The following is an 84,331-nucleotide window of genomic DNA, read 5'->3' as shown; positions in this document are numbered from 1 at the left end:
TCAGCTTCCTGCCCGGCGTGCGCAATCCGATGATGGTCGGCCTGCGTACCGGCGAGATCCGCGAGCTGATCACCTTTGAAGACGCCACCCAAGCCCCGGAGACCGCCACGCCATGAACACGACCCGTTACCTGATTCCGTTGCTGCTGGCCCTGGCCGGCGGCGCATCCGCCCAGACCAAGCCGGCCACGCCGGCGGTGCCCGCCTCGGCCAAACCGGCGGCCGCCAAGCCCGCGCCGGGCGCCAACCTCGATCAGGGCATCGACAAGATGTTCGCGGCGCTGGACACCGACAACAACAAGCAGCTGAGCTTCGACGAGTTCAAGCGCGGGGTGGTGGCCGAGCGCCGTCAGGCGATGCTGCTGCAGCAGCTGGGCCAGCTGTTCAAGGCCGGCGACAAGAGCGGCAACGGCACGCTGGAGGCGGTGGAGTTCAACGCGCTGCCGGGCGTGAAGGCGGCCAAGGAGCCGAAGCCGAAGTTCGCCGACTTCGACCTGAACAAGGACCAGAAGCTGGACTTCCGCGAGTACGTGCAGTTCGTCGGCCGGATGAGCGCGCCGGCCAAGAAGTAAGCCGGTTCCCGACGGCAGCAAAACAAAACCCCCGCATGAGCGGGGGTTTTGCCGGGTGGATCCGGCCGACGGCGGGTTACTTCTTCTGGCCGTCCTTGAAGCCTTGCTCGTAGCCTTTGGCGAACGCGGTCTCGAAGCGCGAGTCGTAGCTGTCTTCGTGGCGCTCGTAGGCGTTCTTCATGCCGGCCTTGGCGTCGTCTTGGCCGGCGGCGTAGCCTTCCTTGAAGTAGACGCAGGCGGTCTTGTCCAGGTCGGCCGGGCAGGTCGGCGCGGCCTGGGCCGAGACGGCCAGCAGGCTGCCGGCGAAGGCCAGGGCGAGGAGGGTTTTCTTCATGGCGGCACTCCTTGGGGGTGCGGGGAACATGGCATAAGCATAGCAAGTTCCGCCTGAGCCGTGCGCAACGGACTGAATGCGCGCTAAATCCCATCGCCGTCCGCAAATCCCCTAGAATGGCGCCTATGCCTTTGATGAACGAACGTATGAACCAGCTCTCCCATCTCGACCGTCTGGAAGCGGAAAGCCTGCACATCTTCCGCGAAGTGGCGGCCGAGTTCGCCAATCCGGTCATGCTGTATTCGATCGGCAAGGATTCCTCGGTGCTGCTGCACCTGTTGGCCAAGGCCTTTTACCCGGCCAAACCGCCGATTCCGCTGCTGCACGTCGACACCACCTGGAAGTTCCGCGAGATGTACGCTTTCCGCGATACCGTGGCCGAGCGCTACGACGTCGAGCTCAAGGTGCACGTCAACCCCGAGGGCCTGGCCCAGGGCGTCAATCCGTTCACGCACGGCGCCACCGTGCACACCGACGTCATGAAGACCCAAGGCCTTAAGCAGGCGCTGGATGCCGGCAAGTATGACGCCGCCATCGGCGGCGCCCGCCGCGACGAGGAGAAGTCGCGCGCCAAGGAGCGCATCTTCAGCTTCCGCAGCGCCGAGCACCGCTGGGACCCGAAAGCCCAGCGCCCGGAACTGTGGAGCCTGTACAACACCCGCATCCGCGCCGGCGAGAGCGTGCGCGTGTTCCCGCTGTCGAACTGGACCGAGCTCGACATCTGGCTGTACATCTTCCGCGAGAACATCCCGGTGGTGCCGCTGTATTTCGCCAAGCCGCGTCCGGTGGTGGAGCGCGACGGCGGCTTGATCATGGTCGACGACGGGCGCATGCCGCTCCATCCCGGCGAGACGCCGGAAATGCGCACCGTGCGTTTCCGCACCCTGGGCTGCTATCCGCTGACCGGCGCCATCGAGTCCGAGGCCGATTCGCTGGAGGCGATCATCGCCGAGATGCTGACCGCGCGCACCTCCGAGCGCCAGGGCCGGATGATCGACCACGACCAGTCGGCCTCGATGGAAAAGAAGAAGCAGGAGGGCTACTTCTGATGGCCGCCGACATCCGCGACTACCTGCAGCGCCACGAGACCAAATCGCTGCTGCGCTTCATCACCTGCGGCAGCGTCGACGACGGCAAGAGCACCCTGATCGGGCGCCTGCTGCACGACACCAAGGGCCTGTTCGACGACCAGCTGGCCGCGTTGGAGAAGGATTCCGCCAAACACGGCACCCAGGGCGACGCGGTCGATTTCGCGCTCCTGGTGGACGGCCTGGCCGCCGAACGCGAGCAGGGCATCACCATCGACGTGGCCTACCGCTTCTTCGCCACCGACAGGCGCAAGTTCATCGTCGCCGACTGCCCGGGACACGAGCAGTACACCCGCAACATGGCCACCGGCGCCTCCACCGCCGACGTCGCGGTGGTGCTGATCGACGCGCGCAAAGGCGTGTTGACCCAGACCCGCCGGCACAGCTTCATCGTGTCCCTGCTCGGCATCCGGCACGTGCTGCTGGCGGTCAACAAGATGGATCTGGTCGGGTTCGATGAGGGCGTGTTCAACGCCATCGTCGAGGACTATCACGCGCTCGCCGACCAGCTCGGCATCGCCAACGTGCAGGCGGTGCCGCTGTCGGCGCTCGGCGGCGACAACCTGGCGGCGCGCTCGCTGCACACGCCCTGGTACGGCGGCCCGACGGTGCTGGAATACCTCGAAACGGTGGAGACGGCTTCGACAGGCTCAGCCGTCGGAGCGGACACGAAAATGCGTGTTGAGCCTGTCGAAACACGCACCGACATTCCCGGCCGCCTGCCGGTGCAGTGGGTCTGCCGTCCGAACCTGGATTTCCGCGGCTTCGCCGGCACCGTCTGCGCCGGCGCGTTCCGGCCCGGCGACGCCGTGGTCGCGTTGCCGTCCGGCAAGCGTTCGCGCATCGCGCGCATCGTCAGCGCCGACGGCGACCTGCCGCAGGCGGTCAGCGGCCAGGCCATCACCCTCACCCTCGCCGACGAGCTCGACATCAGCCGCGGCGACGTCATCGCCGCCGCCCACAATCCGCCGGAGACCGCCGACCAGTTCGCCGCGCACCTGGTCTGGATGGACGAGGCCGAGCTGATTCCCGGCCGCGGCTATTGGCTGAAGATCGGCACCCGCACGGTCAACGCCACCGTCACCGAGATCAAGCACCGCATCGACATCAACAGCCAGGAGCCGCTGGCGGCCAAGACCCTGCATCTGAACGAGATCGGCGTCTGCAACCTCAAGCTCGACCGGGCCATCGCGTTCGAGCCGTACGCGCTCGACCGCACCCTCGGCGGTTTCATCCTGATCGACCGCCAGAGCAACGCCACGGTCGCCGCCGGCACGCTGGATTTCGCGCTGCGCCGGGCCGGCAACATCCATTGGCAGTCGCTCGACGTCGACCGCGCCGCGCGCGCCGCGCTCAAAGCCCAGACGCCGCGCTGCATCTGGTTCACCGGCCTGTCCGGCTCCGGCAAGTCCACGCTCGCCAACCGCCTGGAGCAGCGCCTGCTGGCCGCGCACCACCACACCTACCTGCTGGACGGCGACAACGTCCGCCACGGCCTGAACAAGGACCTCGGCTTCACCGAGGCCGACCGCGTCGAGAACATCCGGCGCGTGGCGGAAGTGGCGCGGCTGATGGTCGACGCCGGCCTGATCGTGCTGGTCAGCTTCATCTCGCCCTACCGCGCCGAGCGCGCCATGGCGCGTTCGCTGTTCGGCGACGACGGCTTCATCGAAGTGTTCGTCGACACGCCGATCGAACTGTGCGAGCAACGCGATGTGAAAGGGCTGTACGCCAAGGCCCGGCGCGGCGAGTTGCCGAACTTCACCGGCATCTCCTCACCGTACGAGGCGCCGGAAAACCCCGAGTTGCACCTGCGCACCGCCGAGCAGGATATCGACGCCATGGTCGACGCCATCCTGAAGCGGATTGGCTGAGCCATCCCTCCCGGCCTCCCTTCCAACGGAAGGGAGGTGCGGGGCGTTAGGGTGTGTTTCCCCCTTTGGAAAAGGGGGATGCCCGAAGGGCAGGGGGATTCGGCCAGGCCGCCAAAAGCGCTACCCCGGCGCTACGCGCCACCCCTTCGTAAACGAAGGGGATGGGGCACATCAGAGCTTTTGTCCCCTTCGGAACGAAGGGGTGCCCGAAGGGCGGGGTAGTAATCACCGCCCGAAGGGCAGGGGAATCAGCAGCAGCCGTGATCGCCGAACTGCGCGTGGCCTTCATGCGCCGCCACACCTTGGGTCAGGCCCGCTTGGCCGGCGCGGTAATGCGCCGCCACCACATGCGCCACCGCTTCGGTCACGCGCTTGCCGGTGGGGATGTGCAGGAACTCGTTCGGGCCGTGCGCGTTGCTGTGCGGGCCGAGCACGCCGGTGATCATGAACTGCGCGCCGGGGAACTTCTCGCCCAACATGCCCATGAACGGGATGGTGCCGCCTTCGCCCATGTACATGGCCGGCGCGCCGAAGGCCGCCTGCGAGGCGTCCTCGATCGCCGCCTCCAGCCAGGGCGCCAGCGCCGGCGCGTTCCAGCCGGTCGAGGCCTTCTCGATATCGAAGCTGACCTTGGCGTTGTACGGCGGATCGGACTCGAAGGTGTCCTTCAGGAAGCGGGTCGCCGCCTCCGGGTCCAACATCGGCGGGATGCGCAGCGAGACCTTGACCGCGGTGAACGGACGCAGCACGTTGCCGGCGTTGGACAGCGGCGGCATGCCGTCGATGCCGGTGACCGACAGCGCCGGACGCCAGGTGCGGTTCAGGATCAGCTCGCCCAGGTCCTCGGCCATCGGACGCATGCCGGGCAGGAACGGGAACTTGTCGAACACGTCCTCGCCCAGCACCTCGGCGGCGCGGCGGGCCTGATCGACGCGCTGCTCCGGGATGTCCACATGCAGCTCGTCGCGGTGGATGCGGCCGGAATCGACGTCTTCGATGCGGTTCAGCAGCTGGCGCAGCACGCGGAAGCTGGACGGCACGATGCCCGAGGCGTCGCCGGAGTGCACGCCTTCGGTCAGCACGTCGACCCGCAGGTTGCCGCCGGCCAGGCCGCGCAGGGAGGTGGTGCACCACAGCTGGTCGTAGTTGGCGCAGCCCGAATCCAGGCAGACCACCAGGCTCGGCTTGCCGATGCGCGCGGCCAGATGGTCGACGTAATGCGGCAGGTCGTAGCTGCCGGATTCCTCGCAGGCCTCGATCAGTATCACGGTGCGCGCGTGCGGGATGCCCTGCGCCTTCAGCGCGGCGATGGCGGTCAGCGAACCGAACAGGGCGTAGCCGTCGTCGGCGCCGCCGCGGCCGTACAGCTTGTCGCCTTTGATCACCGGCTTCCACGGGCCCAGGTCGGCGTCCCAGCCGGTCATTTCCGGCTGCTTGTCGAGGTGGCCGTACATCAGCACGCAGTCCTCGCCCTGGCCGTCGATCTCGACGAAGATCAGCGGCGTGCGGTTTTCCAGACGCACGATCTCGACCGTCATACCCGGGATGTCCTGGGCCTTGGCCCAATCGGCCAGCAGTCGCGTGGCCTGTTCCATGTAGCCGTTGGCCTGCCACTCCGCGTCGAACATCGGCGACTTGTTCGGAATCTTGATGTACTCCACCAGCTGGCCGACGATGTCGTCGTCCCAGCGTTGCTGGATGAAGGCGGAGAGGGCGGTGCTGTCCATGGGTCGGGCCTTGTGTTGCGAAAAAAACATTCTACCCCATTGCCCGTAACCGACCGTGAACCACATTCGGAATTTTCCGACAGGCCGTTGCGGCATCGTCCGCTGATGTCGGACGGGGCGTACGGGCGACACTGGCCTCACCTGGCGCTGACGCCAGTCCACCCCCAGCCCATTTCGGAGAACGCCATGAAAGCCATCGCCCTGACCCTGAAGACCCTGATCCTCGCCCTGTGTTTGGCCGGCGCCAGCCAGGCCGCGCCGACCGCCGGCACCGTCAACATCAACACCGCCGACGCCGCCACCCTCGACCGTCTGCTCGACGGCGTCGGTCCCAGCAAGGCGCAAGCCATCATCACCTACCGCAAGGCCAACGGCCCGTTCCGCAGCGCCGCCGATCTCGCCAAGGTCAAGGGCATCGGCGAGGCCACGGTCAAGCGCAACGCCGCCCGCATCAGCGTCGGCGCCCGTCCGGCCACGCCGGCCGCCGCCAAGAAAGTCCCGGCGCGCTGATCCTTGGCGGTTCGATGCCGCCTTGACGCCCGGCTCCGGCCGGGCGTCCGTTTTTGCGCCCGAGGCCGAGCTGTGACACACTGCGCGCATGAGCTTCCGCCATTTCCCGCATGCCGCCTACACCGTGATGCCCTGGAAGAACGGCGGCGGCAGCACACAGGAGATCTGCCGCTTCCCCGAGGGCGCGGCGGATTGGTCGTGGCGCGTTTCGGTGGCCGATATCGAACAGGCCGGACCGTTCTCCGAATTTCCCGGCTGCGAGCGCTCGTTGACCTTGCTCAGCGGCGAGGGCCTGCGCCTGACGCCGCCGTTTCCGGAAAAGCCGGTCGAACTGCGGCCACCCTACGGCAGCTTCCGTTTCCCGGGCGAGTGGCCGATGTCGGCCGAGCCGCTCGGCGGCCCCAGCCGGGACTTCAACGTCATCTGGAAACGCGATGCGGTCGCGGTCGCGGTCGAGCGCCGGGCCATGCACGGCAGCCTGTTCTTCCTGGCCGAGCCGGGCGTGAGTTGGTTCGTGTACGTGCTCGGCGGCGAGATCCGCGTCAAGGACGATCCCGGCACGCCGCACGTGGTCGCCGGCGACGGCCTGCTGCTGCAGCCGGTGCCCGGCTTCTGGCGCCTGATCTTGGAAGGTTTCGGCGAGGCGCTGTGGATCAAGATCACCGACCTGCATGCCGCCGCCGCCGAAAGTCCCGAGCTGCTGCCGGATCCGGCCGAAGGCCGCATCGGCGGCTGAGCCGCTCAGCGGTCGTCGCGGGTGTAGATCACGCCGTCTTCGACGCGCACCGGGAATTTCGGCACCGGCGCGTAAGCCGGGGCGCACAGCGCCTGACCGGTACGCACGTCGAAACGGGCGCCGTGCAGCACGCATTCGATCTCGGCGCCCTGCAGCGGCGCGGCGCTGAGCTCGAAATCCTGATGCGTGCATTTGTCTTCCAGCGCGTACAGCTCGCCGTCGACGTTGCAGACCAGGATCGCGGTGTCGCCGTCGAAGCACACCGCATGTTCGCCGGGCAGCAGTTCATCGGTGCGGCAGACCGCCTGCCAGCCGTCCAGGGGCGCGCTCATCGGGCGTCCTCCAGCGGTTTTTCCAACACCTCGAAGCGCAGGTCGTCGCGCAGCGGCTGGCCGAAGCGGGCATCGCCGTACGGGAACGGCTTTTTCACGCCGGTGCGGTGGTAGCCGCGGCGCTCGTAGAAAGCGATCAGTTCGTCGCGGATGTCGATCACGGTCATCTCCATGCGGGTGCAGCCCCAGTCTTCGCGCGCCAGGCGTTCGGCCTCGGCCATCAGCCGTTTGCCGATGCCGCCGCCCTGGCGGGCCGGGTCGACCGAGAACATGCCGAAGTAGCAGGCCGGGCCGGTGCGCTCCAGATGGCAGCAGGCCAGCAGCCGGCCGTCGCCGTCCAGCGCGAGCCGGATCAGGCTCTCGGGCCGGGCGATGTCGGCGCGCACGCCCTCGGCGTCGGTGCGTTGGCCGGTCAGGAAGTCGGCTTCGGTGGTCCAGCCGGCGCGGCTGGATTCGCCGCGGTAGGCCGATTCGACCAGGGCCACGATGGCCTCGGCGTCGCGTTCGACGGCGTTGCGGAACTGCAGCTGCATTGCCGCCCTCAGCCCAGCATGCGCCGGACCTTGGCGATGGCGGCAATCAGCGCATCGACTTCGGCCTCGGTGTTGTAGAACGCGAAGGACGCGCGGCAGGTCGCCGGCACGCCGTAGAACTGCATCAGCGGATGCGCGCAGTGGTGGCCGGAACGCACCGCCACGCCTTCCAGATCGAGCAGGGTGGCCAAATCGTGGCCGTGCGCGCCCTCGATCAGGAACGAGATCACCGCCGCCTTGTGCCGGGCCTGCCCGATGATGCGCAGGCCGTCGACCGCGCGCAGGCGTTCGGTGGCGTAGGCCAGCAACGTCTGTTCGCGCTCGGCGATATGCGCCATGCCGATGGCGGACAGGTACTCGACCGCGGCGCCCAGGCCGACGAAGCCGGCGATGTTGGGCGTGCCGGCCTCGAACTTGTGCGGCGGGTCGTTGAAGGTGGTCTTGTCGAAGCGCACCTCGCGGATCATCTCGCCGCCGCCGAAGAACGGGGGCATCGCCTGCAGGTGTTCGCGCCGCGCCCAGAGCGCGCCGGTGCCGGTCGGGCCGCAGATCTTGTGGCCGGTGAAGGCGTAGAAGTCGCAGCCCAGCGACGGGATGTCGACCGGCATGTGCGGCACCGCCTGCGAGCCGTCGACCACGGTGGCGATGCCGGCCTTGCGCGCCAGCGCGCAAATCTCGGCCACCGGATTGACCGTCCCGAGCACGTTGGAGACGTGGGTCAGCGCCAGGATCTTCACCGGGCCGGCCAGCTGCGCCTTCAGCGCCGGCAGGTCGATTTCGCCGTCCGGCGTGATCTCGACCGGCACCACGGTGGCGCCGCAGCGTTCGGCCACCAGCTGCCAGGGCACCAGGTTGGCGTGGTGCTCCATGCGCGTGGCCAGGATGACGTCGCCCGGCTGCAGCCGCGGCAGCGCGAACGAATAGGCGACCAGGTTGATGGCCTGGGTGGTGCCCGAGGTCAGCACCAGGTCGTTCGGATGCACGTTGACGAAACGCGCGATGGCGCGGCGCGCGCCCTCGTAGGCCTCGGTCGCCTCGCTGCCGAGCTGGTGCACCGCGCGCGAGACGTTGGCGTTGTGGTTGCGGTAGAAGTCATCGACGGCGTCGATCACCGCCTGCGGCTTCTGCGCGGTGTTGGCGCTGTCCAGATACACCAGCGGCTTGTCGTGCACCGTTCGGCCCAGGATCGGGAAATCGGCGCGGATGGCGCTCCAGTCGGCGGCGGACATCAGGCCTCCTCGGCGCGCAGACGCGCCGGCAGATACGGCCGCACGTTCTCGCGCAGGTCCGCGTCGAGCACCGCCAGGGCCTCGGCGTAGAACGCGCGGGTCAGCATCGCCACCGCCTCGCGTTCCGGCACGCCGCGCGAACGCAGATAGAACAGGGCGGCGGCGTCCAACTGGCCGACGGTGGCGCCGTGCGCGGCCTTGACTTCGTCGGCATATATTTCCAGCGCCGGCTGGGTGTTGACCTGCGCCTGCGGTCCGAGCAGTAAATTCTTGTTGGACAGCGCGGCGTCGCTGCCGTCGGCGCCGGCGTCGATGGTGATGCCGCCGTAGAAGCTGACCCGCGCCTTGCCGTCGGCCAGACCGCGCCAGGGCAGTTCGCACGCGGTATCCGGCGCCTGATGGCGGATTTCCAGCCGGGTATCGAGATTGCCGTTGCCTTCGCCCCACAGCACGCCGCCGGCGCGCGCCCGTGCGCCGCGGCCTTGCAGGGCGATGTTCAGTTCATGGCGCAGGTAGTGGCCGCCGGCATCGACATCCAGCCGGATGTATTCGGCGTCGCCGGCGACCACCGCGTCGCAGCGCTGGATGCCGGTGTGCGCCGGACCGAGGTCCTGCAGGCGGACGTGTGCCAAGCGGCTGCCGGGCTTCAGATGCACGTGCCAGAGCTGGTTATCCAACGCCTGGCCGGCGCCGAGATGGTGTTCGATGACCTGCAGCCGGCTGTTGTCGCGGCATTCGATTTTGTGCCGCAGCGTTTGCGCGCCGCGCGCGTCAGGGGTCTGCAGCAGCACCAGATGCAGCGGCGTGTCGAATACCGCGTCGGCCGGCGCTTCGATCAGCAGGCCGTCCTCGGCCAGGGCGGTATTCAGCGCCGCGAACGGCGCGTCGATGTCCGGGAACGTGCGGCCGAGCACGGCCACGGCGCGCTCGTCCTCGCCCTGCAGCGCCTCGGCCAGGCTGCGCACCTGCAGGCCGGGCAGGGCGCTGACGTCGCTGTGCTGCGCGCTGTAGCGGCCGTTGACCAGCACCAGGCGCGGTGCCGGCGGCAAGGCCGCAGCCTCGATGCCGGCCGCGGCGGTTTCGGCGCCGAAGTGTTTCGCCGCCAGCGGCCGCAGCGGCGCATGGCGCCAGCGCTCCAGCCGGTTGTGCGGCAAACCCACGCGCACGGCCTGCGCCAGCGCGGCCTCGCGCCATTCGCGCACGCGCGGCCAGCGGCTGTCGGCCACCTCGGCGGCGAGCGCGGCCAGACTGTCGAGCAGTGCCGCCATCAGCGGGCACCCGCGCGCACGGCGGCGTAGCCTTCGCGCTCCAGCTGCAGCGCCAGCTCCGGGCCGCCGCTGGCCACGATGCGGCCTTCGCTCATCACGTGCACCACGTCCGGCTTGATGTAATCGAGCAGGCGCTGGTAGTGGGTGATCACCAGGAACGAACGCTCCGGGCTGCGCATGTGGTTGACGCCGTCGGCGACCGCTTTCAGCGCGTCGATGTCCAGACCGGAGTCGGTCTCATCGAGGATGGCCAGCTTCGGTTCCAGCAGGGCCAGCTGGAAGATCTCGTTGCGCTTCTTCTCGCCGCCGGAGAATCCGCTGTTGACCGCGCGGTGCAGCAGCTCGTCCTTCAGGTGCAGCACCGACAGCTTCTGGCGCACCAGCTTGAGGAACGCCATCGAGTCCAGCTCCGGCTCGCCGCGCGCCTTGCGCTGGGCGTTCAGCGCCGTGCGCAGGAAGTAGGTGTTGTTCACGCCGGGGATCTCGACCGGGTACTGGAAGGCCAAAAACAGGCCGAGCGCGGCGCGCTCCTCCGGCGCCAGCTCGGCGATGTCGGTGCCCTCGAAGCGGACGCTGCCGCCGGTGATCTCGTAGCCCTCGCGGCCGGACAGCACATAGCCGAGCGTGGACTTGCCGGCGCCGTTCGGGCCCATGATGGCGTGCACCTGGCCGGGCTGCAGGGTCAGGCTGAAGCCTTTCAGGATTTCCTTGCCGCCGACGGTGGCGTGCAGGTCGATGATTTCTAACATGGCGTTCTCTTCGAAAAAATGGGGTTAACCGACCGCGCCTTCCAGGCTCACTTCCAGCAGCTTCTTGGCTTCCACCGCGAACTCCATCGGCAGTTCCTTGAATACCTGCTTGCAGAAGCCGTCGACGATCATCGACACCGCGTCCTCGGCGCCGATGCCGCGCGAGCGGCAGTAGAACAGCTGGTCGTCGGAGATCTTGGAGGTGGTGGCCTCGTGCTCCAGCACCGCGCTCGGGTTGCGCACTTCGATGTACGGAAAGGTGTGCGCGCCGCAGCGCTTGCCGATCAGCAGCGAGTCGCATTGGGTGTAGTTGCGCGCGCCCTCGGCGCCGGCTTCCACCCGCACCAGGCCGCGGTAGGTGTTCTGGCCGCGGCCGGCGCTTATGCCCTTGCTGATGATCTTGGACTTGCTGCCGCGGCCGACGTGGATCATCTTGGTGCCGGTGTCGGCCTGCTGCCGGTGGTGGGTCAGCGCGACCGAGTAGAACTCGCCGACCGAATCCTCGCCCAGCAGCACGCAGCTCGGGTATTTCCAGGTGATCGCCGAGCCGGTCTCGACCTGGGTCCAGCTGATCTTGCTGCCGGCGCCGCGGCACTCGCCGCGCTTGGTGACGAAATTGTAGATGCCGCCGACGCCGTTCTCGTCGCCGGGGTACCAGTTCTGCACCGTGCTGTACTTGATCTCGGCGCGCTCCAGGCAGACCAGCTCGACCACCGCCGCGTGCAGCTGGTTCTCGTCGCGCATCGGCGCGGTGCAGCCTTCCAGGTACGACACGTAGGCGTCGTCCTCGCACACGATCAGGGTGCGCTCGAACTGGCCGGTGTCGCGGGCGTTGATGCGGAAATAGGTGCTCAGCTCCATCGGGCTGCGCACGCCTTTCGGGATGTACACGAAGCTGCCGTCGGAGAACACTGCCGAGTTCAGCGCCGCGAAGTAGTTGTCGCCGGTCGGCACCACGCTGCCCAGGTACTTGCGCACCAGTTCCGGATGCTCCTTCACCGCCTCCGACAGCGAGCAGAAGATGATGCCCTTCTCGGCCAGTTCCTTCTGGTAGGTGGTACCGACCGAGACCGAGTCGAATACCGCATCGACCGCCACGCCGGCCAGGCGCGCGCGTTCGTGCAGCGGCACGCCGAGCTTCTCGTAGGTGTCCAGCAGCTCCTGCGGCACCTCGTCGAGCGAGGCGTATTTGGCCTTGGGCGCGGCGTAGTAGCTGACCGCCTGGAAGTCGATCGGGGCGATGTCCAGCTTGGCCCATTCCGGCGGGGTCATGGTCAGCCAGTGCCGGTAGGCGGCCAAGCGCCATTCGGTCAGCCACTCGGGCTCGCCCTTCTTGGCCGAGATGAAGCGCACCACGTCCTCGTTCAGTCCGGGCGGCAGGGTGTCGGATTCGATGTCGGTGACGAAGCCGGCGTCGTAGCGGCGCTCGAGTTGGCGTTCGATTTCGGTGCGTTCGGTGGCCATGGTCATGCCTTTGCCAGTGACAGCGGGATGGATTTGCGGCCGCTTTGGCCGAGTTCGGCGACAGAGACCGCGCGCAGCGCGTCGGCGATCACGTCGTTGATGCGTTGCCAGTGGCCCTGGATGCCGCAGGTGGCTTCCAGTTCGCACTGGCCGTGGTCGCCCGAGCATTCGGTCATGCCCAGCCGGCCTTCCATGGCTTCCACCACGGCGTACAGCGAGATCTGCCGGGCCGGCTTGGCCAGGCGGTAGCCGCCTTGGCTGCCGCGGAAAGCCTCGACCAGGCCGGCGCGCGCCAGCGGCTTGAGCACCTTGCTGACCGTCGGCGCTTCCAGTCCGGCCAGTTCGGCCAGCTCGCTGGCGCTGTGCACGCGTGCGGGCGCCTTGGCCAGGCAGGCCAGCACGACGGTGGCGTAATCGGTGAGTTTGGTGACGCGCAACATGGCGTTTCGGGCGTCCGAGTCCGGATTCAGGACCAAAATTGTACGGTATCGGCCGCCGCCGCGCAATCCGCGCTTGGCAAGGTGCGCCCCAGCGTTCACAATACCTGCACATCCAAGGACGTTTATGACCCAGAAAATCCAAGTGCGCCGCTCGAAGATCCACGGTAGCGGCGTATTCGCCAAGCGGGCGATCAAGAAAGGCGAGTTCATCATCGAATACAAGGGGCTGCTGCGCACCCATGCCGAAGTCGATGCCGCCTACGACGGCGAGGACGAGACCGGGCATACCTTCCTGTTCACCTTGAACGAGGATTACGTGCTCGACGCCAACATCGGCGGCAACGACGCGCGCTGGATCAACCACAGCTGCGATCCGAACTGCGAATCCTCGCACATCGAGGATCCGGGCGGCGATCCGACCAAGGACCGCATCGTGATCGAAGCGGCGCGCGACATCAAGGCCGGCGAGGAGCTCAGCTACAACTACGGCATCCGCCTGGCCGAACGCCATACGCCGAAACTCAAGAAGCTCTGGGCCTGCCTGTGCGGCAACCGGAACTGCACCGGCACCATGCTGCAGCCCAAGCGCGGCTGAACGGATGCGCGGGCGTTAAGCGTCCGTTGGGGATGGCTATGTAGGATGGAAATTGCGCGATCCCCGCGCGATAGGAGTCCGCCATGAAACGTCTCACCCTCAGTACCTTGGCCATCGCCACCGCGTTGTTCGCCGCGCAGGCGTCGGCCGGTGACCGTTACGACCGCTATGACGACCGTTACGACCGCCAGGCGCGTTACGACGACCGTTACGATTCACGCCACGACGGCCGTTACGACCGCGGCAACGCCTACGGCCGTTGGGATACCGCGCGCGTGGTGCGCGTCGAGCGCATCGGCGGCTACGGCCGCGACTACGGCCCGCAGTGCCGCACCCGCTACGGCGGCCGCGATGACGGCAGCGACGGCGCGGTGCTCGGCGCCATCGTCGGCGGCGCGCTCGGCCACCAGACCGGCAAGGGCGACGGCCGCATCGCCGCGACCGTGGCCGGCGCCACCATCGGCGGCCTGATCGGCCACAGCATCGACAGGAACGACCGCGGCGACCGCGACCGCCAGTATGTCGAGTGCCGCAGCGACCGCGATTACGACCGCCGCCGCGACGCCGACTTCCGCGTGACTTACCGCTACGACGGACGCCTGTACACCACCGTCATGCCGTATCATCCCGGCCGCACCATCCGGGTGCGCGTGGACGCCTATCCGCGCGGCGATTACCGCTACGGTTACCGTTACTGATCTTCGGCCGCGTCACGGATCCCGCCCGCGCGGCGGGATCCGATCGCGAGCATGTCGCCCAGCTGCCGTTCGATCTCCGCCGGGCGCCGGCCCATGGCATTGCTGGGTGAGAACGTCACCTCGCCCAGATAGGCCGTACCATCGGCTCCGATGAAGAAATCCACCCGCGCGAATTCGAAGGGCGCGGCGATGGCCGACGCGGCGGCAAGCAAGCTGTCCGGGTCGGCCGGCATCCGCGGCGCCGCGATCCGGTCGACACCGTCCATCTGCACCGCCATGGGCCGCAGGCGCGCATCCAGCCAGGTCACCTGCAGCGGCTGCGCGTTCTTGTCGAACAGCTCGACCAGTCCGATTCGGCCGTTCAGCACATGGATGTTCCAGCATACCGGCGGCGCGCCGTCGCAGACGTCGCGTTCGAGCAGGATCCGGCGCGGAAACGCCGCATACCACCACTCGCCGTCGGTCAGGCCGTAATCGCGCGCCAGCCAATCCCGGCACAAGGCCTGCAGTTCGGCGCGTTCGGCTTCCGCCAGCGGGTAGCGGATCTTGCGGAACATGCCGCTGCCGTGGTTGCTTTTCAGGTAATACACGCCCGGCGCGATGCGGTCGTTGGCCGGCAACGCCGGCGCGTGCGAGTGCCAGACTACGGTCGGACGACGGATACGGTCGCGCCAGGCCTCCGGGATGAAACGCGCGGTGGCCAGCTTGTCGCCGGCTTCCGGCACTTTCAGTTCGCCGAAGAATTTGAACCACAGGATTTTTTCGTTGTAGTCCCGGGGTTCGGCCAGATCCGGAAACGCGCCGAGTTTGGCGCGATAGGCCTGCAAGGCGTTGGCCAATGCCGCCAACAGCCCCCGGCCGGTGTAGAAGTCGATGCCGCGCCTGAAGCCCGGGCGCGGCAAGCGGCGGAAGGGCGAATCCGGCTGCGCCATGATGCCCGCCAGTTGCGCGGCCGCCTGCGCGAAGGCCTGCTCCTGTGCCGCGGTCAGTGCTGGCGCGGCCATCGCGTCACGTCCGCCAATCGAGTTCGCCGCGGATCACCGTACGGCAGTCGCCGCCGACCCAAACCTCGCCGGCGTCGTCGATTTCCAGGCTGAGCACGGCATCGCGTCCGATTTCCCGGCCTTGGCTGACGGTATAGCGCCGGCCCAGCCCTTGCAGTTGGCCGGTTTCGTGCAGGAACGCGGCGATGGCGGCATTGGCCGCGCCCGAGGCCGGGTCTTCGGCGATGCCGACCCCAAGCGGAAACGCGCGCACCACCAATCCGCTCTGCGGCGGTTCGCGCCGCGCGAAAACGCACAGTCCGAGGCTGCCGGTTTCCCGCGCCAGTGCGGCGATGGCGTAGCTGTCGGGCACGAAGCCGCGCACCGCGGCTTCATCGCGCAATTCGGCCAGCCACCAGCGCCGGCCGCCTTCCACCAAAGCCGGTTTCAGCTCGGTCCACTGCGCCGCCGGCAGCACCGGCTTGAACAGGGCATCGCCGGCTTCGGCGAAGCGCACCAGCTTCGAGCTCGGCACGCGCACGCTGTAGGCGTTGCCGGCACGCTCCGGGCGCAACCGGAGCGGCAGCAGGCCGGCGTGGCATTCCTGCATCAGCACGCCGTCGCGCTTGGGGCGCAGGCCGGCGTCGATCAGCGCGTGCGCGGTACCGAGGCTGGGATGTCCGGCGAAGGCGATTTCCGTCCGGGTGGTGAAGATGCGCACCCGGTAGTCGGCCTCGGCTTGCGTGGCCGGCAGCACGAAAGTGGTTTCGGCCAGGTTGAGCCAGTGCGCGATGGCCTGCATCTGCGTATCGTCCAGTCCGCCGGCATCGAGCACCACCGCCAGCGGATTGCCGGTGCCGGTGCGTGGTGCGAACACGTCGACGTGGATGATGCGGGGCATGCGGCCTCCTGGCTGCGGGGTGGTTCCGTGCCTCGGATTATAGCGCGGCGCTCAGCGTGACCGGAGCGTATCAATGACCTGCGACAGCGGCATGTCCTTGGCGCGCAGCAGCACCAGCAGGTGATACAGCAGATCGGCCGATTCGTTGCGCAGCGCCGTGTCGTCTTCCGCCAGCGCGGCGATCACCGTCTCCACCGCTTCTTCGCCGACCTTCTGCGCCACCTTCGGCAGGCCCTTGTCGAGCAGACGGCGGGTGTAGCTCTCGGCCGAATCGGCGGCCAGCCGCGCCTCAATGCGGCGTTCGAGCACGGCCAGGAAATCCGCCGGCGCGTCGGCAAAGCAGCTGGCGCGCTGCAGATGGCAGGTCGGGCCGTGCGGGCGCGCCTGCACCAGCAGGCTGTCGCGGTCGCAGTCGGTTTCCAGGCGCACCAGCGCCAACACGTGCCCGGATTGCTCGCCTTTCATCCACAGCCGCTGCTTGCTACGGCTGAAGAAGGTGACCTTGCCGTTGTCCAGCGTGGCGCGCAGCGCGGCGCGGTCCATGTAGCCCAGCATCAGCACCTGCCGGCTGTCGGCGTCCTGCACGATGGCCGGCAGCAGGCCGCCCTGTTTGTCCCAATCCAACTGGTCGATCTGTTCGGGTGTCATAGGCGTACCGGGATTCCGTGTCGGGCCAATTCCGCTTTCAGTTCGGCAATGGCGATGAGGTTCTTGTGGAAGACGCTGGCGGCCAAGGCGCCGTCGACGTCGGTGTTCTCGAACACCTCGGTGAAATGCCGCATGCTTCCGGCGCCGCCTGAGGCGATCAGCGGCACCGGGCAGGCCGCGCGCGCCGCCGCCAGCTGTTCCAGGTCGTAGCCGTCGCGGGTGCCGTCGGCGCCCATGCAGTTCAGCACGATTTCGCCGGCGCCGCGGGCCACCGCTTCCTGCAGCCAATCCAGCGTCGCGCGTCCGGCTTGCCGCATCGTATCCGGGTCGCCGGTGTGGCTGCGCACGCGCCAGACGCCGTCGGCGTCGCGGATCGAATCGATGCCGACCACCACGCATTGGCTGCCGAAGCGCGCCGCCAAGGCGTCGATCAGGTCCGGATTCTCCAGCGCCGGGGTGTTCACCGAAATCTTGTCGGCGCCGGCCGCCAGCACCTCGGCGGCCTGCGCCACCGAGCGGATGCCGCCGGCGACGCAGAACGGGATGTCGATGCGCCGCGCCACGCGTGCCACCCAATCCGGCGCCACGCCGCGGCCCTGCGGGCTGGCGGTGATGTCGTAGAACACCAGTTCGTCGATGCCCTGCGCGCCGTAGCGTTGCGCCAGCTCCAGGATGTCGCCGACGTCTTCATGACCCCGGAAGCGCACGCCCTTCACCACGCGGCCATCGGCCACGTCCAGGCAGGCGATCAGCCGTTTCTTCAGCATGCCATCGCCTCCTGCAGGGTGAAGCGGCCTTCCAGCAGGGCGCGGCCGAGGATGGCGCCGGGCACGCCGAGCGCCTTCACCGCGCGGATGTCGTCCAGACCCGCGACGCCGCCCGAGGCCTGCACCTGCAACGTCGGCCAGCGCGCGCGCAGATGCGCGTACAGCTCGAGGTTGTAGCCGCCGAGCAGGCCGTCGCGCGCGATGTCGGTGCACAACACATGGCACAGGCCGGCATCCCGGTATTCGGCCAGGATGTCGTCCAAGCCCTCGGCCGAGAGTTCGGTCCAGCCGTGGCTGGCGCAGCGCCAGCGGCCTTCGGCATCGCGCTTGACATCGAACGCCAGGGTCACGCGCTCGGGACCGAATTCGGCCAGCCAGCCGCGCACCGCGGGTTTGTCGGTCAAGGCCAGAGTGCCGATCACCGCGCGGTCGACGCCGGCCGCGAACATCGCCGTCAGCTGTTCATGCGTGCGCACGCCACCGCCGGCCTGCAGCTTCAGTGCACTGCTGCGTTTGATCCCGGCCACTAACGCGGCCAGGCTGAAACCGCCCAAGCGCGCCGCGTCCAAATCGACCAGATGCAGCCATTCGGCACCGGCCTGCGCGTAGGCCAACGCCTGCGCCACGGGTTCGGCGGCGTAGGTGGTCTGGCGCGCGTAATCGCCTTGCTGCAGGCGCACCACGCGGCCGTCGCGGATGTCGATGGCGGGAATTATGACCGTGCTCATGCGGCCAGTTCCAAGAAGTTAGCGAGCAGCCGCGCGCCCTGCGGGCCGGAGCGCTCGGGGTGGAACTGCACGCCGTGGATGCGGCCGGCGCCGACGGCGGCGCTGAACGGGAGGCCGTGTTCGGTCACCGCCCGCGTGTACTCGCCGCAGGGCGCGGCATAGGAGTGCACGAAGTAGAAATCGCAGCCGTCCAAGCCCTCCAGCAACGGGTTGCTACCGATGCTACGGATGCTGTTCCAGCCCATGTGCGGCACCCGGATGCCGGGCGCTTCCGGCAGACGGGTGACGCGGCCGGGAATCAGGCCGAGGCAGGCCACATCCGATTCCTCGGAATGCTCGAATAACACTTGCATGCCCAGGCAGATGCCGAGCAGGGGCTGCGTGCTGTCGGCGATCAGCTTATCCAGATTCTGCTCGCCGATGGCGCGCATGGCCGCACCGGCCGAACCGACGCCGGGCAGCACCAGGTGCGTGGCGGCGCGGATGCGTTCGGGATCGCGGCTGGGCGTGCAGCGCGCGCCCAGGCGTTCGAAGGCGGCGATCAGCGAGGCATAGTTGCTGCCGCCGGAGTCGAGCAGGACGACGTCTTTCATCACGGCATCTTTGATTACGGCATCCGCCATCACAGCAGGCCCTTGGTGCTGGGCAGGCCGCTGCCGGTGCGCGCGAACGCCTGCCGGAAGGTGCGCGCCACGGCCTTGAAGCAGGCTTCGATCATGTGGTGGGTGTTGTCGCCCTCGACCTTCAGGTGCAGGGTGAAGCCGGCGCTTTCGGCCAGCGACTGGAAGAAATGCGGCACCAGTTCGGTCGGCAGCGTGCCGACCGCCTCGCGCGGGAAGCGGCCGTCGAATTTCAGCAGGCCGCGGTTGCTGATATCGAGCAGCGCCTCGGCGCGGGACTCGTCCATCGGCAGCGCGAAGCCGTAGCGTTCGATGCCGACCTTGTCGCCGAGCGCGCGTTTCAGGGCCTGGCCGAGCGCGATGGCGCAGTCCTCGACGGTGTGGTGCTCGTCGATGTGGATGTCGCCGGCGCAGTCCAGCTGCAGCGAAAAGCCGCCGTGCTTGGCCAGCTGCTCCAGCATGTGGTCGAAGAAGCCGATGCCGGTGGCGATGCGCACCGGCGCCTCGGCGTCGAGATTGAGTGCGACCGCGATGCGGGTTTCCCTGGTGTCGCGGCGCAGCTGGGCGGTGCGCGGCGCGGCCAGCAGCTGCGCCACGATGTCCGGCCAGGACAAGCCGTCGCCGAGCTTGAAGCCGCGGCAGCCCAGGTTGGCGGCCAACTGCAGGTCGGTGTCGCGGTCGCCGATCACCGCCGACTGCTCCCACAGCACGCCCGGATCCTTCAGGTACGGCACCAGCATCCCGATGCCCGGTTTGCGCGTGGGCAGGTGCTCGTGCGGGAAGCTGCGGTCGATCAGGATGTCGTCGAACGCGATGCCCTGCGAAGACAAAATCTGCAGCAGCAGGTCCTGCGGCGGATGGAAATCGGCCTCCGGGAACGAGTCGGTGCCGAGCCCGTCCTGATTGGACACCATCACGAACCGGTAGCCGGCGTCCTTCAGACGCAGCAGGGCCGGGATCACGCCGTCGACCAACGCGAATTTGGCCAGCGAATCGATCTGCTGGTCCGGCGGTTCGATGATCAGGGTGCCGTCGCGGTCGAGGAACAGGATTTTACGCATAGCGGGTGTTTCCGTAGTCGGTCAGGGCCGCGCGCAGGGCGGCGTTGTCGGCCGGGGTGCCGATGCTGATGCGCAGGCAGTCGGCGATGGCCGGATAGTGCGCCATGCCGCGCACCACGATGCCGCGTTCGATCAGGAACGCGTTCACCGCTTCGGCGTCGGTAAAGCGCACCAGCAGGAAGTTGGCGTTCGAATCGAACACCGTGCGCACCATCGGCAGGCCGCGCAGGAAGCCGGTCAGGGCCGCGCGTTCGCCCAGGCATTGCGCCACCTGCGCCTGCGTGCGCGCCAGCGCCTCGGGCTTGAATGCCTGCAGGGCCGTGCGCGCGCTCGGCGCGCTGATCGGGTAGGGCGCCTGGCAGGCCTTCAGCACCGCGATCAGCTCGGGTGCGGCCATTACCGCGCCGATGCGGGCGCCGGCCAGCGCATGCGCCTTCGACAGCGTCTTGAGCACGGCCAGATTGGCGAAGCGCGGCAACAAGGCCGTTGCCGACGGTTGTGTGCTGTATTCGCCGTAGGCCTCGTCGACCACCACCAGACAGCGCTCCTGCAGCGCCGCAAGCAGGCGCTCCAGGTCGGCGCTCGGCAGATCCTGTCCGGTCGGGTTGGCCGGCGAACACAGGAACAGCAGGTGCACGTCCTGCGCCAGCACGGCGTCGATCAGGGCCGGGATGTCGCGCGTGAAGCGCCCGCCGTCCTCGATCAACGGCACATCGACCGTTTCGCAGGCATGCAGACGGGCGCAGACGGCGTACATGCCGAAGGTCGGCGACTGCAGGCCGACCCGGTCGCGGCCGGGCGTGCACACCGCGCGCACCAGCAGGTCGATGGCTTCGTCGCTGCCGCGGCTGACCAGCAGCTGGGTCTGTTCGACGCCGTAGTACCGGCACAGCGCGTCCTTCAGGGCCTGCGGCTGCGGTTCGGGATAGCGGTGCAGATCCTGGTCGTCGAACGGCTGCGGCAGCGCCGCTTCGTTGGCGTTCAGCATCACCGCGGCGGCACCGTTCTGCTTGCGCGCCGACAGATAGCCGGCGAAGGCGCGCAGGTCCGGCCGGATCAGTCCGCGCGCGCTCATGCCGCGTCCAGCCGCAGGCGCACCGCCTGCGCGTGCGCGTCCAGCCGCTCGCAGCGCGCCAGGGTTTCGGCGCACGGGCCGATGGCGCGCAGACCGGCGCGGCTGACCCGCTGCGTGCTGATCTGCAGCTGGAAGCTGGCCACGCTGACGCCGCTGTAGGCGCGCGCGGCGCCGTTGGTCGGCAGCGTGTGGTTGGTGCCGGAGCAGTAATCGCCCAGGCTTTCGCTGGCCCAGGGGCCGAGGAACACCGAGCCGGCCGCCTGCACCTGCGGCAGCAGCGCTTCGGCTTTGCGGACGGCCAGGATCAGGTGTTCCGGCGCGTAGCGGTTCGACAGCGCCAGCGCCTCGGCGATCGAGGCGGTGCGGATGAAGCGCGCGTGGCGCAGGGATTTGCGCAGGATGGCGGCGCGCGGCAGGCGCGCGGTCTGGCGCCGCACGGCGACGATGATGTCGGCCAGCTTGCCGGCGTCGTCGCTCAGGCACAGCACCTGCGAATCCGGACCGTGCTCGGCCTGCGCCAGCAGGTCGGCGGCGGCGAACTCCGCGTCGGTGTCGCGGTCGGCGATTACCAGCACTTCCGAGGGACCGGCCGGCATGTCGATGGCTGGGCCGCCGGGCAGACCCTGCACGTATTGCTTGGCGGTCGCCACATAGCGGTTGCCCGGTCCGAACAGTTTGTCGCAGCGCGGGATGCTGGCGGTGCCGAACGCCATCGCGGTGATGGCCTGTGCGCCGCCGGTCTTGAACACTTGGGTGATGCCGCACAGGCGCGCGGCCACCAGGATCACCGGGTCGATGCCGCCGTCGGCCTGCGCCGGCGAGCACAGCACGATGTCGCCGCAGCCGGCCAGCTTGGCCGGCACGCCCAGCATCAGCACGGTGGACGGCAGCGGCGCGCTGCCGGCCGGCACGTACAGGCCGACGCGTTGGATCGGGCGGATGATGCGGCCGCAGTCGACGCCCGGCGCGGTGGCGACCGAGAAGCCTTTCGCCATGCCGGCCTTGTGCCAGCGCCGGATGCGGCCGATGGCGTCCTTCAGCGCGCGCTTGATGTCCGGCGCTACGGCCTTCTCGGCCGCACGGAATTCGGCTTCACTCACCGCCAGCGCGGCCGGCGTCGCGCCGTCGAAGCGTTTGGCGTAGGCCAGCAAGGCGGCGTCGCCGTCCTTGCGCACGCGCCGGACGATGCGCTCGACCTCGGCCAGCAGCTTGGCGTCGCGCAGCAGTTTCGGGCGTTCGAGCGCGGCGGCCTGCCGCACCGGGTCCAGCGTGTTCCAGTCGAGGATGTTCATGCCAGCAGTTTCTCCACCGGCAGCACCATCAGACCGCGGGCGCCGGCCGATTTCATCGCTTCCAGCCGCTGCCAGGTCACCGCGCTGGTGCACAGCGCCTGCACGTTCAGGGCTTCGTCGTCGCCCCAGACCGGGCTGATCACCGGCGCCACCGCATCCGGCAGCAGTCGCAGCACGGCGTCGAGTTCGCGCTTGCCGGTCTGGCACAGGATCAGCTTGCTGGCCTGTACTTTCATTACGCCGTCGATGCGCGCCAGGAAATCGGCCAACAGCGCGTCGCGGCCGTCGCCGAACGGGGTGTTCTGGCAGGCCAGCACGGCCTCGCTTTGCAGCAGGATTTCGGTTTCCTTCAGGCCGTTGGCCACCAGGGTCGCGCCGGAGGACACCAGATCGCAGATGGCGTCGGCCTTGCCAAGCTTGATCGCGATCTCCACCGAGCCTTTCAGCGCCACGATTTCGGCGCCGATGCCTTGCTGCTGCAGATATTCGCCGAGCAGCTCCGGATAACTGGTGGCGATGCGACGGCCGTCCAAATCGGACGGACCGCGCCAATCCAGGCCATTGGGCACCGCCAGGGACAGCCGGCAGCCCCCGAACGCCAGCGGCATCAGCTCCTGCAGGCCGGCATGCGCGGTGCCGCGCAGCTCCAGCGCTTTCTCCTGCAGCACGTTGCGGCCGACGATGCCGAGGTCGCAGACGTTTTCGGCGATCAATTGCGGGATGTCGTCGTCGCGCACCAGCACCAGATCGACGGCGCAGCCGTCGCCGTAGCAGAACAGCTGGTCCTTGTCGCTGCTGCGGAACTGGAAGCCGGCCTGCTTCAGCAGGTTACGCGCCGGATCGCTCAGGCGTCCGGATTTCTGCATCGCCACGCGCAGGCGGTCAGCCGGGCGGCTCATGCCGCGGCTCCTTTGCGGCCGGGTTTCAGGGCGAACTGGTAGCCGCCGGTGCCGAGCTCCAGACAACGCGCGACGCGGCCGATGGTGGTGACGCTGACGCCGGTGTCGTCGTGGATCTGGCGGTAGGGCACGCCGCGGGTCAGCGGTTCCACCACCTGCCAGCGGTCGGCTAGGGCTTCGAGCTCGGCCGGGGTGCACAAATCGATCAGGAAGGCATACACCTGCTCGGCGTTCTTCAGGCCCGCAAAAGCCTGGGCGAGGGCTTCCACGCCGGCTTTCAGGGGTTTTTTCGGATTGGAGGGCTTTTTCATGGTGATAGTGTAATAGCGCGTTAATACATAATCAACCCCTGGGCATGAGCGCGGCGTGAATGCGTGCTCGGACGCTCGGGTGACTGTCCGGCGCCGGCCGCGATGACTTATCATGGGCAACCGCATTGCTTCCGCCCTGAATTCCTTATCTATGCCGCCCAGCGCCAGTCCCAGCCCCTGGATCGTCCTCAAGTTCGGCGGCACCTCGGTTTCGCAGCGTCACCGCTGGGACACCATCGGCACGTTGATGCGCGCGCGCGCCGCCGACGAGGGCGGCAAGGTGCTGGTGGTGGTCTCGGCGCTGTCGGGGGTCACCAATCTGCTGCAAAGTGGCATTGATCGCGCCGACAGCCCGCCGTATCTGGCCGAATTGCTGGCGCAACTCCGCGCCCGCCATCTGGATTTCGCCGCCGAGCTCGGCCTGGACGGAGAGACGGTGCTGGCCGGCCGCTTGGCCGAACTGCAGCACCTGCTGCACGATCCGCGCCGGGACACGCGCGTCTTCCACTGGCAGGCCGAGCTGCTGGCGCAGGGCGAACTGCTGTCGTCCACCCTCGGCGTGGCCTACCTCGCCAGCCAAGGCCTGCCGGTGGCTTGGCTGGACGCCCGCGACTGGCTGACGGCGGTGCCCTTGCCGAACCAGAGCGCCTGGGCCGCGCGGCTCTCGGTGTCCTGCGATTACGCCGGCGACGCCGCCTGGCGCGCGCGTTTCGAATCCAATCCGCCGCTGCTGATCACCCAGGGCTTCATCGCCCGTGCCGCCGACGGCGGCACCGCCATCCTCGGCCGCGGCGGTTCGGACACCTCGGCCGCGTATTTCGGCGCCTTGCTGCGCGCGCGCCGGGTGGAAATCTGGACCGACGTGCCCGGCATGTTCAGCGCCAATCCGCGCGCGGTGCCGGACGCCCGCCTGCTCAGCCGTCTGGAATACCAGGAGGCGCAGGAAATCGCCACCACCGGCGCCAAGGTGCTGCATCCGCGCTGCATCCATCCCTGCCGCGACATGAACGTGCCGCTGTGGATCCGCGACACCGGCCGCCCGGACATGCCAGGCACCTGCATCAGTCGGAGCGCCGAGCCGCAGACCGGCGTCAAGGCCATCAGCACCCGCAGCGGCATCGTGCTGGTGTCGATGGAGTCGATCGGCATGTGGCAGCAGGTCGGCTTCCTAGCCGACCTGTTCGCCTGCTTCAAGGACCACGGCCTGTCGGTCGACATGATCTCGACCTCGGAGACCAACGTCACCGTCTCGCTCGACCCGTCCGACAACCTGATGAACTCCAACGTGCTCGACGCGCTGTGCGCCGACTTGGCCAAAGTCTGCCGGGTCAAGGTCATCACCCCGTGCTCGGCGGTGACCTTGGTCGGCCGCGGCATGCGTTCGATGCTCGACCGGCTGACCGAGATCTGGGCCGAGTTCGGCCGCGAACGCGTGCATATGGTGTCGCAGAGCTCGAACGACCTGAACCTGACCTTCGTGGTCGACGAAGGCGTGGCGCACGACCTGCTGCCGACCCTGCACGCGCTGCTGATCGAGTGCGGCGCGATGCCGGTCGAACAATCGGCGGTATTCGGCCCGAGCTGGCGCGCCATCGCCGAGCCGGCCGTTGCCGAGCCCGTGTCCTGGTGGCAGGCCGCGCGCGAGGCCCTGTTGCAGGAGGCCGCTGCCGGCACGCCGGCGTATGTCTACCATCTGCCGACCTTGCGTCGGCAGGCCCGCGCCTTCGCCGGCATCGACGCGCTGGAGCGCCGCTTCTATGCGGTCAAGGCCAACGCGCATCCGGCGGTGCTGACGGCGCTGGCCGAGGAAGGCTTCGGCTTCGAGTGCGTGTCCTTGCCCGAACTGCAACACGTGCGCCGGACATTGTCGGATTTGCCGGCCGGGCGCCTGTTGTTCACGCCCAGCTTCGCCAGCCGCGCCGAGTATGCCGGTGCGTGCGATTCGGCCGACTGGTTGACGCTCGACAGCCTGTATCCGCTGCGGCACTGGCCCGAGCTGTTCGCCGGGCGCCGCTTGGTGCTGCGCATCGATCCGGGTTACGGCCTGGGCCATCACGCGCACGTCAAGACCGGTGGTCCGGAAGCCAAGTTCGGCCTGGCGCTGGACGACGTGTCCGCGTTCGTCGAGGCCGCGCGCGTCATCGGCGCCGAGATCGCCGTGCTGCACGCGCATGTCGGCAGCGGCGTGCAGGACGCCGGCCACTGGGCGCAGCTGTTCGCGCAGCTGGCGCACGTCGCCGACGGCATCGGTACCGTGGCGGCAATCAACGTCGGCGGCGGCTTGGCGGTGCCATACCGCGACGGCGAAGCCGAATTCGATATCGCCGCTTTGGCCGCGGCCTTGGCCGAGGCCCGCCGCCAATGGCCGCAGTACGCTCTTTGGATGGAGCCGGGCCGCTACCTGACGGCGCAGGCCGGCGTACTGCTGGCCCGCGTCAGCCAGGTGGTCGACAAGCTCGGCGTGCGTCGCATAGGACTCGACGCCGGCATGAACGCGCTGATGCGGCCGGCGTTGTACCAGGCCAAGCACCGAATCGTGAATCTGAGCCGCATCGGCGATGCCGACGGCCCGCGCGTCGATGTGGTCGGACCGATCTGCGAGTCGACCGATGTGCTGGCCCGGCAGGTCACCTTGCCGGCCGATACCGCCGAAGGCGACGTGCTGCTGATCGACACCGCCGGCGCCTACGGCTTCGTCATGGCCAACCACTACAATCTGCGCGACTTGCCGCGCGAGGTGATCTTCGATGTCTGAGTACCTGTTCGACCGCGCGGCGATCACGCGCTTCCATTTCACCGGCTGCCATTTCGACGCCGCCACCGGCACGGCCCGGCTCGACTACGCCTTCGACACCGGCGGCGTGTTCAGCGAGACTCTGGTGTTTCCCGGCGCGCCGTTCGCGCTCGATGGCGCACGCGAGCGTGCGGTGCAGGCCGCGTTGCGTACTTTGCACCTGATCGCCGGCGTCAGTTACTACAAGGCCGCGGTGCCGGAAACCATCGTGCTCGACAGCTACGCCATCGACGCCGACACCGCCGCGCTGCTGACCGGCATCTACGAAAACGGCTTGGGCGAGTTCGCCTACCGCAACGGCCTGAGTCTGCGCGGCCGCATCCGCTTCCCGGCTTCGGACGCGGTTGAAGAGGCTGCGCCCGCGCTCGGTCTGGCGCGCCATGCGCTGGTGGCCATCGGCGGCGGCAAGGATTCGTTGGTCTCGATCGAGTCGCTGCGCCGTCTGGGCGTGCCGCAGACGGTGACCTGGATCGGTCCGGCGCCGCTGATCCGTTCCTGCGCCGAGCGCACCGGCCTGCCGCTGTACAACATCAGCCGCACGCTGGCGCCGGAGCTGTTCGCGATGAACGCGCAGGGCGCGCTGAACGGCCACATCCCGGTCACCGCGGTCAATTCCGCCATCCTGACGCTGGCCGCGGTGTTGCACGGCTTCGACCAGGTGGTGTTCTCCAACGAGCGCTCCGCCAGCTATGGCAGCCTGATCGAGGGCACCGGCGAGGTCAACCACCAGTGGTCGAAGGGCTGGGATTTCGAGCGCGGTTTCGCCGCGCACGCCAAGCGCCACATCGCCGCCGATTTGAACTACTACTCGCTGCTGCGGCCGTTCTCGGAGCTGGCGGTGGCGCGCCAGTTCGCCAAGACCGATTTCTACGACGCGCACTTCTCCAGCTGCAACCGCAACTTCCACATCCTGGGCGAACGTCCGGCGCAGCGCTGGTGCGGGGTCTGCCCGAAATGCCACTTCGTGTTCCTGGCGCTGGCGCCGTTCATGCCCAAGCCGCGGCTGATGACCATCTTCGGCCGCAACCTGCTGGATGAGCCGGCGCAGATCGCCGGCTTCGACGCCCTGCTCGAATACCGGGAACATAAGCCGTTCGAGTGCGTGGGCGAGGGCCGCGAGTCGCGCGCCGCCATGGCCGCGCTGGCCGCCAGCCCGAGCTGGCGCGAGGACGCCATCGTGCGCCGCTTCGCCGAGGAGATCCTGCCGCAGCTGGACGCCGCCGATTTGGCTGTGGCGCCGCTGCTGCGCGCCGAAGGCGGGCATGCCATTCCCGCCGACCTGTGGGAGCCGCTGCGTGACAGCTTTGGCGCTTGAGGGCAAACGCCTGGCGGTCTGGGGCTACGGCCGCGAAGGCAAGGCGGCCTTGGCCTATCTGCGCCGCCGTTATCCGGAGCAACCGGTGACAGTGTTCTGCAGCGAGGCCGAAGCGGAGGCGATCCGCGCCGACGGCGACCCGCTGGTGGCCTGCCATCCGGCGCCGAAGGCCGAAGACCTGGCCGTATTCGACGTGGTGGTGAAATCGCCCGGCATCTCCAAGTACGCGCCCGAGGCGCTGGCCGCCGAGGCGCAGGGCACCCGTTTCGTCGGCGGCACCGCCGTGTGGTTCGCCGCGCATCCGGACGCGCGCTGCGTATGCGTCACCGCCACCAAGGGCAAGAGCACGGTCAGCTCGCTCATCGCGCATCTGCTGCGCAGCGCCGGCCGGCGCACGGCCTTGGTCGGCAACATCGGCCTGCCGCTTTTGGAGACCATGGACTGGCGCGAGCAGCCCGAATTCTGGGTGATCGAGCTGTCCAGCTACCAGACCTTCGAGGCGGTTTCACCGGAAGTCGCGGTGATGCTGAATTTCTACCCGGAGCACCTGGATTGGCACGGCTCGGAAGCCGCCTATTTCGCCGACAAGTCGGCCCTGATCACCCGCACTCATCCGCGCACGGCGGTGCTGAACCGCGAGTCGGCGCCGGTCGCGGCCTTGGCCGCGGAAACCGATGCCGCCGTGCGTTGGTTCAACGATGCCGACGGCTGGCATGCCGACGGCCACCGCCTGCTGCGCGGCGGCGTCGAGGTGATGGACCTGCGCGAATTGCCGATGCCGGGGCAGCATAACGCCGGCAACGTCTGCGCCGCGCTCACCGCCATCGAGGCGCTGGGCCTGGATGCGGCCGCGCTGGCGCCGCATTGCCGCTCGTTCCGGCCGCTGCCGCACCGTCTGCAGACCTTGGGCGAATCCGGCGGCCTGCGCTACGTCAACGATTCGATCAGCACCACGCCGTTCGCCGGCATCGCGGCGCTCGAATGTTTCCGGCAGGAGCCGGTCGCCATCCTGGTCGGCGGTTACGACCGTGGCTTGGACTGGGACGCGTTCGCCGAGTACGTGGCCGCGCATCCGCCGAAGGCAATCATCGCCATGGGGCAGAACGGCCCGCGCATCGCCGAGCGGTTGCGCGCCGTCGCCGATCCCGGATTCGCGTTGTCGGAGGCCGCCGATTTGCCGGACGCCGTCGTCAAGGCGCGCGCGGCGCTGCCGGACGGCGGCGTGGTGTTGCTGTCGCCGGGTGCGCCGAGTTTCGGCGCCTACGCCGATTACGTGGCGCGCGGCCGGCACTTCGCCGAGCTGGCCGGTTTCGATCCGAATGCCATCAGCAAAATTCCTGGGCTGGGCTTGGACTGAGCCGGATTTGATTTTCGGGCGGTTGATGTTCTCGGATTCCGGAATATCCGTGACGGTGGGACTGGGCGGCACGATCCTAATGATTCCGCGCGACCGAATAGTCGGCCAGTTCGAGCAGGGCGCGTTTCCAGTCGCTGTCCGGCACGCCGGCCAGTGCGGCCTTGGCGGCTCCGGCGTGGTGACGCGCGCGATCGATGCTGTAGCGCAGGCTGCCGGCGGCCTCGATCGCGGCCAACACCTCGGGCATCGCCGAGGCGTCGCCTTGCCGGATGATTTCGCGCAGACGCTGTTTCACCGCGTCATCGGCTTCGGCCATGGCGTGGATGACCGGCAGGGTGGCCTTGCCCTCGGCCAGGTCGTCGCCCAGATTCTTGCCGAGCACGGCGGCGTCGGCGCTGTAATCCAGCACGTCGTCGGCGATTTGGAACGCCAGGCCCAGATGCAGGCCGTAGTCGTACAGGTCCTGCTGCAGGCTTTCGCCGGCGCCGGCCAGATGCGCGGCCAGACGCGTGGCGGCGGCGAACAACACCGCGGTCTTGCGCTCGATCACGCCCATGTAGGCGGCTTCGTCGGTGTCCGGATTATGTACATGCAGCAGCTGCAGCACTTCGCCTTCGGCGATGCGGTTGGTGGTGTCGGCCAACACCCGCATCACGTCCATCGAGTCGAGCTCGACCATCAGCTGGAAGCTGCGCGAGTACAGGAAGTCGCCGACCAGCACGCTCGGGGCGTTGCCCCACAATGCGTTGGCGGTCTTGCGTCCACGGCGCAGGTCGGACTCGTCGACCACGTCGTCGTGCAGCAGGGTGGAGGTGTGGATGAACTCGACGATGGCGGCCAGCGCGGTATGGCGGTCGCCGGCGTAGCCCAAGGCCTTGGCGGCCAGCACGGTCAGCATCGGGCGCAGGCGCTTGCCGCCGGCGGCGATGATGTGCTCGGAAATCTGGTTGATCAACAGCACGTCCGAGCCCAGGCGGGCCCGGATCAGGGCGTCGACGGCGGCCATTTCGCCCTTGGCCAAGGCCTGGATGGATTCGATACTCATGAAATCAAATGCTTATAAGCTGCGACTGGCCTCAATTATATGTCTTCCGATGCCGCGGCGCGCGCTTTTCCGACCTTTGCCGAAAGGATTTGGGGGTAGGGGGGCTACGCCGTTATACTTACGATGTCTCCACACCCACTTCGCAAAGGAAACCGCCATGGCTCGTGGCATCAACAAAGTCATCCTCGTCGGCACCGTCGGCAAAGACCCGGAAGTCCGTTATTCGCAGGCCGGCAGCGCCAACGTCACGCTGTCGCTGGCCACCAACGAGAGCTGGAAGGACAAGAACGGCGAGAAGCAGGAGCGCACCGAGTGGCACCGCCTGAAGTTCTTCGGCAAGCTGGCCGAAATCGCCGGCGAGTACGTCAAGAAAGGCCAGCAGCTGTATGTCGAAGGCTCGCTGCGCACCGACAAGTACACCGACAAGCAGGGCATGGAGCGCTACACCACCGACATCATCGTCAACGAGATGCAGATGCTCGGCGGCCGCCCGTCGGGTGAGCGTTCCGGTCCGCCGGCCGAGCGCGGCGGTTGGTCGGACGACGGCTTCAGCACGCCGAAGCCGGCCGCCCGTCCGGCGGCTCCGAAACCGGCGGAAAGCTTCGCCGACAACGATCCGTTCGGCGACGACGTGCCGTTCTGATCGCGGCCGATGCCCATGAAAAAACCGCCCCGAAGGGCGGTTTTTTCATGCCTGCGGTTCAGTACACGTCCCGCCGGTAGCGCCCTTCCGCGGCCAGCCGCTCCAAGCCGTCGGTGCCCAGTTCGGCGCGCAGCACCGCCTCGACGCCGGGTGCCATGCCGTCCAGGCTGCCGCACACGTAAACGGCCGCGCCCTCGTCGATCCAAGCGCGTAGCCGCTGGGTTTCGGCCGCCAACAGCGATTGCACGTAAAGCCGTTCCGGCTGGTCGCGCGAGAACGCCAGGTCGATCCGTTCCAGGAAGCCGTCGGCCTGCAGGGCGCGCAGTTCGGCGTCGAAGTGGAAGTCGTGCGCGGCGCTGCGTTCGCCGAACAACAGCCAGTTCCGGCGTCGGCCGGCGCGTGCGCGGGCCTTGAGCAGGGCGCGCAGGCCGGCGATGCCGGTGCCGTTGCCGACCAGGATCAGCGGCCGGTCGTCGGCCGGCGCATGGAAGCCCGGATTCGACCGGATGCGCAGGGCGATGGCGGAGCCGATCGGCATCCGCTGGCAGAGCGCCCCGGATCCGGCGCCGAGGGTGCCGTCGTGCTTGCGCACCAGACGCACCAGCAGTTCCAGACGTCCATCCTGCGGCAACGAAGCGATCGAGTATTCACGCACCACCGTTTGGCCGGCGGCGGGCAAGCGGATTTCGGCGATGTCGCCGGCCTGCCAGTCCGCGTGCTCTTCCGTCCGCAGCACGATGCGGTATACCGGCGCGCCCGGGCTGCCCGGATTCAGGCACACGCGTTCGACCAGACGCCAGGACGCGAACGCCGGTCCCGACCAGTCGCCGTGCACGCGGGTGCCGCACAGGACCGACAGCCGCTCCTGCCAGGCCTGCAGGGCGAGCGGATCGCCGTCGTCGACCTCGATGGTGTCGAACAGGGCGTGCGCGCCTTGCCGCCGCAACCGGATTTCGATGGCGCGGGCGAAGCCGCAGAACTCGGCGTAATGCCGGTCGCCCAAGGCCAGGATGCCGAAGCGCAACGCCGCCAGCGATGCCGGACCGCCGGTCAGATTCGGCAAAAACGCGCGTGCGGCATCGGGCGCTTCGCCTTCGCCGAACGTGCTTGCCACCAGCAACAGCCGCCGCGTGTTCGACAGCATCGTCGCGTCCAGCGCCGCCAGCGGCCGCACACGTACGCGTTGGCCCGCGGCCCGCAAGGCCGCGGCCGATTGCCAGGCCAGCCGTTCGGCGGTGCCGGTCTGGCTGGCATAGGCGATCAGCAGGGCGTCGTCGCCCTCGGCCTCGTCGCCGACGGCCGCCGCGGCGGCACGGGCGGCGCGCTTCTTGCGCCGACGGTCCAGATACAGCAGCCAGCCGGTCACGGTGAACAGCGGCATCAGCAGACTGGCCAGCATGAACAGCACCAGTCCCGGCAGTCCGAAGAAGCTGCCGCTGTGCAGCGGCAGGATGCCCGCCATCAGCTTTTGTCCGATCGGTTTGTCGGCATACCGTTCGTGCGTGACCACCGCCAGCGTGCCGGCTGCCAACTCCAACCGGTTGTTGGCCCGTTCGTGCGCCGGTTCCGGATCCTGGTAGCTGAACTCCAGCGTCTGCCCCGGTTTCTCCGGCAGGCGCAAGGTGACGTTGGCGTACGACGGCACCGCGGCGTGGAAGGCGCGGAACGCCTCCGCCACACTGGCGGCGGAAGACGAGCCGGCCGAGACATTGGGCACGCCCGCCGCCTGTCCGCCACGGCGCGGGCCTTCGTCAGGCGCCGGTTTGCCGGTCAGGGTGTACAGGCCGTCGCGGTACCAGTCGTATGACCAGTACAGTCCGGTCAGCGACATCAGCAGATAGGCGGCCAGCAACCAAGTGCCGAGCACCGCGTGCAGATGCCAGAGGAAGCTGCGGCCTTTCTGCGCCCAGTCCAGGCGCAACCATGCGCGCCAGTCCAGCCAGCGTCGTGGCCAGCGCAGGTACAGGCCGGACAGGCAGAAGAAGACCAGCGCGACGGTCGAGGCACCGACGATCTGCTTGCCGACCTCGCCGGCCGCCAGCCAGCGGTGGATCTGCATGCTGGTGCGGAAGAAGCCTTCACCCCGCGGCTTGGCCAGCAGACGGCCGTCGTAGGGATCGACGTAGCGGCTTTCGCCGCGCCGGCGGCCGCCCGGCCCAGGCTTGGCGCCGGGCTCCGGCGCGAAGCCGACCTTGGCCGGTTCGGACGGATCGCCGGACAAGCTCAGCGACACCGGTTTCCGCTTGGGTTGCGCGGCCTGGACGCGCGCCAGCAGCTCTTCCGGCGTCAGCACCGTGCGGCCGTCGGCGCGCACGCTCAGCACGCCCGGGTTGAACGCCTTCAGCAATGGCTGCTGGAACGACAGCAGCGCGCCGGTGACGCCGACCGCCGCCAGCACCAGGCCGGCGGTGATGCCGAAGAACCAGTGCAGTTGGAATATCGCGTTCTTGAACATTCTTGGAATCTCTAAGATTTAAATGATAATCATTATCATTATTGACGCGAGAGGTCTGCATTGCAAGCCGGAATTGACTGGACATTCGGGCTCTGCACAAAAAAACCGCCCCTCGGGGCGGCTTTTTCATGGGCAGGTTACGTGGATTCAGGTCTTGTCACGGGTCAGCCGGTTCAGCAGGGGCGAGGCCAGCAGCAGCGCCACACCGGCAATGACGCCGATCCACATCATGTCGCCGAACACGTCAGCGTACACGCCCAAGGCCTTGACCTTGTCGATGCTGCCGTCCGGATTCGGTTCAATCGAGGCCCAGGTGCCCATGCGGCCGGCGATCATCTCGCCGAACGCCGAGAACAGGAACCAGGCGCCCATCATCAGACCGACCACGCGCGGCACCGACAGGGTGGTGACCGCCGACAGGCCGATCGGCGACAGCATCATTTCGCCCACCACCATCAGTGCGTAGGCCAGGATCATCCACCACAGGCTGACCAGCCCGTCGGCGCCCGGCACGCGGCTGGCGAACATCAGGGTGCCGAACGCCAGGCCGAGGAACACCAAGGCCCAGCCGAACTTGGCCGGCAGGCTGGGGTTCAGGCCGTGCTTGTCGAGCTTCGGCCACAGCCAGGCGAACACCGGGCTGAACGCAATCACGAAGATGGCGCCGAACGAGGTGGTCTGGCCGGCGGTCCATTCGACGCCGAAGGTGCTGCGGTCCATCACGCGTTCGGCGAACGCGACCCAGGTGCCGTAGCTCTGTTCGTACAGGCCCCAGAACAGGGCGCTGATCACGATCAGCGCCATCAGCACCAGCATGCGGCCGCGTTCGGCGTTGCTGATGCCGGAGAACAGGAACTTGAAGAACCAGACGAACAGGCCCAGGCCCATCACCACCGCCACCACTTCGGTCATGGTCACTTCATGGCCGCCGGCGATGGCGCCGAGGAAGCCGAAATCGACTTTCATCTGCAGCACCTGCCAGACCGCCGCCACCGAAGCCAAGCCGGCCAGATAGATCCAGACCTCGCGGCTGATACCGGCGATCCATGGCGCGTTAAGCGCGGCCGGGTCCGGGGCCTCGGCTTGCCCGGCCAAATGCTTCTGGCCGAGTATGAACTGCACCAGACCCAGCGCCATCATCACCCCGGCCAAACCGAAACCGTAGCCCCAGCCGATCTTCTCGCCGATGTAGGCGACGATGATCGAGGACAGCGCGGCGCCGACGTTGATGCCCATGTAGAACAGGGTGAAGCCGGAGTCGCGGCGCGGGTCATCGTCGGCGTACAGGCGGCCGACGATGGTCGAGATGTTGGGTTTGAGGAAGCCGACGCCGACCGCAATCAGTGCCAGCGAGGCGTACATGATTTGGATGGCGAAGCCGTCCTGCACCGCCTGGCCGGGAATGCCCTGCGCCGGTGTGCCGTTGTAGGCCATGCCGAGCTGGCCGAGCACCAGCAGCAGACCGCCGAACACCACCGCCTTGCGCATGCCCAGCCAGCGGTCGGCCAGCGCGCCGCCGAGCAGGGGCAGGGCGTAGGCCAGACCGGCGTAGGTGCCGAGCAACAGGTAGCCGTTGTCGTCGGTGAACAGGTGGTATTTGGTCAGGTACAGGAACAGCAGGGCCTTCATGCCGTAGAAGGAAAAACGTTCCCACATTTCGGTCATGAAGCAGACGAACAGGCCTTTGGGGTGGCCGAACAGCTGGTCCTGGGAAGCAAGCGCGGTGGCGGTCATCGAGTGGTTGCTCTAATTTGGCGTGTCGCCAGTATAGCCGCTGTTGGAGTACCATAAAGGCCTTGGTCATCCGAAGGTTTTGTCCTATGCGCGTGCATCCCGTAGCCGGCCTGCTGGCCCTCCTCATCGCGGGGGCTTCGGCCGCCGCCGACAAGACCCCGTTCGACGTGCGGCGGATGGTCGCCCTCGAACGTCTGTCCTCGCCGACCTTGTCGCCCGACGGCCGCTTCGCGCTGTTCGCCGTGCGCCAGGCCGACGTGCCGGCCAACAAGGCCAAGACCGGGCTGTGGATCGAGAATCTGCTGGCGCGCGACGCCGCACCGCCGGTGCGCTTCACCGACGAGGCGCTGAACGTCAATTCGCCGAGTTTCGCGCCGGACGGCAAGACCGTCTATTTCCTGTCGGCGCAATCGGGCTCGATGCAGCTCTGGGCGCAGCCGGTCGGCGGCACGCAGGCCGTGCAGATTTCCGATTACCCGCTCGATATCGGCTCCTACAAGCTCTCGCCCGACGGCCGCCAGATCGCGCTGAGCTTTGAGGTGTTCCCGGATTGCCGTGATCTGGATTGCACCAAGCAGCGCCTGGACGCCAAGGCCGCCGACAAGTCCAGCGGCATGCTGTTCGACCAGCTGTTCGTGCGCCACTGGGACACCTACGCCGACGGCCGCCGCAACCAGCTGTTCCTGGCGCCGATGCCGGCCGCCGGCGGCAAGCTCACCGTCGCCGCCAAGCTCAGCACCGGCATCGACGGCGACATCCCGTCCAAGCCGTTCGGCGACGCCAGCGAGTACGCTTGGTCGCCGGACAGCCGCAGTCTGGTGTTCTCGGTGCGCATCGCCGGCAAGACCGAGGCCTGGTCGACCAACTTCGACCTGTTCCAGGTCGACACCGGCGTGCATGGCCGGTTCCGCCCGCGCAACCTGACCGAAGCCAATCCGGCTTGGGATACCGCGCCGGTGTTCAGCCCGGACGGCAAGACCCTGTATTACCTGGCGATGAAACGCCCGGGCTTCGAGGCCGACCGTTTCGCCATCATGGCGATGGATCTGGCCACCGGCCGCAGCCGCGAAGTGGCGCCGGGCTGGGACCGCTCGGCCGGTTCGTTGTCGGTCAGCGCCGACGGCAAGACCCTGTACGCCACCGCCGACGACATGGGCCAGCATCCGCTGTTCGCCATCGACGCGCGCAGCGGCGCGGTGACGCGCCTGGCCGCCGACGGTTCTGTCAAGGAATACGACATCGCCGCCGGCCGCATCCTGTTCACCCGCGACACCTTGGCCTCGCCGGCGCAGCTGTACCTGATGCCGGCATCCGGCGGCAGCGCGCGCCTGATCAGCGCCAACAACCGCGAAGCGATTGCGGCCACCGCCTGGGGCGAATTCGAGCAGTTCAAGTTCAGCGGCTGGAACGATGAAACGGTGCACGGCTATGTGGTCAAGCCGGCCAATTACGTCAAAGGCCGCAAATACCCGATCGCGTTCCTGATCCACGGCGGCCCACAGGGCAGCTTCGGCAACGGCTGGAGCTACCGCTGGAACCCGCAGACCTACGCCGGCCAAGGCTATGCCGTGGTGATGATCGACTTCCACGGCTCCACCGGCTACGGCCAAGCCTTCACCGACGCCATTTCCGGCCACTGGGGCGACCGTCCGCTGGAAGACCTGCAAAAGGGCTATGCCGCGGCGCTGGCCAAGTACGATTTCCTTGACGAAAGCCGCGCCTGCGCGTTGGGCGCCAGCTACGGCGGCTATATGGTCAACTGGATCGCCGGCAACTGGCCGGAGCCCTGGAAATGCCTGGTCAACCACGACGGCGTGTTCGACAACCGCATGATGGGCTACGCCACCGAAGAGCTGTGGTTCACCGAATGGGAGAACGGCGGCACGCCGTTCGCGGTGCCCGGCAACTACGAGAAGTTCAATCCGGTCAACCATGTCGCGAAATGGCGGGTGCCGATGCTGGTGGTGCAGGGCGAGCTCGACTACCGCATCCCGACCGAACAGGGCCTGGCCACTTTCACCGCGCTGCAGCGCCAAGGCATCGAAAGCCGGCTGCTGGTGTTCCCGGACGAGAACCACTGGGTGTTGAAGACCCAGAACAGCATCCGCTGGCACGACACCGTCAACGCCTGGCTGCGCCGGCACATCGGCGGCGGTGACGCGCCGTGAGCGACGTCGTCGAGCCGTTCAAAGGCCTGAAAGGCAGCCGCAACGACTGCGCCAAATGCTCGATCCAGGTGCTGTGCTTGCCGGCCACCATCAACCCGGACGATTTCGAGCGGCTGAACACCATCGTGCAGAAGCGCCGCCCGCTCAAGCGCGGCGACGTGCTGTTCGCCAGCGGCCAGAAGCTGGAGCACCTCTACGTCGCCCGCGAAGGCGCGTTCAAGTCGGTGGTGTACAACACCGAAGGCGACAGCCAGGTCACCGGCTTCCACCTGCCGGGGGAGATCCTCGGCCTTGATGCCTTGGGCACCTCGAAACACACCTGCGATTCGGTGGCCCTGACCACGGCCGACGTCTGCGAAATCCCGCTCGGCGACCTGGAAAAAGTGGCGGCGCAGGTGCCGAGCCTGCAGCACCAGCTGCTGAAGATCATCGGCCAGACCATCAACCGCGACCAGAAGCACATCGAGATCCTGTCCAAGAAGAACGCGCACGAGCGCATGTCGATCTTCCTGCACCAGCTGTCGGAGCGTTACCGCCAGCTCGGCCGCTCGGGCGAGCGCTTCATGATCCCGATGTCGCGCGAGGATATCGGCAGCCATCTGGGTCTGGTGATCGAGACCGTCAGCCGTACGCTCAGCAAGATGCAGGAAGACGGCCTGATCGAGGTCAACGGCCGCGAGGTCATCATCCGCGATCTGGGTAGACTGCACGTGTTGGCGCACGAAACGGCGCCGCGCAAGAGCGCTTAAGCCAGACTGCGGCAGCCGAGCGCGGCCAGCGCGCCGTGCATCTCCGGCACCCGCATCAACCACGGCGCGGCGGCCGTCAGCGCACCAGCCAACAGCACCAGCAGGGCCATGCCGGCGCGCAGCCGGCGGTTGTCGAGCAGGCCCTGCAGACGGGCGCCGGAATAGCTCATCGCGGTCATCAACGGCAAGGTGCCCAATCCGAAAGCGGCCATCATCAGGCTGCTATGCAGCGGGCTGGCCTCCATCCAGGCAGCCAACAGCACGCTGGTGCTCAGGCCGCAGGGTAGCCAGCCCCAGATCGCGCCCAAGCCCAGCGAGCGCCACAGGCCTGAGGCCGGCAGCGTCGCCTTGGCCTTCGACACCAGACGCCAGAGCGGCGAAGCCAGCGCGTTGGCGAAGGCGAAGCGGCGCGGGAACAGCATGCGCAAGGCAATCAGCATCAACAGCAGACCCATCACGCTGCGTAGCCAGAGCGCCAGGTCGGGAATCCGCACCAGGCCGACGAAAGCGGCGCCGAGCGTGCCGGCCAATAGTCCGGCCAGGGTGTAGCTGCCGATGCGGCCGAGGTTCAGCGCCAACGCATGCGGCAGCGCCGATTCCTTGCCGTGGCCGTTGAGCGAGGCGGCGATGCCGCCGCACATCAACGCGCAGTGCGCGCCGCCGGTCAGTCCGGCCAGCAACGCGGCCGACAGCACCAGGAAATCAACCGGCATCGCCGGATTCCGTCTTGTCCTGGCGCGGTTTGCTGTCGTCGGTCAGAATATCGAGCGCGGCGGCGTCGAGGTTCTCGAACTGGCCCTTGCGCACCGCCCAGAAGAACGCCGCCACGGCCAACGCCAGCAGCACCAGGGAAATCGGAATCAGCGCCAGCAGGATGTTCATGGTTTCACCGAATGGATGCGCAGGGCGTTGAGCGTGACCAGCAGCGAGGAGCCGGCCATGCCGAGCGAGGCATAACCCGGATGCACCACGCCGGACAGCGCGATGGCGACCGCCACCACATTATAGGCGATGGCCCAGCGCAGGTTCTGGCGCATCAAACGCTGCATGTGCGCGCCCACCGCGAATACCTGCGGAATCTGCCGCAGGCGCGAGTTCATCAGCAGGATGTCGGCGTTGGCCTGCGCCAGCCAGGCGCCCGAGCCCATCGCCATCGAGACGTCGGCCTGCGCCATCACCGGCGCGTCGTTGATGCCGTCGCCGACCATCAGAACCCGTCCGCCGGCGGCCTGTAATCCTTTCAGGTAATCGAGCTTGTCCTGCGGCGTGGCGCGCGCGCGCAGCGCGCCGATGCCGAGCGCGGCGCCGGTCTCGCGCACGCGCTCGTTGCTGTCGCCGCTGAGCAGATGGCTGCGCAGGCCGCGCTTGCCCAGCCAGGCTAGGTCGGCCGCGGCGTCGGGTTTGATCGGGTCGTACAGCTGGAACTGCGCCAGCGGCCGGCCGTCACGGCCGAGCCAGACGCCGTCGTCGGGTTGCCCGGGCGCCGCGAAATCGGCTTTGCCGATGCGGTATTCGACGCCGTCCAAGCGGCCGGATACGCCATGGCCGGGTACCGCGCGCAGATCCTCGAACGCGGCCGGCGGACCCTCGAAGCCGTTGAACGCGGCCGCCAGCGGATGCTTCGAGCCGGCTTCCAGGCTATAGGCCAAGCGCAACGCTTCGCTTTCGGTGCAGGAGCCGAATACGGCCATCGACTGCACGCGGGCTTGGCCGCCGGTCAGCGTGCCGGTTTTGTCGAACACCACGTCGGTGACGTTGGCCAGCTTGGACAGTGCGTCGGGCTTCAGCACCAACACACCCAAGCGCGCCAATGCGTCGAAGGCCGAGGATACCGCCGCCGGCACCGCCAGCGACAGCGCGCACGGGCAGGCCGCGACCAGCACCGCCAAGGCCACCGAGAACGCGCGGTCGGAATCGATCCGCCACCAGACGGCGAAGGCGACGGCGGTGACCAGGAACATCACGGTCACGAAGCGCGAGGCCAGCCGTTCGGCCCAGACGTTCTGCACCGGCCGAGCGTTCTGTGCCTGTTCCACCAAGCGCAGGATGTGCGACAGCTGGGTGGCCTGCCCGGTGTGCACGACGCGGATCTCGCCGGCGACGGCGCCGAGCGTGCTGCCGGCCAACAGGGTGTCGCCGCGCCGGCGGGTCTGCAGCGCCGACTCGCCGGTGAGCAGGGCTTCATCGACCTCGACCGCCTCGCTCACCAGCTCGCCGTCGGCCGGTACCGCTTCGCCCGACGGCAGGAACAGTACGTCGCCTGCGCGCACCTGGCCGATCGGGCATTGCTCGCGCACGCCGCCGTTCAGGCGCCAGGCGAAGGCCGGCTGCGCGCGCGCCAACAGGTCGACCTGCGCCCGCGCACGGTTGCGCGCGAAGCGCTCCAGGATGCGCGCCGACAGCAGGAAGAACACGAACATGGCCGAGGCGTCGAACCAGATGTGGTCGCCGCCGACGAGTGTCTGGTACAGGCTGGCGAAGTAGGCCAGCAGGATGCTGCTGGCGGCCAGGGTGTCCATGCCCGGCTGCCGGTGGCGCAGCTCGCGCCACATGCCGCGGATGAATTCGCTGCCGGAGTAGAACACCACCGGCGAGCACAGCAGGAAGGTCAGCCAGCGGAAGAAGTCGCGGGTGGCGACCGACATTTCGCGCGCGGTATCCAGATACAGCGCCTCGGAGAACATCATGGTCTGGGTGGTGACCAACGCCGCCAGGCCGAGTTTCAGCAACAGGCTGTTGCGCTCGCGGCGCTTGGCGCGTTCGTAGTCCTCATTCACCGACAGGTACGGTTTGTAGCCGAGTCCGGCCAGGCGCGCGCACAGCGCCGACAGCCGGGTCTTGCCCGGGTTCCAGCGGATCTCGACGCGGCCGGTGATGGCGTTGGCGTTCACCGCCGCCACCGCCGGATCCTTGGCCAGCGCGTTCTGGATCAGCCAGGCGCAGGCGGCGCAATGCATGCCGTCGGTCAGCAGCGTCACCTGCCGGCCTTCCGGACAGGGTCGGCAGTGCGCGTCGCGCACTTCATCGCGGTCCCAGGCCGAATAATCGAGCGCGGCTTCGTCGACCTTGCCGCCTTGGTTGCGGCGCAGCCGATAGTAATCATCGAGGCCTTCGGCCACGATCCATTGCGCGGCACCGGCGCAGCCGCGGCAACAAAAACGGCGGTTTTCGCCGTCGATCACGGCCTCGACCGGCGCATGGCCCAAGGCCGCCTGGCAATGGAAGCAGGTCGCCGCGTCCTGCATACGCGAATCAGCGCGCCTGGACGGCGGGCGTCAGGGTCAGGGTGCCGGAATCGCTGTAGTCGCCGACCAAGCGCCAGCTGCCGGCGTCATCGGTGACCACCACCTGCGAGGGCACGAACGCGGGCGCCTGCGCCAATACGGCACGGCCTTCGACCAAGGCCACACGCACGTCCATCCGAGCGCTATTGGGATGCACGAACACCACCTGAACAGGCGCCTGCATCAAGCTTGGTGGCGCGGTTTTCAGCTCCAGACGCCAACCGGATGCGCCACGTTCGACCAGCAGATAGCCGTGGTAATCGAGTCGGGTCGCGGCTAGATCCGCGGCGCTGTCGAGCGTCTGGATCTGCGACACCCGCTGCACCGAGGCCGGTACGCCGTCCAGCGGGCCGGAGCGCAGGGCGATGACCAAGGTGGCGATGCCGGCGACGATGGTGGCCAGCGGGATGCCCGCCATCAGCCAGACCATCGGTTCCTGCCAGGCTTTGCGTTGTTCAGTCATGGCAACCGCCGCCGGTGGCGTCGCTCGGGCCGAAGAAGCGGGATTCTTCCTTGACCTTCAGGTCCGATTTCTTGTCGGTCAGCTTGAATTCGATTTCCTTCATGCCGCGGATGCAGTCGGCCGGCGTACGCACCGTGACCGGCAGGGTCAGCACGCTTTCCGGGGCGAGATGGATCGGCAGTTCGTTGATGACCAGTTCGGCGTCGACGTCGCCGACCTCGACGTGCAGGTCGACGTCGAAGTTCTTGCCGGTCTTGTTGATTAGGCGCAGGGTGTAGGCGTTCTCGATGGCGCCGTCTTCGGCGGTGCGGTACAGCTGTTGGTCGCGGATCACGTCGACCAGCAGCGGCTTGCGCAACGCGATGCCGGCCACCGTGCCGACCAGCAACGCCACCAGCAGCAGACCGTAGATGACCACGCGCGGACGCAACAGGCGCACTTTGTGGCCCATCAGCGCGTTGTGGGTGGTGTAGCGCACCAGGCCCTTCGGGTAGCCGAGCTTGTCCATCACTTCGTCGCAGGCGTCGATGCAGGCGCCGCAGGCGATGCACTCGTACTGCAGGCCGTTGCGGATGTCGATGCCGGTCGGGCAGACCTGCACGCAGATGGTGCAGTCGATGCAGTCGCCGAGCTCGGCGGAATCGGCGACCTTGATGTCGATCAGCTCACCGGCGTGGTCGATGATCAGGCCGGTCGAGATCGCGGCGTCGCCGCTGTGCTTGGTCTTGGCGTTGGCGATGACGTACTGGTTGGCCAGGTCCTCGGAAATCAGGCCGCGCTCGCGTTGCAGCACGCTGGTCAGGCTGCCTTTCTTGCGTGCGCCGCGCGGTTCGCCGCGCTTGGCGTCGTAGCTGATGATCAGGGTGTTGCGGTCGAACATCGCGCTCTGGAAGCGCGCGTACGGGCACATGTACTTGCAGACCTGCTCGCGCAGCACGCCGGCGTTGCCCCAGGTGGCGACCGAATAGAAGATCAGCCAGAACACGGCCCAGCCGGAGGCGGTGCCGGCCAGCAGGTCGGCGCACAATTCGCGGATCGGGGTGAAGAAGCCGACGAAGGTCAGGCCGGTCCACAGCGCGAACAGCACCCAGAGCAGGTATTTCGAGCCTTTGCGGCGCAGCTTGTCGGCGCTCCAGGGTGCGGCGTCCAGCTTCATGCGCTGGGCGCGGTTGCCTTCGGTCCAGCGCTCCATCCACATGAACACTTCGGTCCACACCGTCTGCGGGCAGGCGTAGCCGCACCACAGGCGGCCGGCCACGGCGGTGAAGAAGAACAGCGACAGCGCCGCCATGATCAGCAGCAGCGCCAGGAAGAAGAAATCCTGCGGCCAGAACGTCAGCCACAGGATGTAGAACTTGCGCGCCGGCAGGTCGAACAGCACCGCCTGGCGGCCTTCGACCTGCAGCCAGGGCATCACATAGTAGAGGCCGAGCAGGACGTACACCGCGGCGTGCCGGAGCTTCTGGAACAGACCCTCGATCTCGCGCGGGTAGACCTTGCGCTCGGAAACGTACATCGCACCGTCTTCGACGACCTCGCTCGGAATCTTCTGACCCATGGGATACGGCCTTGCTTAATCGGTGGGCGGTTTGTTGAAGCGGCTGGACGGACGCAGCAGGATCCAGGTGAACAGGCTGCTGCCGGCGGTGGCCAGCCAGAACATGAAGAAGGCGATGCTGTAGCCGGCTTCGCGGCTGATCTCGACGCCGGGGAAGGTGATGTCGCGCAGCTGCAGCGGATCGACGAACGCGAAGAACACCATGGTCGCCACGCAGGCGGCGAAGAACGAGGGCCAAAGGACCGCGCCCACCTTCTGGGCGAGTGGGCGCGGCGGATGGTCGAACGGCGTTTCGGCTCTGACTTTCATCACTTCTTCGGTTGCGACAGCGAGTACACGTAGGCGGCGGCCAGGCGCGCCTGGGTTTCCCCGATCAGCGGCTCCTGGGCCGGCATCTGACCGGCGCGGCCATTGACGATAGTGTACTTGATATCCTCCAGCGTGCTGCCGTACAGCCAGTCGGCGTCAGTCAGGTTGGGCGCGCCCAGGGCGGGGTTGCCCTTGCCGTCGGCACCGTGGCAGGCCGCGCAGACGGTGGCGAAGCTCTTGGCGCCGGCGGCGGCCAGGGCGTCGTCGACCTTCATGCCGGACAGGCTCTGCACGTATACCGCGGATTCGGTCACGGCCTGTTCGCTGCCGAGCACGGCGGCCATGCCGGGCATCGCCGCGACGCGGCCGCCTTCGACGTTGACGCCGCCCTTGACCGTGGCCAGCACGCCGTCCGGCGAGCCGTCGAACTTCCAGACGGCGTCGCTCAGGTTCGGGAAGCCCTTGCCGCCCTTGGCGTCGGAGCCGTGGCAGACCGCGCAGTTGTTGGCGTACACCTGCTTGCCGGTGGTCAGCGCCTCGGCGTCCATGGCCATGGCGTCGATGCCTTTGCCGTCGAAGCGGGCGAACAGGGCCTTCAGCTTGGCGTCGGCCTTGGCCTTCTCGGCGTCATGCTGGCCTTTCGAGCTCCAGCCGCCGATGCCGTCGACCTTGTCGGCGCTCGGATACCAGATCAGGTAACCGATGGCGAACACGATGGTCAGGTAGAACAGGTTGATCCACCAGCGCGGCAACGGCTTGTTGTATTCGCTGAGGTCGCCGTCCCAGACGTGGCCGGTGGTTTCCACGCTGTCCGCGGTGTCGCCGCTGCCGCGTTTGCGGGAGGTGAACCACAGCAGCCAGATCGAGCCGACGATCATCAGCGCGCTCATGAACCAGACGTAATAGGACCAGAAGTTTGTCATTGGGATTTCTCCGGGGTGTCGTCCAGGGCCAGGCGGGCGGCGTCGTCGAAAGCGGCTTTGCGCTTCGGACTGAACACCCAGACGCTACCGGCCACGAACAGGATCAGAAGGATGGTGGTGACGATTCCTGAAATCATGGCTTATCCTTTCGGCCGGTGCTTGCCGAGCTGCTGCAGGTAGGCGATCAGGGCGTCCATTTCGGTCTTGCCTTCCAGCGCGGCCGGCGCGGCCTCGATGTCGGCGTCGGTGTACGGGTCGCCGATGGTCTTCAAGGCGCGCATGTTGGCCTGCACCTGGGCCGGGTCCAGCGCGCGCTCGGCCAGGAACGGGTAGGTCGGCATGTTCGATTCCGGCACCAGGTCGCGCGGGTTGACCAGGTGCGCGCGGTGCCAGTCGTCGGAGTAGCGGCCGCCGACGCGGGCCAGGTCCGGACCGGTGCGCTTGCTGCCCCACTGGAACGGGCGGTCGTACACCGATTCGCCGGCGTGCGAGTAGCTGCCGTAACGCTGGGTCTCGAAGCGCAGGGTGCGCACCATCTGCGAGTGGCAGTTGTAGCAGCCTTCGCGGACGTAGATGTCGCGGCCGGCCAGTTCCAGCGCCGGGTAGGGCTTGACGCCCGGCAGCGGCTTGATGGTCTCGGCCTGGTACATCAGCGGGACGATCTCGGCCAGGCCGCCGATGGCGATCACGATGGCGATGCCGATGGCCATCAGGCCGACGTTGGTTTCAAGTTTTTCGTGGCTCATGGGATCTACCTCGGCTCAGTGTTGGTTCGCGACGGGAAGGACGGGCGCGGCGAATTCGCCTTTCGCCTGCTGCAGCGTCTTGACCATGTTGTAGAGCATGATGAACATGCCGGCCAGCACCAGCAGGCCGCCCAGCAGGCGCACCAGGTAGTACGGGTAGGTGAACTTGACGATTTCCACGAACGCGTAGGTCAGGGTGCCGTCGGCGTTGGTGGCGCGGCTCATCAGGCCCTGGCCGATGCCGGAGATCCACATCGAGACCGTGTACAGCACGACGCCGATGGTGTGCACCCAGAAGTGGGTGTCGATCAGCTTGGTGGAGAACATCTCCTTCAGGCCGACGACGCGCGGGATCAGCATGTACACGGCGCCGATCGAGACCATGGCGACCCAGCCCAGCGCGCCGGAATGCACGTGGCCGATGGTCCAGTCGGTGTAGTGGGAAAGCGCGTTGACTGTCTTGATCGACATCATCGGGCCTTCGAAGGTCGACATGCCGTAGAACGACAGCGACACGATCAGGAACTTCAGGATCGGGTCGGTGCGCAGCTTGTGCCAGGCGCCCGACAGGGTCATCATGCCGTTGATCATGCCGCCCCAGCTCGGGGCCAGCAGTACCAGCGAGAACACCATGCCGACCGACTGCGCCCAGTCCGGGATCGCGGTGTAGTGCAGATGGTGCGGGCCGGCCCACATGTAGATGGCGATCAGGGCCCAGAAGTGCACGATCGACAGGCGATAGGAATACACCGGGCGGCCGGCCTGGCGCGGCACGAAGTAGTACATCATGCCCAGGAAGCCGGCGGTCAGGAAGAAGCCGACCGCGTTGTGGCCGTACCACCACTGCACCATGGCGTCGACCGCACCCGAATAGATCGGATAGCTGTGGGTCAGGCTGGTCGGAATAGCCAGCGAGTTGACGATGTGCAGCAGCGCCACTGCGATTATGAAGGCGCCGTAGAACCAGTTGGCAACGTAGATGTGCGGGATCTTGCGCTTCACGATGGTGCCGAAGAACAGCACCGCATAGGCGACCCAGACCACGGCCAGCAGCACGTCAATCGGCCAGATCAGCTCGGCGTATTCCTTGCTCTGGGTCAGGCCCAGCGGCAGGGTGACGGCTGCCAGCACGATCACCGCCTGGTAGCCCCAGAACACGAAGGCGGCCAGCTTGTCGGAGATCAGCCGGACATGGCAGGTGCGCTGCACCACGAACAGGCTGGTGCCCAGAAGTGCGCTGCCGCCGAAGGCGAAGATGACCGCGTTGGTGTGCAGCGGACGCAGGCGCCCGAAGCTGAGCCATTCGAGGCCGAAATTGAGCGCCGGCCAGTACAGCTGGGATGCGATGATGACGCCGACCAGCATGCCGACGATCCCCCAGATCACGGTCATGACCGTGAACTGCTTGACCACCTTGTCGTTATAGGTGTCTGTTTTTTCGAGTGAAGCCATAAAGCCTCCAGAGTGGAATCCGCGTTTATAGTGCCTGAAGCCCGGCACGGTTTGTTTGACCTGAATCAAAAAGGCCCGGCCTCAGAGCCAGCCCGCCTTCTTCAGTCCCCTGTACAGCACGACGCAGACCGTCGCGGTCAGCGCGATTATAAGCGGATAGCCGCCGGCCCAGGCGAGTTCCGGCATGTGCGCGAAGTTCATCCCGTACCAGCCGGTGATCAGGGTCGGCACCGCCAGCAGCCCGGCCCAGCCGGCCAGGCGCTTCATGGTGTCGCCCTGGCTGACGGTGACCAGCGACAGGTTGGTGGTCATCGCCGAGCCGATGTTGTCGCGCATGGTGTCGACCGATTCCTTCAGGCGCACCACGTGGTCGTGCACGTCGCGCAGGTAGACGCGCACGTCGTCCTTGACCAGGTCGCCGTGGAATTCCATCAGGGTGTTGAGGATGTCCTCCAGCGGCGCCACCGCCAGCCGCAGCCGGGTCAGGTCCAGGCGCAGGCGGTACAGCCGGATCACGGTGTCGCGCCGGTAGCGCGAGGACAGGATGTCCTCCTCCAGCCCGTCCAGCACGCCTTCGTAGTGGTCGACGATCGGCAGGAAGTTGTCGACGATCAGGTCGAGCACGGTGTACAGCGCCATCGAGGTGCCGTGCATCAGGTATTCGGGGTTGCGTTCGCAGCGTTCGCGCGCCGCCGCGTACGACAGCGAGCCGCCGTGGCGCACGCCGAGGATGAAGCGGCGGCCGAGGAACAGGTGGGTCTCGCCGTATTGGATCGCGCCGTCCACCATCTGCGCGGTGTTGGCCACGATGAACAGGGTGTCGCCGAAGCGTTCGATTTTGGAGCGCTGGTGCGCCTTGTGCGCGTCCTCGACCGCCAGCGGATGCAGGTCGAATTCGACCTGCATCTTGAACAGTAGCGGCTCGTCGGGCTCGAACAGGCCGACCCAGACGATACTGCCGTCGGCCGTGGCCAAGGCGTCGGAGATGCGGTCCAGGCTCAGTTCGTGGGCGCGGCCGTCGCGGTCGTAGCGGGCGATGAAGCGGATCCGCTCACTGCGGCTTTCAAGGCGTATCGGCTGGTCCATGCCGACATCATCGGCCAGCCGGCCGGCCGGCGCAAGTCATTCCGGGTTGTTGTCGGCCAATACCTGCCGGGTGATCAGCCAGTGCGCCGGCAGCGCCATCAGGATCCAGTTCAGATTGCTTTGGCCGCCGGTCTGCGCGAACTTCAGCAGCACGGCCGCCACCGCCAGCGCCGCGATGGCCTTCACCGTCAGCAGATAAGCGGCGCGCAACGCGGGCGAGCGCCGGCGCAGCGCATGCAAAACCACCGCCAGCCAAGCCAACGGCGGGAACAGCAGCAGATTGGCGTTGGCGTGCAGGAACCGGTGCTCGGTGCCGAGCCAGGCCGCCAGCAACACGCTGCCGATCAGGCCGGAGACCAGCCAGAACGCCAGCATGCCGGCGTTGAACAGGCGCTGGCTGCGGCGGCGCGCGGCGAACAGCAGGCCGGCCAAGCCCAGACCGATGGCGGCGGCGGTCAGCGGCCATTGCGGCAGTTCGGCCGGCGGCGGTGGCAGTTTCGACGGCAGGATCGTCTGTTCTTCGCGCACCAGCGGGCGGCCATCGCTCAGCCGAACGCCGCGCAGGCTGTCCTGCAGGCGCATCGGGATGAAGGCCTCGTCCCAACGGCTCAGCGCCTTGTCGCCGTCGGCGTTCATGCCCAGGTCGAAGCCGAGCGCCATCCATTTCGCCGGCCAGGCCAGCCGCACCGACTCCGAGCGGTAGCTGTTGCCCAACGAGCTGGCGGTCAGCTGCCGGTGCAGTTCGCCGCCCAGCGCTTCGTCCAGCACGTCGCGGACGCGGGTCGCGCAGTTGTTGCGGAAATAATCGTAGCGGTAGCGGGCGTTTTCCGGCCGGGCCAGGAACGCCAGGCGCGCGCGCAGCCGGCGGCTCTGCTCCGGACTCAGCGCCAGCCACTGGATGTCGACGCCACGCCCGACCTGCCGGTAGTAGCCCAGGTCCTGTTCCAGCGGCAACGCCAGCATCAGGTAGTTCATCCGGCCTTTGATGAAATTGCCGGTGAAGCCGGGCTCGGCCATGTCGAAGAAGCCGAAGTTGTAGGACAGCGCCCGCACGCCGTCGTCGACCACGATGGCGTTGTGCCCGAAGCGTTCCCAGAATACTTCGCCGGGCTGCATGGTCATCACCCCGATGCGCGGCTCGGCGGCCGCGGCCGGGCCGAGCGCGGAGGCGGCCAGCAGGCACAGCGCCAGCAGCCGGCGCAGGACCTTATTGGCCATGGATGTTGACGAGGAAGCGGTGGATGCGGCGCGAATCGGCGTGCCCGACCCGGAAGTGGAAGCGGCCGAGGGTCAGTTCCTCGCCGGTTTCCGGCAGATGGCCGATGGCGGCGGCGATGTAGCCGGCGATGGTGTCGTATTCGTCGTCCGGGAAGTCGGCGCCGAACTGCTGGTTGAACTCGGCGATCGGGGTCAGCGCGTCGACCACGAACTGGCCGTCGGCCTGGGCCGCGATCATCACCGCCTGGTTGGCGTCGTCGTGCTCGTCGTCGATCTCGCCGACGATCACCTCCAGCACGTCCTCGATGGTGATCAGGCCGGACACGCCGCCGTGCTCATCGACCACGATCGCCATGTGGTTGCGCGACTGGCGGAATTCCTTCAGCAGCACGCTCAGCTTCTTGGATTCGGGGATCAGCACCGCCGGCCGGATCAGGCCGTGGATGTCCTGCGGTCCGTTGTCGATGGTGACGCCGCGCAGCAGGTCCTTGGCCAGCAGGATGCCGAGGATCTCGTCCTTGTCCTCGCCATGCACCGGGAAGCGCGAGTGGCCGGATTCGACCACGTCCTTCATCAGCTCCAGGAAGCCGCTGCCGGCCGCCAGCGAGACCATCTGGCCGCGCGGCACCATCACGTCGGAGACGGTCATCTCCGAGACCGACAGCGCGCCGTCGAGGCGTTTCAGGGTGTCGGCGTCGATGACGCCGTGTTTGGCGGCTGAACCGAGGATTTCCCGCAGATCGTCGAGGGACTCGGGTTCGCCGGAGAGGGCATGGCTGAGTTTTTCCAGCCAGGAGCGTTTTGGGGTGGTACTGTCCGGATCGTCTGACATGGTGTCGCAAACGGCGCCCAGCGGGCGGGTCCTTAGTTTATCGCAAATCCGGCCTCAGTCCGAATACGGGTCGGCGTGGCCCAGCTCGGCCAGGATGGCGCGTTCGATGGCCTCCATGGCCTCGGCCTCGCGCTCGTCCTCGTGGTCCAGGCCCAGCAGGTGCAGCACGCCGTGCACGGTCAGGTGCGCGTAGTGCGCGTTCAGCGGCTTGCCCTGTTCGGCTGCTTCGCGCGCCACCACCGGCGCGCAGATCACCAGATCGCCCAGCAGGGGCAGGGTGACGCCCTCGGGCAGCTCGGCCGGAAAACTCAGCACGTTGGTGGCGTAGTCCTTGCCGCGGTAGTGGTGGTTCAGGCGGCGGCCCTCGCGCTCGTCCACCACCCGGATGGCGATGTCGGCGCGCTTGATGCGGCCGCGGCAGGCGGCTTCGGCCCAGCGTTTGAAGCTGGCCGGCGCCGGCACGCCCTTGCGCGGCAGGCCGTAGCTGACGCCGACGTCGCATTGGATCGGGCCGCGGGTCATGCCGTCACCACCTCGCCGCGCAGGGTGTTGGTGCGCACTTCGGTGATGCGCACGTCGACGAACTGGCCGATCAGGCGCGGGTTGCCCGGGAAGTTCACGTAGCGCATGTTTTCGGTGCGGCCGGTCAGTTCCTCGGCGTTGCGCGTGCTCGGGCGTTCCACCAGCACGCGCTGCACGCTGCCGACCATGGCGTCGGAGATGGCGTAGGCCTGCCGGTTGATCAGGTCCTGCAGGCGGCGCAGGCGCTCGCCCTTCACCGCTTCCGGCACGTCGTCGGCCAGGTTGGCGGCCGGTGTGCCCGGCCGGCGGGAGTAGATGAAGGAGAAGCTCTGGTCGAACCCGACGTCCTCGACCAGCTTGAGCGTGGCCTCGAAGTCCTTCTCGGTCTCGCCCGGGAAACCGACGATGAAATCGGAGCTGATCACGATGCCGGGCTTGGCGGCCTTCAGCTTGCGGATTTTGGCCTTATACTCGAGCGCGGTGTGGTTGCGCTTCATCGCCGACAGGATGCGGTCCGAGCCGGACTGCACCGGCAGGTGCAGGAACGCCGCCAGCTTGGGCACATCGCGGTGCGCCTCGATCAGCGAATCCGAGAACTCCAATGGATGCGAGGTGGTATAGCGGATGCGGCCGATGCCCTCGATCTCGGCGATGGCACGGATCAGCAGCGCCAGGTCGGCGCTCTCGTCGCTGCCGTCGATGGCGCCGCGGTAGGCGTTGACGTTCTGGCCGAGCAGGTTGACCTCGCGCACACCCTGGGCCGCCAATTGCGCCACTTCCAGCAGCACGTCGTCGAACGGCCGGGACACTTCCTCGCCGCGGGTGTAGGGCACCACGCAGAAGCTGCAGTATTTCGAGCAGCCTTCCATGATCGAGACGAATGCGGTCGGGCCTTCGGCGCGCGGCGCCGGCAGGTGGTCGAACTTCTCGATCTCGGGGAAGCGGATGTCGACCTGGGCCTGGCCGCTGCCGCGCTTGGCGTCGATCATCTCGGGCAGGCGGTGCAGGGTCTGCGGACCGAACACCAGGTCGACGAACGGTGCGCGCTTGAGGATGGCCTCGCCTTCCTGCGAGGCCACGCAGCCGCCGACGCCGATGACCAGGTTGGGGTTCTTTTCCTTCAGCAGCCGCCAACGGCCGAGCTGCGAGAACACCTTCTCCTGCGCCTTCTCGCGAATCGAGCAGGTGTTGATCAGGATGACGTCGGCTTCGGTTTCGTCCTGGGTCAGTTCCAGGCCGTGGCCGGCGTTGAGCACGTCGGCCATCTTGTCCGAGTCGTACTCGTTCATCTGGCAGCCGTGGGTTTTGATGTACAGCTTCTTGGCGGGGGATTTCCCGGTCATGGCGCTTATTCCGGTCGGGAGGGGCGGCCATTGTAACAATGTTTGCCGCAGGCGGCGCCGGCGCGGCGCGTGAATCGCCGCTAAACCGAATGCCGCCGGGGGCTGGCGTTGCGCTGGTGTGCGCGCAAGGATGGAGGTGCGTCCAACCACGCTAGGAGGAGTCATGTCGGTCACCGCCCGTACGTCCCCGTCCGTCGCCGTTTGGGAAAGCCTGAGTCTGCCGCGCATCGCGGCCATCAGCGCCACGGTCAGCATCCATCTCGTCGCCTTCGGTTTCCTGTTGATGCCGGTGTCGCTGCCGGATTGGCTGGATGCCGCCGAAACCCGTACCGAAATCACCTTCACCGTGCCCGATCCGCCGAAGCCGCCCGAACCAGCGGTGTTGCGGCCGTTGACGCCGCCGCCGGCGCTGCCGCGCAGCACGGTGCCGCCTTCGATTCCCGCCAAGCCGCAGGTCGATACGGTTCCGGCCGGCGAGGCCACCACCGCCGAACCCGGACCGCTGGATACCCAGGTGTCCGGCGGGCAGGGCACGGTCAGTGATTCGTTCGAGACCGTAGCCGGCGGCGACGTCGACGCCAGCACCCGCGCGCAGTATCCGATCCGCTATCCGCCGGCGGCCTTGCGCGCCTTGGTTACCGGCAGCGTGTGGGTCGCGGCGCGCTATGACGCCAGCGGCACGGTCACCGACACCCGCATCCACCGCAGCAGCCGTAACACTGATCTCGACCGCGCGGCCTTGGCCGGCGTCAAGAAGTGGAAGATCAATCCGGGCCTGGTGCAGGGCCAGCCGGTCGGCGGCGAGGCCTTGGTGGAAGTGGTGTTCAGCCTGTAGCGCGCTGTGGTAAATTCGGCTCGGATTCCCTCCGTTTCCGGGCCGCTTCCCATGCGTCACGCGTTTTCCGTCCTGCTGCTGTCGCTGGCCGCGCCCGTTGCCTGGGCCGGCACGGTGTACCGTTGCGTGGATCGTGCCGGCGACGTGCATTTCGTCGAGACCCGCCTGAAGGGACATCAATGCAAGGTGGTGGCGCAATTTGCCACCGCCGCTCCGGCTCCCGTCGCTCCGGAGGCGGGAGTTGCGCCGCCATCGGTCACGCCGACCGCCTTGCCGGCTGCGGCCAAAGCGCCGGCCGAGCCGAAGTTCCTGCGCATGGGCCACTCCACTACGTATGTCTGGTTGGACCGCGACGGCGTACGCCATTTCGCCAACCGCCGGCCGTCAGGGGTCGCCAACATCCAGGTCAAGCGCACCAGTTACCCGATCTTCTCGATTCCCGGCTGTTATGCCTGCGGCGCCGCGCCGAACGTCGATTTCGGCAATGTGCGCCTGAACCTGCAGGCTTTCCGCGGCGAGGTGCAGGCGGCCGCGCAGCGGCACGGGGTCGATGAAGCCATCGTGCGCGCCATCATCCACGCCGAGTCGGCGTTCCGGCCGCATGTGGTCTCGCCCAAAAACGCCCAAGGCCTGATGCAGCTGATTCCGGCCACCGCGCGCCGGTTCGGGGTCCGCGACGCCTTCGATCCGGCCCAGAACATCGAGGGCGGGGTGAAGTACCTGGCGTGGCTGTTGAAGCGCTACAACGGCGACCTGACCATGGCCGCCGCCGGCTACAACGCCGGTGAAGGCGCCGTGGACCGCTACAAGGGCGTGCCGCCGTACCGGGAAACCCGGCAATACGTGGCCCGGGTGGGGCAGTTGGCGGAGCGCTACCGCAAGGCCCTGAAGTCCGGTTGAGCGGCCCCGGCCTGCCCGTTGTTTAACGGGGGCTTAATCCATTACAATACGGCGTTATCTCCGGAACCGTCCGGAGGGCCCTTTCATTTCACTGTGTTGGAGAGCCGAATGGCTAACCATGAAGTTAACACCGGCCGCCGCCGGTTCCTGACCGCCACCACCGCCGCGGTCGGCGCCATCGGAGCGGGCTTCGCCGCCGTTCCGTTCATCACGTCCTTCAAACCCTCGGCCCGCGCGCAGACCGCCGGCGCCCCGGTCAGCGTCAACATCGCCAAGATCGACAACGAGCCGGGCATGCGCATCATCCAGCAGTGGCGCGGCAAGCCGGTCTGGGTATTCAAGCGCACCCCCGAGCAGCTGGCGGCCCTGCCGTCGCTCGACGGCAGTCTGCGCGACCCGAAATCGGACAATCCCGACCAGACCCCGGCCTTCGCCAAGAACGAGGCCCGCACCATCAAGGGCAAGGAAAACATCGCCGTCATCGTCGGCATCTGCACCCACTTGGGCTGCTCGCCGACCTTCGTGCCGGAGATGCTGCCGCAGCCGTTCGACGCCGAATGGAAGGGCGGCTTCTACTGCCCCTGCCACCAATCGCGCTTCGACCTGGCCGGCCGCGTCTACCAGGGCGTCCCGGCGCCGTCCAACCTGGAAGTGCCCCCGTACCATTTCGCCGACGACAACACCGTCGTGATCGGCGTCGCCCCTGAAGGAGCCGCCTGATGAACGCCATCGAACGCGTCGTTAACAACGCCACCGACTGGTTCAACCAGCGCGCGCCGGGCTTCCTGCCGTTCTACAAGAAGCACATGACGGAGTACTACGCGCCGAAGAACTTCAACTTCCTGTACTACTTCGGCGTGCTGGCCATGGTGGTGCTGGTCAACCAGATCGTCACCGGCATCTTCCTGACCATGCACTACAAGCCGAGCGCGATGGAGGCTTTCGCCTCGGTCGAGTACATCATGCGCGACGTCGCCGGCGGCTGGATCATCCGCTACATGCACTCGACCGGCGCCTCGCTGTTCTTCGTGGTGGTGTACCTGCACATGTTCCGCGGCCTGATCTACGGCTCGTACCAGAAGCCGCGCGAGCTGGTCTGGATCCTCGGCATGCTGATCTTCCTCGTGCTGATGGCCGAAGCTTTCCTCGGCTACGTGCTGCCCTGGGGCCAGATGTCGTACTGGGGTGCGCAGGTGATCATCAACCTGTTCGGCGCGGTGCCGGTGATCGGCCCCGAGCTGACCGAGTGGATCCGCGGCGACTACCTGGTCTCCGACGCCACCCTGAACCGCTTCTTCGCCCTGCACGTGATCGCGCTGCCGCTGGTCATCCTGCTGCTGGTGGTGCTGCACCTGGGCGCCCTGCACGAAGTGGGCTCGAACAACCCGGAAGGCATCGACATCAAGAAGGTGAAGGGCGACAACGGCAAGCCGCTGGACGGCATCCCGTTCCACCCGTACTACACCGTGCACGACCTGTTCGGCATCGGCTTCTTCCTGACCATCGCCGCCTTCATCCTGTTCTTCGTGCCGACCTTCGGCGGCCTGTTCCTGGAGTACGACAACTTCATCCCGGCCGACCCGCTGGTGACCCCGGCGCACATCAAGCCGGTCTGGTACTTCACCCCGTTCTACGCCATGCTGCGCGCGGTGCCCGACAAGCTGTTCGGCGTGATGACCATGGGCGGCGCGGTGATCATCCTGTTCGGTCTGCCCTGGTTCGACCGCTGCAAGGTCAAGTCCATCCGCTACCGTCCGACGCTGCACAAGGTGCTGATCGCCCTGTTCGCCGTCGCCTTCGTGGTGCTGGCCTACCTCGGCATGCAGGCCGGCAGCCCGGCCCAGACCTGGACCGCGCGCATCCTGACCGTGTTCTACTTCGCCTTCTTCCTTACCATGCCAATTTGGTCGGCCATGGGCCAGACCAAAGACGTGCCAGCCCGGATCCCCGACCATGACTAAGCCTGTTTCGTTTTTCCGCGGTCTGATGGCCGCCGCCGTCCTGATTTCGGGTTCCGTTTCGGCCGCCGGTGCCGGCATCGAAATGGAGTCGGCCCAGGTCGACCTCGGCAACAAGGGGTCCCTGCAGCGCGGTGCGGCCCTGTACATGAACTACTGCGCCTCCTGCCATTCGCTGGGCTACCAGCGCTACTCGCGCATGGCCGAGGACCTCGGCCTGACCGATGAGCAGGTGACCAAGTACCTGATGCCGGAAGGCGCCAAGTTCGGCGAGGCGATGAATACCGGCCTCGACCCGGTCCAGGCTACCGCCTGGTTGGGCAAAGCGCCGCCGGATCTCAGCCTGATCGCCCGCCGCAAGGCCGAGGGCGCCGACTGGGTGTACAACTACCTGAAGTCCTTCTACGTCGACGAATCGCGTCCGATGGGCTGGAACAACACGGTGTTCCCGAACGCCTCGATGCCGCATGTGCTGTGGGAACTGCAGGGCAGCCAACATCCGCTGACCGAAGCCAAGCCCGAAGGCGGCCATTGCCCGAAGGGGGAAGTCAACGGCCAGTGCCTGACCGGCTTCAGCATCCCCGAGCACAAGAAAGGCAGCCTCAGCGCCGAAGAGTACGACCAGGTCGCCCGCGACATCACCGCGTTCCTGGCCTATGTCGGCGAGCCGTCGGCCGCCAAGCGCGAGTCGATCGGCGTCTGGGCCGTGCTGTTCCTGGCCCTGTTCACCCTGTTGGCCTACTTCCTGAACAAGGAATACTGGCGCGATATCCACTAAGTCGTTGGAATCGCAGGAAAAAGGCCGCGCAAGCGGCCTTTTTTCATGCCAGGCATTGCAAAATGCGGTGAAATTGGCGATTTTAAGATGAATGGACGCAAATCACCCTCGACTTCGATAGGTACAATGGAATGGCAACAGCGCCGCGCTCCCGCAATACCCTGACCCTTTATTCCGCGAAAAACTGCGTGGTCTGCCATAAAGTCCGGATGGTGATGGCCGCCAAGGGCCTGACCTACGACCTGATTCCCGTCGATACCGCCAATCCGCCCGAAGACCTGCTGCTGTTGGCGCCGCATTACCATTCGGTGCCGACCCTGGTCGAGCGCGACAACGCCATCTACATCTCCAACGTCATCGCCGAATACCTGGACGAGCGCTACCCGCACCCGGCGCTGATGCCGGCCGAACCGATCTTCCGCGCCATGCACCGCATCGCCGTGCGCCAGGTCGAGCAGGACTGGGTGCCGCAGGTGCAGGCCATCATGGCCGGCGGCAAGGGCGTCGAGCCCGCGCGCAAGCGCCTGCGCGAACTCATCCTCGAGTCGCTGCCGTTCTTCAAGGGCAACCGGTTCTTCTTCGGCAACGACATGAGTCTGGTCGACTGCGCCATCACCCCCATCATCTGGCGCCTGCCGGCGCTCGGCGTGGTGCTGCCGAAGGACGCCAAATGCGTCGAGGACTACGGCCTGCGCATCTTCCGCAATCCGGCCTTCACCCGCAGCATGACCGCCGAGGAAAAGGCCCTGCGCGACATGGCGTTCAGCTGATGGCCGACGCGCCGCGCATGAGCTCCAACCGTCCGTACCTGCTGCGGGCGCTGTACGAGTGGATCAACGACAACGACCTGACGCCCTACATCCTGGTCGACGCCCGGCAACCGGACGTGCAGGTTCCGGCTTCGGCGGTCAAGGACGGCAAGGTGGTGCTGAACATCGCCATGCGCGCGGTCGAGGCCCTGGATCTGGGCAACGACGGCCTGAGCTTCAAGGCCCGCTTCGGCGGCGTCAGCCAATTCCTGTACGTGCCGGTGGCGGCGGTGATCGCCATTTACGCCCATGAAACCGGGCAGGGCATGATGTTGCCGCCGGACGAGGGCGCGTCGGAAGACGTCGATGCGGTTTCGGCCGAGCAGGCCGCCGCCGATGCCGAGGCGGAAGAGGCCGGTGATGACCGGACGCCGCCGCCCCCGAAGGGCGGGCATCTGCGCATCGTCAAATAAGCCGGTCCGGCGCCGTGCGCGCCACCGGTTCGCTCCAGCTCACCGCGCGGTCGCCGAGCAGGGTTACGCTGCCGGCGTAACGGTCGTGGCCGTCGTGCGAGTATTCGAACCGGTAGGTCCGGCGCCAGCGCAGACGGCCGGATTCGCGCGTGATGCCGAGACGCACTTGGTGCACGCTGTCATCCAGCCACTGCACGCCGGCGCGGATGCACAGCTGCCGGCTGAAGCGCGCGGCCTCTTCGGCCGCGGCGCGTCCCGCCGACCAGAACGCCCACAGCGGAAACGCCAGCAGGATGAACCAGACCGCATTCACGGCGGGTCGCCCAGACGCATCGAGAAATCGACGGCGCGGATGTGTTTGGTCAGCGCGCCGACCGAGACGAAATCGACGCCGGCCGCGGCGATGGCGGCCAGCCGCTCCCATGTGACGCCGCCGGAAACCTCCAGCGGCTTGCGGCCGCCGGCCAGGCGCACCGCCTCATGCATGTCGGCATCGCTGAAGTCGTCGATGAGGATGCGGGTGCAGTCGGTGGCCAGCGCCTCGCGCAGCTCGTCGAGCGTTTCGACCTCGACGATGACCGGGATGTCCGGATGCCGGCTACGCGACTCGGCAACCGCCGCGGCGATGGAGCCGGCGGCATGGATGTGGTTTTCCTTGAGCATGACCGCATCGAACAGGCCCATGCGGTGATTGATGCCGCCGCCGACGCGCACCGCGTATTTCTGGGCCTGGCGCAGGCCGGGCAGGGTCTTGCGGGTGTCGAGTACGCGCGTGCCGGTGCCGGCCAGGGCTTTGGCATAGGCCGCGGTCTGGGTGGCGGTGGCCGATAGGGTCTGCAGGAAGTTCAGCGCGCTGCGCTCGGCGCCGACCAAGGCGCGCACGCGGCCGCGGAAGCGGACCAGCACCGTGCCGGCGGCGACCTCGTCGCCTTCGGCGACCAGCCAATGCAGTTCGACATCCGGGTCCAGTTGCCGGAAACAGGCGTCGAACCACGGCCGGCCGCAGACCCACGCGGCTTCCTTGGCGACGACATAGCCGGATTCGATGGCGTCCTCGAGCAGTTCGGCGGTGACGTCGCCGCCTTGGATGTCCTCGGCCAGGCTGCGTGCGGCATCGGCCTCGACCACCGCCTGCGGCGGCGCGGGAACGCCGCGCATATCAGGCATCGCGGCCGTCGATCGCGGTGGCGGCGACGGCTTCGTCGGCCAACAGCACCGGAATGCCGTCGTCGATGCGGTAGATCAGCTTGCCGTCGGCGGTGATCAGGGCCTCGGCATAGGGCGCGCTCACCGTGCGGCCATCGACATCGGCCACGGCGCCGGCCGCGACCGCGGCGTTGAGCCGTTTCAGGGCGTCGGCGGGCAGTATGAGCAGCGGCTGTTTGCTGGCGGGGCAGCACAGGATGTCGAGCAGTTTTTTGTCCATGGGCCGTGGAAGTTTCAGCGATAAGCGCATAGAATACGCCTTTAGATGGGGTTAGCGCTATGGCTGATTCAAGTCCGGTACTGGTTGGCGTGGTGATGGGTTCCCGCAGCGATTGGGACACCATGCAGCACGCGGTGAAGCACCTCGAAGCGTTCGGCATCGCGCACGACGTGCAGGTGGTCTCCGCCCACCGCACCCCCGATCTGCTGTTCTCCTACGCCGAAAACGCCCAGACGCGCGGCCTGCGCGCGATCATCGCCGGCGCCGGTGGCGCCGCGCATCTGCCGGGCATGCTGGCCGCCAAGACCGCCGTGCCGGTGCTGGGCGTTCCGGTGCAGAGCAAGGCGCTCAGCGGCCAGGATTCCCTGCTGTCGATCGTGCAGATGCCGGCCGGCGTTCCGGTCGCCACCTTCGCCATCGGCCAGGCCGGCGCCGCCAATGCCGCGCTGTTCGCGGCCGCCATGCTGGCCGCCGAGTTCCCGGACGTGGCCGCCAAGCTCGCCGCTTTCCGTCGGCAACAGACCGACGCCGTGCTGGCCGCGCCCGATCCGCGTCTGCCATGACCACGGTCGGCATCCTCGGCGGCGGACAGCTGGCCCGCATGATGGCGCTTTCCGGCGCGCCGCTGGGCCTGCGCTTCCTGTTGCTGGACAACGTCACCGATGCCTGCGCCGGCCAGTTCGCGCCGATGCTGGTCGGCGATTACCGCGATGAAGCCATCCTGGCCGAGTTCGCGGCCAAGGTCGACGTCGCCACCTTCGACTTCGAGAACGTGCCGGCCGAAAGCGCGCGCTGGTTGAATGCCCGCATTCCGGTGTTCCCCAATCCCGACGCCCTGGCGGTGTCGCAGGACCGCCTGGCCGAGAAGACCTTGTTCCGCGAACTGGACATCGACGTCCCGGACTTCCGCGACATCACCGGCTTCGACGCCCTGCGCGCCGCCATCGCCGAGCTCGGCACGCCGTGCATCCTGAAGACCCGACGCCTGGGCTACGACGGCAAGGGCCAGTTCCGCATCCGCTCCGATGCCGACATCGACGCCGCCTGGCAGGCGCTAGGCGCGCAGGCCGCTACCGTCGGCCTGATCCTGGAGGCGTTCGTGCCGTTCGAGCGCGAGATTTCGGTAGTGGCCGTGCGCGGCCGCGACGGCGAGTTCCGCCATTGGGCGCTGACCGAGAACTGGCATGAGCAGGGCGTGCTGTCGGCCAGCCTGTCGCCGGCCACCGGCACCGCCGCGTTCGAGGCCGACGCCGTGGCCTACGCCCGCAAGGTCGCGGAAAAACTCGATTACGTCGGTGTGTTCGCGCTCGAGCTGTTCCTGCATCAGGGCCGGCTGATGGCCAACGAGATGGCGCCGCGCGTGCACAACTCCGGGCATTGGACCATCGAGGGCGCGGAAACCTCGCAGTTCCAGAACCATCTGCGCGCCGTGCTCGGCCTGCCGCTCGGCAGTACCCGTTCGCTCGGCGCCAGTTGCATGCTGAACTGGATCGGCGCGATGCCGGACGCGCAACCGGTGCTGCAGGAGGCCGGCGGCCATTGGCATGACTACGGCAAACGCGCCCGCGCCGGCCGTAAAGTGGGGCATGCCACCTTGCGCGCGGATTCGCCGCAGGCTTTGGCCGAATCCCTGGCGCGCGTCGGTGCCGCCCTCAGCCGGCAGACACAGGTCGCGCCGGTCATCGTCCGCCTGGCCTGAAACGAAAAAGGAGCCCGAGGGCGCGTTTTTCGTTTCGTCATAACCGCTGTAGGGGCGAACCTATGTGTTCGCCCCCGCATCGCGGCATCACGCCATCTGGGCGGCGACGAAATCCCAGTTGACCAGGTTCCAGAACGCTTCCACGTATTTCGGGCGGGCGTTGCGGTAGTCCACGTAATAGGCGTGTTCCCAGACGTCGCAGGTCAGCAGCGGCTTATCGGCGCCGGTCAGCGGGGTGGCGGCGTTGGAGGTGCTGACCAAGGCCAGACTGCCGTCCGTGCGCTGCACCAGCCAGGCCCAGCCGGAACCGAAGGTGCCGATGGCGGTCTTGGTGAATTCGGCCTTGAATGCCTCGAAGCTACCGAACGCGGCATCGATGGCCTCGGCCAGCTTGCCGGTCGGTGCGCCGCCGCCGTTCGGTTTCAGGCAGTTCCAGTAGAAGGTGTGGTTCCAGACCTGGGCGGCGTTGTTGAACAGGCCGCCCTGCGATTTGCGCACGATGGTTTCCAGGTCGGCGCTCTCGAATTCGGTACCGGCGATCAGGTTGTTCAGGTTGGTGACGTAGGTCTGGTGGTGCTTGGAGTAGTGGTAGTCGATGGTTTCGGCCGAGATGTGCGGTTCAAGCGCGGTACGGTCGTAGGGCAGGGCGGGCAGTTCGATGGCCATGGGGGTTCTCCGGGTTGATCCGTGGTGGGGCAATAGGGCTTATAATTCTACCTCGTTAGTGAACGGGATGTATTCCCTCGAAACCCTCGGAGCACCGCATGTCCACCAATCCCATCAACGACCGCATCAAAGCCGAAATCACCAGCGCGCCCATCGTGCTGTTCATGAAAGGCACGCCGCAGTTCCCGATGTGCGGCTTTTCCTCGCGCACCGTGCAGGCGCTGAAGGCCGTCGGCGCCCAGATGCACACCGTCAACGTGTTGGAGGACCCGGAAATCCGCGCCAACCTGCCGCGCTATTCCGACTGGCCGACTTTCCCGCAGCTGTTCATCAACGGCGAGCTGATCGGCGGCTGCGACATCACCTTGGAGCTGTTCGAAAGCGGCGATCTGGCCGCGATGGTGGCGGACGCGCAAAAAGCGGCATGAGCCCGCTGCCGACGCCCACACCGGACTGCCTGGCCGGCCGGGTCATCCTGGTCACGGGTGCCTATGGCGGCTTGGGCGAGGCGGCAGCCAAGGCCGCCGCCGCGGCCGGCGCCACGGTGGTGCTGCTCGGCAAGAAAGTGCCTAAGCTCAATCGGGTGTACGACGCCATCAAGAAGATCGGCCCGGAGCCGGCCCTGTATCCGCTTGATATGCGCGGCGCCGACCCGGCCGATTACGAGGCCATGGCCGACAAAATCGCGGCCGAATTGGGCGGTCTGCACGGCATCCTGCATTGCGCGGCCGATTTCTCCGGCCTGCGTCCGCTGGAAACCACCAGTCCGGAAGAGTTCGTCACCCAGATCCACGTCAACCTGACCGCGCCCTGGCTGCTGACCCAGGCCTGCCTGCCGGTGCTGCGCCAATCCGGCGACGCCGCGGTGGTGTTCGTGGCCGAGGACCTGCGCCGCGTCAACAAAGCCTATTGGGGCGCCTACGGCATCGCCAAGGCCGGCCTGGAAGGGCTGGTGTCGATGCTGCACGACGAGACCGAGGACTCCGTGGTCCGGGTCGCCGCCCTGCAGCCGGGCCCGATGCGCACCAGCATCCGCGCCCGGGCGTATGTCGAAGAGGCCGCCACTGATTGCCCCGAGGCCTCGGTGTACGCGCCGGCCTGCGTCCATCTGCTGTCCGCCGCCGGCATCGCCGACCGCGGCCGCATCCTTCGCCCCGACCAGATCCGATAAGCCATGGAAACCGTATCCGCCGCGCTGCTGCTGTTCCTGATCATGGATCCGCTGGGCAATATCCCGGTATTCCTGAGCCTGCTCAAGCCCTTGCCGAAAACGCGCCAACGCGTGGTGCTGGTGCGCGAGCTGCTGATCGCCTTTTTCGTGTTGCTGGGCTTCCTCTGGGGCGGCAAATACGTGCTTGAGGCCATGCATCTGCGCCAGGAGTCGGTGTCCATCGCCGGCGGCATCATCCTATTCCTGATCGGCCTGAAAATGATCTTCCCCAGCCCAGAAGGCATGTTCGGCGAAGGCGAGGGCGGCGAGCCGTTCATCGTACCGATGGCCATTCCGATGGTGGCCGGCCCCTCGGCCATGGCGGCGGTGATGCTGTTCGGCAGCCAGGATCCCGGCCGGATGGGCGACTGGACTCTGGCCCTGGCCTTGGCCTGGTTCGGCACGGCGCTGATCCTGCTGTCCGCGACCTACCTCTATAAGGTGTTGGGAACCCGGGTTCTGGTGGCCCTGGAGCGCCTGATGGGCATGTTGCTGGTGGCGATTTCGGTGCAGATGCTGATGGACGGCATCAGGGCCTACCTGAACAGCGCCTCGTAAGTCATTTTCCTGTCATAAAACATACATAAAATTAACATTCGGTGGTAAAATTCCGCCGTAGTTCAGCGGGTAGTCATACAGCTTCCCTGTAGCAGTCATTCGCCATTCACCTACAAAACGGGTAATCACTCATGAATTCTTCCAAACGCGTCCGGATTTCGCAGCTTTCCATGGCTCTTGCCGTGGCCTTGTCGGCCTCCCCGGTTCTGGCCCAGAACACCTCGTCCGCCCTCGGCGGCCAAATCACCGGCACCGAAGGCAAGCCGGTGGCCGGCGCTACCGTGACCATCAAGCACATTGAATCCGGTTCGGTCAGCACGGCGGTCACCGATGCCGGCGGCCGTTATATCTCGCGCGGCCTGCGCGTGGGCGGCCCGTACACCATCACCATCACCAAGGACGGCGTGACCGAGACCCGCGACAACGTCTACCTGCAGCTGGCCGAGACCAAGTCGCTCGACGCCTCGCTGGGCGGTCCGAAAGTGCTCGACACCGTGAAAGTGACCGGCGTGGCCGTGGGTTCGGAAGTGTTCAGCGCCGACAAGATGGGCGCCGGCACCAACATCAGCGGCGAACAGCTGAACTCCTTCGCCTCGATCCAACGCAACCTGCAGGATTACGCCCGCCTGGATCCGCGCCTGTCGCAGACCGACAAGGAACGCGGCGAAATTTCGGTCGGCGGCCAGAACTCCCGCTTCAACTCGATCACCATCGACTCGGTCGCCACCAACGACACCTTCGGCCTGGAGGCCAACAACCTGCCGACCGCCAAGCAGCCGATTTCGATCGACGCCATCGAGTCCGTGCAGATCAACATCTCCAACTACGACGTGACCCAGAAGGGCTACACCGGCGCCAACATCAACGCCGTCACCAAGTCCGGCACCAACGAATTCAAGGGCTCGGTCTACTACGTGTACCGCGACGACAACGGCGCGGGCGACCGCTACATCCGCTCGACCGACAGCTACATCGATCCGCCGGCGTTCGAGGAAACCACCAAGGGCTTCACCTTCGGCGGTCCGATCGTCAAGGACACCCTGTTCTTCTTCGCCGCCTATGAAGAGCTGACCAGCACCCGCGGCGGTCCGGCCGCCGGCCCGATCGGCAGCGACCGCTTCAACGTGCCGCTGACCGACGACGAAATCGCCGCGGCCACTAGCATCGCCTCCGCCACCTGGGGCATGGACATCGGCACCGCCGATGCCGCCGCCGCCGAACTGAAGGTCAAGGACTCCCTGATCAAGATCGACGCCAACCTGGGCGAGAAGCACCGCGCCAGCCTGCGTTGGAGCAAGACCGAGCAGAACGAGCCGCTGTACCCGAGCAACTTCACCAGCGGCGGCTTCGCCATGTCGCTGAGCTCGCACTGGTACACCCAGGCCAAGAGCATCGAAACCTGGGTCGGCCAGCTGTTCTCCGACTGGACCGATAATTTCTCCACCGAGTTCAAGGCGTCGTTCCGCGACTACAACAGCGCCCCGGTCAACAACTCCGACCTGCCGCAGATCCGTCTGAACTTCACCGGCGCCCTGCCGAGCGGTTCCCCGACCTTCAGCAGCACGTCGGCCGGCCTGATCTTCGGCACCGAGCGGAGCCGCCACTTCAACGACCTGGCCACCGAGACCTGGAACTACTACGGCGCCGCCAACTGGTTCCTGGGCGACCACCAGCTGAAGTTCGGCTTCGACTACGACGACAACGAGGTCTACAACGCCTTCCTGCAGGATACCCGCGGCAACTACACCTTCGATTGCATCAACGCGTCCGCCACCTTCACCTACAGCGACGCCGCCCTGACCGGCCTCGGCAACTTCAGCTGCAGCGCCCTGACCCGCAGCCAGTACACCGCCGCCATGCTGGAGAATTTCCGCCGCGGCCGTCCGCTCAGCTACGCCGTGCAAATCGGCCTCCCGGGTTATGACCTGAACGATGGTGTGGCCAACTGGGATTACCAGAACCTCGGCCTGTTCCTGCAGGACACTTGGGCGGTCAACACCAATCTGACCCTGAACTTCGGCGCGCGCATCGACCGCAAGTCGATGGGCGTCGAGCCGACCTACAACGCCGCTGCCGCCGCCGCGCCGGTTGCCGGTTCCGTGACCGGTCAGACCACTCCGCAGACCGGCACCACCACGCGTGCCACCGGCGGCTTCGGCTACGACAACTCGCACACTCTGGACGGCAACAGCCTGTTCCAGCCGCGCGTCGGCTTCAACTATACCTTCGATTCCGAGCGCCCGATGCAGGTCCGCGGCGGTTTCGGCCTGTTCGAAGGCGCCGCCGCCAACGTCTGGCTGTCGAATCCGTATTCCAACACCGGCGTGACCACCGGCATCGTCAGCTGCTCGGGCACCGGCTCCAGTGCCTGTCCGCGTACTGACGGCTTTTTCAGCCCGGACACCGGCAACCAGCCGAGCATCGCGGGTACCCCGCCGGCGCCGAACGTCGACTTCCTGTCGCCGGACTTGGCCCAGCCGTCGGTCTGGAAAGCCAACTTGGCGTTCGAGCAGGAGCTGGCCGGCGGCGTCACCATGTCGCTGGAATACGTCCGCACCATCGTCGAGGACGGCATCTTCTACAAGCACCTGAACCTCGGCGCGCCGACCTTGCAGGGCGTCGATGGCCGTGACCTGTTCTACCATCCGGTCGCCTACAGCTCGGCCTGCTACAGCTACAACGCCAGCGGCTCTCTGTCCACCAACACCAGCGGCGCCTGCGGCGCACCGTCGGGCCAGTCCCGTACCCGCGCCCTGAGCAACCGCAGCTTCAACAACGTGTTGCTGGCCGAACGCACCGGCAAGGGCGGCGGCGGAGCCTTCACCGTGTCCTTCTCGGGCCGTGCCTTCGACGAACTGGATTGGAGCCTGGGCTTCACCAACACCAAGGCCACCGAAGTCAGTCCGCTGACCTCCTCGGTCGCCAACTCCAACTGGAACTCGGTCTCGGTGTTCAACGCCAACGAGGAAGTGGCCGCCAACTCGGCTTATCTGGTCAAGGATCGCTTCACGGGTTCGCTGAACTGGAAGCACAACTTCTTCGGCGAGTACGCCACCCGCTTCGGCCTGTTCTATGAAGGCCGCAAAGGCAAGCCGTACAGCTGGATCTACAACAACGACCTGAACGGCGACGGCAACAGCAACGACCTGCTGTACATCCCGGTCGGCGTCGGTTCCGGCGAAGTGGTGTTCAAGGGCCCGGGCAGCACGACCGCCGTGCAGGCCGAGGCCGCGTTCTGGGCCATCGCCGAGCAATACGGCCTGGACAAGTACGCCGGCACCTTCGTGCCGCGCAACGCCGCCTTCGCGCCGTGGACCAACACCTTCGACGTCCGCGTCAGCCAGGAGCTGCCGGGCTTCTTCGACGGCAACAAGGCCACGCTGACCCTCGACATCCTGAACGTCGGCAACCTGCTGAACAAGAAGTGGGGCCGTATCGACGAAATCGCGTTCAGCTCCGCCGGCGGCCTGTCGCGCAGCTTCGTCGACTACATGGGTCTGGATGCCAACGGCAATTACGTCTACGGCATCACCGGCCGCGTCGAGGACTTCGTGACCCGTCAGAACGGCGGCGAATCGCAGTGGGCGGCGCAAGTCACCGTCAAGTACGAGTTCTGATAGAACCCGCGCTTGTGCCAGGGAAAACCGGCCTTCGGGCCGGTTTTTCTTTGCCTATTCACCGGCAAAACCGTATGCTGATGGACCACCCGAGACCTACCGAACGATGAACCAGAAAAGCCCCACCATCAGCTGCCAGATCTCCCCGCCGCACCGCCGCTACGGCGAGGCCGCGACCGGCATGGACGTGCTCTCGCGCGAGGAGCTGACCCGTCTGCGCGACATCAGCAAGGGCGGCCTGCACGAGACGCTTCGCCGCTGCGCGCTGGCCGTGCTGACCACCGGCACCGAATCCGACGACCCGCGCGCCGCGCAGGTGCGCTATCCGGATTTCGACATCGAGGTGCTGCAGCTCGACCGCGGCATCAAGCTCGATCTCAGGAACGCGCCGGCCACCGCCTTCGTCGACGGCCACCTGATCTACGGCGTGGCCGACCTGCTGTTCGCGGTCGTCCGCGACATCGCCTACACCTCGAACGAGATCCAGTCCAGCGAGCTGTTCCGGCTCGACACCAACGCCGGCATCACCAGCGCGGTGTTCGAGATCCTGCGCAACGCCAACGTGCTGCGGCCCAACATCGACCCGAACCTGGTGGTGTGCTGGGGCGGGCACTCGATCATGCGCGAGGAATACCTCTATACCAAGAAGGTCGGCTACGAGCTCGGCCTGCGCGCGCTCGACATCTGCACCGGCTGCGGCCCCGGCGCGATGAAGGGTCCGATGAAGGGCGCCACCATCGCCCACGCCAAGCAGCGCCGGATCCAGAACCGCTACATCGGCATCACCGAGCCGGGCATCATCGCGGCCGAGTCGCCGAACCCGATCGTCAACGAACTGGTCGTCATGCCCGACATCGAGAAGCGCTTGGAGGCCTTCGTGCGCCTGGGACACGGCATCATCGCCTTCCCGGGCGGCGTCGGCACCGCCGAGGAGATCCTGTACCTGCTCGGCCTGCTGATGCATCCGGACAACGCCGGCATCTCGCTGCCGCTCATCCTGACGGGACCGGAGTGCGCCGCCGCGTATTTCGAGCACCTGGACCGTTTCATCCGCCTGGTGCTCGGCGAGGATGCGGCCAAGTACTACACCATCGTGGTCGATGACGCCGAGCGCGTGGCCAAGCTGATGAGCAAGGGCGTGAAGGCCGTTCGCGAGCAGCGCATCCGCGAGCGCGACGCGTTCTTCTTCAACTGGTCGCTGAGCGTGCCGCTGGCCTTCCAGAAGCCGTTCGAGCCGACGCACGAGGCGATGGCCGGCCTGCGTCTGCACCGTGACCAGCCGCGGCACGAATTGGCGGCCGACCTGCGCCGGGCCTTTTCGGGCATCGTCGCCGGCAACGTCAAGGAGCATGCGATGAAGAGCATCGAGCGCGACGGCCCGTTCGCGATTTCAGGCGACGTGGAGATCATGCATGCGCTGGACGAGCTGCTGGCCTCGTTCGTGGCCCAGCGCCGGATGAAGATCTCCGGCGAATACCAGCCCTGTTACCGGGTGGTGCGCTGACTCACGGCCAGTTGCAGTTGCTGGTGTTCGAGCCGCCGCTGAGCGACTTGGTGGCGACGCCGTTGCTCACCGTCAGTACGAAGTTGCCGCAGCGGTCGCCGCTTTGCGCGCCTTTGCGGGTTGCCGTCAGCGTATGGCCGGTGGTGGAGTTGCCGGTAACGCTGATCGAGTAATGCGGTATTGTCGCGTTGTACGTAGCGCAGGTTGACGGGGCAACCAGTTGGTCGCATGTGCCATATGTAGTGTGGTTGGCGCGCCATCGCTCCTGCCGCAGTTGCATGTCGCCGAGGATGCGGACGGCTTCCGCACGCCGGCTCTTGGCCACCTGTTCAGTGAAGCTGGGGATGGCGATGACGGCCAGGATGCCGACGATGGCGATCACCACGAGCAGTTCGATCAGTGTGAATCCCTTGTTGCGCATGGCCTGTTCCCCGTTGAACCGGCCTCCAGAATGCCAATTTCCCCTGCCGAATGCAATCGTCGGCGTGCAGTTCATCGGCCGAATCGGCCGTCCATCGGCCGGCGGTTGCCGGCGGCGGCGGCTTGCGGCATAGTGGACGCGTGTGAAAACGGCTTGGGGAAGCATCGTGCACGAATTCCGCTCCCGGATGCGGGGATTCTCTCTTATCGAACTGATGGTCGCGGTGGCCGTCTTGGCGATCGGCCTGATGGTCGCCATCCCGAGCTTCAACGAAACGCGCCAGCGCAGCGCCCTGCGCGGCGCTTCCGACCAAGTGGTCAGTTTCTGGGCCAACGCCCGTTTCGAGGCCCTGAAGCGCAATCAGCCGGTGAAGGTCGGTCTGGTGCGTGACGGCGACCAATTCTGCCTGGGCGCGGCCATCGCCGATGACACCGGCGACACCGATGCCTGCGACTGCTTCACGGCCGATGCCTGCGATGTGGCCACTTACCCGGCCGATCAGGCTGAGTGGCGCCGGGTCAGGGCGCCCGATGGCATCGGCAACAACGGCGACGACTTCATCGTCATCGATCCCAAACGCGGTGCCGTGAACGACGACGGCTTCTGGGAGCTCCGGGCGCCGGCCGACGGCCCGGATTACCGCTTGGATGTCCGCGTCAACGTGTTCGGCCGCGCCGTGACCTGCGAGCCGTCCGATGCCGGCTCGAAAATCCCGCAATTCACCAACCGCCGCTGCTGAGGAACGGGCCGCATGAACCGTAAACATTCCCGAGGCCTGAGCCTGGTCGAATTGATGATCGCGCTGGCGATCGGCCTGATCGTGGTCGGCGCCGTGCTTGCCTTCACGCTGTCCAGCCTGACCGCCAATTCCGAATACGTGCAATCGACCCGCTTGAGCCAAGAGCTGCGCAACTCGATGGATTTCGTCTCGCGTGAACTCCGCCGTGCCGGTTACGACCAGAGCCAAGCGGGTTTCATCGCCGCCTCGCCAATAAATAACCCAGTCGTCTCGCGTTTCTCCTACATCTATATTGAGAATAATGCGGCTGACGATGGCGATAGTGCGGATGATGAGGGATGCGTAATTTATGCCTATGATCGTGCTGGCGGAACCTTTGGCTCGATAGATCTCGCCAACGGCGAAATCCGTGCAATTCGGCGTGTTGTGCGTGAAGTTGATGGTGTGGATGTCGGTGTACTGGAGGTGGCTGAAAGTGCCAGTGGTATAACGCCTACTTGTGGCGGTGCCGCCCCGGATTACACTAGCTACCCGGCCAGCTGCTCCAGTGCTGGTTGGTGTCCGCTCTCGGATCCGCGCTTAGTCAACATCACCGGTTTCACGCTCGACACCAGCGGCTATATCGTGCAGGCTAAAACCGCAACTTCTACAGCCGTCACCATGCGCGAAATCGGCATCGACCTGCAGGGCCAGTTGCGCCAGTCGACCGACGGTACGTTCACCCGCGGCATCCGAAGCACCGTCAAGGTCCGTGCTGATTGTCTTGAGGCCAGCGATGTTTGCGATGATGCGCCGGCCGGGACTTGAGAGGAAACGCCATGAACACCAGTATTTCCGCCATTTCATACCGTCGCCAACGCGGCGTGTCCACGTTGGCCATCACCATGCTGCTGCTGATCATCCTCAGCCTGGTGGTGCTGTTCTCGACCAGCGTCGGCTTCTTCGAGCAGCGCACCGCCACCAACGAGAACCGCGCCCGCATCGCCGAGCAGGCGGCCGAGGCCGGCATCAACCTGGCCGGCGAAGCCCTGAAGGCCAATCGCGACAAGGTCATCAGCAATATCACCGGCGGCTGGCTGGACAGCACAGCCAACAATGCCGGCTGGAAAACCTGTGCCGGCGTCACCGATACCGCCACCATCGACGGCCGGCCGCATCCGTGCCGCTCAGAGTCGGACGGCACCCGTCGTGCGCAATTGTGGTTCTATACCACCGACGGCACCGGCGCCAGCACCGCCACCACCCGTTTCATTCCCTCGACCTCGATCGGCAACGTCGGCGGCGCGGCCGCCTTCCCTTCGGTGGTCGACGTGCAGGCGGTGTTGTGCCGGATCGATTCGTCGCTGGCCACGCCGGCCTGCGCCTCGTCACCGGCCAAGGGCAACCGCATCGCGGTCACCTTCATCGCCACCGCCACGCTGACCAATGAAAACACCACGGCGGTGATCAAGGAGACCTGGGCCTCCTACACGGACGCCAGCCAGACCTCCTCCGTACCGATTATCGGCTCGGGCTTCGTAAAGGGGCTGGGCAACGCCCAGATCGTGACCAATCCGAATGCCGGCGGTTACGGCGTGCCGGCATCGATCTGGTCGCCGAACGACGTCGGCGTCGACGGTTCCGGCGGCGGATTGTGCCCGGCTTCTGGAGGCGTCGGCAGCGTGGCCACCTGCCAGCTCGGCGAATACCTCAAGAACACGCCGGTCTCCGAGCTGAAGACCACCTGCGTGACCACCAACAACGCCTGCGGCTGCCCGGCCATCACCGGGTCGGGCAGCAATTTCCTGTCCGGCCATTCCGCAGGCACTAAAAAGGAAGGGCTCGACATCCTGGACCGCGACGGCGGCAACGGCACCTTGCCGGATGTCGGCTTCTTCCCCGGCCTCGACTGCAACGGCAACAATCTCAGCGACCTGAACGTGACCACCGACGATTCCCTGTTCGAGTGGATCTTCAACGCGTCCAGCGTGGTAGACGAAGGCGCCAATGCCGTGAACACCAACTGCGGCCCGGCCTCGAACCAGAACTGCGCCAGCTACACCCTGATCGACGAGCTGGACGCCGAGGTCATCACCTGTGCCCAACTCAACGCATTGGGCGCCAGTGCATCCGGCCTGTACTACATCCAGGGGACCTGCTCGTTGCCGTCGCAGGTCGGTTCTCCCAATGCGCCGGCGATCGTCGTGCTGGAAGGCGAGGCGACCGTCAACAACACCGATTTCTTCGGCCTCCTGTTCGTGCGCAGCAACAACAACACCGCCCAGTTCAAGGGCGTCGGCAACTCCAAGATCATCGGCTCCCTGGTGGTGGAAGGCGATATCGACATCGCCGGCACCATCGACATCATCTACGACAACACCGCCGTCAGCACCGATCCCAACCAATTGCCGAAAAACGCCAAGTTCGCGCGCGTGCCGGGCAGCTGGCTGGACGCGACGGAAGGATTCTGAGGAATGGCCATGAGTACGAATCGCATGAAACGCAATAGCCGCGGCTTCAGCATGATCGAGGTCATGATTTCGGTCGTGGTGCTCGGTTTCGGCCTGATGGCGCTTGCCGCCCTGCAGACCAGCCTGATCCGTTCCTCGGCCGAGACCAAGGCCCAGACCGTGGCACTGCAGCTGGCCAAGGACAAGCTTGAGGACCTGCGCTCGTTCGGCACGCTGGCCGGCTACCAGGCGGTGACCACCGGCACGGATACCGTCAACGACAGCAACGGCAATCTCGGCGGCGTCAATTACAGCCGTGCGTGGACGGTGACCCGTTTCGGCTATCAGCCCAGTACTAGCGCGTTCGCCGCCATCGCCACATTGACCGGCCCAACGCCCGCGGCCAATGCCAGCGGCGTCGCCTTCACGGCGAACAACGAGTACAAGCGCGTCGCCATCACCGTCAGCTGGACCGACGCCAACGGCGCCACCCAAAGCATCGGCCTGGAAGACGCCATCGGCGCGGTGTCGCCCGGAGACGGCTCGAAGGTGGTGTTGAACAATACCGCCACGTCGGAACCGCGCTATCCGCGCGTGCTGATCAACGACCCGAGCCTGACCGAGGGCGTGATTCCGATCGCCGTGGGCGACGGCAGCGAAACGGCCGCGACCAACCCCAAACCGGAAATCGTCGGCAACAAGAACAACCAGCATGTGGTCGAGACCCGCTTCGACGTGCTGACGTACGCCGCGATAACCGATACCACGGCGCAGGTCCAGTCGCGGGTTGAGACGGTCGTGGTCGGCTGCACCTGCAACGCCGGCAACGCGGTCAGCACCGATACCGCCTACCGCCCGTCCTACTGGAACGGATTCCGCTACTCGGTGCCGAGGCCGGCCTCCTATGCGCCGCCGGCGGGTCCGGCGACCATCGGCAACAACGATCCGCCGCAGAGCACCTACTGCACCACCTGTTGCCGGGACCATCACGATCCGAGCGGCGTGGAGGGGGCCAAGTTCGACCCCCGCCGTGCCTCGCATGTCCACTACAAGATCGCCAACGGCGCCTTGGTGGCGGCCGGCACCAACGACAACTACCTGGAGTCGTGCCGGTTGATCCGGGTGGACGGCATCTTCCGTGTCGCGGCGGACATGAACAACGACTACTTCAATCTGCTCGAGGCGCGGAACGACGGCACCACCGGTGCTTTCGCGCCGACCACGACCGCCATCGCCAACTACCAGAATCTGGTACTGGATTACCTGGATTCGCGTATCGTCAACCAAGGCAACCAGGCCAGCTACAATACGCCGTTGACAGCATCCGCGGTGTCCGGTCTGGAGACGGCGCGCGACATCAACGCCCCCGCCTCGATCGGCATCCAACGCTCCAACGATTTCAAATGGTTGCATTCACGCGGTCTGTTCATCGATTATCTCGAGCCGGAGGCGCGCGACAAGATCGCCACGTCCAAGTGCACCGGCACAACGGCGCAGCAACGCTCCTGTGTGCTGAAATATGTGCCGTTCACCTCCATCAATCTGTCGGAGCTGAGCCGCTGGTCGCCGACCTCGGGCACCCAAATCGTGGTGACCAACGCCGATTTCGCCAGTAGCGAGACCCAGACCGATCCGGTGCGCGGTAAAGTCACGCCGGGCTCGAACCCGACCAATAACAGCAACCAGACCGCCTATTCCTCGATTTTCAACTCGAATTCGGGCATTGCGTTGCTTTCCAGCGCGATCGATCCCGACGAGACGGATCTGCAAGACACGCAGGTGTTCGCCATCGGCGGCGGCACGCCGCCGGTCGGCGGCGGGACTTATACCGTTAATGTCAATAACTACTCGTTTGGCCTCAGCGCGTCTACTTATCCGAATTTTGTGGCCAACCCGGCAGCGACGTGCAACTACAATCCGGCCAATGGTGGCCCGAATCCGTTTACCTGCACCACAGCCACTGTCGGCGTCGGCGTTGTCTTAACCATCCGTAGCTACAACACCAGCGATACCACCCGCACCAGCCATGATCCGATTACCTGTAGTGGCCCGAATGGTAACGTGTCCTACGATCCTGGGGTTAGGGATGCGTACCAAGTGACTTACTGTAAGAACTATCGAGTCGATTTAGCCAGCCAATCCGGTGTGATTGGTTTGCCACTTCCGTCTGATGGCGCGCTCAGCGAATCGACTAGCATTACCTTCCCTTTAATCGCAGACGGCAACACTATCAATATCGGCATGTTTCTGCAGAACGAGACAAAGACAGCAAACACGTGCACCTATGTCTGTAAGACATCGAATTGCAATCAGAAGACCTACACAATCACAAGCGCAAGTTGTCCGCCTTGAGCCGAGATGTCATCCGCCTGAAAGAAACCCTGCTCCGGCGGGGTTTCTTTTTCGTGTCGTCCGGCCAAGGTGGGGCAGGCCGTCGGGAAAAGGCGTCGGAACCGGTTGACGCCGGCGGCGATTTTGGCGAAAATAGCCGTCCTTGCCCGAATAGCTCAGCCGGTTAGAGCACTTGACTGTTAATCAGGGGGTCGTTGGTTCGAGTCCAACTTCGGGCGCCAGATGCTGAAAAACCCGCCGAAAGGCGGGTTTTTCGCGTTCCGGAGCCGGCGCGAACCTCAGAACGTGCAGGCGGCGGCGATCTGTTCCGGGCTGGCCACGCCTTGGCGCAGGTTGCCGGTATTGCTGACCACCAGGGTCTGGGCCTTGCCGGCGCCGCGGCCGTCGCACAGGGTGAAGGTGACGTTGCTGCCGGCATTGCCGCCGTTGCCTTGGAACACGATGCGGCTGCGGCCGCTGGTGCTGAGCAGGCGGGCGCCGTCCAAGGCCGGTTTGACCATGATCACGGCTTCGTCCAGCTCCCGCTCGCGGCTGCCGTTGCGGTCGATGAAGGCGATCCAGCCGCGGCTCCAGTCGAAGCCGGCGCTGCACTGCTCACCGTTGAAGCTGGGGCACAGGGTGGTGCGCGCCCCGTGCAGGGCGGCCTTGTGCGAGGATTTCATCAGGGTCTCGAGCAGGGCGCTCTTGGCGTCGGCCGAGCTGGCCGCATGCCGCCCGGCCTGCAGGCCGGGAACCGCGACGGCGCCGAGGACGCCGAGGCCGGCCAGGCAGAACAGCAGTTCGGCAAGGGTGAATCCGTACGTGCGCTTTTTCATCACGGTCTCCGGTGTAGGGTAGTGCGGCCAGTTTCGGCCCGGGTCCGGTCCGGGAAACTAGGTGCTTGCCGGCCCCGCCTGTGCGAAAATTCCCAATCGACCCCAAGAATCCGCCATGGACACTCCTTTCCAGCTGGTTTCCCCGTTCCAGCCCGCCGGCGACCAGCCGCAGGCCATCGAAAAGCTCATCGCCGGCTTCGAGGCCGGCGTGGCCGCGCAGACCCTGCTGGGCGTGACCGGCTCCGGCAAGACCTTCACCATCGCCAACGTCATCCAGGCCATCCAGAAGCCGACCCTGGTGCTGGCGCCGAACAAGACCCTGGCGGCCCAGCTGTACGGCGAGTTCAAGAGCTTCTTCCCGCACAACGCGGTCGAATATTTCGTGTCTTATTACGACTACTACCAGCCGGAGGCCTACATCCCGGCCTCGGACACCTTCATCGACAAGGACAGCGCGATCAACGAGCACATCGAGCAGATGCGGCTGTCGGCCACCAAGGCCCTGCTGGAGCGGCGCGACGCCATCATCGTCGCCTCGGTGTCCTCGATCTACGGCTTGGGCGATCCGAACGAATACTTCCGCATGGTGCTGCACTTGGTGCGCGGCGACAGGATCGACCAGCGCGAGCTGATCCGGCGCCTGACCGAGATGCAGTACACCCGCAACGACGTCGAGCTCAAGCGCGCCACCTACCGCGTGCGCGGCGAGGTCATCGACGTGCACCCGGCCGAGAGCGACGTCGAGGCGGTGCGCATCGAATTGTTCGACGGCGAGATCGAGAACATCGCCGCCTTCGACCCGCTGACCGGCGAAGTCCGCCAGAAGCTACCGCGCTTCACCCTGTACCCGAAGTCGCACTACGTGACCACCCGGCGCACGGTGCTGGACGCCATCGAGACCATCAAGGCCGAGCTCAAGGACCGGCTGGAGGTCTTCTACCGCGAGAACAAGCTGGTCGAGGCCCAGCGCCTGGCGCAGCGCACCCAGTTCGACATCGAGATGATGCTGGAGGTCGGCTACTGCAACGGCATCGAGAACTATTCGCGGCACCTGACCGGCCACATGCCCGGCGAGCCGCCGCCGTGCCTGTACGACTACCTGCCGCCGGACGCGCTGCTGGTGATCGACGAATCGCACGTGACCATCCCGCAGCTGGGCGCCATGTACAAGGGCGACCGCTCGCGCAAGGAGACCCTGGTCAATTTCGGCTTCCGGCTGCCGTCGGCGCTGGACAACCGGCCGCTGAAGTTCGACGAGTGGGAACGGCGCGCGCCGCGCAGCGTGTACGTGTCGGCCACGCCCGGTCCTTACGAGCTGGCGCATTCGCCCGGGCAGGTGGTCGAATTGGTGGTGCGCCCGACCGGCCTGGTCGATCCGGAGATCGAGATCCGTCCGGTGGCGACCCAGGTCGACGACGTGCTGTCGGAAATCCACGCGCGGGTGAAGCAGGGCGACCGCGTGCTGATCACCACGCTGACCAAGCGCATGGCCGAGAACCTGACCGACTACCTGGCCGAGCACGGGGTCAAGGTGCGCTACCTGCACTCCGACGTCGACACCGTCGAGCGCGTCGAGATCATCCGCGACCTGCGCCTCGGCGTGTTCGATGTGCTGGTCGGCATCAACCTGCTGCGCGAGGGCCTGGACATGCCGGAGGTCTCGCTGGTGGCGATCCTGGACGCCGACAAGGAGGGCTTCCTGCGCTCCACCCGTTCGCTGATCCAGACCATCGGCCGCGCCGCGCGCAACCTGCGCGGCAAGGCCATCCTGTACGCCGACAAGGTCACCGACTCGATGAAGGCGGCTATCGACGAGACCGACCGCCGGCGCGCCAAGCAGGTCGAGTACAACCGCGCGCACGGCATCGTGCCGACCTCGGTCAAGCGCGAGATCATGGACGTGATGGAGGGTGCCCGCACCGACGTCTCGGCCGAGAAGGCGCTGCAGGAATCCGGCGCGGCGCTGTCGATGCTGTCGGCGGTGCAGCTGGCGCGCAAGCTCAACGAGCTGGAAAGCCGCATGTTCAAACACGCGCAGAACCTGGAGTTCGAGCAGGCCGCCGCCTGCCGCGACGAGATGGCCAAGCTCAAGGCCCAGACCCTGATGGCCTGAGCATTTGCGCCCGGCGCCGGTTTCGGCGTATAATTTCCGTCCCGATGTTTCGGGCGATTAGCTCAGCGGTAGAGCACTACCTTGACATGGTAGGGGTCACAGGTTCGAACCCTGTATCGCCCACCAAGACCAAGCCACCCGAAAGGGTGGCTTTTTCGTTTGCGCAGTGATCGCTGCGAGGCGTCCGCCACTCGCTGTGAGGTTCACGTTCCTGAACTTGACTTGGCTGGCTTGCGATTCGACTGCAAAATTCCGCATTATCCCTTTGATTTTAAATATCCAATGTCTGGTAGTGCGCGGTGGCAAAAGGCTTGCCGGATTCGAGGCGGGCGAGGGGTGGTGGTGAACCGAAATAGATTTGTAACAATCGTTGACATTCAGGTTTGTTCATTTTATGTTCAGATTCATGCCGCGGCGTGGGGCCGGGCATGCCACCACATTCTCAGGGGTTTCCATCATGATTCGTATGTCTGTTCTGGCCGTTGCCACGGCCATGGCGCTGGGTTCCGCCGTCGACGCCGACGCGGCCGGCCGTCCCGATCTGGTCAAGCAGGACTTGGCCCGCGGCAAGCAATACGCCGCCGGCGAGATGATCGTCCAATACCGCTCCTTCGCCACCGACGCCGACAAGGCGCGCGTGCGCAAGGCCCTCGGCAATGCCGTCGCCGCCGACGTGATCGGTTCGAAAGGCCGCGGCCGCTACGCCGACATCGAGCTGGTGCGCTTCGCGCCGGGCACCACCATGGCTTCCAAGATGGACGCCATCGCCAACGATCCGGCCGTTGACTACGCCGAACCGAACTGGCTGGTGCGCCACATGGCCGTCTCCAACGATCCGTACTTCAGCAACGGCTCGCTTTGGGGCATGTACGGCGCCGCCACGAGCCCGGCCAACCAATTCGGTTCCGCCGCGGCCGCCGCGGCCAACAACGATTGCTCGGGTGTGTACGTCGGCATCATCGACGAAGGTTACATGTACAGCCATCCGGATCTGGCCGCCAACGTCGGCACCAACCCGCGTGAAACCGCCGGCAACGGCCGCGACGACGACGGCAACGGCCTGGTCGACGACGTGTACGGCTGGGACTTCGCCGGCAACGACGCGCAGGTGTTCGACGGCGCCGGCGACGACCATGGCACGCACGTGGCCGGCACCATCGGCGGCGTCGGCAACAACGGCCAAGGCGTCTCCGGAGTCTGCCACAGCGGCGTCAAGCTGCTGAACGCCAAGTTCCTCGGCAGCCGCGGCGGCACCACCGCCAACGCCATCAAGGCCGTCGACTACTTCACCGGCCTGAAAACCGCCGGTACGCCGATCGTCGCCACCAACAACAGCTGGGGTGGCGGCGGCTATTCCCAGGCGCTGTACGACGCCATCGAGCGTCATAACCAGGCCGGCATCCTGTTCATCGCCGCAGCCGGCAACAGCGGCGCCAACAACGACGCCACCCCGGCCTATCCGAGCGGCTACACCAACAGCAACGTGATTGCCGTGGCCGCCATCGCCAGCAACGGCACCCTGGCTTCGTACTCGCAGTACGGCGCCACCACCGTCGACATTTGCGCCCCGGGATCGGGTGTCTGGTCGACTGTTCCGGTATCCTCCGGCAAAGGCAAGACCGCCAAAATCACCGGCGGTTACGCCAGCTACAACGGCACCTCGATGGCGACCCCGCACGTGACCGGCGCCGCGGCCCTGTACAGGGCCCGCAACCCGTCCGCCAACGCTTCGCAGATAAAGGCCGCCATCCTCGGCAGCGCCACGCCGACCGCGTCTTGCAGCGGCAAGGTCGCCACCGGTGGCCGCCTGAACGTCAGCGGTTTCTGATCGATTCTTCCTGAATCGGAAAAAACACCGCTTCGGCGGTGTTTTTTTTCGCCCGCCGGATCGCGTAAACGCCCATTCCGATTGACTTTTCGGCCCAAAACGCCTAACGTATCCTTAACATTCAGAGGTGGCGCCGGGCGCCGCGTGTGCGACATGTCCACTAGCATCGTCCAATGCTGAACCTCCACCCGAGCGCATACCGGACGCTTGGCGTCCTTTTTTATTTCCGAACCCCGCGAATCCATGATCACCATCACCTTGCCTGACGGCTCGCAACGCCCCTTCGAACATCCCGTCACCGTCGCCGACGTGGCCGCCTCCATCGGCGCCGGTCTGGCCAAAGCCGCCTTGGCCGGCAAGGTCGACGGCCGGCTGGTCGACACCGGCTTCACCATCGAACGCGACGCCGTGCTGGAAATCGTCACCGACAAGCACCCCGACGCGCTCGACATCCTGCGCCATTCCTCGGCGCACTTGCTGGCACAGGCCGTGCAGCGCCTGTATCCGGGTGCGCAGGTCACCATCGGCCCGGTGATCGACAACGGCTTCTACTACGACTTCGCCTACGAGCGCCCGTTCACTCCGGACGACCTGCCGCTGATCGAGGCCGAGATGGCCAAGATCATCAAGGAGGCGCATGCCGTGTCGCGCAGCGTGAAGTCGCGCGACGAGGCCGTGGCCTACTTCAAGGGCCTCGGCGAGCACTACAAGGCCGAGATCATCGAATCGATTCCGGCCGGCGAGGCGCTGTCGCTGTACAGCCAGGGCGAATTCACCGACCTGTGCCGCGGTCCGCACGTGCCCAGCACCGACAAGCTGCGCGCCGTCAAGTTGATGAAGGTGGCCGGCGCTTATTGGCGCGGCGATTCCAACAACGCCATGCTCAGCCGCATCTACGGCACCGCCTGGTTGAACGAGAAGGACCTGAAGGCCTATCTGTTCCAGCTGGAAGAGGCCGAGAAGCGCGACCACCGCAAGATCGGCAAGGCGCTGGACCTGTTCCACCAACAGGAAGAGGCGCCGGGCATGGTGTTCTGGCACCCGAAAGGCTGGGCGTTGTGGCAGGTGGTCGAGCAGTACATGCGCCGCGTCTACCGCGACTCCGGCTATCAGGAAGTGCGTTGCCCGCAGATCCTGGACGTCTCGCTGTGGAAGCGCTCCGGGCACTGGGACAACTACCAGGAGAACATGTTCTTCACCGAGTCCGAGAAGCGCACCTACGCGGTCAAGCCGATGAACTGCCCGGGTCACGTGCAGGTGTTCAACCACGGCCTGCACAGCTACCGCGACCTGCCGATCCGTTACGGCGAATTCGGCTCCTGCCACCGCAACGAGCCCTCCGGCGCGCTGCACGGCATCATGCGCGTGCGCAGCTTCACCCAGGACGACGGCCACATCTTCTGCACCGAAGACCAGATCGAGTCCGAGGTCACCGCGTTCCACCGCCAGGCGATGAAGGTGTATTCCGACTTCGGTTTCAGCGACATCTCGCTGAAGATCGCCCTGCGCCCGGAAAAGCGTCTGGGCACCGACGCCGTCTGGGACAAGGCCGAAGGCGCGTTGCGTGCCGCCTTGGCCGCCTGCGGCGTGCACTGGGAGGAGCTGCCGGGCGAGGGCGCGTTCTACGGCCCGAAGATCGAATACCACATGCGCGACTCCATCGGCCGCGGCTGGCAGGTCGGCACCATGCAGGTCGACTTCATGATGCCCGAGCGCCTGGGTGCGGAATACGTCGATGAAAGCTCCAGCAAGCGCCATCCGGTCATGCTGCACCGGGCCATCGTCGGCTCGATGGAGCGCTTCATCGGCATCCTGATCGAAAGCCACGCCGGCGCGTTGCCGACCTGGCTGGCGCCGGTGCAGGCGGTGGTGATGAACATCACCGACGCCCAGGCCGATTTCGTCGAAACCGCGCACGCCGCCCTGGTCAAGGCCGGTTTCCGGGCCGCCAGGGATTTGCGCAACGAGAAGATCGGCTATAAAATCCGCGAACATACCCTGCAACGGGTGCCGTACCTGCTGGTGGTCGGCGACCGTGAGAAGGAAAACGGCCAGGTGTCGGTCCGGACCCGTTCCGGCGAGGACCTGGGCGTGATGACGTTGGACGCATTCGTCGCGCGCCTGCGCGAAGAGACCCCGCAGCCCTGAGCCGCGGGCCCATTTCCACCATGAGGATCGACTAATCAATACGCCCGTTTCAGAAAAAGGTAACCGCAAGAACCACGAAATCCGCGTGCCGCGCGTGCGCGTCATCGGCGCCGACGGCGAGATGGTCGGCGTGCTGTCGCGCGACGAAGCGCTGGCCTTGGCCGAGGAGTCCGGCATGGATCTGGTCGAAATCCAGCCCAACCAGGACCCGCCGGTCTGCCGGGTGATGGACTACGGCAAATACCGCTTCGAGCTGCAGAAGAAGGCCGCCGCCGCCAAGAAGAAGCAGAAGATTGTCGAAATCAAGGAAGTGAAGTTCCGCCCGACCACCGACGTCGGCGACTACAGCATCAAGCTGCGCAACGTGCGCCGCTTCCTGGAAGAGGGCGACAAGGTCAAGGTCAACATCCGCTTCAAGGGCCGCGAGATGTCGCACCAGGAGCTGGGCGTGGAGATGGCCAAGCGCATCGAGACCGACCTGGCCGAGGAGGCCGTGATCGAGTCCCGGCCGCGTCTGGAAGGCCGCCAGATGGTGATGATGATCGCCCCGAAGAAAAAGTGAGGCCCGGCCGGAAGGCCGAAACCCGCGCTTTTTCCCGAAAACCGGCCGCTAACGGCCGGTTTTCATTCAGTTTTCCCAGAATCCGGCTTGCCGTGCGCCCGAAAAGCGGGCATAATGGCGGGCTCTTGGTTCGCCAAGCGGCCGCGCGGCCGACAGCCTTCGGGCGGCGCAATCGGACACCCGGCCCCGCAAGGGCCACTCGCGGCATAGGCATGGACGGAAAGCGCGGCGCAAGCCGCCGCCTAGCCAGTTGATCAACCAAAAGGAAACCCCAATGGCCAAGAATAAAATCAAGACCAACCGGGCCGCCGCCAAGCGCTTCCGCAAGACGGCCTCCGGCAAATACAAGTGCGGCCACGCCAACCGTAGCCACATCCTCACCAAGAAAGCGACCAAGCGCAAACGTAACCTCCGCCAGGGCAACCATGTCCGCGCCGAGGATTCCGGCCGTCTGGACCGCATGCTGCCCTATCTCTGAGGAGGACTGAACCATGGCACGAATCAAACGCGGCGTCACCGCCCGAGCACGTCACAAGAAAGTCCTGAAACTCGCCAAAGGCTATTACGGCGCCCGCCGCAAAGTCTTCCGCGTCGCCAAGCAGGCCGTCACCAAAGCCGCCCAATACGCCTACATCGGCCGCAAGCAGCGCAAGCGCCAGTTCCGTACCCTGTGGATCGCCCGCATCAACGCGGCGGCCCGCATCAACGGCCTGAGCTACAGCCGCTTCATGAACGGCCTGCTGAAGGCCGGCATCAAGCTGGACCGCAAGGCCCTGGCCGACATCGCCATCCACGATGCCAACGCCTTCGCCAAGATCGCCGAACAGGCCAAGAGCGCCCTCGCGGCCTGATCGCGGCGGACGCATTGCGTCAGCACGGCTGAAAAACGAAGTGGGGAAGGGCGCATGTCCTTCCCCATTTTCATTCACACCCATCCACGGCATCCGATGACCACGATCGAACAACTCACCGAGCAGGCGCTGCAGCAGACCGCCGCCGCCGCCGACCTGGACGCGCTGGACGCGCTGCGCGTCGCCTGGCTGGGCAAGTCCGGCCAGATCACCCTGCAACTCAAGCAGCTCGGCGCGTTGCCGGCCGAGCAGCGCAAGGCCGCCGGCGAGGGCATCAACCGCGCCAAGGACGCCGTATCCGACGCCATCGCGGCGCGCAAGGCCGCGCTCGAGCAGGCCGCGTTGGCGCAGCGCCTGGCCTCCGAGCGCATCGACGTGACCCTGCCGGGCCGCGGCCTGCTGCCGGCCAACGCGCACCCGGTCAGCAAGACCCTGGAGCGCATCAGCGAGATCTTCTCGCGTCTGGGCTACCAGACCGCGCAGGGCCCGGAAGTCGAGGACGACTGGCACAATTTCGAGGCGCTGAACTTCCCGCCGCACCATCCGGCGCGCGCCATGCACGACACCTTCTATTTCCCCAGCGGCCATCTGCTGCGCACGCACACCTCCGGCGTGCAGGTGCGCTTCATGCAGGACAACAAGCCGCCGCTGCGCATGATCGCCATGGGCAAGGTCTACCGTTCGGATTCCGACCAGACCCACACCCCGATGTTCCACCAGATGGAAGGCCTGCTGATCGACGAGACCTCCAGCTTCGCCGACCTGAAGGGCACGCTGGCCGCCTTCGTGCGCGCGTTCTTCGAGCAGGATTTCGAGATGCGCTTCCGGCCGAGCTACTTCCCGTTCACCGAGCCCTCGGCCGAGGTCGACATCGCCTGGAAGCAGCCCGACGGCAGTACCCGCTGGCTGGAAGTGCTGGGCTGCGGCATGGTGCACCCGAACGTGCTGCGCAACTGCGGCATCGATCCGGAGCGCTACACCGGCTTCGCCTTCGGCCTTGGCATCGAGCGTTTCGCGATGCTGCGCTACGGCGTCAACGACCTGCGCAGCTTCTTCGAGAACGACGTGCGCTTCCTGAAACAATTCGCCTGATCGGCCGCGTAAACGGAACCCCAGAACCATGAAATTCCCCGTCAGCTGGTTACGACAACACGTGCGCACTGACGCCGACGACGCCCGCATCGCCGAGGCGCTGACCGCCATCGGCCTCGAGGTCGAGGACGCCGCTCCGGTCGGCGGCGCCTTGCCCGGCGTGGTCGTGGCCGAAATCGTCGCGCTGGAAAAACATCCCGAAGCCGACCGCCTGAACGTGTGCCAGGTCGACGTCGGCGGCAGCCGCGTGCAGATCGTGTGCGGCGCGCCGAACGCCCGCGCCGGCCTGAAGGCGCCGCTGGCGCAGGTCGGCAGCGAGCTACCGGGCGGGCTGGCGATCAAGGCCGCCAAGCTGCGCGGCGTCGACTCCGCCGGCATGCTGTGCTCGGCCAAGGAACTCGGCATCGATGCCGACGCCTCCGGCCTGTTGGAACTGCCGGCCGATGCGCCGGTCGGCACCGCCTTGGCCGACTATCTCGGTCTGCCGGACGTCCGTTTCGAGCTCAAACTCACCCCGAACCGAGCCGACTGCTTCTCGATCCGCGGCATCGCCTTCGATCTGGCTGCCGCGCTCGACACCCAGGTGCTGCCGCTGGAGATCCCGGAAGTGCCGGTGTCGTCCGACGCCGTACGCGCGCTCGACATCGAGGCCGTCGCCGACTGCCCGCGCTATTGCGGCCGCGTCATCGAAGGCCTGGATCCGCGCGCGGTCACGCCGCTGTGGATGAGCGAGGCGCTGAAGCGCTCCGGCATCCGCCCGGTGTCGCCGCTGGTCGACATCACCCAGTACGTGATGCTGGAACTCGGCCAGCCGATGCACGCCTTCGACGCCGGCAAGCTGGCCGGTCCGGTCGGCGTGCGCCGCGCGCGCGACGGCGAAACCTGCACCCTGCTCGACGGCCGCGAAGCGGCGCTGACGCCGGAATTCACCGTCATCACCGACGCCGGCTGCGCGGTCGCGGTCGCCGGCGTGATGGGCGGACTGGACAGCAGCGTGGGCGAGGGCACCACCGCCGTGTTCCTGGAAAGCGCGCACTTCGCGCCGGCTTCGATCATCGGCCGCGCCCGCAAGCTCGGTCTGCATACCGACGCCTCGCACCGTTTCGAACGCGGCGTCGATCCGGCCCTGCCGCGTCTGGCGCTGGAGCGCGCCAGCGCGCTGGTGCTGCAGATCCTCGG

At 66.7% G+C, this 84,331-nt stretch carries 83 protein-coding genes and 2 tRNA genes (1 of these 85 only partly in view); 41 read left to right on the top strand and 44 right to left on the bottom strand.

Annotated features, from left to right (window positions below; translation table 11 throughout):
• The first annotated feature begins 112 nt into the window (after positions 1-112).
• Positions 113-571: an EF-hand domain-containing protein gene (locus IEV56_RS02610; RefSeq protein ID WP_188447429.1), complete on the top strand. Its 459-nt coding sequence runs from the start codon at positions 113-115 to the stop codon at positions 569-571.
• 76 nt (positions 572-647) lie between these two features.
• Here the strand turns inward: IEV56_RS02610 and IEV56_RS02605 are convergent, their stop codons facing one another.
• A complete protein-coding gene (locus tag IEV56_RS02605) occupies positions 648-905 on the bottom strand; it encodes a hypothetical protein (RefSeq protein WP_188447427.1) in 258 nt (85 codons plus the stop codon).
• A gap of 146 nt (positions 906-1,051) precedes the next feature.
• Between IEV56_RS02605 and cysD the strand changes: the two genes are divergently transcribed.
• Positions 1,052-1,954: a sulfate adenylyltransferase subunit CysD gene (cysD, locus tag IEV56_RS02600; protein ID WP_188447425.1), complete on the top strand. Its 903-nt coding sequence runs from the start codon at positions 1,052-1,054 to the stop codon at positions 1,952-1,954.
• Positions 1,954-3,867 (top strand): sulfate adenylyltransferase subunit CysN, encoded by a 1,914-nt coding sequence (gene cysN, locus IEV56_RS02595; RefSeq protein WP_188447423.1) that lies wholly within the window; start codon positions 1,954-1,956, stop codon positions 3,865-3,867. The genes cysD and cysN overlap by 1 nt, the downstream gene beginning before the upstream one ends.
• Before the next feature lie 248 nt (positions 3,868-4,115).
• Here cysN and IEV56_RS02590 read toward each other — a convergent pair whose 3' ends face one another.
• Positions 4,116-5,594, bottom strand: coding sequence for a M20 family metallopeptidase (locus tag IEV56_RS02590; RefSeq protein ID WP_188447421.1), 1,479 nt, complete (start codon positions 5,592-5,594; stop codon positions 4,116-4,118).
• 186 nt (positions 5,595-5,780) lie between these two features.
• Between IEV56_RS02590 and IEV56_RS02585 the strand changes: the two genes are divergently transcribed.
• On the top strand, positions 5,781-6,104 hold the full coding sequence (locus tag IEV56_RS02585) for a ComEA family DNA-binding protein (RefSeq protein WP_188447419.1): 324 nt from the start codon (positions 5,781-5,783) through the stop codon (positions 6,102-6,104).
• A gap of 88 nt (positions 6,105-6,192) precedes the next feature.
• Positions 6,193-6,840 (top strand): HutD/Ves family protein, encoded by a 648-nt coding sequence (locus IEV56_RS02580; RefSeq protein WP_188447417.1) that lies wholly within the window; start codon positions 6,193-6,195, stop codon positions 6,838-6,840.
• Positions 6,841-6,845: 5 nt separating this feature from the next.
• Here IEV56_RS02580 and IEV56_RS02575 read toward each other — a convergent pair whose 3' ends face one another.
• From IEV56_RS02575 to IEV56_RS02545, 7 genes are read right to left on the bottom strand one after another with little or no spacing between them, the layout of a single operon-like run.
• On the bottom strand, positions 6,846-7,172 hold the full coding sequence (locus IEV56_RS02575) for a non-heme iron oxygenase ferredoxin subunit (RefSeq protein WP_188447415.1): 327 nt from the start codon (positions 7,170-7,172) through the stop codon (positions 6,846-6,848).
• Entirely contained in the window at positions 7,169-7,705 is a 537-nt protein-coding gene (locus IEV56_RS02570) for a GNAT family N-acetyltransferase (protein WP_188447413.1), read from the bottom strand. Before IEV56_RS02570 ends, IEV56_RS02575 begins: the two co-directional genes overlap by 4 nt.
• 8 nt (positions 7,706-7,713) lie before the next feature.
• Positions 7,714-8,934, bottom strand: coding sequence for a cysteine desulfurase (locus IEV56_RS02565; protein ID WP_188447411.1), 1,221 nt, complete (start codon positions 8,932-8,934; stop codon positions 7,714-7,716).
• The gene (gene sufD / locus IEV56_RS02560) at positions 8,934-10,202 is read right to left on the bottom strand and encodes a Fe-S cluster assembly protein SufD (protein WP_188447409.1); all 1,269 of its coding nucleotides are present in this window, start codon (positions 10,200-10,202) and stop codon (positions 8,934-8,936) included. The genes IEV56_RS02565 and sufD overlap by 1 nt, the downstream gene beginning before the upstream one ends.
• Positions 10,202-10,951 (bottom strand): Fe-S cluster assembly ATPase SufC, encoded by a 750-nt coding sequence (gene sufC / locus IEV56_RS02555; RefSeq protein ID WP_188447406.1) that lies wholly within the window; start codon positions 10,949-10,951, stop codon positions 10,202-10,204. Before sufC ends, sufD begins: the two co-directional genes overlap by 1 nt.
• Before the next feature lie 24 nt (positions 10,952-10,975).
• Positions 10,976-12,415 carry a Fe-S cluster assembly protein SufB gene (sufB, locus tag IEV56_RS02550; RefSeq protein WP_188447405.1) on the bottom strand — a complete coding sequence of 480 codons (1,440 nt, stop codon included), beginning with the start codon at positions 12,413-12,415 and terminating at the stop codon, positions 10,976-10,978.
• Positions 12,416-12,417: 2 nt separating this feature from the next.
• Positions 12,418-12,855: an SUF system Fe-S cluster assembly regulator gene (locus IEV56_RS02545; RefSeq protein ID WP_188447403.1), complete on the bottom strand. Its 438-nt coding sequence runs from the start codon at positions 12,853-12,855 to the stop codon at positions 12,418-12,420.
• Positions 12,856-12,979: 124 nt separating this feature from the next.
• On the opposite strand from IEV56_RS02545, the gene IEV56_RS02540 reads away from it, so the two are divergent.
• Together IEV56_RS02540 and IEV56_RS02535 are read left to right on the top strand one after the other, a co-directional pair.
• Positions 12,980-13,450, top strand: a complete 471-nt coding sequence (locus tag IEV56_RS02540; protein ID WP_188447401.1) for an SET domain-containing protein — start codon at positions 12,980-12,982, stop codon at positions 13,448-13,450.
• An 83-nt stretch (positions 13,451-13,533) separates the two neighbouring features.
• The gene (locus IEV56_RS02535) at positions 13,534-14,148 is read left to right on the top strand and encodes a glycine zipper 2TM domain-containing protein (RefSeq protein WP_188447399.1); all 615 of its coding nucleotides are present in this window, start codon (positions 13,534-13,536) and stop codon (positions 14,146-14,148) included.
• Here IEV56_RS02535 and IEV56_RS02530 read toward each other — a convergent pair.
• The 11 genes from IEV56_RS02530 to IEV56_RS02480 are packed head-to-tail and all read right to left on the bottom strand — an operon-like array spanning position 14,142 to position 23,433.
• Complete coding sequence (locus IEV56_RS02530) at positions 14,142-15,152, bottom strand: ATP-grasp domain-containing protein (RefSeq protein WP_188447397.1); 1,011 nt, start codon at positions 15,150-15,152, stop codon at positions 14,142-14,144. The genes IEV56_RS02535 and IEV56_RS02530 overlap by 7 nt on opposite strands.
• A 4-nt stretch (positions 15,153-15,156) precedes the next feature.
• Positions 15,157-16,032 (bottom strand): PhzF family phenazine biosynthesis protein, encoded by an 876-nt coding sequence (locus IEV56_RS02525; RefSeq protein WP_188447395.1) that lies wholly within the window; start codon positions 16,030-16,032, stop codon positions 15,157-15,159.
• Between the two features lie 51 nt (positions 16,033-16,083).
• Positions 16,084-16,680, bottom strand: a complete 597-nt coding sequence (hisIE, locus tag IEV56_RS02520; protein WP_188447393.1) for a bifunctional phosphoribosyl-AMP cyclohydrolase/phosphoribosyl-ATP diphosphatase HisIE — start codon at positions 16,678-16,680, stop codon at positions 16,084-16,086.
• Complete coding sequence (gene hisF, locus IEV56_RS02515; protein ID WP_188447391.1) at positions 16,677-17,447, bottom strand: imidazole glycerol phosphate synthase subunit HisF; 771 nt, start codon at positions 17,445-17,447, stop codon at positions 16,677-16,679. Before hisF ends, hisIE begins: the two co-directional genes overlap by 4 nt.
• Positions 17,441-18,175 carry a 1-(5-phosphoribosyl)-5-[(5-phosphoribosylamino)methylideneamino]imidazole-4-carboxamide isomerase gene (locus IEV56_RS02510; RefSeq protein ID WP_188447389.1) on the bottom strand — a complete coding sequence of 245 codons (735 nt, stop codon included), beginning with the start codon at positions 18,173-18,175 and terminating at the stop codon, positions 17,441-17,443. The genes hisF and IEV56_RS02510 overlap by 7 nt, the downstream gene beginning before the upstream one ends.
• Positions 18,172-18,768, bottom strand: a complete 597-nt coding sequence (gene hisH, locus IEV56_RS02505; RefSeq protein ID WP_188447387.1) for an imidazole glycerol phosphate synthase subunit HisH — start codon at positions 18,766-18,768, stop codon at positions 18,172-18,174. Before hisH ends, IEV56_RS02510 begins: the two co-directional genes overlap by 4 nt.
• Positions 18,769-18,797: 29 nt before the next feature.
• Positions 18,798-19,856 (bottom strand): bifunctional histidinol-phosphatase/imidazoleglycerol-phosphate dehydratase HisB, encoded by a 1,059-nt coding sequence (gene hisB / locus IEV56_RS02500; RefSeq protein WP_188447385.1) that lies wholly within the window; start codon positions 19,854-19,856, stop codon positions 18,798-18,800.
• Complete coding sequence (gene hisC / locus IEV56_RS02495; RefSeq protein WP_188447383.1) at positions 19,849-20,931, bottom strand: histidinol-phosphate transaminase; 1,083 nt, start codon at positions 20,929-20,931, stop codon at positions 19,849-19,851. The genes hisB and hisC overlap by 8 nt, the downstream gene beginning before the upstream one ends.
• Positions 20,928-22,223: a histidinol dehydrogenase gene (hisD, locus tag IEV56_RS02490; protein WP_188447381.1), complete on the bottom strand. Its 1,296-nt coding sequence runs from the start codon at positions 22,221-22,223 to the stop codon at positions 20,928-20,930. Before hisD ends, hisC begins: the two co-directional genes overlap by 4 nt.
• A complete protein-coding gene (gene hisG / locus IEV56_RS02485) occupies positions 22,220-23,122 on the bottom strand; it encodes an ATP phosphoribosyltransferase (RefSeq protein ID WP_188447379.1) in 903 nt (300 codons plus the stop codon). Before hisG ends, hisD begins: the two co-directional genes overlap by 4 nt.
• A complete protein-coding gene (locus IEV56_RS02480; RefSeq protein ID WP_188447377.1) occupies positions 23,119-23,433 on the bottom strand; it encodes a YerC/YecD family TrpR-related protein in 315 nt (104 codons plus the stop codon). Before IEV56_RS02480 ends, hisG begins: the two co-directional genes overlap by 4 nt.
• A gap of 151 nt (positions 23,434-23,584) precedes the next feature.
• On the opposite strand from IEV56_RS02480, the gene IEV56_RS02475 reads away from it, so the two are divergent.
• The 3 genes from IEV56_RS02475 to murD are packed head-to-tail and all read left to right on the top strand — an operon-like array spanning position 23,585 to position 28,899.
• Positions 23,585-26,188, top strand: a complete 2,604-nt coding sequence (locus IEV56_RS02475; protein WP_188447375.1) for a bifunctional aspartate kinase/diaminopimelate decarboxylase — start codon at positions 23,585-23,587, stop codon at positions 26,186-26,188.
• Positions 26,181-27,542 (top strand): UDP-N-acetyl-alpha-D-muramoyl-L-alanyl-L-glutamate epimerase, encoded by a 1,362-nt coding sequence (murL, locus tag IEV56_RS02470; RefSeq protein WP_188447373.1) that lies wholly within the window; start codon positions 26,181-26,183, stop codon positions 27,540-27,542. The genes IEV56_RS02475 and murL overlap by 8 nt, the downstream gene beginning before the upstream one ends.
• On the top strand, positions 27,523-28,899 hold the full coding sequence (gene murD, locus IEV56_RS02465; protein ID WP_425488552.1) for a UDP-N-acetylmuramoyl-L-alanine--D-glutamate ligase: 1,377 nt from the start codon (positions 27,523-27,525) through the stop codon (positions 28,897-28,899). Before murL ends, murD begins: the two co-directional genes overlap by 20 nt.
• 76 nt (positions 28,900-28,975) lie before the next feature.
• Here murD and IEV56_RS02460 read toward each other — a convergent pair whose 3' ends face one another.
• Positions 28,976-29,944, bottom strand: coding sequence for a polyprenyl synthetase family protein (locus IEV56_RS02460; protein WP_188447368.1), 969 nt, complete (start codon positions 29,942-29,944; stop codon positions 28,976-28,978).
• Positions 29,945-30,101: 157 nt separating this feature from the next.
• Between IEV56_RS02460 and ssb the strand changes: the two genes are divergently transcribed.
• Positions 30,102-30,587, top strand: coding sequence for a single-stranded DNA-binding protein (gene ssb / locus IEV56_RS02455; protein ID WP_188447366.1), 486 nt, complete (start codon positions 30,102-30,104; stop codon positions 30,585-30,587).
• A gap of 58 nt (positions 30,588-30,645) precedes the next feature.
• Here the strand turns inward: ssb and IEV56_RS02450 are convergent, their stop codons facing one another.
• Together IEV56_RS02450 and IEV56_RS02445 are read right to left on the bottom strand one after the other, a co-directional pair.
• The gene (locus IEV56_RS02450; protein ID WP_188447364.1) at positions 30,646-33,042 is read right to left on the bottom strand and encodes a PepSY domain-containing protein; all 2,397 of its coding nucleotides are present in this window, start codon (positions 33,040-33,042) and stop codon (positions 30,646-30,648) included.
• 147 nt (positions 33,043-33,189) lie between these two features.
• Positions 33,190-34,776: a peptide MFS transporter gene (locus tag IEV56_RS02445; protein ID WP_188447362.1), complete on the bottom strand. Its 1,587-nt coding sequence runs from the start codon at positions 34,774-34,776 to the stop codon at positions 33,190-33,192.
• A gap of 86 nt (positions 34,777-34,862) precedes the next feature.
• Here IEV56_RS02445 and IEV56_RS02440 point away from each other — a divergent pair, with 86 nt between their 5' ends.
• Together IEV56_RS02440 and fnr are read left to right on the top strand one after the other, a co-directional pair.
• Positions 34,863-36,944 (top strand): dipeptidyl-peptidase 5, encoded by a 2,082-nt coding sequence (locus IEV56_RS02440; protein ID WP_188447360.1) that lies wholly within the window; start codon positions 34,863-34,865, stop codon positions 36,942-36,944.
• Positions 36,941-37,693: a fumarate/nitrate reduction transcriptional regulator Fnr gene (gene fnr / locus IEV56_RS02435; RefSeq protein ID WP_188447358.1), complete on the top strand. Its 753-nt coding sequence runs from the start codon at positions 36,941-36,943 to the stop codon at positions 37,691-37,693. Before IEV56_RS02440 ends, fnr begins: the two co-directional genes overlap by 4 nt.
• Here the strand turns inward: fnr and IEV56_RS02430 are convergent.
• From IEV56_RS02430 to miaB, 15 genes are all read right to left on the bottom strand, one after another.
• Positions 37,690-38,406 (bottom strand): sulfite exporter TauE/SafE family protein, encoded by a 717-nt coding sequence (locus tag IEV56_RS02430; RefSeq protein WP_188447356.1) that lies wholly within the window; start codon positions 38,404-38,406, stop codon positions 37,690-37,692. The two genes, fnr and IEV56_RS02430, sit on opposite strands and share 4 nt — an antisense overlap.
• Positions 38,396-38,575 (bottom strand): cbb3-type cytochrome oxidase assembly protein CcoS, encoded by a 180-nt coding sequence (ccoS, locus tag IEV56_RS02425; RefSeq protein ID WP_188447354.1) that lies wholly within the window; start codon positions 38,573-38,575, stop codon positions 38,396-38,398. Before ccoS ends, IEV56_RS02430 begins: the two co-directional genes overlap by 11 nt.
• On the bottom strand, positions 38,572-40,938 hold the full coding sequence (locus tag IEV56_RS02420) for a heavy metal translocating P-type ATPase (RefSeq protein WP_188447352.1): 2,367 nt from the start codon (positions 40,936-40,938) through the stop codon (positions 38,572-38,574). The genes ccoS and IEV56_RS02420 overlap by 4 nt, the downstream gene beginning before the upstream one ends.
• A gap of 7 nt (positions 40,939-40,945) precedes the next feature.
• Positions 40,946-41,440 carry a FixH family protein gene (locus IEV56_RS02415; protein WP_188447349.1) on the bottom strand — a complete coding sequence of 165 codons (495 nt, stop codon included), beginning with the start codon at positions 41,438-41,440 and terminating at the stop codon, positions 40,946-40,948.
• Positions 41,433-42,998 carry a 4Fe-4S dicluster domain-containing protein gene (locus tag IEV56_RS02410; RefSeq protein WP_188447347.1) on the bottom strand — a complete coding sequence of 522 codons (1,566 nt, stop codon included), beginning with the start codon at positions 42,996-42,998 and terminating at the stop codon, positions 41,433-41,435. Before IEV56_RS02410 ends, IEV56_RS02415 begins: the two co-directional genes overlap by 8 nt.
• Positions 42,999-43,013: 15 nt before the next feature.
• A complete protein-coding gene (locus IEV56_RS02405) occupies positions 43,014-43,307 on the bottom strand; it encodes a hypothetical protein (RefSeq protein ID WP_188447345.1) in 294 nt (97 codons plus the stop codon).
• Positions 43,307-44,230: a cytochrome-c oxidase, cbb3-type subunit III gene (gene ccoP, locus IEV56_RS02400; protein ID WP_188447343.1), complete on the bottom strand. Its 924-nt coding sequence runs from the start codon at positions 44,228-44,230 to the stop codon at positions 43,307-43,309. The genes IEV56_RS02405 and ccoP overlap by 1 nt, the downstream gene beginning before the upstream one ends.
• Positions 44,227-44,367, bottom strand: coding sequence for a cbb3-type cytochrome oxidase subunit 3 (locus tag IEV56_RS02395; RefSeq protein ID WP_188447341.1), 141 nt, complete (start codon positions 44,365-44,367; stop codon positions 44,227-44,229). Before IEV56_RS02395 ends, ccoP begins: the two co-directional genes overlap by 4 nt.
• Positions 44,368-44,370: 3 nt before the next feature.
• Complete coding sequence (gene ccoO, locus IEV56_RS02390; protein WP_188447339.1) at positions 44,371-44,976, bottom strand: cytochrome-c oxidase, cbb3-type subunit II; 606 nt, start codon at positions 44,974-44,976, stop codon at positions 44,371-44,373.
• Positions 44,977-44,991: 15 nt separating this feature from the next.
• Positions 44,992-46,428 carry a cytochrome-c oxidase, cbb3-type subunit I gene (ccoN, locus tag IEV56_RS02385; RefSeq protein WP_188447337.1) on the bottom strand — a complete coding sequence of 479 codons (1,437 nt, stop codon included), beginning with the start codon at positions 46,426-46,428 and terminating at the stop codon, positions 44,992-44,994.
• 81 nt (positions 46,429-46,509) lie between these two features.
• Complete coding sequence (locus IEV56_RS02380; protein ID WP_188447335.1) at positions 46,510-47,514, bottom strand: magnesium and cobalt transport protein CorA; 1,005 nt, start codon at positions 47,512-47,514, stop codon at positions 46,510-46,512.
• A gap of 36 nt (positions 47,515-47,550) precedes the next feature.
• Complete coding sequence (locus IEV56_RS02375) at positions 47,551-48,732, bottom strand: lipoprotein N-acyltransferase Lnb domain-containing protein (RefSeq protein WP_188447333.1); 1,182 nt, start codon at positions 48,730-48,732, stop codon at positions 47,551-47,553.
• Entirely contained in the window at positions 48,722-49,564 is an 843-nt protein-coding gene (locus IEV56_RS02370) for a CorC family transporter (RefSeq protein WP_188447331.1), read from the bottom strand. Before IEV56_RS02370 ends, IEV56_RS02375 begins: the two co-directional genes overlap by 11 nt.
• Positions 49,565-49,618: 54 nt before the next feature.
• Positions 49,619-50,086: an rRNA maturation RNase YbeY gene (gene ybeY, locus IEV56_RS02365; protein WP_188447329.1), complete on the bottom strand. Its 468-nt coding sequence runs from the start codon at positions 50,084-50,086 to the stop codon at positions 49,619-49,621.
• Positions 50,083-51,429 carry a tRNA (N6-isopentenyl adenosine(37)-C2)-methylthiotransferase MiaB gene (miaB, locus tag IEV56_RS02360; protein WP_229730141.1) on the bottom strand — a complete coding sequence of 449 codons (1,347 nt, stop codon included), beginning with the start codon at positions 51,427-51,429 and terminating at the stop codon, positions 50,083-50,085. Before miaB ends, ybeY begins: the two co-directional genes overlap by 4 nt.
• Before the next feature lie 163 nt (positions 51,430-51,592).
• On the opposite strand from miaB, the gene IEV56_RS02355 reads away from it, so the two are divergent.
• From IEV56_RS02355 to IEV56_RS02325, 7 genes are all read left to right on the top strand, one after another.
• The gene (locus IEV56_RS02355) at positions 51,593-52,264 is read left to right on the top strand and encodes an energy transducer TonB (RefSeq protein WP_188447325.1); all 672 of its coding nucleotides are present in this window, start codon (positions 51,593-51,595) and stop codon (positions 52,262-52,264) included.
• 51 nt (positions 52,265-52,315) lie between these two features.
• Positions 52,316-53,164, top strand: a complete 849-nt coding sequence (locus IEV56_RS02350; protein ID WP_188447323.1) for a lytic transglycosylase domain-containing protein — start codon at positions 52,316-52,318, stop codon at positions 53,162-53,164.
• A gap of 108 nt (positions 53,165-53,272) precedes the next feature.
• Complete coding sequence (gene petA / locus IEV56_RS02345) at positions 53,273-53,884, top strand: ubiquinol-cytochrome c reductase iron-sulfur subunit (protein WP_188447321.1); 612 nt, start codon at positions 53,273-53,275, stop codon at positions 53,882-53,884.
• Positions 53,881-55,125, top strand: coding sequence for a cytochrome b (locus tag IEV56_RS02340; RefSeq protein WP_425488559.1), 1,245 nt, complete (start codon positions 53,881-53,883; stop codon positions 55,123-55,125). Before petA ends, IEV56_RS02340 begins: the two co-directional genes overlap by 4 nt.
• 25 nt (positions 55,126-55,150) lie before the next feature.
• A complete protein-coding gene (locus IEV56_RS02335) occupies positions 55,151-55,900 on the top strand; it encodes a cytochrome c1 (protein WP_229730140.1) in 750 nt (249 codons plus the stop codon).
• Between the two features lie 131 nt (positions 55,901-56,031).
• On the top strand, positions 56,032-56,670 hold the full coding sequence (locus IEV56_RS02330) for a glutathione S-transferase N-terminal domain-containing protein (protein WP_188447315.1): 639 nt from the start codon (positions 56,032-56,034) through the stop codon (positions 56,668-56,670).
• Positions 56,670-57,122 (top strand): ClpXP protease specificity-enhancing factor, encoded by a 453-nt coding sequence (locus tag IEV56_RS02325; RefSeq protein ID WP_188447313.1) that lies wholly within the window; start codon positions 56,670-56,672, stop codon positions 57,120-57,122. Before IEV56_RS02330 ends, IEV56_RS02325 begins: the two co-directional genes overlap by 1 nt.
• Here the strand turns inward: IEV56_RS02325 and IEV56_RS02320 are convergent.
• From IEV56_RS02320 to IEV56_RS02310, 3 genes are read right to left on the bottom strand one after another with little or no spacing between them, the layout of a single operon-like run.
• Positions 57,115-57,435 (bottom strand): DUF3301 domain-containing protein, encoded by a 321-nt coding sequence (locus IEV56_RS02320; protein ID WP_229730139.1) that lies wholly within the window; start codon positions 57,433-57,435, stop codon positions 57,115-57,117. The two genes, IEV56_RS02325 and IEV56_RS02320, sit on opposite strands and share 8 nt — an antisense overlap.
• On the bottom strand, positions 57,432-58,280 hold the full coding sequence (gene nadC, locus IEV56_RS02315; protein ID WP_188447309.1) for a carboxylating nicotinate-nucleotide diphosphorylase: 849 nt from the start codon (positions 58,278-58,280) through the stop codon (positions 57,432-57,434). Before nadC ends, IEV56_RS02320 begins: the two co-directional genes overlap by 4 nt.
• Before the next feature lies 1 nt (position 58,281).
• On the bottom strand, positions 58,282-58,548 hold the full coding sequence (locus IEV56_RS02310; RefSeq protein WP_188447307.1) for a Trm112 family protein: 267 nt from the start codon (positions 58,546-58,548) through the stop codon (positions 58,282-58,284).
• 59 nt (positions 58,549-58,607) lie between these two features.
• Between IEV56_RS02310 and purE the strand changes: the two genes are divergently transcribed.
• Both purE and IEV56_RS02300 read left to right on the top strand, forming a co-directional pair.
• Entirely contained in the window at positions 58,608-59,111 is a 504-nt protein-coding gene (gene purE, locus IEV56_RS02305; protein ID WP_188447305.1) for a 5-(carboxyamino)imidazole ribonucleotide mutase, read from the top strand.
• Positions 59,108-60,247: a 5-(carboxyamino)imidazole ribonucleotide synthase gene (locus tag IEV56_RS02300; protein ID WP_188447303.1), complete on the top strand. Its 1,140-nt coding sequence runs from the start codon at positions 59,108-59,110 to the stop codon at positions 60,245-60,247. Before purE ends, IEV56_RS02300 begins: the two co-directional genes overlap by 4 nt.
• 87 nt (positions 60,248-60,334) lie before the next feature.
• Here IEV56_RS02300 and IEV56_RS02295 read toward each other — a convergent pair whose 3' ends face one another.
• Positions 60,335-60,913, bottom strand: a complete 579-nt coding sequence (locus IEV56_RS02295) for a superoxide dismutase (protein WP_188447300.1) — start codon at positions 60,911-60,913, stop codon at positions 60,335-60,337.
• 98 nt (positions 60,914-61,011) lie between these two features.
• Between IEV56_RS02295 and grxD the strand changes: the two genes are divergently transcribed.
• The 5 genes from grxD (at position 61,012) to ppnN (ending at position 67,802) form a co-directional block, all read left to right on the top strand.
• Entirely contained in the window at positions 61,012-61,341 is a 330-nt protein-coding gene (gene grxD, locus IEV56_RS02290; protein ID WP_188447298.1) for a Grx4 family monothiol glutaredoxin, read from the top strand.
• On the top strand, positions 61,338-62,084 hold the full coding sequence (locus tag IEV56_RS02285) for an SDR family NAD(P)-dependent oxidoreductase (RefSeq protein ID WP_188447296.1): 747 nt from the start codon (positions 61,338-61,340) through the stop codon (positions 62,082-62,084). The genes grxD and IEV56_RS02285 overlap by 4 nt, the downstream gene beginning before the upstream one ends.
• A gap of 3 nt (positions 62,085-62,087) precedes the next feature.
• Positions 62,088-62,681, top strand: coding sequence for a YhgN family NAAT transporter (locus IEV56_RS02280; protein ID WP_188447294.1), 594 nt, complete (start codon positions 62,088-62,090; stop codon positions 62,679-62,681).
• A gap of 170 nt (positions 62,682-62,851) precedes the next feature.
• Positions 62,852-66,298, top strand: coding sequence for a TonB-dependent receptor (locus IEV56_RS02275; protein ID WP_229730138.1), 3,447 nt, complete (start codon positions 62,852-62,854; stop codon positions 66,296-66,298).
• A 106-nt stretch (positions 66,299-66,404) separates the two neighbouring features.
• Entirely contained in the window at positions 66,405-67,802 is a 1,398-nt protein-coding gene (ppnN, locus tag IEV56_RS02270; RefSeq protein ID WP_188447290.1) for a nucleotide 5'-monophosphate nucleosidase PpnN, read from the top strand.
• A gap of 1 nt (position 67,803) precedes the next feature.
• On the opposite strand, the gene IEV56_RS02265 is transcribed toward ppnN, so the two are convergent.
• The gene (locus tag IEV56_RS02265) at positions 67,804-68,223 is read right to left on the bottom strand and encodes a type IV pilin protein (RefSeq protein WP_188447288.1); all 420 of its coding nucleotides are present in this window, start codon (positions 68,221-68,223) and stop codon (positions 67,804-67,806) included.
• 187 nt (positions 68,224-68,410) lie between these two features.
• Between IEV56_RS02265 and IEV56_RS02260 the strand changes: the two genes are divergently transcribed.
• The 5 genes from IEV56_RS02260 (at position 68,411) to IEV56_RS02240 (ending at position 73,964) form a co-directional block, all read left to right on the top strand.
• A complete protein-coding gene (locus IEV56_RS02260; RefSeq protein WP_188447286.1) occupies positions 68,411-68,962 on the top strand; it encodes a GspH/FimT family pseudopilin in 552 nt (183 codons plus the stop codon).
• Positions 68,963-68,974: 12 nt separating this feature from the next.
• Positions 68,975-69,769 (top strand): PilW family protein, encoded by a 795-nt coding sequence (locus IEV56_RS02255; protein WP_188447284.1) that lies wholly within the window; start codon positions 68,975-68,977, stop codon positions 69,767-69,769.
• A gap of 11 nt (positions 69,770-69,780) precedes the next feature.
• The gene (locus IEV56_RS02250) at positions 69,781-71,412 is read left to right on the top strand and encodes a PilX N-terminal domain-containing pilus assembly protein (RefSeq protein WP_188447282.1); all 1,632 of its coding nucleotides are present in this window, start codon (positions 69,781-69,783) and stop codon (positions 71,410-71,412) included.
• 24 nt (positions 71,413-71,436) lie between these two features.
• Positions 71,437-73,743: a type IV pilus modification protein PilV gene (gene pilV / locus IEV56_RS02245; protein ID WP_188447280.1), complete on the top strand. Its 2,307-nt coding sequence runs from the start codon at positions 71,437-71,439 to the stop codon at positions 73,741-73,743.
• A gap of 144 nt (positions 73,744-73,887) precedes the next feature.
• Positions 73,888-73,964: transfer RNA gene (locus tag IEV56_RS02240), tRNA-Asn, on the top strand.
• Positions 73,965-74,021: 57 nt separating this feature from the next.
• On the opposite strand, the gene IEV56_RS02235 is transcribed toward IEV56_RS02240, so the two are convergent.
• Entirely contained in the window at positions 74,022-74,558 is a 537-nt protein-coding gene (locus tag IEV56_RS02235; RefSeq protein ID WP_188447278.1) for a GspH/FimT family pseudopilin, read from the bottom strand.
• Positions 74,559-74,673: 115 nt separating this feature from the next.
• Here IEV56_RS02235 and uvrB point away from each other — a divergent pair, with 115 nt between their 5' ends.
• The 9 genes from uvrB to pheT form a co-directional block, all read left to right on the top strand.
• The gene (gene uvrB, locus IEV56_RS02230) at positions 74,674-76,671 is read left to right on the top strand and encodes an excinuclease ABC subunit UvrB (RefSeq protein ID WP_188447276.1); all 1,998 of its coding nucleotides are present in this window, start codon (positions 74,674-74,676) and stop codon (positions 76,669-76,671) included.
• A 51-nt stretch (positions 76,672-76,722) separates the two neighbouring features.
• Positions 76,723-76,797: transfer RNA gene (locus tag IEV56_RS02225), tRNA-Val, on the top strand.
• 331 nt (positions 76,798-77,128) lie between these two features.
• Positions 77,129-78,499: a S8 family peptidase gene (locus IEV56_RS02220; RefSeq protein ID WP_229730137.1), complete on the top strand. Its 1,371-nt coding sequence runs from the start codon at positions 77,129-77,131 to the stop codon at positions 78,497-78,499.
• Between the two features lie 243 nt (positions 78,500-78,742).
• Complete coding sequence (gene thrS / locus IEV56_RS02215) at positions 78,743-80,647, top strand: threonine--tRNA ligase (protein WP_188447274.1); 1,905 nt, start codon at positions 78,743-78,745, stop codon at positions 80,645-80,647.
• A 34-nt stretch (positions 80,648-80,681) separates the two neighbouring features.
• A complete protein-coding gene (gene infC, locus IEV56_RS02210) occupies positions 80,682-81,209 on the top strand; it encodes a translation initiation factor IF-3 (protein WP_188447981.1) in 528 nt (175 codons plus the stop codon).
• A gap of 274 nt (positions 81,210-81,483) precedes the next feature.
• A complete protein-coding gene (gene rpmI, locus IEV56_RS02205; RefSeq protein ID WP_188447272.1) occupies positions 81,484-81,687 on the top strand; it encodes a 50S ribosomal protein L35 in 204 nt (67 codons plus the stop codon).
• 13 nt (positions 81,688-81,700) lie between these two features.
• The gene (gene rplT, locus IEV56_RS02200; protein ID WP_188447270.1) at positions 81,701-82,060 is read left to right on the top strand and encodes a 50S ribosomal protein L20; all 360 of its coding nucleotides are present in this window, start codon (positions 81,701-81,703) and stop codon (positions 82,058-82,060) included.
• 96 nt (positions 82,061-82,156) lie between these two features.
• Positions 82,157-83,152, top strand: a complete 996-nt coding sequence (gene pheS / locus IEV56_RS02195; RefSeq protein WP_188447979.1) for a phenylalanine--tRNA ligase subunit alpha — start codon at positions 82,157-82,159, stop codon at positions 83,150-83,152.
• Between the two features lie 28 nt (positions 83,153-83,180).
• Positions 83,181-84,331, top strand: the start of a protein-coding gene (pheT, locus tag IEV56_RS02190; RefSeq protein ID WP_188447268.1) for a phenylalanine--tRNA ligase subunit beta. Its footprint extends 1,222 nt past the window's final position; only the first 1,151 of its 2,373 coding nucleotides appear in the window; it begins with the start codon at positions 83,181-83,183; its stop codon lies beyond the right edge, outside the window.

The sequence above is a fragment of the Arenimonas maotaiensis genome, assembly GCF_014638745.1.
Taxonomy (GTDB): Bacteria; Pseudomonadota; Gammaproteobacteria; order Xanthomonadales; family Xanthomonadaceae; genus Arenimonas; species Arenimonas maotaiensis.
This window is presented reverse-complemented; position numbering and strand designations above follow the sequence as displayed.

Coding starts and splice junctions, on each gene's coding strand:
- IEV56_RS02610 (WP_188447429.1), top strand. CDS start 113: ATGAACACGACCCGTTACCTGATTCCGTTGCTGCTGGCCCTGGCCGGC.
- IEV56_RS02605 (WP_188447427.1), bottom strand. CDS start 905: ATGAAGAAAACCCTCCTCGCCCTGGCCTTCGCCGGCAGCCTGCTGGCC.
- cysD (WP_188447425.1), top strand. CDS start 1,052: ATGAACCAGCTCTCCCATCTCGACCGTCTGGAAGCGGAAAGCCTGCAC.
- cysN (WP_188447423.1), top strand. CDS start 1,954: ATGGCCGCCGACATCCGCGACTACCTGCAGCGCCACGAGACCAAATCG.
- IEV56_RS02590 (WP_188447421.1), bottom strand. CDS start 5,594: ATGGACAGCACCGCCCTCTCCGCCTTCATCCAGCAACGCTGGGACGAC.
- IEV56_RS02585 (WP_188447419.1), top strand. CDS start 5,781: ATGAAAGCCATCGCCCTGACCCTGAAGACCCTGATCCTCGCCCTGTGT.
- IEV56_RS02580 (WP_188447417.1), top strand. CDS start 6,193: ATGAGCTTCCGCCATTTCCCGCATGCCGCCTACACCGTGATGCCCTGG.
- IEV56_RS02575 (WP_188447415.1), bottom strand. CDS start 7,172: ATGAGCGCGCCCCTGGACGGCTGGCAGGCGGTCTGCCGCACCGATGAA.
- IEV56_RS02570 (WP_188447413.1), bottom strand. CDS start 7,705: ATGCAGCTGCAGTTCCGCAACGCCGTCGAACGCGACGCCGAGGCCATC.
- IEV56_RS02565 (WP_188447411.1), bottom strand. CDS start 8,934: ATGTCCGCCGCCGACTGGAGCGCCATCCGCGCCGATTTCCCGATCCTG.
- sufD (WP_188447409.1), bottom strand. CDS start 10,202: ATGGCGGCACTGCTCGACAGTCTGGCCGCGCTCGCCGCCGAGGTGGCC.
- sufC (WP_188447406.1), bottom strand. CDS start 10,951: ATGTTAGAAATCATCGACCTGCACGCCACCGTCGGCGGCAAGGAAATC.
- sufB (WP_188447405.1), bottom strand. CDS start 12,415: ATGGCCACCGAACGCACCGAAATCGAACGCCAACTCGAGCGCCGCTAC.
- IEV56_RS02545 (WP_188447403.1), bottom strand. CDS start 12,855: ATGTTGCGCGTCACCAAACTCACCGATTACGCCACCGTCGTGCTGGCC.
- IEV56_RS02540 (WP_188447401.1), top strand. CDS start 12,980: ATGACCCAGAAAATCCAAGTGCGCCGCTCGAAGATCCACGGTAGCGGC.
- IEV56_RS02535 (WP_188447399.1), top strand. CDS start 13,534: ATGAAACGTCTCACCCTCAGTACCTTGGCCATCGCCACCGCGTTGTTC.
- IEV56_RS02530 (WP_188447397.1), bottom strand. CDS start 15,152: ATGGCCGCGCCAGCACTGACCGCGGCACAGGAGCAGGCCTTCGCGCAG.
- IEV56_RS02525 (WP_188447395.1), bottom strand. CDS start 16,032: ATGCCCCGCATCATCCACGTCGACGTGTTCGCACCACGCACCGGCACC.
- hisIE (WP_188447393.1), bottom strand. CDS start 16,680: ATGACACCCGAACAGATCGACCAGTTGGATTGGGACAAACAGGGCGGC.
- hisF (WP_188447391.1), bottom strand. CDS start 17,447: ATGCTGAAGAAACGGCTGATCGCCTGCCTGGACGTGGCCGATGGCCGC.
- IEV56_RS02510 (WP_188447389.1), bottom strand. CDS start 18,175: ATGAGCACGGTCATAATTCCCGCCATCGACATCCGCGACGGCCGCGTG.
- hisH (WP_188447387.1), bottom strand. CDS start 18,768: ATGAAAGACGTCGTCCTGCTCGACTCCGGCGGCAGCAACTATGCCTCG.
- hisB (WP_188447385.1), bottom strand. CDS start 19,856: ATGCGTAAAATCCTGTTCCTCGACCGCGACGGCACCCTGATCATCGAA.
- hisC (WP_188447383.1), bottom strand. CDS start 20,931: ATGAGCGCGCGCGGACTGATCCGGCCGGACCTGCGCGCCTTCGCCGGC.
- hisD (WP_188447381.1), bottom strand. CDS start 22,223: ATGAACATCCTCGACTGGAACACGCTGGACCCGGTGCGGCAGGCCGCC.
- hisG (WP_188447379.1), bottom strand. CDS start 23,122: ATGAGCCGCCCGGCTGACCGCCTGCGCGTGGCGATGCAGAAATCCGGA.
- IEV56_RS02480 (WP_188447377.1), bottom strand. CDS start 23,433: ATGAAAAAGCCCTCCAATCCGAAAAAACCCCTGAAAGCCGGCGTGGAA.
- IEV56_RS02475 (WP_188447375.1), top strand. CDS start 23,585: ATGCCGCCCAGCGCCAGTCCCAGCCCCTGGATCGTCCTCAAGTTCGGC.
- murL (WP_188447373.1), top strand. CDS start 26,181: ATGTCTGAGTACCTGTTCGACCGCGCGGCGATCACGCGCTTCCATTTC.
- IEV56_RS02460 (WP_188447368.1), bottom strand. CDS start 29,944: ATGAGTATCGAATCCATCCAGGCCTTGGCCAAGGGCGAAATGGCCGCC.
- ssb (WP_188447366.1), top strand. CDS start 30,102: ATGGCTCGTGGCATCAACAAAGTCATCCTCGTCGGCACCGTCGGCAAA.
- IEV56_RS02450 (WP_188447364.1), bottom strand. CDS start 33,042: ATGTTCAAGAACGCGATATTCCAACTGCACTGGTTCTTCGGCATCACC.
- IEV56_RS02445 (WP_188447362.1), bottom strand. CDS start 34,776: ATGACCGCCACCGCGCTTGCTTCCCAGGACCAGCTGTTCGGCCACCCC.
- IEV56_RS02440 (WP_188447360.1), top strand. CDS start 34,863: ATGCGCGTGCATCCCGTAGCCGGCCTGCTGGCCCTCCTCATCGCGGGG.
- IEV56_RS02430 (WP_188447356.1), bottom strand. CDS start 38,406: ATGCCGGTTGATTTCCTGGTGCTGTCGGCCGCGTTGCTGGCCGGACTG.
- ccoS (WP_188447354.1), bottom strand. CDS start 38,575: ATGAACATCCTGCTGGCGCTGATTCCGATTTCCCTGGTGCTGCTGGCG.
- IEV56_RS02420 (WP_188447352.1), bottom strand. CDS start 40,938: ATGCAGGACGCGGCGACCTGCTTCCATTGCCAGGCGGCCTTGGGCCAT.
- IEV56_RS02415 (WP_188447349.1), bottom strand. CDS start 41,440: ATGACTGAACAACGCAAAGCCTGGCAGGAACCGATGGTCTGGCTGATG.
- IEV56_RS02410 (WP_188447347.1), bottom strand. CDS start 42,998: ATGGGTCAGAAGATTCCGAGCGAGGTCGTCGAAGACGGTGCGATGTAC.
- IEV56_RS02405 (WP_188447345.1), bottom strand. CDS start 43,307: ATGAAAGTCAGAGCCGAAACGCCGTTCGACCATCCGCCGCGCCCACTC.
- ccoP (WP_188447343.1), bottom strand. CDS start 44,230: ATGACAAACTTCTGGTCCTATTACGTCTGGTTCATGAGCGCGCTGATG.
- IEV56_RS02395 (WP_188447341.1), bottom strand. CDS start 44,367: ATGATTTCAGGAATCGTCACCACCATCCTTCTGATCCTGTTCGTGGCC.
- ccoO (WP_188447339.1), bottom strand. CDS start 44,976: ATGAGCCACGAAAAACTTGAAACCAACGTCGGCCTGATGGCCATCGGC.
- ccoN (WP_188447337.1), bottom strand. CDS start 46,428: ATGGCTTCACTCGAAAAAACAGACACCTATAACGACAAGGTGGTCAAG.
- IEV56_RS02380 (WP_188447335.1), bottom strand. CDS start 47,514: ATGGACCAGCCGATACGCCTTGAAAGCCGCAGTGAGCGGATCCGCTTC.
- IEV56_RS02375 (WP_188447333.1), bottom strand. CDS start 48,732: ATGGCCAATAAGGTCCTGCGCCGGCTGCTGGCGCTGTGCCTGCTGGCC.
- IEV56_RS02370 (WP_188447331.1), bottom strand. CDS start 49,564: ATGTCAGACGATCCGGACAGTACCACCCCAAAACGCTCCTGGCTGGAA.
- ybeY (WP_188447329.1), bottom strand. CDS start 50,086: ATGACCCGCGGCCCGATCCAATGCGACGTCGGCGTCAGCTACGGCCTG.
- miaB (WP_229730141.1), bottom strand. CDS start 51,429: ATGACCGGGAAATCCCCCGCCAAGAAGCTGTACATCAAAACCCACGGC.
- IEV56_RS02355 (WP_188447325.1), top strand. CDS start 51,593: ATGTCGGTCACCGCCCGTACGTCCCCGTCCGTCGCCGTTTGGGAAAGC.
- IEV56_RS02350 (WP_188447323.1), top strand. CDS start 52,316: ATGCGTCACGCGTTTTCCGTCCTGCTGCTGTCGCTGGCCGCGCCCGTT.
- petA (WP_188447321.1), top strand. CDS start 53,273: ATGGCTAACCATGAAGTTAACACCGGCCGCCGCCGGTTCCTGACCGCC.
- IEV56_RS02335 (WP_229730140.1), top strand. CDS start 55,151: ATGGCCGCCGCCGTCCTGATTTCGGGTTCCGTTTCGGCCGCCGGTGCC.
- IEV56_RS02330 (WP_188447315.1), top strand. CDS start 56,032: ATGGCAACAGCGCCGCGCTCCCGCAATACCCTGACCCTTTATTCCGCG.
- IEV56_RS02325 (WP_188447313.1), top strand. CDS start 56,670: ATGGCCGACGCGCCGCGCATGAGCTCCAACCGTCCGTACCTGCTGCGG.
- nadC (WP_188447309.1), bottom strand. CDS start 58,280: ATGCGCGGCGTTCCCGCGCCGCCGCAGGCGGTGGTCGAGGCCGATGCC.
- IEV56_RS02310 (WP_188447307.1), bottom strand. CDS start 58,548: ATGGACAAAAAACTGCTCGACATCCTGTGCTGCCCCGCCAGCAAACAG.
- purE (WP_188447305.1), top strand. CDS start 58,608: ATGGCTGATTCAAGTCCGGTACTGGTTGGCGTGGTGATGGGTTCCCGC.
- IEV56_RS02300 (WP_188447303.1), top strand. CDS start 59,108: ATGACCACGGTCGGCATCCTCGGCGGCGGACAGCTGGCCCGCATGATG.
- IEV56_RS02295 (WP_188447300.1), bottom strand. CDS start 60,913: ATGGCCATCGAACTGCCCGCCCTGCCCTACGACCGTACCGCGCTTGAA.
- grxD (WP_188447298.1), top strand. CDS start 61,012: ATGTCCACCAATCCCATCAACGACCGCATCAAAGCCGAAATCACCAGC.
- IEV56_RS02285 (WP_188447296.1), top strand. CDS start 61,338: ATGAGCCCGCTGCCGACGCCCACACCGGACTGCCTGGCCGGCCGGGTC.
- IEV56_RS02280 (WP_188447294.1), top strand. CDS start 62,088: ATGGAAACCGTATCCGCCGCGCTGCTGCTGTTCCTGATCATGGATCCG.
- IEV56_RS02275 (WP_229730138.1), top strand. CDS start 62,852: ATGGCTCTTGCCGTGGCCTTGTCGGCCTCCCCGGTTCTGGCCCAGAAC.
- ppnN (WP_188447290.1), top strand. CDS start 66,405: ATGAACCAGAAAAGCCCCACCATCAGCTGCCAGATCTCCCCGCCGCAC.
- IEV56_RS02265 (WP_188447288.1), bottom strand. CDS start 68,223: ATGCGCAACAAGGGATTCACACTGATCGAACTGCTCGTGGTGATCGCC.
- IEV56_RS02260 (WP_188447286.1), top strand. CDS start 68,411: ATGCGGGGATTCTCTCTTATCGAACTGATGGTCGCGGTGGCCGTCTTG.
- IEV56_RS02255 (WP_188447284.1), top strand. CDS start 68,975: ATGAACCGTAAACATTCCCGAGGCCTGAGCCTGGTCGAATTGATGATC.
- IEV56_RS02250 (WP_188447282.1), top strand. CDS start 69,781: ATGAACACCAGTATTTCCGCCATTTCATACCGTCGCCAACGCGGCGTG.
- pilV (WP_188447280.1), top strand. CDS start 71,437: ATGAAACGCAATAGCCGCGGCTTCAGCATGATCGAGGTCATGATTTCG.
- IEV56_RS02235 (WP_188447278.1), bottom strand. CDS start 74,558: ATGAAAAAGCGCACGTACGGATTCACCCTTGCCGAACTGCTGTTCTGC.
- uvrB (WP_188447276.1), top strand. CDS start 74,674: ATGGACACTCCTTTCCAGCTGGTTTCCCCGTTCCAGCCCGCCGGCGAC.
- IEV56_RS02220 (WP_229730137.1), top strand. CDS start 77,129: ATGATTCGTATGTCTGTTCTGGCCGTTGCCACGGCCATGGCGCTGGGT.
- thrS (WP_188447274.1), top strand. CDS start 78,743: ATGATCACCATCACCTTGCCTGACGGCTCGCAACGCCCCTTCGAACAT.
- rpmI (WP_188447272.1), top strand. CDS start 81,484: ATGGCCAAGAATAAAATCAAGACCAACCGGGCCGCCGCCAAGCGCTTC.
- rplT (WP_188447270.1), top strand. CDS start 81,701: ATGGCACGAATCAAACGCGGCGTCACCGCCCGAGCACGTCACAAGAAA.
- pheS (WP_188447979.1), top strand. CDS start 82,157: ATGACCACGATCGAACAACTCACCGAGCAGGCGCTGCAGCAGACCGCC.